Origin of the sequence: Paenibacillus sp. MAEPY2, from assembly GCF_000499205.1 — a bacterium.
GTDB classification, from domain to species: Bacteria; Bacillota; Bacilli; order Paenibacillales; family Paenibacillaceae; genus Paenibacillus; species Paenibacillus vandeheii.
Genome location: NZ_AWUK01000038.1, coordinates 115343 through 230685, shown reverse-complemented (window position 1 = coordinate 230685; position 115343 = coordinate 115343). Strand labels below are relative to the sequence as shown.

102 protein-coding genes and 1 pseudogene (2 of these 103 running past the window's edge) are annotated in these 115343 nt (G+C 46.5%); 23 read left to right on the top strand and 80 right to left on the bottom strand.

Going from position 1 to position 115343, the window contains the following annotated elements:
- The 4 genes from P364_RS0128190 to P364_RS0128175 form a co-directional block, all read right to left on the bottom strand.
- On the bottom strand, positions 1 to 697 hold the 5' portion of the coding sequence (locus P364_RS0128190) for an ABC transporter substrate-binding protein (RefSeq protein WP_024633376.1). The gene continues 614 nt to the left of window position 1, outside the view; the window shows 697 of its 1311 coding nt (coding positions 1–697); its start codon is at positions 695 to 697; its stop codon lies off the left edge, out of view.
- Positions 698 to 791: 94 nt separating this feature from the next.
- A complete protein-coding gene (locus tag P364_RS0128185) occupies positions 792 to 1559 on the bottom strand; it encodes a response regulator transcription factor (protein WP_024633375.1) in 768 nt (255 codons plus the stop codon).
- Entirely contained in the window at positions 1537 to 3246 is a 1710-nt protein-coding gene (locus tag P364_RS0128180; RefSeq protein ID WP_236642110.1) for a cache domain-containing sensor histidine kinase, read from the bottom strand. Before P364_RS0128180 ends, P364_RS0128185 begins: the two co-directional genes overlap by 23 nt.
- A gap of 297 nt (positions 3247 to 3543) precedes the next feature.
- A complete protein-coding gene (locus P364_RS0128175) occupies positions 3544 to 4500 on the bottom strand; it encodes a sugar-binding transcriptional regulator (RefSeq protein WP_024633373.1) in 957 nt (318 codons plus the stop codon).
- A gap of 216 nt (positions 4501 to 4716) precedes the next feature.
- Between P364_RS0128175 and P364_RS0128170 the strand changes: the two genes are divergently transcribed.
- From P364_RS0128170 to P364_RS0128145, 6 genes are all read left to right on the top strand, one after another.
- Complete coding sequence (locus tag P364_RS0128170; protein ID WP_024633372.1) at positions 4717 to 5451, top strand: MBL fold metallo-hydrolase; 735 nt, start codon at positions 4717 to 4719, stop codon at positions 5449 to 5451.
- A gap of 25 nt (positions 5452 to 5476) precedes the next feature.
- Entirely contained in the window at positions 5477 to 6334 is an 858-nt protein-coding gene (locus tag P364_RS36365; RefSeq protein ID WP_024633371.1) for an HAD family hydrolase, read from the top strand.
- Positions 6335 to 6448: 114 nt separating this feature from the next.
- A complete protein-coding gene (locus P364_RS0128160; protein ID WP_052016815.1) occupies positions 6449 to 7444 on the top strand; it encodes an ABC transporter substrate-binding protein in 996 nt (331 codons plus the stop codon).
- Between the two features lie 17 nt (positions 7445 to 7461).
- Positions 7462 to 9216, top strand: coding sequence for an ABC transporter permease (locus P364_RS0128155; RefSeq protein ID WP_024633369.1), 1755 nt, complete (start codon positions 7462 to 7464; stop codon positions 9214 to 9216).
- Positions 9213 to 10262, top strand: a complete 1050-nt coding sequence (locus P364_RS0128150) for an ABC transporter ATP-binding protein (protein ID WP_024633368.1) — start codon at positions 9213 to 9215, stop codon at positions 10260 to 10262. Before P364_RS0128155 ends, P364_RS0128150 begins: the two co-directional genes overlap by 4 nt.
- Before the next feature lie 7 nt (positions 10263 to 10269).
- Positions 10270 to 11046 carry a Cof-type HAD-IIB family hydrolase gene (locus tag P364_RS0128145; RefSeq protein WP_029881366.1) on the top strand — a complete coding sequence of 259 codons (777 nt, stop codon included), beginning with the start codon at positions 10270 to 10272 and terminating at the stop codon, positions 11044 to 11046.
- A gap of 137 nt (positions 11047 to 11183) precedes the next feature.
- Here the strand turns inward: P364_RS0128145 and P364_RS0128140 are convergent, their stop codons facing one another.
- The 6 genes from P364_RS0128140 to P364_RS0128115 all read right to left on the bottom strand — a co-directional run bounded on the left by P364_RS0128140 (position 11184) and on the right by P364_RS0128115 (position 20362).
- Entirely contained in the window at positions 11184 to 12533 is a 1350-nt protein-coding gene (locus P364_RS0128140) for a glycoside hydrolase family 30 beta sandwich domain-containing protein (RefSeq protein WP_024633366.1), read from the bottom strand.
- Positions 12534 to 12879: 346 nt separating this feature from the next.
- On the bottom strand, positions 12880 to 15381 hold the full coding sequence (locus tag P364_RS0128135; protein ID WP_024633365.1) for an FAD-dependent oxidoreductase: 2502 nt from the start codon (positions 15379 to 15381) through the stop codon (positions 12880 to 12882).
- Positions 15378 to 15698 (bottom strand): ArsR/SmtB family transcription factor, encoded by a 321-nt coding sequence (locus P364_RS0128130; protein WP_029881364.1) that lies wholly within the window; start codon positions 15696 to 15698, stop codon positions 15378 to 15380. The genes P364_RS0128135 and P364_RS0128130 overlap by 4 nt, the downstream gene beginning before the upstream one ends.
- Before the next feature lie 184 nt (positions 15699 to 15882).
- Positions 15883 to 16650 carry an alpha/beta hydrolase gene (locus tag P364_RS0128125; RefSeq protein ID WP_236642111.1) on the bottom strand — a complete coding sequence of 256 codons (768 nt, stop codon included), beginning with the start codon at positions 16648 to 16650 and terminating at the stop codon, positions 15883 to 15885.
- Positions 16651 to 16707: 57 nt separating this feature from the next.
- On the bottom strand, positions 16708 to 17922 hold the full coding sequence (locus tag P364_RS35675; protein ID WP_024633362.1) for an SGNH/GDSL hydrolase family protein: 1215 nt from the start codon (positions 17920 to 17922) through the stop codon (positions 16708 to 16710).
- A gap of 193 nt (positions 17923 to 18115) precedes the next feature.
- Positions 18116 to 20362, bottom strand: coding sequence for a glycoside hydrolase family 95 protein (locus P364_RS0128115; RefSeq protein ID WP_024633361.1), 2247 nt, complete (start codon positions 20360 to 20362; stop codon positions 18116 to 18118).
- 290 nt (positions 20363 to 20652) lie between these two features.
- Between P364_RS0128115 and P364_RS0128110 the strand changes: the two genes are divergently transcribed.
- Both P364_RS0128110 and P364_RS35670 read left to right on the top strand, forming a co-directional pair.
- Positions 20653 to 21747 (top strand): glycosyl hydrolase family 8, encoded by a 1095-nt coding sequence (locus P364_RS0128110; protein ID WP_052016809.1) that lies wholly within the window; start codon positions 20653 to 20655, stop codon positions 21745 to 21747.
- A 139-nt stretch (positions 21748 to 21886) separates the two neighbouring features.
- Positions 21887 to 22316, top strand: a pseudogene (locus P364_RS35670) (phenolic acid decarboxylase).
- A 140-nt stretch (positions 22317 to 22456) separates the two neighbouring features.
- Here P364_RS35670 and P364_RS0128100 read toward each other — a convergent pair.
- The 15 genes from P364_RS0128100 to P364_RS0128025 all read right to left on the bottom strand — a co-directional run bounded on the left by P364_RS0128100 (position 22457) and on the right by P364_RS0128025 (position 45121).
- Positions 22457 to 24283: a beta-L-arabinofuranosidase domain-containing protein gene (locus P364_RS0128100; protein WP_024633359.1), complete on the bottom strand. Its 1827-nt coding sequence runs from the start codon at positions 24281 to 24283 to the stop codon at positions 22457 to 22459.
- Between the two features lie 25 nt (positions 24284 to 24308).
- Positions 24309 to 25955, bottom strand: a complete 1647-nt coding sequence (locus P364_RS0128095) for an ABC transporter substrate-binding protein (RefSeq protein WP_024633358.1) — start codon at positions 25953 to 25955, stop codon at positions 24309 to 24311.
- A 35-nt stretch (positions 25956 to 25990) separates the two neighbouring features.
- Positions 25991 to 26920 (bottom strand): carbohydrate ABC transporter permease, encoded by a 930-nt coding sequence (locus tag P364_RS0128090; RefSeq protein WP_024633357.1) that lies wholly within the window; start codon positions 26918 to 26920, stop codon positions 25991 to 25993.
- 34 nt (positions 26921 to 26954) lie between these two features.
- Positions 26955 to 27926, bottom strand: a complete 972-nt coding sequence (locus P364_RS0128085; RefSeq protein WP_173405253.1) for an ABC transporter permease — start codon at positions 27924 to 27926, stop codon at positions 26955 to 26957.
- A gap of 152 nt (positions 27927 to 28078) precedes the next feature.
- Complete coding sequence (locus tag P364_RS0128075) at positions 28079 to 30400, bottom strand: helix-turn-helix domain-containing protein (protein ID WP_024633355.1); 2322 nt, start codon at positions 30398 to 30400, stop codon at positions 28079 to 28081.
- 213 nt (positions 30401 to 30613) lie between these two features.
- Positions 30614 to 32308 (bottom strand): RICIN domain-containing protein, encoded by a 1695-nt coding sequence (locus P364_RS0128070; RefSeq protein ID WP_024633354.1) that lies wholly within the window; start codon positions 32306 to 32308, stop codon positions 30614 to 30616.
- A gap of 104 nt (positions 32309 to 32412) precedes the next feature.
- Positions 32413 to 33357: a carbohydrate ABC transporter permease gene (locus tag P364_RS0128065; protein WP_024633353.1), complete on the bottom strand. Its 945-nt coding sequence runs from the start codon at positions 33355 to 33357 to the stop codon at positions 32413 to 32415.
- Positions 33358 to 33374: 17 nt separating this feature from the next.
- Positions 33375 to 34277, bottom strand: a complete 903-nt coding sequence (locus P364_RS0128060) for a carbohydrate ABC transporter permease (protein WP_024633352.1) — start codon at positions 34275 to 34277, stop codon at positions 33375 to 33377.
- On the bottom strand, positions 34274 to 36844 hold the full coding sequence (locus P364_RS0128055; RefSeq protein ID WP_024633351.1) for a DUF5696 domain-containing protein: 2571 nt from the start codon (positions 36842 to 36844) through the stop codon (positions 34274 to 34276). Before P364_RS0128055 ends, P364_RS0128060 begins: the two co-directional genes overlap by 4 nt.
- A gap of 15 nt (positions 36845 to 36859) precedes the next feature.
- Positions 36860 to 37495: a Yip1 family protein gene (locus P364_RS0128050; RefSeq protein WP_024633350.1), complete on the bottom strand. Its 636-nt coding sequence runs from the start codon at positions 37493 to 37495 to the stop codon at positions 36860 to 36862.
- Positions 37479 to 38930, bottom strand: a complete 1452-nt coding sequence (locus tag P364_RS0128045; RefSeq protein WP_029881361.1) for a hypothetical protein — start codon at positions 38928 to 38930, stop codon at positions 37479 to 37481. Before P364_RS0128045 ends, P364_RS0128050 begins: the two co-directional genes overlap by 17 nt.
- Before the next feature lie 25 nt (positions 38931 to 38955).
- On the bottom strand, positions 38956 to 39831 hold the full coding sequence (locus P364_RS0128040) for a carbohydrate ABC transporter permease (RefSeq protein WP_024633348.1): 876 nt from the start codon (positions 39829 to 39831) through the stop codon (positions 38956 to 38958).
- A gap of 2 nt (positions 39832 to 39833) precedes the next feature.
- A complete protein-coding gene (locus tag P364_RS0128035; RefSeq protein ID WP_373456170.1) occupies positions 39834 to 40751 on the bottom strand; it encodes a carbohydrate ABC transporter permease in 918 nt (305 codons plus the stop codon).
- A gap of 57 nt (positions 40752 to 40808) precedes the next feature.
- Positions 40809 to 43706, bottom strand: coding sequence for an extracellular solute-binding protein (locus P364_RS0128030; RefSeq protein WP_024633346.1), 2898 nt, complete (start codon positions 43704 to 43706; stop codon positions 40809 to 40811).
- A gap of 59 nt (positions 43707 to 43765) precedes the next feature.
- Entirely contained in the window at positions 43766 to 45121 is a 1356-nt protein-coding gene (locus P364_RS0128025; RefSeq protein ID WP_024633345.1) for an ABC transporter substrate-binding protein, read from the bottom strand.
- Between the two features lie 304 nt (positions 45122 to 45425).
- On the opposite strand from P364_RS0128025, the gene P364_RS0128020 reads away from it, so the two are divergent.
- Positions 45426 to 46193 (top strand): response regulator, encoded by a 768-nt coding sequence (locus P364_RS0128020; RefSeq protein WP_024633344.1) that lies wholly within the window; start codon positions 45426 to 45428, stop codon positions 46191 to 46193.
- Between the two features lie 88 nt (positions 46194 to 46281).
- On the opposite strand, the gene P364_RS0128015 is transcribed toward P364_RS0128020, so the two are convergent.
- The 4 genes from P364_RS0128015 to P364_RS0128000 all read right to left on the bottom strand — a co-directional run bounded on the left by P364_RS0128015 (position 46282) and on the right by P364_RS0128000 (position 53053).
- Entirely contained in the window at positions 46282 to 47910 is a 1629-nt protein-coding gene (locus tag P364_RS0128015) for a helix-turn-helix domain-containing protein (RefSeq protein WP_024633343.1), read from the bottom strand.
- Positions 47895 to 49652, bottom strand: a complete 1758-nt coding sequence (locus P364_RS0128010; protein WP_024633342.1) for a sensor histidine kinase — start codon at positions 49650 to 49652, stop codon at positions 47895 to 47897. Before P364_RS0128010 ends, P364_RS0128015 begins: the two co-directional genes overlap by 16 nt.
- 58 nt (positions 49653 to 49710) lie before the next feature.
- Positions 49711 to 51390, bottom strand: a complete 1680-nt coding sequence (locus P364_RS0128005; protein ID WP_024633341.1) for an extracellular solute-binding protein — start codon at positions 51388 to 51390, stop codon at positions 49711 to 49713.
- Positions 51391 to 51490: 100 nt separating this feature from the next.
- Positions 51491 to 53053 carry a glycoside hydrolase family 43 protein gene (locus P364_RS0128000; protein ID WP_236642112.1) on the bottom strand — a complete coding sequence of 521 codons (1563 nt, stop codon included), beginning with the start codon at positions 53051 to 53053 and terminating at the stop codon, positions 51491 to 51493.
- 181 nt (positions 53054 to 53234) lie between these two features.
- On the opposite strand from P364_RS0128000, the gene P364_RS0127995 reads away from it, so the two are divergent.
- Positions 53235 to 54008: a helix-turn-helix transcriptional regulator gene (locus P364_RS0127995; RefSeq protein ID WP_024633339.1), complete on the top strand. Its 774-nt coding sequence runs from the start codon at positions 53235 to 53237 to the stop codon at positions 54006 to 54008.
- A 73-nt stretch (positions 54009 to 54081) separates the two neighbouring features.
- Here P364_RS0127995 and P364_RS0127990 read toward each other — a convergent pair whose 3' ends face one another.
- Positions 54082 to 55608 (bottom strand): glycoside hydrolase family 43 protein, encoded by a 1527-nt coding sequence (locus tag P364_RS0127990; protein WP_024633338.1) that lies wholly within the window; start codon positions 55606 to 55608, stop codon positions 54082 to 54084.
- A 204-nt stretch (positions 55609 to 55812) separates the two neighbouring features.
- Between P364_RS0127990 and P364_RS0127985 the strand changes: the two genes are divergently transcribed.
- Positions 55813 to 56688 (top strand): AraC family transcriptional regulator, encoded by an 876-nt coding sequence (locus tag P364_RS0127985; protein WP_024633337.1) that lies wholly within the window; start codon positions 55813 to 55815, stop codon positions 56686 to 56688.
- A gap of 265 nt (positions 56689 to 56953) precedes the next feature.
- Here P364_RS0127985 and P364_RS0127980 read toward each other — a convergent pair whose 3' ends face one another.
- From P364_RS0127980 to P364_RS0127965, 4 genes are all read right to left on the bottom strand, one after another.
- Entirely contained in the window at positions 56954 to 57952 is a 999-nt protein-coding gene (locus P364_RS0127980) for an NADP-dependent oxidoreductase (protein WP_024633336.1), read from the bottom strand.
- A 17-nt stretch (positions 57953 to 57969) separates the two neighbouring features.
- Positions 57970 to 58323: an ArsR/SmtB family transcription factor gene (locus P364_RS0127975; RefSeq protein WP_442952270.1), complete on the bottom strand. Its 354-nt coding sequence runs from the start codon at positions 58321 to 58323 to the stop codon at positions 57970 to 57972.
- Positions 58324 to 58474: 151 nt separating this feature from the next.
- A complete protein-coding gene (locus P364_RS0127970; protein ID WP_024633334.1) occupies positions 58475 to 59806 on the bottom strand; it encodes a sensor histidine kinase in 1332 nt (443 codons plus the stop codon).
- Between the two features lies 1 nt (position 59807).
- Complete coding sequence (locus P364_RS0127965) at positions 59808 to 60494, bottom strand: response regulator transcription factor (protein ID WP_024633333.1); 687 nt, start codon at positions 60492 to 60494, stop codon at positions 59808 to 59810.
- Positions 60495 to 60662: 168 nt separating this feature from the next.
- On the opposite strand from P364_RS0127965, the gene P364_RS0127960 reads away from it, so the two are divergent.
- Together P364_RS0127960 and P364_RS0127955 are read left to right on the top strand one after the other, a co-directional pair.
- The gene (locus P364_RS0127960; RefSeq protein ID WP_024633332.1) at positions 60663 to 61697 is read left to right on the top strand and encodes a DJ-1/PfpI family protein; all 1035 of its coding nucleotides are present in this window, start codon (positions 60663 to 60665) and stop codon (positions 61695 to 61697) included.
- Positions 61698 to 61747: 50 nt separating this feature from the next.
- The gene (locus P364_RS0127955; protein WP_029881359.1) at positions 61748 to 62371 is read left to right on the top strand and encodes a DUF2306 domain-containing protein; all 624 of its coding nucleotides are present in this window, start codon (positions 61748 to 61750) and stop codon (positions 62369 to 62371) included.
- Between the two features lie 83 nt (positions 62372 to 62454).
- Here the strand turns inward: P364_RS0127955 and P364_RS0127950 are convergent, their stop codons facing one another.
- From P364_RS0127950 to P364_RS0127930, 5 genes are read right to left on the bottom strand one after another with little or no spacing between them, the layout of a single operon-like run.
- Positions 62455 to 63225 carry an ABC transporter ATP-binding protein gene (locus P364_RS0127950; protein ID WP_024633331.1) on the bottom strand — a complete coding sequence of 257 codons (771 nt, stop codon included), beginning with the start codon at positions 63223 to 63225 and terminating at the stop codon, positions 62455 to 62457.
- Positions 63218 to 64021: an ABC transporter ATP-binding protein gene (locus P364_RS0127945; RefSeq protein ID WP_024633330.1), complete on the bottom strand. Its 804-nt coding sequence runs from the start codon at positions 64019 to 64021 to the stop codon at positions 63218 to 63220. The genes P364_RS0127950 and P364_RS0127945 overlap by 8 nt, the downstream gene beginning before the upstream one ends.
- Complete coding sequence (locus tag P364_RS0127940; RefSeq protein ID WP_024633329.1) at positions 64022 to 64825, bottom strand: ABC transporter permease; 804 nt, start codon at positions 64823 to 64825, stop codon at positions 64022 to 64024.
- Positions 64822 to 65799 carry an ABC transporter permease gene (locus P364_RS0127935; RefSeq protein WP_152532758.1) on the bottom strand — a complete coding sequence of 326 codons (978 nt, stop codon included), beginning with the start codon at positions 65797 to 65799 and terminating at the stop codon, positions 64822 to 64824. The genes P364_RS0127940 and P364_RS0127935 overlap by 4 nt, the downstream gene beginning before the upstream one ends.
- Complete coding sequence (locus P364_RS0127930; RefSeq protein ID WP_024633327.1) at positions 65769 to 67364, bottom strand: ABC transporter substrate-binding protein; 1596 nt, start codon at positions 67362 to 67364, stop codon at positions 65769 to 65771. Before P364_RS0127930 ends, P364_RS0127935 begins: the two co-directional genes overlap by 31 nt.
- A 150-nt stretch (positions 67365 to 67514) precedes the next feature.
- On the opposite strand from P364_RS0127930, the gene P364_RS0127925 reads away from it, so the two are divergent.
- Complete coding sequence (locus P364_RS0127925; RefSeq protein ID WP_024633326.1) at positions 67515 to 68270, top strand: class I SAM-dependent methyltransferase; 756 nt, start codon at positions 67515 to 67517, stop codon at positions 68268 to 68270.
- Positions 68271 to 68458: 188 nt separating this feature from the next.
- Here P364_RS0127925 and P364_RS0127920 read toward each other — a convergent pair whose 3' ends face one another.
- The 9 genes from P364_RS0127920 to P364_RS0127880 form a co-directional block, all read right to left on the bottom strand.
- Positions 68459 to 69115 (bottom strand): peroxiredoxin-like family protein, encoded by a 657-nt coding sequence (locus P364_RS0127920; RefSeq protein WP_024633325.1) that lies wholly within the window; start codon positions 69113 to 69115, stop codon positions 68459 to 68461.
- A gap of 61 nt (positions 69116 to 69176) precedes the next feature.
- Complete coding sequence (gene msrB, locus P364_RS0127915) at positions 69177 to 70376, bottom strand: peptide-methionine (R)-S-oxide reductase MsrB (RefSeq protein WP_236642113.1); 1200 nt, start codon at positions 70374 to 70376, stop codon at positions 69177 to 69179.
- Positions 70377 to 70430: 54 nt separating this feature from the next.
- Positions 70431 to 71006, bottom strand: a complete 576-nt coding sequence (locus tag P364_RS0127910; protein ID WP_024633323.1) for a TlpA family protein disulfide reductase — start codon at positions 71004 to 71006, stop codon at positions 70431 to 70433.
- A gap of 37 nt (positions 71007 to 71043) precedes the next feature.
- A complete protein-coding gene (locus tag P364_RS0127905; protein WP_236642455.1) occupies positions 71044 to 71727 on the bottom strand; it encodes a cytochrome c biogenesis CcdA family protein in 684 nt (227 codons plus the stop codon).
- Between the two features lie 51 nt (positions 71728 to 71778).
- Positions 71779 to 72813, bottom strand: a complete 1035-nt coding sequence (locus P364_RS0127900) for a sensor histidine kinase (protein WP_024633321.1) — start codon at positions 72811 to 72813, stop codon at positions 71779 to 71781.
- Between the two features lie 13 nt (positions 72814 to 72826).
- Positions 72827 to 73513 (bottom strand): response regulator transcription factor, encoded by a 687-nt coding sequence (locus P364_RS0127895; protein WP_328285980.1) that lies wholly within the window; start codon positions 73511 to 73513, stop codon positions 72827 to 72829.
- A gap of 5 nt (positions 73514 to 73518) precedes the next feature.
- Positions 73519 to 73992 carry a DoxX family membrane protein gene (locus P364_RS0127890; RefSeq protein ID WP_161634217.1) on the bottom strand — a complete coding sequence of 158 codons (474 nt, stop codon included), beginning with the start codon at positions 73990 to 73992 and terminating at the stop codon, positions 73519 to 73521.
- A 100-nt stretch (positions 73993 to 74092) separates the two neighbouring features.
- Entirely contained in the window at positions 74093 to 74533 is a 441-nt protein-coding gene (locus P364_RS0127885) for a DM13 domain-containing protein (RefSeq protein WP_024633318.1), read from the bottom strand.
- A gap of 399 nt (positions 74534 to 74932) precedes the next feature.
- Positions 74933 to 75823, bottom strand: a complete 891-nt coding sequence (locus P364_RS0127880; RefSeq protein WP_024633317.1) for a LysR family transcriptional regulator — start codon at positions 75821 to 75823, stop codon at positions 74933 to 74935.
- Positions 75824 to 75966: 143 nt separating this feature from the next.
- Between P364_RS0127880 and P364_RS0127875 the strand changes: the two genes are divergently transcribed.
- Positions 75967 to 76986 (top strand): alpha/beta fold hydrolase, encoded by a 1020-nt coding sequence (locus P364_RS0127875; RefSeq protein WP_024633316.1) that lies wholly within the window; start codon positions 75967 to 75969, stop codon positions 76984 to 76986.
- A gap of 404 nt (positions 76987 to 77390) precedes the next feature.
- Here the strand turns inward: P364_RS0127875 and P364_RS0127870 are convergent, their stop codons facing one another.
- The 5 genes from P364_RS0127870 to P364_RS0127850 all read right to left on the bottom strand — a co-directional run bounded on the left by P364_RS0127870 (position 77391) and on the right by P364_RS0127850 (position 82550).
- Positions 77391 to 78221 carry a phosphoenolpyruvate hydrolase family protein gene (locus P364_RS0127870; protein WP_024633315.1) on the bottom strand — a complete coding sequence of 277 codons (831 nt, stop codon included), beginning with the start codon at positions 78219 to 78221 and terminating at the stop codon, positions 77391 to 77393.
- The gene (locus tag P364_RS0127865; protein ID WP_024633314.1) at positions 78214 to 79461 is read right to left on the bottom strand and encodes a Tm-1-like ATP-binding domain-containing protein; all 1248 of its coding nucleotides are present in this window, start codon (positions 79459 to 79461) and stop codon (positions 78214 to 78216) included. Before P364_RS0127865 ends, P364_RS0127870 begins: the two co-directional genes overlap by 8 nt.
- Before the next feature lie 142 nt (positions 79462 to 79603).
- Positions 79604 to 80803, bottom strand: coding sequence for a phosphoenolpyruvate hydrolase family protein (locus tag P364_RS0127860; protein ID WP_024633313.1), 1200 nt, complete (start codon positions 80801 to 80803; stop codon positions 79604 to 79606).
- 162 nt (positions 80804 to 80965) lie between these two features.
- Positions 80966 to 81706 (bottom strand): type I methionyl aminopeptidase, encoded by a 741-nt coding sequence (gene map / locus P364_RS0127855; RefSeq protein WP_024633312.1) that lies wholly within the window; start codon positions 81704 to 81706, stop codon positions 80966 to 80968.
- Positions 81707 to 81956: 250 nt separating this feature from the next.
- Positions 81957 to 82550 carry a TetR family transcriptional regulator gene (locus P364_RS0127850; protein ID WP_024633311.1) on the bottom strand — a complete coding sequence of 198 codons (594 nt, stop codon included), beginning with the start codon at positions 82548 to 82550 and terminating at the stop codon, positions 81957 to 81959.
- 220 nt (positions 82551 to 82770) lie between these two features.
- Between P364_RS0127850 and P364_RS0127845 the strand changes: the two genes are divergently transcribed.
- Positions 82771 to 83628 carry an SDR family oxidoreductase gene (locus P364_RS0127845; RefSeq protein ID WP_024633310.1) on the top strand — a complete coding sequence of 286 codons (858 nt, stop codon included), beginning with the start codon at positions 82771 to 82773 and terminating at the stop codon, positions 83626 to 83628.
- An 84-nt stretch (positions 83629 to 83712) separates the two neighbouring features.
- Here P364_RS0127845 and P364_RS0127840 read toward each other — a convergent pair whose 3' ends face one another.
- From P364_RS0127840 to P364_RS0127740, 21 genes are all read right to left on the bottom strand, one after another.
- Positions 83713 to 85023: an ABC transporter substrate-binding protein gene (locus P364_RS0127840; protein ID WP_024633309.1), complete on the bottom strand. Its 1311-nt coding sequence runs from the start codon at positions 85021 to 85023 to the stop codon at positions 83713 to 83715.
- Positions 85024 to 85047: 24 nt separating this feature from the next.
- Positions 85048 to 85872, bottom strand: coding sequence for a carbohydrate ABC transporter permease (locus tag P364_RS0127835; RefSeq protein ID WP_024633308.1), 825 nt, complete (start codon positions 85870 to 85872; stop codon positions 85048 to 85050).
- Between the two features lie 19 nt (positions 85873 to 85891).
- Positions 85892 to 86764, bottom strand: coding sequence for a carbohydrate ABC transporter permease (locus P364_RS0127830; RefSeq protein ID WP_024633307.1), 873 nt, complete (start codon positions 86762 to 86764; stop codon positions 85892 to 85894).
- Positions 86761 to 87849: an ABC transporter ATP-binding protein gene (locus P364_RS0127825; RefSeq protein ID WP_024633306.1), complete on the bottom strand. Its 1089-nt coding sequence runs from the start codon at positions 87847 to 87849 to the stop codon at positions 86761 to 86763. Before P364_RS0127825 ends, P364_RS0127830 begins: the two co-directional genes overlap by 4 nt.
- 23 nt (positions 87850 to 87872) lie before the next feature.
- Positions 87873 to 88709, bottom strand: coding sequence for a metallophosphoesterase family protein (locus tag P364_RS0127820; RefSeq protein WP_024633305.1), 837 nt, complete (start codon positions 88707 to 88709; stop codon positions 87873 to 87875).
- Positions 88710 to 88746: 37 nt separating this feature from the next.
- The gene (locus tag P364_RS0127815; protein ID WP_024633304.1) at positions 88747 to 89580 is read right to left on the bottom strand and encodes an HAD-IIA family hydrolase; all 834 of its coding nucleotides are present in this window, start codon (positions 89578 to 89580) and stop codon (positions 88747 to 88749) included.
- 18 nt (positions 89581 to 89598) lie between these two features.
- Complete coding sequence (locus P364_RS0127810) at positions 89599 to 90312, bottom strand: glycerophosphodiester phosphodiesterase (RefSeq protein ID WP_024633303.1); 714 nt, start codon at positions 90310 to 90312, stop codon at positions 89599 to 89601.
- Positions 90313 to 90452: 140 nt separating this feature from the next.
- Complete coding sequence (locus P364_RS0127805) at positions 90453 to 90992, bottom strand: glycerol-3-phosphate responsive antiterminator (protein WP_024633302.1); 540 nt, start codon at positions 90990 to 90992, stop codon at positions 90453 to 90455.
- Positions 90993 to 91241: 249 nt separating this feature from the next.
- Positions 91242 to 92081 carry an ABC transporter permease gene (locus P364_RS0127800; RefSeq protein WP_024633301.1) on the bottom strand — a complete coding sequence of 280 codons (840 nt, stop codon included), beginning with the start codon at positions 92079 to 92081 and terminating at the stop codon, positions 91242 to 91244.
- Entirely contained in the window at positions 92078 to 93241 is a 1164-nt protein-coding gene (locus tag P364_RS0127795) for an extracellular solute-binding protein (RefSeq protein WP_024633300.1), read from the bottom strand. The genes P364_RS0127800 and P364_RS0127795 overlap by 4 nt, the downstream gene beginning before the upstream one ends.
- Before the next feature lie 14 nt (positions 93242 to 93255).
- Complete coding sequence (locus P364_RS0127790) at positions 93256 to 94296, bottom strand: ABC transporter ATP-binding protein (RefSeq protein ID WP_024633299.1); 1041 nt, start codon at positions 94294 to 94296, stop codon at positions 93256 to 93258.
- Positions 94297 to 94338: 42 nt separating this feature from the next.
- Complete coding sequence (locus tag P364_RS0127785) at positions 94339 to 95163, bottom strand: ABC transporter permease (RefSeq protein WP_024633298.1); 825 nt, start codon at positions 95161 to 95163, stop codon at positions 94339 to 94341.
- Positions 95139 to 96203 carry a LacI family DNA-binding transcriptional regulator gene (locus P364_RS0127780; RefSeq protein ID WP_024633297.1) on the bottom strand — a complete coding sequence of 355 codons (1065 nt, stop codon included), beginning with the start codon at positions 96201 to 96203 and terminating at the stop codon, positions 95139 to 95141. The genes P364_RS0127785 and P364_RS0127780 overlap by 25 nt, the downstream gene beginning before the upstream one ends.
- Entirely contained in the window at positions 96188 to 96940 is a 753-nt protein-coding gene (locus tag P364_RS0127775; protein ID WP_024633296.1) for a glycerophosphodiester phosphodiesterase, read from the bottom strand. Before P364_RS0127775 ends, P364_RS0127780 begins: the two co-directional genes overlap by 16 nt.
- Positions 96937 to 98013 carry a CehA/McbA family metallohydrolase gene (locus P364_RS0127770; RefSeq protein ID WP_024633295.1) on the bottom strand — a complete coding sequence of 359 codons (1077 nt, stop codon included), beginning with the start codon at positions 98011 to 98013 and terminating at the stop codon, positions 96937 to 96939. Before P364_RS0127770 ends, P364_RS0127775 begins: the two co-directional genes overlap by 4 nt.
- Positions 98010 to 98516: a hypothetical protein gene (locus P364_RS0127765; RefSeq protein WP_236642114.1), complete on the bottom strand. Its 507-nt coding sequence runs from the start codon at positions 98514 to 98516 to the stop codon at positions 98010 to 98012. The genes P364_RS0127770 and P364_RS0127765 overlap by 4 nt, the downstream gene beginning before the upstream one ends.
- A 204-nt stretch (positions 98517 to 98720) precedes the next feature.
- Positions 98721 to 99719 carry a VanZ family protein gene (locus tag P364_RS36665; RefSeq protein WP_024633293.1) on the bottom strand — a complete coding sequence of 333 codons (999 nt, stop codon included), beginning with the start codon at positions 99717 to 99719 and terminating at the stop codon, positions 98721 to 98723.
- A 410-nt stretch (positions 99720 to 100129) separates the two neighbouring features.
- A complete protein-coding gene (locus P364_RS0127755) occupies positions 100130 to 100645 on the bottom strand; it encodes a hypothetical protein (RefSeq protein WP_024633292.1) in 516 nt (171 codons plus the stop codon).
- Between the two features lie 98 nt (positions 100646 to 100743).
- Positions 100744 to 101529, bottom strand: coding sequence for an ABC transporter permease (locus P364_RS0127750; RefSeq protein WP_024633291.1), 786 nt, complete (start codon positions 101527 to 101529; stop codon positions 100744 to 100746).
- Complete coding sequence (locus P364_RS0127745; protein WP_024633290.1) at positions 101522 to 102424, bottom strand: ABC transporter ATP-binding protein; 903 nt, start codon at positions 102422 to 102424, stop codon at positions 101522 to 101524. The genes P364_RS0127750 and P364_RS0127745 overlap by 8 nt, the downstream gene beginning before the upstream one ends.
- Complete coding sequence (locus P364_RS0127740; RefSeq protein ID WP_024633289.1) at positions 102405 to 103355, bottom strand: ABC transporter ATP-binding protein; 951 nt, start codon at positions 103353 to 103355, stop codon at positions 102405 to 102407. Before P364_RS0127740 ends, P364_RS0127745 begins: the two co-directional genes overlap by 20 nt.
- Before the next feature lie 178 nt (positions 103356 to 103533).
- On the opposite strand from P364_RS0127740, the gene P364_RS0127735 reads away from it, so the two are divergent.
- Positions 103534 to 104151, top strand: coding sequence for a TetR/AcrR family transcriptional regulator (locus P364_RS0127735; RefSeq protein ID WP_024633288.1), 618 nt, complete (start codon positions 103534 to 103536; stop codon positions 104149 to 104151).
- 27 nt (positions 104152 to 104178) lie between these two features.
- On the opposite strand, the gene P364_RS0127730 is transcribed toward P364_RS0127735, so the two are convergent.
- On the bottom strand, positions 104179 to 104799 hold the full coding sequence (locus tag P364_RS0127730; protein ID WP_024633287.1) for a TetR/AcrR family transcriptional regulator: 621 nt from the start codon (positions 104797 to 104799) through the stop codon (positions 104179 to 104181).
- Positions 104800 to 104971: 172 nt separating this feature from the next.
- On the opposite strand from P364_RS0127730, the gene P364_RS0127725 reads away from it, so the two are divergent.
- Positions 104972 to 106153: a YhgE/Pip domain-containing protein gene (locus P364_RS0127725; protein WP_029881345.1), complete on the top strand. Its 1182-nt coding sequence runs from the start codon at positions 104972 to 104974 to the stop codon at positions 106151 to 106153.
- A gap of 163 nt (positions 106154 to 106316) precedes the next feature.
- On the opposite strand, the gene P364_RS0127720 is transcribed toward P364_RS0127725, so the two are convergent.
- Entirely contained in the window at positions 106317 to 107027 is a 711-nt protein-coding gene (locus tag P364_RS0127720; protein ID WP_024633285.1) for an SDR family NAD(P)-dependent oxidoreductase, read from the bottom strand.
- Between the two features lie 104 nt (positions 107028 to 107131).
- On the opposite strand from P364_RS0127720, the gene P364_RS0127715 reads away from it, so the two are divergent.
- The 4 genes from P364_RS0127715 (at position 107132) to P364_RS38315 (ending at position 110180) form a co-directional block, all read left to right on the top strand.
- Positions 107132 to 107491 (top strand): MerR family transcriptional regulator, encoded by a 360-nt coding sequence (locus P364_RS0127715; RefSeq protein ID WP_024633284.1) that lies wholly within the window; start codon positions 107132 to 107134, stop codon positions 107489 to 107491.
- Positions 107492 to 107668: 177 nt separating this feature from the next.
- A complete protein-coding gene (locus P364_RS0127710; RefSeq protein WP_024633283.1) occupies positions 107669 to 108496 on the top strand; it encodes a helix-turn-helix transcriptional regulator in 828 nt (275 codons plus the stop codon).
- A gap of 108 nt (positions 108497 to 108604) precedes the next feature.
- A complete protein-coding gene (locus tag P364_RS0127705; RefSeq protein ID WP_024633282.1) occupies positions 108605 to 108940 on the top strand; it encodes a cupin domain-containing protein in 336 nt (111 codons plus the stop codon).
- A 376-nt stretch (positions 108941 to 109316) separates the two neighbouring features.
- On the top strand, positions 109317 to 110180 hold the full coding sequence (locus tag P364_RS38315) for a cupredoxin domain-containing protein (RefSeq protein WP_024633281.1): 864 nt from the start codon (positions 109317 to 109319) through the stop codon (positions 110178 to 110180).
- Between the two features lie 134 nt (positions 110181 to 110314).
- Here P364_RS38315 and P364_RS0127695 read toward each other — a convergent pair whose 3' ends face one another.
- The 4 genes from P364_RS0127695 to P364_RS0127680 are packed head-to-tail and all read right to left on the bottom strand — an operon-like array spanning position 110315 to position 114937.
- On the bottom strand, positions 110315 to 110977 hold the full coding sequence (locus P364_RS0127695) for a metallophosphoesterase (protein ID WP_024633280.1): 663 nt from the start codon (positions 110975 to 110977) through the stop codon (positions 110315 to 110317).
- Positions 110970 to 112055, bottom strand: a complete 1086-nt coding sequence (locus P364_RS0127690) for an ABC transporter ATP-binding protein (protein WP_024633279.1) — start codon at positions 112053 to 112055, stop codon at positions 110970 to 110972. The genes P364_RS0127695 and P364_RS0127690 overlap by 8 nt, the downstream gene beginning before the upstream one ends.
- 17 nt (positions 112056 to 112072) lie before the next feature.
- Positions 112073 to 113821: an ABC transporter permease gene (locus P364_RS0127685; protein WP_024633278.1), complete on the bottom strand. Its 1749-nt coding sequence runs from the start codon at positions 113819 to 113821 to the stop codon at positions 112073 to 112075.
- A 12-nt stretch (positions 113822 to 113833) separates the two neighbouring features.
- Positions 113834 to 114937, bottom strand: coding sequence for an ABC transporter substrate-binding protein (locus tag P364_RS0127680; RefSeq protein ID WP_024633277.1), 1104 nt, complete (start codon positions 114935 to 114937; stop codon positions 113834 to 113836).
- 163 nt (positions 114938 to 115100) lie between these two features.
- Between P364_RS0127680 and P364_RS0127675 the strand changes: the two genes are divergently transcribed.
- Positions 115101 to 115343, top strand: the 5' end (the start) of a protein-coding gene (locus tag P364_RS0127675) for a LysR family transcriptional regulator (RefSeq protein ID WP_024633276.1). 657 nt of this gene lie beyond the right edge of the window; 243 of the gene's 900 nt are visible here — the first part of the coding sequence; its start codon is at positions 115101 to 115103; its stop codon lies beyond the right edge, outside the window.

The following is a 115343-nucleotide window of genomic DNA, read 5'->3' as shown; positions in this document are numbered from 1 at the left end:
AAAGGTCATTATTAAAGTTAGATGTTCCTTCCGGTGTGGTTACACCAAGACCCGCGATGGTACCATCGATTGCAGCGGTAAAGGCAGCATCATGCTGCATTAGACCGTACACATTCGATTTTGTTAGCGCTTTCGCATATTCTCTCAAGTCGTCCCAGGTCCAATCGACGGGAGGAATCGGTAAACCGGCTTCATCCAGCATGCTTTTGTTTAGCCAGATGAACAACATATTTTTCTTTGTCGGGATGCCATAGTATTTATCTCCTATTTTCCATTGAGCGGCATCCACTCCCATTTGCTCGTCGATGTTGTAATCTGTTCTGCTGCTCAGATCCAAAGCGACTCCTGCATCAACACGCTTCTGTAAGCGGTTAATGGTGTAGTTGATAAACAAATCCGCATCCTGACCCGTCATGAGCGCTGTATCCAGCTTCAGGTTGCCGGGGTCATCATTTACATAACGGAAGTACTCGACCTGAATATCTGGATTTTCCTTATTCCAGCTGTCAATCACTTCTTGAGGTCCAGCCTCAGCAGGAACAGCTCCCCAAAGCGTGAGGTTGATAGTCTCACCGGAATTTTCTTTTGCCGATCCTGCATTTGCTCCCTCGTTGCTGTTAGCGTTTCCGCACGCGCTGAGCATCGAAGCTGCCAAGGTCGTAATCAAAGCTGCCTTTAACCAATTTCTACGTTTCATGTACAGTCCCCCCTTATCGAGTTGATAAGCTGCTTGCTACGTCTTTAACTTTATCACCAGCCTGCCATTGGGGGTATGAACGGTGTTTGGATATTCATAGAACGATTTTTTGTTCTTTCCGGTATTCGTTCGGAGTTAATCCGCACCACCGTTTGAATATTTTAATAAAATAATTGTCGTTCTCGAAGCCTACCAACCGGCCAATTTCACTAACCGTTTTCTCTGTCACTGTCAGCAGCATTTTTGCTGCTTGAACACGGCGGTTCTGAATAAAATGCGTCATCGTGATACCCGTCTTTTTCTTGAATAAGTCACTAACATAACTGGCATCCATGCGAACATATTCAGCCAATCTCTTTAATGTCACATCCTCGGCGAAATGCTCCTCAATGTAGGTAATCATTCGATTCAGCTCCGGATGATCCGTTGGTTCTTGGGCAGTCTTATCTGGGAACCACTTATCTGCCAGGCGAAGCTTATCCATTCTTGTCAGTTCTCCGGCTACTTTGTCCATGGTTTGCGTAAGTTCCTTCAAATCCAGAGAAAGTTTCATCAAATAACCCGAGGCACCGTATTCCAACGCTTGTCTGGCATATTCGAATTCACTTACTACCGTCAACATAACGAACCGACATTCGTAGCCTTCCTTTCTCGTCAGCTGGAGTAACCGGACACCATCCATTAACGGCATGAAAATATCCGAAATGACCACATCAGGCTGCTGTTCACGGATCAACTGCAACCCCTCCTCGCCGTTTACCGCCTCGCCTATAATTTCAAACGGGACATTCGCCTTCGCAAACAATTTGCGTAAGCTTGCTCTCGCGTACTGTTCATCTTCAACGATCAATGTGCGCCACAATGGTGTTCCCCTCCTTCAAATATGGTTTGGATAACAATAATGGGAAATGCATGATAACCTTCGTTCCTTCGTCCGTCGACTCCAATCGAAGTCCTGTTGGCTGGTTCTTAAACATAAGCTCCAAGCTTTCTCGAAGGTTTTGTACGCCAATGCTTTTTCGTTTCCGGTAGGACTGATTCGCCTGCGATTTCTTAATCCCCATGCCATTATCCACAACTTCCAAGATAAGCAGCGAATGGTCGCATGATGCACGAATGTCGATCCGCCCCTCAAGCTGTGTTTGACCAAACCCGTGAATCAACGAATTTTCTACCAGCGGCTGCAGGCAAAATTTCGGAATCAGCGCATACTCCAGATCCCTGGACACTTCATAGTGGAGCTCAATACCATGTCCAAATCGTTTCCGTTGGATATCCATATAGGATTCAATTAGTACAATTTCCTCCTTCAGCAGAATAAGGTCAACCTCCAAATTCAGCGTTGTTTCTAATATTTTTCCTAGTGATACACAAATCTCGTAAATCTCATCTTCGTCCTTATCGAGTGCAATGCTCTTAATTGTATTCAGCGTATTGAGCAAAAAATGTGGATTCATCTGACCCAGCAACACCTGAAATCGGACAAACTGCTTTTGCCGCTCCTCAAGCTTTAACTGCTCCAACAAATTATTGATGTCTGCGATCATGAAATTGAAGCTTCGGGTTAGCGCCAGCAATTCACCTCTGCCCTGTTCCGGCAGCTTTGTCTTCAAGTTCAATTTCACTGTGGTCTCCATCTTGCGTTGAAGTTGCTTTAATGAACCGGTAACGGTTGAAGAAATGAGGTAAGTTAACAGCACAAACAGCAGCAGGATGGCACCATATACGGTATAAAACCTTAGCTTCTGTTTGTTCACCTCTTCAAATAACAAGGAAAGAGGAATCTTTTTCACAAGATAACCATCAAGCTCTTGAATTTTGGTATAGGTATACAGCATGTGATTGTTCACAATGGATTGGGAGGAGGAATCCTGTCCCTGTTCCTGCCCTTGGCTCTGACTTGCTGTCGCTATGGCAGATGACACGGTAGAGGGCACGTCCTCCCCTAACTTTGATTGAAGCATCGTATTTCCATGTCCGTCCAGCAGAAAATAGGCTTCTTCCCTATCGCTGCCGAATGGATTTTTTTTCGTTTTCTCCTGAAACCATTCTTCATAATCGATACTAAAACGTCCGTAGGCGAATGGTTGTAATCCGTCGTCCCGCAGCACTTCATAAAGGCTCAGCATCCGATTACCTTTTCTCTCACGAACGCCGGTCGTCAGATCATTGGATTTCCATACGTACCGCTGTCCCTCAGTCCTCTTTAGCTCCTGTACCCAGGGCTCGGTGCTGATGTGGGCATAGTTCAGAGAATTCTCCGGTGTATACGATGTGTAAGCGTTTCCTTTTAAATCGATCAATGTGTAGAATACCGTAGCACCTGTAAGGAAAAAGCTGTTTTCAATACTGGCGAATTTATTTTCCACAATCCGCTTTCGATGGATGGCATCGTATAATTCCGGCTTCTGCATCACTTCGCGAAGGACAGAATCCTGATCCAACAACATCCCAGTCTTCATCACAAGACTCATCAAATCGATAAGATCGGCTTTGATGCCTTCGAGCTGCTTGACGTTACTGTCCGAAGCGTCCCGCTGAAGCATCATTTCTGATTCTCGGAAGTTGTAGAGGAATAATATGGCTATGGGCGCGAGGAGAAATAACAGGAAGGAAAATAATATTCGGTGTTTAAAGGTGCCAGGGGTTATTCGTTGCAGCCATCGGGTCCACATGATTATTGCTCAGCCCTTCCATCGGTGTATACCTCCCAATTTACTGAAGGTTACGCCTGATCGCAATAGTAAATTATAAGCGCTAGATGAGGAGTTGGCGGTGTTCTCCTCTTTCTTTTGAGTAAAAAAACGACAGCCAAATCATTGACTGTCGTTAGGTTCTTTCTGCACTCATTTTTTTGCATTGGTGAGCTTAATAATATGACTTGCTGTAGATTCATCCGTAATCAGCATATTGATGTACTCTCCACGTACAGCTGCCAGGATGCAATCAATTTTGTGAAGACCAAATGCCATACCCACCACTGTTTTTGTCTTCTTTAACTGCTCAAGTCCAAGACCAATCACTTTGTGATTGATGGGGTGTTCCGTAACCGTGCCTTCACGGGTGATAAAAACAGAATTAATGTCCGCAACCGTATTCAATTCTTCTAACTCATCTAATACTTGCTCGTTGAGATAACCGGAGCGTTCCATTGTTGACATCGAATACGGATTCCCGATCCCTACCAGTGCGAGGTCGATATTTTCTCCCTCTTGAAGCACGGCCGAGATATTGGGCATGCCGATAATTTGCTCTCGCAGCTCTTCTGTTTCAACGACCGCAGGAGCATACAATGTATCACAGGTCACGCCCAACTTTTTGGATAACTCATAAGCTATTTGGTTTGAATGCATTTCATTTCGATAATTTCCTGTTCCGCCAACGAGTGGAATGATTTTAACATTCTCTTTTTTCTCCAGAGGAAATTCCCGAACCATATGATACAGCGTATTGCCCCAAGAAACACCTACACGATCTCCGTTTTTGATTAATTTCAGAACAAATTGTGCTGATGCCTTACCCACGGCACTCGATAACAATTCTTTGTTGAGATCCTTGGTTGGAACAACTAACGCCTGCTTCAGATTAAACAGAGCTTCGAGCTCGTTCTCCAATTTGGAGACTTCATGGTCATCATCGTGAATGACAATTTCAATAATTCCTTCTTCACGGGCACGCTGGAGCATCTTGGATATGACTGGCCTGGATACACCCAACTTCTCGGCAATCTTCTCCTGTGTCCAGGATTCGTAATAATACATTTTACAGACTCTTACCATATTTTTGCGTTCGTCTATGTTCACATACAAGTCCGCCTTTTAATTTTATAGTTCCATCCGTACATATGTCCCACTATAGAATGGCACTCACAGTCGAGTCAAGCAAGGAAGATATGCCCCAATAGCATTTTACACAAGATTGACATTCGTTTGACACGTAAGTAATAAAGCCTTCTTACAATTGTAACTGTACGGAACATTTGTAAAGGGTGTAGAACAAGACAGACTGAGGTGCAAAAGATGAATGTGAAAATTTTGGGTTACTGGGGGGGATATCCCGCCGCAGGGGGAGCCACTGCGGGTTACCTTGTAACCACAGATGAAGGACAAATTTTGCTGGACTGTGGCAGTGGCGTCATGAGTAAGCTTCCCTCCGAGACAGGTGTAGAGGCATTATCTGGTGTTATTCTGTCTCACTTACACCATGATCATATCGCAGATCTTGGTGTGCTCCAATATGCTGCTGCCGGCGCCATTCGCAATGGACGTATGTTGCATAAACTGAAGCTGTATGCTCCGGATAATCCAGTTGAGCTCCTGAGTGGTCTGCGTGGTGAGCATACCGAGGTCATTACCATTGACCCTTCAACCACGATTCGACTAGCAGGTGCAGAGATTGAATTTGTACAGGTGCAGCATACCATTACGTGTTATGCCGTCAAGATCACATATAAAGGCAAGGTGCTGGTGTATTCCGGCGATACCTCCTATTGTGATTCTCTTATCGAACTTGCACGGGATGCTGACATTTTTTTATGCGAGGCTACCATCTGTGAAGGCAGTGTACATACCACCGGCCAGGGACATATGGATGCACTTGAGGCAGGCATGATTGCTGGACAAGCCAATGTAAAACAGCTCGTCCTGGTTCATCTTCCCGGGGATGGCAATCTCGAGTTGATGCGCCATGAAGCAAGTCGTTCCTATGGGGGGCTTGTGGATATACCCGTGCCACTGCGAATGTATACCGTGTAAGCTATTTAATCGGGGGGATCTTCTCATGTACAAATTGTTGGCCCTTGATCTGGACGGCACGATGCTGAATCCGGACAAAGTAATAACCCCCATGACACGAAGCTCCATCAAGCAACTCATGTCAGGGAATGTGAATGTCACCATTGCATCCGGCCGATTTCCCGCTTCCGTATGGCTTCATGCCAGGGAAGTCTCCATGACTTTCCCACTGGTTGCACTTAACGGAGCGGTGACCGTAGATCCGGTGACAGGTGAAATGCTTGAAGGTGTTCCACTGAAAACGGAAGATATTCTGCTTATGTTGGATGTCATCCAGCAAGAAGGAGCCTACATTCATTTCTATGGATACAATGTGCTCTATGTTCAGGAAATCAATGATATCAACAGGTATTGGGCCTTGAACAATGTCGTCATCCGACCCGAATTAGAAGGATCGGAAGAACGGTACAAGGATCAGGCTGATCTTATTCAATTGGTCGAGGTCGGACAGGATTTCAGAGCCTTTGTACGCAATATGCCGAACATGCTCTACAAAGCAGCTGTCATCTGTAAGGACCATGCCTCACGCGAGAAACTATTTCATACCCTTGGCGGGTTAGGATTGTTTGAATGCACGCGAACTGGAAGGTTGCGATTCGATGTCAACTCCGCTGGTATTAGTAAACGTGAAGCCCTGGAGAGATTGTGCCGCGCACACGATATCAAACCTCAGCAGGTTGCGGCTGCCGGGGATTATGATAATGATCTGGATATGTTGCAATGGGCAGGAATTGGTATAGCCATGGGCAATGCCGAATCTCATGTGAAGGAAATCGCGGATATAGTTACGGGCAGCAACATTGAAGACGGTGTGGCACAGGCCATCCACAATTACTTGCTCTAATCGATTCTCATTTCTGAGATAGTATGACTTAATAACCGATAAGATAGACACCCAAAGGAGAGATTATCTGTGATTCCATTTAAAAAGACGTTACTACTGCCCCTGCTGGCAGGCATGATTGTGTTCAGTGGTTGTTCCGCTCAGGGACAAGCCACTCCAGATCAAGGCAATTCAGGTGCCGCTTCAAATTCGGTATCAGGCAAGCTATCCTTCTATACCTCTCAGCCTGAAGAGGATGCAGGCAAACTGATCAATGCTTTTAACCAAAAATATCCCGATGTTCAGGTTAGCATCTTCCGTTCTGGAACGGAGGAAGTCACAGCCAAAATTCAGGCAGAGCGCCAGGCAGGCAAAACTCAGGCGGATGTACTCCTGCTGGCGGATGCAGTTACCTTTGAAAATCTGAAAAGCGATGATCTTCTGCTCGCTTACAAGTCACCAGAATTAAGTCAGATTCCGACAGATCTTGTTGATCCCGATGGCATGTACGCTGGTACGAAGGTGATGGCAACGGTACTGGCTACCAATACCCAAAAAGTCACAGCCCAACCAACTTCCTGGCAAGTGCTGACCATGCCTGAGAGCAAAAATGCAAGTATCATGCCGAGTCCTCTATACTCTGGCGCGGCCGCTTACAACATTGGTGTCTTCAGCCGTACAGATGGATTCGGATGGGATTTTCTGCAGGAGTCCAAGATGAATGGTATGTCCGTCATTAAAGGTAACGGTGCCGTAATAAAAGCTGTAGCCAGCGGTGAAAAATCGTATGGGGTCGTTGTTGATTACCTCGTGGCCCGAGAAAAAGCGAAAGGTTCTCCGGTTGAACTGATCTATCCGGAAGAAGGTGTTCCGATCATCACTGAACCGATTGGGATCATGAAAGAAGCTGCCAATGTTCCTGCTGCCCAGGCTTTTGTGGATTTCGTTCTCTCTGAAGATGGCCAGAAGCTGTCAGCCGAGATCGGATACTCCCCTATCCGTGAAGGCGTTGCTCCACCTGAAGGACTTAAAGGTGTATCGGAAATGAAGATTTTGCCTGGCGATGCAGCCAAACTTGCAGTTGATCGCGAAACAGACAAACAGCAATTCATTAATGTGTTTGGCGAGTAAGGATTGGAGCTGTTCTTATGGAGAAAGTGAAAACAAATAGAATGGTTCTGCGGGGACAAGCAAAAGGGCGCAAGCCCTTTTCCTCCCTCTCCGGTCTGTTACGTTGGAATCGACTGGCAGCCCTGTTGGGTGCAGCAGCCGTACTGATATTTTTTGTATACCCCATCCTGAAGCTGGTTCTTCTCAGTTTTCAGGGCGAGCAAGGTTTAACGCTATCTCACTATAGCGAATTACTGCAACAGGACCGTTTTTGGTCCACATTGCGCAATACCGTATTTATCGTTACCGGTTCTACTGTGCTCTCTCTGGTGCTCGGAACAGCACTGGCCTGGATCGTTGCCTACACGGATATCCGGAATAAGTCCGCCCTGCATATGGGGATTTTACTTTGTTTTATTCTACCCTCCTATGTTCTTACGTTGTCCTGGTCTTCTTTTACCGGATCACAGGGATGGCTTGCGGGTGTACTGCAATGGATTCATCCCGGACTCGCCCCAAGGAGTATGTACAGTTTAGGTGGAATTGTATTTGTTATGGGTATTCATCATTTTCCGCTGGTGTACATGTTCACACTGGATGTACTGCGCAAAATCCCGCGTGATCTGGAATGGGCTGCAAGAGCTGGAGGTGCCGGAAGGATGGAAGTTTTCCTTCGCATTACATTGCCACTTGCCCTGCCGGGCCTGACGGCTGGAGGATTGCTTGTATTTCTGGCTTCGCTGGACAATTTCGGCATACCAGCCTTTCTCGGCACACCTGTGAACATTTCAGTTCTCAGCACGCTTATATATGAAGAAATTATCGGGTTTGGACCTTCAGCATTCGCCCGTGGTGCATCCTTATCTGTGCTGCTCGGTGCAGCTGCGATAGTCGGAAGTCTATTGCAATGGATGCTTTTGCGCAAAAATCATGCCTCCGACACGATGCAGCCCGATCTGGCCCCCAGATATGCTTTGGGTCGCATGCGGAAGCCATTAACATTGGCTATATGGTCTGGTCTCTTGCTGATTACTATTGTTCCATTGTCTTCCATGTTCTCGATGTCTTTCAAAAGAGCCTATGGGCTCGGTCTTACACGTGCCAATATGACATTAGACAATTACAGATATATTCTCTTTGAGAATGAGCGTGTGTGGCAGGCGATCCAGAACAGTCTTGTCCTCGCCCTCGTCACGATGCTCGCTTGTCTGATTATAGGCTCAGGATTTGCATATATACGGGTACGTAAGCCTAATCGATTCAATAAAATGGCCGAGCTGGCCACTGCTGTTCCTTACACCTTACCTGGTATCGTGTTCGCCCTGTCCATGATTCTGGTATGGATGGAGCCGATCCCTGGCTGGAACCCTGGCATCTATGGGACGATGACCATTTTGTTTATCGCATATATCTGTCGATTTCTTATTCTTCAGATTCGTTCAAGTGTCACTTCATTCATGCAGCTGGATTCATCGATGGAGGAGGCTGCACGGATCTCCGGGGCAGGTTTCTGGCGCAAGTGGACGGCAGTTTTGCTGCCATTATTGCTGCCGGGTATTCTGACAGGAGGCATGTTGGTCTTCCTGACTGCCCTGACCGAGCTTACCGTATCGGCACTGTTATATTCTTCGGGTTCACAGACTATTGGTGTCACCATATTTAGTTTTGAGCAGGCAGGGGATACCCTCTATTCAACCGCATTGTCCAGTCTGATTGTCGCACTTATTGCGGCAGGAGGAGTAATATTGCTCATCGCTCAGCGATGGGCTGCACGTAAGGGAGTGAAGTCATGAGTATCCAGATCAAACAGGTTAGCAAATCCTTCGGCAGTTTCCAGGCACTTCATTCCATTGACTTAACGATTAAGGATGGAGAATTCGTAGCGATCCTTGGACCGTCAGGTTGTGGGAAAACTACATTACTGCGCATTCTTGCCGGATTCGAGCAGGCGAGTAGCGGCGAGGTTCTCATGGATGACCTGGTGGTTGCAGGCTCAGGGACATTGCTTCCCCCGGAAAAACGAAGAATCGGCATGGTATTCCAGTCCTTTGCACTGTGGCCGCATATGAATGTGGCTGAGCACATCCGCTTCCCCATACGGACACACAAATCAACACCTTCTCATATTAAAAATAACGAACAGAACCGGATCCATGAAGTTCTGAATATGTCGGGACTTTCACATCTGGCAGACCGCATGCCTCATGAGCTGTCCGGGGGACAAAAACAACGCGTCGCTATCGCACGGGCCATCGCTCCCCAACCATCACTGCTGCTGATGGATGAACCTCTCAGCAGTCTGGATGCCATGCTTCGCATGGATATGCGACGTGAGATTCAACAGGTACACCGAAATACCGAATCGGCTGTAGTCTACGTTACGCATGATCAAGGCGAAGCCCTTGCTATGGCTGACCGCATCATCGTTATGAAAGATGGACGGATTGAGCAGGCTGGAACGCCGCAGGAAATTTATTTGCGGCCGGAGACCGAATTCGTAGCGAGATTCGTTTCAAAATCCAACTTGGTCACAGGTAACTGGGATGCAGATGTCTTCATGCCTAAGGGCGGTACGAATATTTCCTGGCCTGGCAAGCAGGTTGCGAACTATTTCAAATCACACGGCTTATATCCCGTCAGGCCGGATCAGTTCCAACTGCAGCCTTCAGGCAAAGCCGGGATATCGGGTGAGATTGTCAATGTCCAGTTTCAAGGGAAAGAATTTCATTATGACATCCGCAGCGATGATACACGTTGGGAAGTCATCTCTCCCCTTCCATTCTCCCTGAACGACCAAGTGAGTCTGAGTCTTTCTTCCGTCAGCGGCGAAGGAGTGTGACGTTTTGATTCAAACCAAGAAACTGATTTTCTTTGACATCGATGGTACTCTTCTGGATCGTCATAATCGGATTCCCGCTTCCGCGAAGCAAGCCGTTCAGACGTTAAAAGAAGCCGGTCATACGGTAGCATTGGCCTCAGGACGATCTCCTTTCATGTTGGAACAGGTTCGCCTTGAACTTGGACTGTCGTCTTATGTTAGCTTCAATGGACAATATGTGATTCATCAAGGGGAACTCATTCACAGCAATCCCATCCGGTCGGATGCTTTGAATCAACTGTCTGCATTCGCTGGCTTATCCGGACATCCACTCGTCTATCTTGATCATTCGCAAATGAGCTGCAGTCAGGATTATCACCCCCATGTAGACCTTTGCCTAACTTCGCTTGGCGTGACCCACCCTGGGGTTAATCAGCAATTCTGCAAAAACAGACTTATCTATCAGACGATGCTGTTCTGTTCACCAGAAGAGGAATCGTCCTACCGCGACAGGTTTCGTGATCTCCACTTTGTCCGCTGGCATCCGTTCTCCATGGATGTTCTGCCTGCGGGGGGCTCCAAAGCGGAAGGTGTTTCCAAACTTGCTGCCCGAATCGGATTTCCCCCTGAAAATGTGTATGCCTTCGGTGACAACTTCAATGATATGGAGATGTTTCGCTATGCAGGCTGTAGCATTGCCATGGGCAACGCCCCGTATCCTCTGCAACAAATAGCTTCCCATGTGACGACCCATGCAGAGCAAGACGGGATTTGGCATGGTCTGAAATGGGCTGGATTATTATAGAAGGAACAGTCACCTCCCCGTTATAAGTTACACCAGTCATACGAAAAAAAGACGCTCCCGGTAATCCAGGAACGTCTTTTTTTCTTGAATGAATTGGCCTTAAATGCAGCAGGCTGTTCCTTTAACATTGAATGATTTCAATTGCCTGCTGCCTGATTAGGAACCGTCTCGACCTCATAGGTACTATCCGTATTGGAAACACTCGAAACACCTGTCAGACTGGCAACGAAGGTTGTAACACTTTGTGGTGGCAGCGTGGCTGTAAAAGCACCACTGGATACACTAATGGGTGATCCTGCCTGCAGGTTTCTGCTGACGTCCGTGACCCAGGAGGAAACTGTAGAAGCATTGCCGTTTTGCAAAACAAATCTTTGACTTGCTGCCGAGGTACCTCTGTTGATTGCAACGATAACGACCTTGTTATCTCCTTTGTAAGCTGAGGTATATGTGTTCGTATCCGGATTTTTGGTTGCGTCAACCCTGACATAACCTGGACGAATGAATTTGGAGAAATGAGCCATATTGTAACCGCGTTTGCTGATTGTGCCGTCCTCTTTCATGGGACCGTACTGCCTGCGGATATACCACCAGACATACGCCTGAAAATCTGCTTCTACCATAGCATGGTGCATATGATAGGAGACGTCGAGCGCTTCTGGCCAGAGGTCAGCCGAATTATTGTTGCTGTTTGGATAATAAACTTCAGTCATCCAAAGTTCTTTCCCTGCGCCTTTCTGTTTGAACAACGGATAAGGGAAATTGCTGAACTGTGTTCCGTACGTATGGGCACCGAGAATATCCATATTGGCAAGAGCCTGCGGGTCATTCAATATGGGATCAGACATGTTTTTTAAATATTGGAACGACTCGGGTGCCATCACCTTGGTGTTGTTAATTGATCCGGCATTTTCTTTCATAAACCGAAGCATCTCCTGAGGCGTCCACCAAGTCCAATCATGTGCATAATCCGGCTCGTTTTGTACGGAAATCGCATACAGATTTACACCATTATTTTTCATATAGGTAACAAAATCATTCAGGTGCTGCGTATATGCGGCATATTTGTCGTATTTGAGTCGTTTGGCATTTGTATCCCCGTTGCGATTAAAGGTTTCAATCATGTCACTGGGCGGATTCCATGGTGAAGCAAATACGAGAGCTCCCTGTTCAATGGCACGTTTGGCTGTGGGGACTTCGCGATACCAGTTATTCCGATCCGGGTCGACATAAATTCGCAATATAGAGAAGCCGAGTTGATTCTGACCGTTACCAAAAGCGGTTTCCCGTTGCGCCGCTGTAAGGTCTCCGATCCAGGCAGGATGATTAATTCCTCCAAAGCCCCGTATAATCTGTTTTTCTGCCGACAGGTTAATCGTTACATCACTGGCTGCAGACACCTTCACTGGCATTTGTGCCGTGATCATAACGGGCAGAGCAGTCAAGCAGGCAAGTATTACGCTAATCGTTTTTTTGAAACGTACACTCATTAACCTCATCCTCCTCTTCAAATAAAGAATCCTGTACATTGTACTAACCCATGAGAAACTAATTGGAGAGCGCTTACTATATGAACTGAATCATGGCAGGTTTATTACATAATAAGGTAATTAAGGAACATTTTCATTGCATATTCCGTTCCGTTTATTGCGTGAAAGGACAAGAAGGTTCATTTATAAACAACAAGAGCGAAGTTTGGTTCGTAAAGAAAAAGTATATAAAGAAAAAGCCACTACATTAGTGGCTTTCATCGGAAAACGTACAGACTCAAATAGATGATTTTTTTATAAGATTAGGATGTTCAGGTTGTAACAGAGATCCAATTAATATCGAATTTTATATAAACAGGTTATGATTTGCCTGAGCCGCTTGTCCCAAATAATAACCCACGCCACCAATGGTAACCTGATCCATTATTTCTTCACGTTGAATGCCCATTAGATCCATGGACATCTGGCAAGCCACCATCTCAACGCCTTGCTCAGCTGCGGTCTGTATCAGTTCCTCCAGAGAAGCAACATTGTTATTTTTCATCAGACCGCGGATCATTTTTGGCCCGATTCCCAGCATGTTCATTTTGGACATACCCAGCTTGCGGCTGCTGCTTGGCAGCATCATGTTAAACATTCGGCCTATCCCTGTTTTGGATACAGGTTGTGGCTGCTGCTTGCGGATGATATTCAATCCCCAGAAGGTAAAGAACATCGTTACTTTTCGTCCACTTGCCGCTGCCCCATTCGCAATAATAAATGACGCAATGGCCTTATCCAGATCGCCGCTGAAAACAACCAACGTACTTGCAGGCTCAGCTTCAGGAGTTTGCTTAGCTGAGGATACGGGTTGGGCTGTGTTCTTGGCAAGTACCGCCTCAATAATGCTCCCCTTCCCACGTTCCAACTGTAGAAGTGTGGAGCCTGACATGGTTGCCCATGCCTTGACGTCTTCATAAAATCCCGGATCGGAAGCTTTTACGCGCAGGGTCTGTCCGTCTGTCAGTTGATCCATTTTTTTCTTGACCTGGATTAGCGGACCGGGACAACTTAAACCGCATACGTTCAGTTCATTATCAATATGCAAAGGTTGCATTAACGACGGCTGGGTCGGCTCCAATGCAGCTTCTTTGGTAGCAGGCAGTTGTTCGACAGAACTCTGACCGTTTGTATTATCATGACTTTCTGTAAAAAATGGTGTGGGCATAAATTGCGCTTGACGGTATGTTTTATAGCCTCCACTCAGGTTTTTCACTTTAAAGCCATGCTGTCGTAAAATTTGCGAAGCTGTATATCCGCGCAAGCCGACCTGGCAGTAGACCCAGATTTCTTTAGAGGAATCCAATTCATGAATACGCTGACGAAGCTCATCCACTGAAACATTTAATGAACCCGGAATGTTCCCATTACGATACTCCAGTTCGCTGCGCACATCGAGCAATATAGACTGTTCGGGTTCGCGTGCAGACAACTGATCATAGGTGAACGTGTCTACCCGCCCAGTCATGATATTTTCTGCTGCATATCCAGCCATGTTAACCGGATCTTTCGCAGAGGAATATGGCGGTGCATAACTCAGCTCAAGCTCAGCCAGATCGCTGATGTGACCGCCAAAATGTATGGCTACCGCAATGTCATCTATTCGTTTATCCACTCCGTCATAACCGACGGCCTGAGCGCCAAGAATTTTACCATCCGGTGCAAACAGCAGCTTGAGAGTGATCGCGCTGGAACCTGGATAATACGAGGCGTGAGAGCCAGGGTGTACGATAACCGTGCGATAATCAATTCCGAGACGTTTTAGTGTTTTTTCATTACTGCCGGTTGAAGCACCGGTCATTCCAAATACTTTAATAATGGACGTCCCTTGTGTTCCTTTGTACGTTGAATGTAATCCCGCAATCCGATCGGCAACAATGCGTCCTTGCTTATTGGCAGGTCCAGCCAGCGGAATCGCAGTCTTCGTTCCATGAATATAATCATTTACTTCAATGGCATCACCGACTGCATAGATATGCGGTACACTGCTCTCCAGCGCTTCGTTGACCATAATATGTCCACGTGCACCCAGGGAAACACCGCTATGTTGCAGAAAAGAAGTATCCGGAGCTACGCCTATCGCCAGAATGACCAGATCTGCGGACAGAATCTGACCATCGGCAAGCTCCACACCAATCCCTTGTTCACGTGATTGGAAACCCTGAACACGCTGTGAAAATAGCAGCTTAACGCCATGCTGCTCCATTTCCTGTGCCAGTGCCGCTGCCAGCTCGGGATCAAATGGGGTGAGCAGCTGTCCGTTACCCTCGACCAGTGTGACGTCCAGTCCTGCTTCTTTTAAATTTTCTGCCATTTCAACACCGATAAATCCACCACCAATAACGATTGAAGAAGCGTTGTTATCTGAATTCACTTGCTCTTTGATGCGGTCAATATCCGGTATGCTGCGAACGGTGAAAATAAGCGGGTTGTCCTTCCCCGGCAGATCAGGAATAATAGGCCGTGCACCTGGTGACAAAATTAGCTCGTCGTAGCTTTCTTCATATTGTCCGCGCTCATGGCTCTGTACCTGAACCGTTCGATTGTCCGGATTAATCGCGATGACTTCACTCTTCGTACGTACATCGATTCGAAAACGATCCGCCATTCCTTTGGGTGTTTGTACCAACAGACGATCGCGGTCAGCGATCGTGCCTCCAATATAATAAGGTAACCCACAATTGGCAAATGAAATATAGGGTCCTTTCTCAAATATAATGATTTCGGCGTGTTCATCCAGGCGGCGCAGGCGAGCAGCAGCAGATGCGCCCCCTGCTACGCCACCAACAATCAATACTTTTTTGCTCATGATTCACAATCGTCCTCTCCAAAAAGAATAGGTATAATCTGTTCAATCCGTTGATCCGCAAGCACGTAATTCACTTCAAGGCCATTGCGCTCAGTGGCGACAATACCTGCACTGCGCAGCTTCTGCAAATGCTGAGATACGGTTGATTGCGGCAGATCAAGACACTCCTGCATATATGAAACGTTACATTTCTTTTTGCGCATCAGCCCACGTACAATGCACAAACGAATGGGATGAGATAAAGCTTTCAGCAGATTAGCAGGTTCGTCGAACTGCTTAAGATCACTACTATCAAAGGCAGGTGTATTCAAACTCATTCCTCCTAAAACGTTATATTGTAATATTACGATATAGTGATGTAGATGTCAAATGGCAAAACCTAATCAGGATTCGGATCACCTGATCCCCCGAATGATCAGACAACAAAAAAACGGTTTGACAGGATAGAGTCTAACCGTTTAAATCAGGTTTCACTAAGTTAAGTGATCCAAGAGATCTAAATCAAATTTTAAAAAGCAATTGGGAGAATTGATACAGTCCATTCTTCCATACTGGCCAATCATGCCCACCTTGTTCCTCATTCCAAATATGAGAAATGCCGTGCTGAGCCAAATAAGCATGCATTTGATCACTGATATGTTTGAGGTTATCCTGATCTCCACAGGAAAGCCAAAGGTTTCTCACAAGCCCGGTAATCTCACTCGGATTAGGGATGAGCACTTCCGGAGCACGCGTGTTTGGGGCAGCGGAAAAGGCTCCAATCCATGCAAATCGATCGAGATTACTCCATCCGATATTTAAGGATTGACCACCGCCCATCGATAAACCGGCAATCGCGCGGTTTTCCCGATTGATCCACACCGGGTAATTCTCTTCAATATAAGGAATTAAATCGTCAAGCAGGTCGGATTCAAATCTCTCGAACGCTTGAATTTTATCCGGATCAAACAGATCCCCCTCTGCTCGATCATTCGGCATCGCGCGGCCATTGGGGAAAACGACAATCATCGGCTCAAGCTTGCCATCGTCGTACAGATTATCGAGAATGACCTGAGGAGTGCCATGATTGTACCACTCAGTTTCATCCCCGCCTATGCCATGTAAAAGATACAGGACATTATACGTATTATCCGAAGAAAATCCGGGAGGCGTATACACCATTGCTTTGCGCGAATTCCCCACCGTGGTCGAGGGATATTCCACCGTCTCAATGATCCCGCGCGGTATGCCCTCCCTATACTGGTCATATCCTTTTGGTGCTGCGATCATCCTCATTCTCCTCTCCTACACTTGCATCTCAAGCTTCTATTGAGCCAGATGCCATTGTTAATCGACATAACCAAACCCCAATATCGTAAACGATTTGTCTTCATGACCTTCGGCCATTCCAATCTCAATGATGTGCTCGCTGGACTGCTTCTCATCGAACAGGAGCAGCACATGACAATGCGTCCAATTGATTTGATGCGGGTCAGCTTTATGGACCAGCTCCCCGTCCAAACATATATTTGCGGTACCAAACTCATCACTTGCAGAATCCTTGAAAATCAGAATGAGCCGCTTGCTCCGCAGAATCATCTTGAAGCTGCCAGCTTGACTCCCGCTCTCTCTAGAATACATCCAGTTATTAGGAAAATGAGCCGTGCCGTATGGATCATCATCCATCTCAGCCATTTGCAGATCCGTATCCGTTTCTCCAAAACCTCCCACATCGATGCGGGCGACGCTCTCGCCATTCAGTCGGTCCAGCAGCTTCACATCGACAAATGCATTTCCGATTAGTGGTGGTTTATTAATCATATCCTTTCCATGATCCAGGTCAGAACGATCCGTTACCTCAAACAGCCAGCCCAGACAGTCGGCCATGATGAGATGCCCGGCATTGGTCGGATGATAGATGTCATGGAAGTATTGCTCTTTGGAGATGAGTCTTCCTTCCTCAGAGGGAAGTTGAAACTGTTCTACAACCGCATCTTTCACACTTACCATCGGGAGGTTGTAGTGCCAACCTACAGGTGCCAGCTGATCCTGCAGATTCCAGTCGTTCTTAAATACGCTGAATAGCAGAATGACAGCAGGATCATTGTCAGCTCTTAGCGCTTGCAGCACAAGGCTTTCATAACATGTTCCTTCGGTTTCATCATCGGCATCGTTCACGGCGAACTCCACAATGACTATATCTGGCTTGACCTCCCCTTCTCTAAGTACATCCCGATGATAGCGGATTACACCAAGCTCGGAAGGTGTTCCGCCTAACCCGGCCTTAATAAAACGTAGTGAGCTGTTACTTGTTGGAGCGAACATTTTCTTGAAAAGGTGAAAGGATTGATATGCATAACAATTCATATGAATCGGTTCAGCCCCGGCACCTTGAGTAATCGAGCCACCGATGTATGCAATCGTTACATGCTCACCGCGTTTTGTTTTCTCGATAGCCTTCTTCAGTCTGACATTATGACCTTTATGCAGCAGCGATTTTGCAATTAGATTACGATAAGCTTGCGACTCGAAGTTCAAGGATGTCTCACTCATGTCCTGCATGAAAAATCATCCCTTCCCGGATAAATGAGAGTAACATCGTATGCTAACAGATGTCTTTTATACTTTATTAACTTAAAGTCTAACGCTCGCACGTAAAGCAGACAACCTGTTAAATGCTATGTCTTTACCTGACAAAGTATAGTTTGTATTCCAATACCCAGCCTTCTGGCAGCCAATTTTGAATGTCAATCCGTCAGGTGAAAGTATAGGACTGTCCAGCCTCTGCATTAAAGGAAATGGGCTTGAGACCAGGGCCTTGCAACTGACAAACACCAGTGTTTGTACTTTTTACGGTTACTGTAGTCACCTCCCCCATCTTCCAGGAGAAATCGAGTGTATATCCGCCTCGGGCTCTGAGGCCTCTAACACTCCCTTCATGCCACTGGACAGGTACAGCAGGCAGAAGCCGAATCACGTCAGTGTGACTCTGAAGTAACATCTCGGCAATTCCCGATGCTCCACCAAAGTTGCCGTCAATCTGAAACGGTGGGTGATTGTCAAAAAGATTAGGCAACGTTGAGTGCTCCAACAGAGCTCTGACATTTTCGTAAGCCATCTCTCCATCCTCAAGGCGTGCCCAGAAGTGAATGATCCAGGCACGGCTCCAGCCCGTGTGTCCACCGCCATTTTCCAACCTGCGCTCAAGCGTGATTCGTGCAGCCTTCGCCAATTCCGGCGTATGTGCTGGAGTGAAACATTCTCCAGGATACAGCCCGAATAGATGCGAGATGTGTCGATGGCCTGGTTCCACTTCTTCATAATCCTCCATCCACTCCTGAATTTGGCCGTTCTTGCCGATCTGCGGCTTCGGGATTCGCTTCAGGGCATCAGCGAGTTCTTTCCTGAATGAATGGTCTCTTCCAATCATCTCGGCACTGCGAATACAAGCGTTGAACAGTGCTTCGATGATCTGAAAATCCATTGAAGCCCCAGCGCAAAGCACCCCAATCTCGCCACTAGGCAGCTTATAGCTGTTCTCAGGAGAGACGGATGGACAAGTAATCAGACGGCCTTCTGCATCCTCGATCAGATAGTCCAGGAGAAATTCGGCCGATTCCTTCATGGTTTCATAGGCCTGTTCCAAAAAAATGCGATTCTGACTATAGCGATAATGCTCCCACAAATGCAAGCATAACCAAGCAGCTCCCATCGGCCAGAACGAAGCTGGAAGATAGGTATCCTGAGGCGCTGTGTCTGCCCAAATATCCGTATTGTGATGTGCCGTAAACCCTCGGCAATCATACATAACCCGTGCCGTGATTCGGCCCGGCTCCCGCATTCTCTCAATCAGATCGAACAATGGCTCGTGACACTCTGCAAGATTGCAGTTTTCGGCCAGCCAGTAATTCATTTGTGCATTAATGTTGATCGTAAATTTACTATCCCACGGAGGTGTAAAACTGTCATTCCATATCCCTTGAAGATTTGCAGGCAAAGAGCCTGGTCGGCTGGAGGAAATGAGCAGATAACGGCCATACTGAAAATAGGTCTCTATCAATCCCGGGTCCTCTGATCCCTTTTGGAATTCTTCTAATCTTTTGTCAGTTGGAAGTTCATTACGATCAGAGCTCTTTGTCAGATCCAATGCTACTCTGTTGTAGAGTTCACCATAATCCGTTGTGTGCCTTTCAAGCAGCGTATCATAAGGAATCCTGCCAAGCTCTTCCAGGAGAAGTTTACAGTGTGACTCCGGATCTTCCTGACGGAAAGTCGTTCCCGCAGCAAGCATCAGTGTGACCGAGGTCGCGCCCTCCACCAGCAGGTACTCGCCCAGAAGGCGGCAGGAACCCTCTTTTGGTACCGCTTTCATAACAGCAGCAAAAGAACTACCCTCTTTACCACCGCATTCACCAAGCATGATCAGGCCGCTCTGGTCCCACTTCTTTGTTTTTTCCATGTACCTCCAATTCTGTCGGTTGAATCGGGCTTTTATCGATACTGCATTCTTTGTATCTGCGGAGATTCGAAGTATGATGGCCTGATCCGGGTGGCTGGCAAACAGCTCACGTGAATAACGGATGCTGTTGACCTGATAGCTTACCCTTGAAACGCCCCGTTCCAAATCAAGCTCACGTACATAATCCTCGACAGGACCATCATGATGGCTTAACGATAACTGCAGTTCCCCAAGTGGCACATAATGTCGCTGCGCCTCTGGAAGTCCCGCCATCGTCATGGAAGCAATCTCTTCAGCCTCCCGAAGTTTCCCTTCCATAATGAACTTGCGGATACGAGGCAGATTAGGGAGTGCATCTTCATTGTTACGATCACGAGCTCCACCGTACCACATGGAATCCTCATTCAACTGCAAGCGTTCCTCGGCTACGCCTCCAAATATCATTGCACCAAGGCGACCATTTCCAATTGGCAGAGCCTCGTTCCACACCTTGGCAGGTTTGCTGTACCACATGCGTTGATGATTCTGATTTGCTTCTGTCATTGTGTTCCTCCCATATTCATATTCGATACAACTTTTAGGGCTATAATTCATTTTAACATTCAAATATGGAAAGAAAATGACGTAATCCAGCCAATCAGTACTCTTTCATGATATGTATATTTTTCTTCATGCCAATAGCTCGGGCCAAAATACTGTAATTTTATAAGTGAATGCTTTAATTTGATAAGTAGCCCGCATGATATACTTTAGCAAGTATGATTGACTAAAAGGAGGCAACGAATTTGACTCACACTATTGAAGGCGCTTACACTACCTCTGAATACAGAAATATGTTTTTGGAACTCGGTTATACGGATGAGGAAATCAAGGCAAGAATCAAGGACACTTGGACCGAACTGTTCTACGGTGACCCGGATACACGCATCTATCACCCCATGGGTGAGGACAAAGGATACATCCTTGACACTGGCAATCTTGATGTGCGTTCCGAAGGCATGTCTTACGGCATGATGATGGCTGTGCAAATGAACAAAAAAGAAGAGTTCGATCGACTCTGGAATTTCTCGAAAACATTCATGCAGCATGCGGAAGGTCGATACAAGGATTATTTTGCATGGCATTGCAAACCTGATGGCACGCGAATATCGCAAGGCCCAGCACCGGACGGAGAAGAATTTTTTGCAATGGCCCTTTTCTTTGCCTCCAACCGCTGGGGAGATGGACCCCCGCCATATGATTATGCAGAGCAAGCGAGAACAGTATTACATGCATGCCTGCATCAAGGAGAACATGGCGAAGGCGATCCGATGTGGGACCCGGAAACGAAATTAATCAAGTTCATACCGGAATCACCGTTTAGCGACCCCTCCTATCATCTGCCCCATTTTTATGAACTGTTCGCAAAATACGCAGATGAGTGCGATCAAGCTTTTTGGAAAAAGGCTGCGGCAACCAGCCGGGCGTATCTGCACAAAGCCTGTCACCCGGTGACCGGACTCTCACCCGAGTACGCCAATTTTGACGGCACACCCGCACCGCCACAACGTCATGGAGATTTCAGACACTTTTACAGTGATGCTTACCGGGTTGCGGCCAATATAGCCCTCGACTGGGAATGGTTCCGTAAGGATCACTGGCAAGTGGAGCAGTCCAATCGCATACAGACTTTTTTCAGTGAAATTGAAGTATCTGATTATCGTCGCTATACCATTGAAGGTGAGCCTTTCGACGAGCCATCGCTGCATCCGGTTGGGCTCCTCGCTACCAATGCCATGGCTTCTCTGGCAGCAGACGGTCCACATGCAAGCCAGTTCGTGCACCAGTTTTGGAACACGCCGCTGCGCAAAGGTGTGCGCCGATACTATGACAACTGTCTTTATTTCTTTAGTCTGCTGGCTTTGAGCGGCAACTATCGTATCTATTAATATAGATTTCAGGGCCATATTTCCGCCTATTTCAAGCCGTAAACGTAAACTGTCTACAGGATTGAGATAGGTGGGTCACTCCCCTCAACGCCATTGAAATTCTGACGGGACAAAAGCCGAAAACGGCTGGGAATACGAAATCTACATCAAAAACGATCATACCATTGATTATCGCATTCACAGCGGGATGGTTGCAGGACGTTGGGTGCGGGATCAGGAAGTCAACATTGTGAAATTAACCGAGGGTGTCTACAAAGTATCATGGACCGAGCCGACTGGGAACAGATGTTTCCCTTAATTTTATGCCGCGCGAGAAGCGGATGCACGGGATTATTTTTTTCCCGAAATGGGTTCATGAGCATCCGGAAATTACCGTCTGCTACCAGAACGACTATATCGATCTCATGATCGAGTCACGCGAAAAGTATGAAACATATCCTAAATACGTCGTTCCCAAATTTGCCGATATCACATTTATGGAAAATGCCGGGATCGACAATCAGAAGCTTATTTCCATCGCGCCTTATCCCGGTATGACCGACGATATTCGTGCCGGAAAACTGAAATAGACGCTTCATTGCAACATAAAATTTCAATATATCTAACCCAAAACGTTCCCGCTCGCATCGTATTCCTGCGAATCGGGAACGTTTTGGGGTATGCAAATCCAGGCAACCAATGTCACTTTTCTGCCCTCACCCTATTCTCTTCAAGGACAAGTTGTCCCTTCTTGCTCATAAGCCGCGCTGCCCACCTCGGCCATTGAGAATCGTTGGACACCAGGAGAATCATTTTTCAAATCCAGATAGACCGAGTACTGTTCTTCCTCCACGCGAAACAGCGGGATGAATTTCACTTGATTCCCCTGCTCACTCTCTGCGGCGAATGCCAGTTGTTCCTGGGGAAGTCTGACGATTTTCTCATGCAGATTGCCCTCGGTAATTCCCTTCAATATTGTGTATTCCCCCAGTTGTGCAAGCAGAATACTGCCATACATTACCGCTGCCATGCTGTCCGAGCCTTGCAGTGGGACCAGATGCAGCTCGGCAGCGATTGCGATCTCGATTATATCCCGATCATGAAATTCGTGCTGAATGACGATGTACCCGTTGTTATGTTCCAGTTCCACCGGCACCGAGTTGATCTTCACCGCTTTGACAGACTTTGCTTTCAGGAGCAATGCTAGTGTCACGGGTATGAGCGTCTCAATCACCAGGGTGGACGTAAACCCATCAGGAAAACGGGTATGCTGCACAATGCTGGTGTGCTCGCTCCATTCCACCGTTGACGATATGAATGCATTCAACAGCAGCATGTTTTCGCTTTTGAACCAGATATTTTTCTGCAGCTCGCTCATCGCCTCGATTCCGGAAGCCGTACAGCACCAGAAGGAATCATTCGCGCTGCTGAAGGCTTTGGTTGCACCGCTCCCCATTGGCTGATGATATTGCGATAGCCCCGTTTGGCTGCTCGCGCTGTTCAGAATCGCGTTATATTTCAATGATTCCATATGATCCAGATATTCAACTGCTCCTGACCATGACAGCAATCTCTCCAGTATTCGCTCTGTGTTGTGCGCGCAGCAGCTCTCGCTCTCTCCACCTGTCAACGCATCCTCCAGTCTTCCGAATCCTCCCCAGTGTTCCGACTTTTCGGAAACTCCACCTTCAACAGGAGCTGCAGCCTTTGAGCTGCTATTGCCGTTTGCAAATGTTCTCCCCTTCAAGCATTCGTAAAAATGTAAGGCTGCCGCTCTGTATTGCTCCTCGCCAATAATATCATGACGGTGCATGGCCGCTATGATCATGGGGAGATGAGTGTTGGCGTGCAAATCTGCAAGTACATCCTGACCCTTGGCAAGGCGACCTACAAAATAGTCTCTGTCGAACAGCTGGGCAAGCTCCAGTATTTCGGCACTTCCTGTGAGATTATAGAGTGAGTACAGCGCATCTCCCATGCCTCCGAACTCATTAGCCGGGTTCAGCCGTGTGCAGCGGAGAATACCATCGATTTTCCAAAAGGAGAGCTTTGTGAACCGCCCATGAATATAGAGGGCCAGGTTCACAGCAATCTTCAGTGCCTTCGAGTTGCTCAGGTAAACATGGCAATCGATAAGTCCCTGCATAATTTTGTGCAGAGTATAATACGGGGCCCATACTTTCCGATTCTCCTCGCTTTCCAGCAGATCGAGCTGATCCTCACCAAATGCACTCACATATCCGTTGGGCTGAGCACAGGATTCCATGATGTCCACAATCTCGCTGGCTTTGCTGTGAAGCACCTGATCCTGATCGGCAAAGGCGTATTTGGCACAAGCCGAAAGGAAATGTCCAGCGAAATGTCCCCTAAGGCCGCAATCCTCAGCTTCCCAACCCCCAAGCGGCTCGGTATGAGAAGCTATTCCCGCATTATGTTTGAATGTATGCATAAGCCGGTTAACATCAAATGAAGCAAGGTACGATTTGATGTATTGCCGGCGGGTAGCAAATTCATTTCTATTTAACCTCACTTCATTCAATCCAAAATTGGCAAACAATATCGGTCACCTCCATTCCCGCTCTTTATTTAGAAATGGATGAAGAATCATACGAAGACTGCATGATTTCCAGATAACGCTTGATGTTCAGGCCCTCCAGCCCTTTCACGTAATCATCCCAATCCTTATCCAGACTCTTCGCTCCTGTAATGAATTGCAGCGCATTCTGGTCAATATAATCCTTGAGATTTGTCTGCATCATGCTTGTTTCATCGGCGCTTGCCGGATCCACCCATAGCGCCCAATGCGGAAACACTTCATCGGGTTCTTTGCCTTCCATCAACAGCGTTGCCTCATAAAGTCGTCGCTCATATCCGTCACCTGCGTAGATGTCCTTGCCCTGAACTTCGGCATCACGGTATGCCCTGTGGTGATTGTACTGACTCAGCGCACCCCAGCTGTCATTGCGTGGCTCTGCTCCTGTTGGGAGTGGAATTGCTTTGTAGAGTGGCTGCACTTGATCATTCAGGGCCACTTCCCCTTCTTGCGGCTTGCGCCAGCTTGTGCCCTCCTCACCAAGATATGCACTCATGGCTCCTTCTTCTGTGTAGAGATAATCCAGCATTTGAATGGCTGCAATCTGCGTTTCTTCGCTTGCCTTGTTCGTCAGCACAAACGACGCCCCAGGATCAATCGGATAGTTGTAGGTTGCATAGCTGGCATGCGGTCCTTGCAGTGGAGGAATCGCGTTATAGTCCTTGCCATAAGGCGAGCCCTCATCGGTATTCACAAAAAGGGCCGGGTGCATGGCTGCACCTGCGCCTAACAGTTGTGCATCAGCATTATCACCGATTTTCTTGAATGCGCCCGAATTCTGTGTAAAGGCACCTGGATCAATCAGACCTGCTTCGTAGAGGGATTGGATATAGGCAAGTCCCTCCTTCCATTCCGATTTATTGGCAGCAGTGTCTACCTTGCCATCCTTAACGAGAAGATACGTTCTGTCGTCGTCATAAATGAAGGCATTCATCAGATACGGAATAATGTGCACGCCAAAATTTTCAATGGAGCCGCTAAGCGGTACTTCGTCCGCCTTGCCATTCCCGTTGGGGTCCTTTGTTTTGAACGCCTCAAGCACCCCTTTGAAGTCCTCCAAGGTTTTGGGCTCAGCTAATCCAAGCTGCTTCAGCCATTTTGTATTGAGCCACATCTTGTTAGGATAGGAGCAGTGGAAGCATTCATTCAAGCCCGTCAGACCATAGATATTGCCATCAGGAGCCGTGTTAATCGCTTTATAATATTCGTTGCTGTCCAGCACCTTTTTAATATTCGGAGCATATTTGTCGATCAGATCGTTGAGTGGCACGATGACACCTTGCTGGCCGAATTTCAACAAGTCCGTTTGCGAAAATCGATCTACCCATGGAATGAGCAGGTACAGATCGGGATAGTCTCCCGAAGCCAACGAGATTTGTCTCTTCTCCGATGCTCCGTCAAACGGAACTGTCGTCCAATTAAAATGGATGTTGAACTTGTCTTCCATCTTTTTGGTGAATTTATTGGTTTGAAGATTCGTATCCGAACCTTGATGTGCAAATACATTAATAGAAACTTTATTGCCGGAGGTACCCTCCCCCTTCAATCCGTTGCCTCGTTCGGTGGATGAACATCCCGTGAGCGCCACGCCAAGAAGAAGCAGGCAGGCAAATATGATGGACCCTGGTTTTCTCAAAAAAAATCCTCTCCTTTACTGATGATTGTAAAACGTCAGCCTTTGACCGAGCCAATCAGCATGCCCTGCACAAAATAGCGCTGAACGAAGGGATAGATAACCAGCACCGGCAAGCTGGCCATGACGATTAACGAGAATTTCATTAACTCCGCCATTTGCTGCTGCTTCAACATTTCCCCCGCGTCCATGTTTCCGGTACCATTGTTCAAAATGAGGATGCTCCGCAAAATTAGCTGCAACGGATAAAGCGATTGCGATTTTAAGTAAATCAATGCATCGAAGTACGCATTCCACTGCCCGACTGCATACATCAGCGATAACACCGCAACGATTGGCTTCGCCAGAGGCAGAATGACGCTGAAAATAAAACGGATATCACTGCATCCGTCAATGTCGGCTGCTTCGGACAGTTCCTCTGGAATGGAATTTTGAAAGAACGTGCGCGCTATGATGACCTGCCACACCCAGATGGCATTGGGGATCAGCAGCGCCCAGCGGGTATCGATCAATCCCAGTGTTTTGACTACGAGATAAGTTGGGATCAATCCGCCGGAGAAGAGCATGGTGAACGTGATGAACATCATCAGTGGGCTGCGTCCGACAAAGGTTTTTTTGGAAAGCGGGTAAGCGATCATGATCGTCAGCGCTACGCTGATCAGCGTGCCGCTTACGGTGTAAAACAAGGAATTGGCATATCCGGTAATGACCTGATCGTTCTGCAATACCGCCTTGTATCCATCCAGCGTCAAGTCAACCGGCCACAGCCAGACTTTCCCGGAAGAGACAGCGGCTGGACTGCTTAGGGAAGAGCTAACGATATAGATTAGCGGGTAAAGCACGGCAATTAAAATGACAATCAGAGCGATGTAGATGATGGTCATGAATATTCGGTCCCCAAAGGACTCCCTGATCGTGGGTTTCCCTTTATTCGTCGAACGGCGTAAGTATGTCTGTAACTCGCTCATCAGATGAACTTCCTCCCTTCTGAGGCCTAGTGCACTACCACAGGCTTGTATTGGACAATCGCTTCGCGGCTGCGTTCACGGTCAGCAGCAGGATCAGGTTAATCAGGGAATTAAACAGGCCAACCGCCGTTGCAAAGCTGTAATTGGCGTTCAGCAGCCCCATTTTGTACACGTAGGTAGAAATTATTTCAGAAGCCGACAAATTCAACGGATTTTGGAGCAAATAAATTTTCTCAAATCCGACCGCCATGATGTTGCCAACGCTCAGGATCAGAATGATCACTGCCGCAGGCAGTATGCCAGGCAGATCAACGTTCAATATTTTTTGGAAACGGCTTGCGCCGTCGACTTTAGCCGCTTCATACAGCGAAGGGTCGATGCCAGCCAACGCTGCCAAATAAATCACTGCGGAGTATCCCATGCTTTGCCACACGTCGGAGAACACATATAAAGACCGGAACAATCCCGGCTCTCCCAGGAAATTCACCGCTTCCAACCCCAGAGCGCCCAGAATCGTATTAACGATGCCAAGCCGGGGAGAAAGAAATAACATGATTATGGATACCATAACCACGGTCGAAATAAAGTAGGGAGCGTAGGTAACCATCTGAACGGTTTTCTTGAACGTTGCGCTCTTGACTTCGTTCAGTGCCAGCGCCAGCAAAATGGGCACCGGAAAGCCGACAATTAACTGATAGAAGGAAATATACAGCGTGTTTTTGATCAGGGTGGCGAAGGCGGGATTTTGGAAAAGCAATTCAAAATACTTGGTGCCTACCCACGGGCTGCCCCATACCCCCTTGATAACGTTGTAATCCTTGAATGCCAGGACCGCATTAGCCATCGGAACATACTTGAAAATGATGAAGTAAGCGACCGGTGGAAGGATTAGCAGATAGAGCTGCCAATGCCTCCGCAGACTTCTGGATACGGCTCGCTTGACAGCCGAGCGTCTGCTCTGCCTTGTTGCCGAAGCCACATTAGATATTGTCGTTCTCAGATTCATCCCCCCATGCGGTGGCCAGTAAGACTTTTTGGCAGACCGCTTTTTTTGGATAACGCATTTTTGATAGCGCTTTCTTGTTGGTAATCATAAGAGCGCTTCCCCGATTGCGTAAAGGTACACTTTATCGAATGAGGTACGAATCACGTACGACTTCATTTCATTTGATCTTCCATCTGCCGAAATGCACTTGGCAAGATGCCCCTAACGCGTTTGAAGGCTCTTCGGAACGAATGTGCGCTATTATATCCGGTTGTCTGTGCAATCTCATCAATCGTCTGCTGGCTCTCAAGCAGCAACTCAGCTGCTTTGCTGATTCGCACCACCTCTACATAGTCGGAAAGGTTCTCTCCGGTATGCTCCTTGAATAATTGGGAGATATATTTTTCCGGTTTGCCCATTTGTTCCGCAATCCGGTACACCGTCAGGTTCGCATCGGTATAATGCTTCTGGATGTAAGCCATTGTTTCATTGACAATTTCCGCATGCATGTTGGATTTTTTACGTTGCACGTTCTGGCAGACCTCTTCCGCCAGCTGATGGAACTTGTCCCGCAATACGGCAACACTGTCCGTGACCTGAATCCCAGTGATCCGATTCTTGAACTCCTCGACAAGCGCTTCATCCAGCATGATCTTAGGCTCCAGCTTTAGAAATGTTCCCCTTAATTCCATTATAAATTGCTGTGTCATATCGTACGACAGCTCTTGCTCTGCGAAGTTTCGGCTAAACAGTTGATCCAAGTTACGCTTGGATTCTTCCATCTCTCCCGCCTTAAGCGTATTTATCAGCCGCTGCTCGGACTCCATCGGATAGTAGTACAATTCGGTTTCCTTTACAGCGTTTTCGAATTTTACTAATTGGTCCGCCCCGATGTGAATGGCATATTCGAGCGCTTGTCTGGCCTCGTTGAACGAACGGCCAACGTCATTCCATACATCATATGAAGAACCGATACCGATGGTCGTCGATACCCGGTAGTCCTGATACACAGAATCCATCAGTTTCATCAATTGGGCTTCACATGTGAGCAAGGTTTGATCCAAAGCTTCATCCCTGAGCGGTAGCACAAAAGCAATCTGATCCGTTCCCCACTCCGTTATCAAAACATCCGCATTCCATGTCGTCAGCGCTTCACGCACGATTAGCCTCGCAACACTTAATTCTTGAATAATTTCTTCGCTATCCGGGCTGCCATAGCCATCCACTCTCATAATCCCCACAACCCCACGACTGGTATGAAGCGAAATGTCTGTCTGGGAAGAGATCGCCTCCAACTCACGGGTTGTATAAAACTCACCGTTCAACAAACGCTTGATGAACCCGTCTCGCAGCATCGGGAGCTGCTCATTCAAGGCATTTTTGAGAAGATGGTTGTTCGTAATAAGACTCGTAATATTGCTGGCCAAGAAATCGTACTCATTACTTATTTTTCCCGGTAGTCCGATATTCTGATCCCGAAACACGAACAAAAGCTTATGAATCGGCGCACTGTTGCGGTAAGCCAGTAAAAGTCCAATGATTAGTCCGAAACCAAGTGTGGCTAACGTGAAGGTAAAGGTAACCTGCTTGATCTGGTCTGCTTTTATCATTAACGCCCGTTCGGGAATGCCAGCCATGTAATTCCAGCCATTTTGATCAGAGCGAATGGAAATCAGCAGACGACCGTCTCCCATAGGCTGCACTTCACGATCCTTGGCAGCAGGAATATCCTTCAGTTGCTTTGCCTCACTTGTACTCATGCCACGCGAAAAAATGATGTTCCCATTGGCGTCTGTTACCAGTGTCCACCCTCCATATTGCTCCACAATATGTTGAGTCAGGCTCGCCATCTGATTCTCATCAATCATGACACCGATGGTAGCCTGAGGTTTGTTGAAGCTGTTTAAAGGAAGCGATTGAAGAAACGTAATGGCCGGAGCGTCCACAAGCAGATTACTGCGAATCTCCTGCTTGTAGTTCCGAAGGGGAATAATCTCGTTTAAATGTGGCTTTTTCAAAATGTTTTCTTTCCATTCTTCGAACGTCATGCCTTCCAGCGCATTGGTGGCGTAATAATGCTCAGGTCGGTAGTAAACGGTGGTAGGCGTGATGATGACATTATAATTCGGAATATATATGAAGAAATGAGACAAATAATCATTGGTGCTGCTGTACATAGACAGGCTGCGCTGCATACGGCCCAAACCATAAACATTATTAGCATCGAGCGGCTTGGGATCAGCAATTAAACGGTACAACTCCTGGTTAATCGCTAACTGCCTTGTGAAATCCTCGACCTGCATGAGATTTCGTTCAATAATTTCCTTGCCCAGGTTGAGCGATTTCAGACTGTTTTCAATGGAGCTTGTCCTCGCTGCTTCAATGGATGCCCTATAGGAGGCATATCCGGCAATTTGAGGAATCATCAGAATAATGAGATAAGAAACCATAAATCTGCGGAATAACGGCGTGAATTTGAACCATAGACGCTGCATTTGTACCTCCTTTTTGGTAAACGTTTACAAAATTGATTTGTTTCATAATACACCTTTCATTTGTGTGTGGTGAAGGTACACCTTAATCTTTTTGGTACAAATACTTGAAATTTTTGTACTAAACCACTAGCGGTTAATAGAGGACTACTTCTGAACACCAAAAAGAAACCTTCCCAGCCGCAATAGCTGGAAGGCTCCTTTTGTACATTTTGTTTAATTGACGGCTACAAACTTCCATTGCTGGTTGGTTCCGCCTGTGTAATCGTTTTGCTGCAATTTTGCACCGTCTGTCGTCGCAGAACCGGTTACCTCAATGGCTTTATTGCTATTCACGTTAATAATACTCCAGTACCCATTGCCCAGATCATTGATTTTGAAATGCTGCGCAGTGGTGTTTAAATTACTCATAAGCTGTACTGCCTCTCCGTTGGTACTGGTGCCATTTCGGATGTCGATCACCTTATCAGGCGAATTCACACTCGTCAAACTGTAAATTCCGCTAGCTATTTGATTCAGGACCCACTTTTGAGGATTGCCCCCCAGATCAGACCATTGCTGAAGCTGCAAGTTGTTCTCGTTTACCCCACCCGGTACATCAATAACCTTGTTCGAATGTCTGGACACAATCTTGTAGGTCGCACCCGAGACTAGACCGCTTGATGGAGTGCCACCGTTTGGATAGGTCTGAGCACGTTCATAGAACCATTCGAAGAGAAATCGTCCCATTGCGCTTCTTGAAGCATCACCGTCCCATTTCAATCCTGCCGTAGGATCAGCAAAGGAGCTTCGCTGTCCAGCATCCAGAATAAAACCGTTCATGTGAGCTGCAATACTTACATTGCCTGCCGCGTTGAAAATGGTCTTCGTATTGTTACCAAAGCCTTCATTGCTGCCATTGAACAGATTCCAGTATTCGGAATCGCCGGCTTTCTTTTTGAACCAAGTGACTTCGGTGATGTTAATCGGATAATTATCAGCAGCTGCCTTTACATTGGTATTCCATTGATCTTGCAGAATGGACATGTTGTCATATGCTCCGTAACCCGGATACCAGTGAACGGCATAACCGTAATTGTTCAGCGGGTCTGTCAACGGATGGCTTGCTGTCAGACTGTAGAATTGGTTATATCCCAAACCAGCGGCCCAGATGACATTATCCGCGCCTTGGCTCCGAATGGTCGAGATGATGGAATTCTGGAAATTGCGCAAGTCGTTCCAGTGGTCCACAAAGTCGTTCTCGCCGTTATAACCACCCCAATGTCCGTTCGCATAGGATTTTACCGGCTCGTTGATCAGCTCGAAATGTACATTATCGGCACTTTTTATCTCTGGACGAGCAGCGAGATAACCCCAGATCTGATTGAACTTTTGCAGATTGGCCGAAGTGGTGGCCTGATCATCCTTCAGTGTGAAATCGAGTCCAAGCGTAACATAGACGCCTTTGGTTTTGGCATATTGTATATAAGGAATAATGACGTTCTGTGTCACGGCTTGTACACCTGCAAAATTGTAGGTGCCTGCCGCCACATCGCCCATGTCCTCACGGTCAATGAACAGCCGAATCTGATTCATATTCCAGCCGTGGCTGCTTCCGTATTTCGGGCTTGTACTTGTGAATGTATCCGTAATATCCTTCAGGTAAGCCAATGTGGCAGCATGACGGTTGTTGCCATGAAGATTCAGATAATAATTGCTGTTCTGATATGTCCAGTAGGCGCCTGAAGGCTGATGCCAGCCACTTAGCACGACGGGCTGGTTACTACTGTTCACCAAGTTTTTGCCGCTGACATGAAGCTTGCCCATCGGCATGCCGACCCACGCTTCCGCACGTTCGGTTCCGAACGGCATAATAGACAATAGCAAACCGAGAATGATCATAAATTTACAAGATACCAACCATCTCTTCAATATAATCCCTCCTGAGCTTAAAGTGTAAAACGTTAAAACGGAAGGCAACACCTCCTTTACTATAAAGGGGCTAGACCTTCCAGCCCCCATTCAAGAGAGAATCATTATCCAACGATGCCAGTACGTTCAACACTTTCAACGAAATAACGCTGCACAAACAGATAAATGATGATTAAAGGCAGGATCGCCAGCAGAATGCCTGTATCCTGAATCATGCTCAGATAGAATGGATCGGCTTTGGATGCGCCATCACTAACCTGCTGTGCCAGATTATATGGAAGAGAAGACAGCTGCGTTGACATCACCTTGCTGGACGTCAGATAGGTTGTCGTGTAGAAGCTGTCATTCCATTGCCAGACGAAAGAAAACAGCAGTACAGTAACGATTGATGGAATTGCATTTGGGAGCATAATACGTGTAAAGGTTCGGCTGATCCCTGCACCATCAACGTAAGCGGCTTCCTCCACCTCTTTGGGAATGCCCCTGAAAAATTGGCGAAAGATAAAAATGTACAAACCTGCTTTGAGCGAATTGGCTGTTATGGCAGTCAAAATAAACGGCCAGTACGTATTCAGCAGATTGACGGGTTTGCCTGCAATCAGCGTCATCAGTCCCATGAGATCGAAGCTCTTCAGATTCAGATACACCGGGATCAGGATCGTGGTGGGCGGCACCAGTATGGTCAGAATGACTCCGGCGAACAACAGATTACTTCCCTTAAACTTCAAGCGGGCAAACCCGTATCCGGCAAGTGCACAGGAAAGCGTGGTCAAAATAGTCGTTGTTGCAGACAACGCAAACGTATTGAACAGCGTTGCCCAGTAATCCATGACACGAATAGCCTCTCGAAAATTGTCGATAGAGAAATTCTGTGGAATCCAGACGACAACCGCGGAATACAAATCACTTTTATCCTTGATGGACGTTGATATCTTCTGAAAGATAGGAAACAAAATAACGAAGGATAGCCCTGCAATGAGTGTGAATCTCACAACAGACCACAGCCAGCTTTTCCACTGCTCCAGCGACAACAGTCTTGATATCATCAACGCACACACCCCCTTTTCTAATCTTGATAGAAGACACGTTTGGAGAAAATAAGTGAAACGATCACCAGAATGACGGCAATAGCCAGGAAATACACCCATGCCATGGCTGAGCTTAACCCAAAATCAAATTTAACGAAGCCTGTATCGCGAATAAGCTTGGTCATGGCGTTGTTTGCAAAAGAATCGACGATGGTGTAAATGACGTTCACAAAAATGAGTGGGCTGACCATCGGAAACGTGATTTTCCAGAACGCTTCATATCCAGTGGCCCCTTCCATTTTGGATGCTTCATATAGCTGGGGCGATATCGTTTGGATACCTGCCAAAAATATGAGAATCTGTACACCGGATTGACTGACAATCTGATATATCCGGTCTACCGCACCGCTCAGATATGTCACGACCCATTCGCTCAACCCCGCATCCAGCATCAGCTTTTCAATCTCAAAGGTTCCCAAGGCGCTGCCACCTGTATTGCTCTGGTTCACAGCCTCGATCAGACTGGTGCTTTCCAGCGTCATGATGACGCCGGATGCCAGAATCACCGGCAGAAAAAATATGGATCTCGCTACTGCTCGCCCCGGAAACCTCTGATTCAGAATAACTGCAAGGAACAGGCTGAATATTACGATCAGAGGCACATTAACGAGCACATCTGTGATGGATTCGATCAGTGCCCGGTTGAAGCTGGTATTTACCGTCATTGCCTGGATATAGTTGGCGAGACCTGTGAACTGGATGGATATCCCCTGTGCATTCGCCTGAATTGAACTCAGGCTGTAGCGCAAGGAAGCCAGCAGCGGAACCAGGAAGAACAGGACAAAACCGACGAGCCAGGGAAGCACATAGATGACTCCCCAGACCGCTTTCTGCTGAGCGTAGGTTCGGCGTCCCCACTTCCCCTTTAGTAGCGCTTTCAGAGTTGCTCACCACCTGTCACGTAACTTTTGGGTTCCACGTTATGACCGCCTGCCTGCACCGGGAAGTCGTTATAATTCACCAGAGCGAAGCTTCCGTTTTCATATGTCGTTTGATACACCCCTTCAGCCAGCTTCTCGTGTGCCACCATGTGAAGCCCTGCGAAAGGACGATTGGCCTGATTGACCTCTTCATACATCTCCGCAGCGAGATCAATCCATTGTCCATAGTGCGCAGCATACAGATTGTCGTAATCCGTTTCCTTCACAACATGATTCGGTGCGTTAAACCAAGTAAAATACGGGCTTGCCCCATACTCCACGAGCTTTAGTACATACTGTCTCGCATCCGTATAGGTTGACAGGTTGTAAGAAGCTCCCGTATAGCTGATGCCACCATGTACAACCAGTTGGAAGAACGGAATCTCCTCATCCTCCAGCTTGAAGCGGCTGCTGGACATTGGGGCATCCGTGAGATCTGTCACATAGGGCAGTGCATACGCATTCCCGCCTTCGGCAACAACAGATAGCCCTTGCTGCGCAATCTGCTTCAAGCTCTCGGTGACGGCTGTTTGTGCTCCTGTGCGATCCAGCAGTTTCTTCGGATTCATGTCACTGTTCACTTGATCAGCAAGATCACGCACCGACAATCCCCCTTGCTCATAGGGCTGGAGTGCTTTCAGCAGGTCTTGAGTCACATCTCCCAGCAAATGCGGAGACAGGATATAGGACGGAAGTCGATCCCGGTCACGCCGCTGTCTTGCCGGGTCCATCGGATATAGAAGTGCAGGCTCCTGCGTCAGTGTGCGTGAAGCTTCCTTGGAAGGACTGAATCCTGTCTTGGAATGTACATTTAGTACAGCGACATCGGGGTAAAATCCAATTCCCTCCTTACGAGCATAGTCGCTGAATTCTTGCATGCCTTTTCGTCCTCCAATCGCTCCATCCACTTTGATGGAATCCGGTATCTGATGTTGAAGCCCTTCATTAAACCATCCCGCATACCGAACCTGAATGTTGGATACTTGTTTTTTCTTAAGGATCGACAGAATCTGCCGGGCTTCATCAAAGGTGGTCAACGCTTCGGTAGAATCGTAGGGTATGCCCAACATATGTTTTCTGGTCGTCATTCCGCCGATAAGCTTCAGGTAAAACGGAATATCCATTTCTCCCCCAGCTGTTTGGTTCGCAGGAAGGCCATTCGTCTGGATTAAGTAGTCACGATATAAGGAAGCCAGACCGGAGTAAGAGGCTTTCTCTGCCCCGGCAAAGGCATAACGGACGACAAAATCCGATGCGGTCGGCTTCTTCTGAAACTTGGGAAGTGTCCGTACCATGTCGCTGGCTTGGAGTGTTACATCACTTTTGTTTACAAGGTAGAAGCTCGGATACACATTGTTGTAGCTATTCAGCTTTCCGCTGATATCTGCATTTACAACCGCCACCGCTGCGCCTTCCTCAATGATGCCAAGAAATGCGCCGCCCTCACGAATGAGACCGAATACCGGCAGCCTTGCTCTTTCCTCGGAGGAGTCCGCTTCACGAAGCTTCATCGTCAGATCCGGTCCGTATACATCCTGCTGATAGGCAGGGTATTGTACCTTTCCATTATTAAAATGAATGAGTGCTCCCGACCCATCAGGTACAAACAGGGAACCTTCCTGATCCGCTGCGCCAGCCCCGAAATAATCCAGCACGGATATGCTGTTGATCGGGTATTGCTCTGGAAAATGGATGCCAGAGGCAGGTACACGTACAACCAATGATTCCTGATCCAGCTCATATTCAATGGATAGCATAAACAATCGGGGGCCGCTTTTTTCCTGCTCGATGCCATGCTCGGCATTGTCCAGCTCAAGGTCCTCGGACGTGTAGCCGGCTGTCTCAAAAGCCTTCAGAGCACGCGTCAACTGAAGACCCTGCAGCGCTTTGTCGTTCCGAACGTATACACCCGCGTCCTTCTCCTCTGCATACCCAATCTTCAAGGCACGTTGTCCTGCCTTGTCGAGCAAGGCAAGCAGCTTCTGTTCGAAGCGCTCTTTGCTGATTTTTACAGGCAGATCTTCCACAGAACTCTCATTGGTTCCGAACTGGTAGTTCACCCGAACCCCATTCGGCAATGCTTCGTAGCTTATCTGCTGGTGAGCTACGCTGTCCGTATAGGAATTGACCGAGCTGCTCTGACCCAGACTGTTATAGAAGCTCAGCTTGGACTGTGCAGACAGCAGATCCTTATTGATTCCCGACGCAAGCGAATCGATCTTCCGATCTTCCGGATTGCTGCGCCAGATCTGCCCGCTTTGCTTGTGAATCACCGCAATCTCAGCTGTATCCTCCTGGATGAGTAGCTGCAGCTCATCATTCTGGGCAAGCCCGAGCATGTCTGGCAGACGGGCATCGCTGAAGGATGAGGCCAGCTTCTGACCAGGCTGCAGTACAGGCACTTCTGCTTGTTCATCCGCATTTGCCGACAACGTAGTTACAGGCGTAGAGTCGGGCTGACAGCCGCCAAGAAACAGGATGAAAACGAGCAGGATCACGGGCATTTTTTTGGCCACGTACAAAATCATCTCCATTCTCCTTCCTTAGCCCCGGAGTACAAGTTCCTGATAGATGGTGGCTGCAAAGGACACAATCTGCTGCACCAGACTGAAGAACAGCAGGCAGAGAAATGCCATGAAGGCCATGGCAACCAGCGTCAAAAGCATGGTAAGCACCGTTTTGCCCGGCGAATACTGATGCACAGTCATATTGCCTACAAATAACAGATATACCGTCCAAGCTGTTGCAGCCAGGTTGAAAAAATAATAAAAGGCCGTTTCCTGCCCGGAAATCATTAGGCTGAGCCAAATCCACGGAAACTGAATCAGAATCAGCGGAACCAATGCGAAACAGGTGGACATGAAGATTTCCGAGAATTTGCCTTCACCGTCCATGAGTGTGGTTAACGACCAATTCGCTGTACACCAGAACAATACCGGAACAATGACATAGACCATTTCCAGCAGACTGTTCAACCGTTTCGGATTGTTATAATTGACCAGGAACCCGCTATATTGTGCCTGAAGGATCGTCGTGATCGCCAGCAATCCCAGAATGACCAACGCAATCATCAGCGTTGTTTTCTGATTTCGCTCGTATTTCAGCTCCCAATAGCCGTCAAACGGGTGAAAAATAAGATGCAGCGGATATCGGACCCATTGTCTACTTGATGCCTGCATTCGTTGTCCCCTTTCTCTGTCTGCGAACGATGGTTATGGCTACCAGCCCGGCAGCAACCAGAATCAGCCCGGACATTATCCATGAAAAATGCTCGCGGAGCAGGTCTTTTCGATACAGAAGAAACGCTTTGGAATACCCTTCTCGTTCCATGCTTCGTTTAAAGTATTGCGTAGATTCGGCATAATCCTTCTGCCGCAACAGCGCTTTTCCAATACCTGCGTAGGCATATTCGAGATTGGCATTCATGTCTGCAGCTTTGGCAAATTGCTTCGCAGAGCCTTCCTCGTCCCCATTGAAATAACTGCGTACTGCCTCATGAAGCGTACGCCCGTATTCAGTAGTTTGAAAAACGGTGATTTCTCCAAGTGCTTTGTCCAGCACCAGCATCCGATCCCCGGCACGCTCCAGAGAAACAGGCGTATTAAATTGTCCGAGCCGATTGCCGATACCTCCAAACATGTGAAGCAAATATCCGTCCCCGTTATAGGTGAAAATCCGACCCATATTGGCATCAAGCACGGAATACATATCGCTGTCCCCGACATCGACATCAATCAGCCGCGAAGGCCCTTTCTCATTGCTGTACAACAAGTCACCCTGGGGCGGATAGTATCCTTCCCTTCTTAGAATATCCGCGCCCTGTGCATTCAGTTTCTTGATGGGGAGTCCGGTCTGGTCACCGCTGGTTGCATAAATGAAGCCCTCCTCGTCAATGTCCATATTCGTAAACTCGGTTGGTGTGAACATGACCATCTGACTGCGCTGCTGACGAGTGGCGAATCTTTTCCATAGATATTCCACCGGATCGACCGAAACTCTGTTAGCGCCGATAAACGAGGCGAATGAACCGTCGGAATTAAACTCCATGAAACCGTCGAAGACACCTTCCGCCATGACATAGATCCGCTCTCCTTTATCCATAACAACGCGTATGGGTCTGAATTGGAAATCTTCCTTCAGGAGGTCGGATTGAGGCAGGTCCACCATTTTAATCAATTGCCCCTGCTCATTCAGATGAACAATCCGTTGATTATCCGAATCGGCGATGAGCAGTTGGCCGTCGTCCGAAACGTATAATCCTTGCGGATGTTTGAAGTGATCCTTCTGTCCATCATGATCAAATGAATCGATAATCCGTGTCAGATTAAAATCCCGATCCAACTCAACGATTCGGCTGTTGCCTGAATCCAGCACGTAAATTCGCTCATCAGCCGTAACGTGCATGTCAGTCGGTTCTTTGAATGCGTCAATCTTCAGCCCCGTGCCTGTAATGATTGTTGTCGCCTCATATGCGGCAGGAGAACGAACCGCCTCTCCCCAGTACGAATAATTGTACGCATTCGTCTGTCCGTCGGCGTAAGCTATTGACGCCGCATTCCCCAAGTAAAGGAGGCAGGCAAGAGCCATGGTGATCCATCCGCATCTTTTCCACATGCTTTTCAATGTTGCTGCCCCCCTTCTACTCTTTCATACCGGAAGTTGCCATCGTCTGCATGACACTGCTCTGGGAGATGATAAACAGCGTGATTGGCACGATCATAAGCAGCAGTGCCACTGCAGCACCGACCCCTGCTCGGGCAATCCCCCCCTGGATAATCTGACTAAGCGCATAATGCAGTGTTTTCAGATTTTCGCTGTAAATGAAGCTTCCGCCGTCTGTTCCCCATAGGGCCGGAAATTGTAAAATCATAAGCGTCAGCCAGGCTGGCTTCACGTTAGGCATCACGATGCTCCAAAATATACGATATTCATTTGCCCCGTCGATTTTGGCGGCCTCCAGCAGCGCATCGGGGATCTGTTCCATAAACTGCTTCATCAGGAAGAGCCCGAGGGAAAATGCGAGAGAAGGCACAATGATGGATGCATGTGTGTTGATCCATCCAAGCCAGGACATCACCATGTAGTTCGGAATCGCCGTGACGTGTGGCGAGAACATCAGCGACAGGATGACGATGGTAAACAGCACATTCGAGCCGGGAAACCGATATTTAGCCAGCGGGTATGCCGCCGCGGAGGCCAACAGGATATGGCCCGCCGTCCCGAGCAGCGTAATCAACAGTGTATTGGCAATATACCGGGATAAAGGAACCCAGGAGTTACCCATCAGATTGATCAGATCCGAGAAATTTTCCATCGTCGGATTGTTTACCCAAAAGCGTGGCGGAAATATAAACAGCTCATCAAGCGGTTTGAAGGCATTGTTAACCGTGTAGATCAGCGGCAATACCATGAATGACCCGAACAGCGCCAGCAGCGCAAACAGCATCAGGCTGACGGAAAATGACCGGTTGAGTCTTCTCGGCATGCCAAAAACGGCACGTACCTTGCTGGTCATTGTCATTCACCTATCTTTCTCAGCATTTTTTGTGTCAGTATGTTCGTTCCCAGCATCAGGGCGAACAAAACAGTTGCGATCGCGGACGCATAGCCCATCTCGAACCGAATGGTGCCGAAGTCCATCAAGTGGGTTACAACGGTATGCGCTGCATAGTTAACGCTCGGAAAACCGGCCAGTGCGATGGAGATTTCGGCCACAGCGAACGAGGCTGTAATCTGCATGACCGCCCCAAACATGAGCTGTGGTCTCATCGAAGGCAGTGTAATATACCAAAGCTCCTGCCAACGGTTTTTGATACCGTCCACCGTACCCGCTTCGACCAGAGAACGGTCAATCGTTTGCAGACCCGCAATGAAGGCCAGGAAGCTCGTGCCGAGACTGAGCCACAACTGTACGAGGATGACAATTGCCAGCACGTACTTCTCATTCGAAAGCCACTGGATCGGTTCCAGAATAACGCCAAGGCGCATGAGAAAGCCGTTCATATACCCATAGCTGTCTCCGGAGAACACGATTAACCAGATGAAAAAAACGTTTCCTGAAATGGAAGGTGCATAGAATACGAGTGTCATGACTGCACGGATTTTCGGGGACAGCTCATTGATAATCCATGCAAATAAAAAGCAGGCAATATAGCTGACAGGCCCCGTAATAACGGCAAACAGCAGCGTATTTTTAAGCGCAATCAAAAAAACATCGTCATTCAGAAACAGGCGCGAGTAATTTTGCCAGCCAATAAATCGAGGGAGCTCCAGCATGTTGAAGTGGAAAAAACTGAGTCCCAGCGAGATACCTACCGGAATGACAGTAAACATGAAAAAGATCAGCATAAACGGTGCCATTAGAACGTAATAGTGTCTGCTTCGATACAAATCCCGTTTCATAAGGGACCACCGACTGTCCTGTCTTGCGTGAATGGCAGGAGCAGTCGATGCCTTGGTGGTTTCTGCGTGCAACCGTTCCCCTCCCTTCCTCTACTTCAGATTGAATTCCTTTCGCTTGAGTTCGATCTCATCGTTGATATACAGAACGTAGTCTGACAAGGCCTCGCGCGGGTTCTCATTCGCATTGACCACTTTGCGGAACGCGTTGTCCAGGTGTCGGCCTGTAAAATATCCACCGGGAACTTGAGGAATGCCTTGCACCCACTCCCATTGCTTCTCCAGGTTTTGGTAATCCTTAACAGGCCAAGGCAGCTGCTCCAGTGCTTCGATATTGGCGGTCGGGTAACGAGCCGCAGCGCCCATCAGGCCTTCCATTTCCCTGCCGTATTCAATCTGGGTCTGCTTGTCAGTCCACCATTTCATGAACATCCAGGCAGCATCCTTGTTTTTGGCATTTTCCAGCATCATGACTGCACTTGTGGCACTTGCCACCTCATGCCTTACGGACCCATCTTCCAGCTCCGTGCCAGGTACGATTGTGAAATCCCACAGATTGCGAATTTCCGGCGCCATGACGGTTAGCATGTTGTAGGTTGTGTAGTCCGCAATTCCAATTGGCATCTCTCCGGTGCGGAAGCGGTTGGGGAAATCGGCTTTAAGCGGGAATTTGTAATTGGTGTAGAATTGGGTCCACCGCTTGAACGCATCCATGGAAATCTCTGAATTCAACTCACTTGCTTTCTGATCTTCCGCATAAAATTCGCCATTGTTCTGATAAAGCAACATGGCAAACGTTGCGTTCGGTATCATGTTGGCATTGTTCGTCGCATCCTCGATAGGCAGGTAAAACTCCATATTATGTTTTTGCAATACCGAGATGGCATTATAAACGTCCTGCCATGTTTGGGGTGGCTCCAGGCCAAGTTCATTCAAGATATCTTTCCGATAAAACAGCATTGGAAAATGCTGCTGCTCCGGCAGGGCATACACCCCGTTGTTGAATCGGTACGGCGTCAGTCCGCTTTCTCGGAACCTCTCCGCAACCTTAACAAAGTCCGGGAAGCCGCTCAGATCAGCCGCTGCATTCCGCATGGCGTAATTGACGGGAATATCTTCGCCCATCTGCATGGCTACATCCGGCCCTTCTCCAGCAAGCGTAGCAGGCAGCAAAATATTGGGCGGAACGAGACGCAGCTGGACTGAAATATCAGTTTCAGGAGTAAAGGAATCATCAATCAGGCTTTTCAAAACCTGTGCCTGGTCGCGTCCGGTAGTAATCCACACGGTAATGGAATTCGTATTCTGCTTCATATTGCCAATACTGTCGTAATCCTCTGTATAGGAAGCGACGTAGGCACCCACTTCGTGCTTCATCCGCTGTAAAAGGTTAGCCTCAGCATTGGGCAGCTCATGATTAGGCGAGGACACCAGGAGATAATCCAGCGCTATAGGCTGTTCACGGACAGACAAAATCCATGTTCCCAGCCCGCCCACATTGATCTTGAAGGTATCCAGACGTTTCGGAACCGTCTCCGGCCTTGCCGCCATATCCTCCAGTTGAACAACCATGGCGTGTAATACGGCTACCTTGTCACTCTGTTCACCAGTTGCCTTCTCCAAATAATCCGCAACAGAACGGAGAATGCCGGCCTGCCGCTTGAATACTTCCGTCATCTCAGGAATGCGCTGCTCCAACTGATAATCCCTGAGCGGATCAGGCTTGTTGGATGTAATCATCAAAATTTTGCGATACATTTCATTTAGCTCCAGCACGCTGGATTCCACCGTTCGCAGTAGTGGGGCAATATCCCCCAGCGTAACGGTCATTCGCAAACGGTGCGTTCCTTTTTTCAAATGAAACAGATAAGGTTCACTTTCACTCGTGCCCAGCACCCGCGTCTGCCAATCAGGGCTGTAGTTGAAGCGAATACGCTCCATTTCCTTGAATGGAACTTTACCGTCGATCATCAGACTCCGCGTGGCATACACGCCGCGAAGCTGATCCTGCTTCACTTTGAGCGCAATTTGATACAGGCCGTCAGCTGGTACATCGACATCCCATTCGATCCATTCCCCAGGAAGCTTCCAGTTGAGGCCTCCAATGGCGTTGATACGGATCTTGGAGACGTCATATGGTTCAAGAGATGGGCTTGAGCGATCCGAGATGGGAGCAAGGGTTGGTGAGGATTTGCTCACTGCCTGTTCTCCCTGCAGCTTGAGCATGACGGGCTCAGCCGGCTTCAAGCCCGCCGATTCATAACCAGCCTGAAGCTCTTCGTAAGCCGGGATACTCTCTTCCTGATATAGCTCGATATAATCGATCGCCATACTTTCGCGCAGCGAGGTTAGCGACAGCTGCTGGTTGCCCTTTTCAAAATAAAACTGATAGGGCTCTTCGAAATAACCTGCGCTGTCCTTGAAGGAGGCAAGCTGCCAAGCTGGTGTTTCGACCTGCCGGGGTCTGAGATCATTGCCACGATCGTCTCTTCGTATCGTGTCTTCGCGATTCCCCCATACTCGGTCAAAAAGCAGCACATCCGCTCCTCTGAAAGGAACCTCTCCATTCAGCTCCAGCTTCCGTTCAATCGCGGAGCTTTTGCCTGCTACTGGATAATAATGAATGCGTAGTTGGTATAAACCACTGGACTGCACAGGAACATTCCAACTGATGGTGCCAGACTCAGGTGTGACTACAGCCTTTCCGTCCAGCCCTGCGTAGCCATCAATAACCTCAAACTCCCCGTCCGCAGCCTGCAGGAAAGCTTCCCCCTCAATTCGTATAATCTGATCAGGTGTATCTATGTTTGAGAGAGTGGAGATGTAGTGCTCATAGCTGCGGGAATCAGCTGTACCCGACACCGCTTCAAAGTCCTCGTACGCCTGTGCAATGCCCGGACCGCGATCTCGCGTAGGGTACAGACTCAATAAGGAGAAGATCATGGCAAAGGCGAGCAGCACAATTAGTCCCTTTTTCTTTCGTGACCGCATGTTCCCATATGTCCCCCTTTTATTTCAGCATTTTGCATCAATTGGATTTAGCAAATGACTCATTTGTATACCTCACTGATGGCTGCCTGGAAGGGTGCTTTATATTTTTCAATAACGGTGGAAACGGAAACACCATCGACCAGCTCACCGTTAAAATCCCAGAACGGCAGAGATGGGAACGTATTATGGTCCAGCACCAGCATGCCCTCGGCAACCGTTTTTGCATTTTCAATATCGGCTTCGTCCGTCAGGTGAGTCTCCAGGGTAGACTGACTAGGGTAATCGTAGATGGAGTCAATCTCGTTGATTTTTTCCCAGATGTACATCAGTTGTTCCGGATTTTCAACCGCTTTCGGAATGGTAAGTGCCTGATATTGCGATTCACCGGAGTGGTAGGTGGTCGCACTTGGTCCTTTCGGGAACGGAAGGAAGCCGATATCATAATCCTGCATATCTGTCTTAATTCCTTCAATCTCGTACATGGCGCCGGAATACATCAGCGTATTGCCTTGCCGAAAGAAGGTAGCCGGTTCCGTCCAGTCGCCGCCTTCCGAAGCTCTTCCCACTTTTTCCGTAGCCATTCTGGACACGAATTTCAGCGCTTCTTTTGTTTTTGGATCATCCAGGTTTTGCTTGTCACCCTTGGTCAGCGAGGCCTCATTGGAGTACAGCACAGGTTCAAGCAGCCCTGTTTGTGCCAAACCCCAGGTATCGAGCTTGCCATCGTTATTGCGATCCTTGTTCGCCTTTTTGGCAACTTCAATGAACGTATCCCAGCTCCATTGATCTTCGTCCACGTATTCCTGTAACGGCTTCATACCCAGTTCCTGCATGAGTGTGCGATTATAGAAAATACCGCTTATGAATGAAGATTGGTCCTCTGTGAAGCCATATCCCCGACCTTCATACTGCATGTATTGGTTCGTTGTTTTCTGGTTAAACACTTTATCGTTTTTGGTATACTCATCCACTGGCCATAACAAGTCTTGCTTGGTGAGTGCGGGAATAGCGTAGCTTTTGCCCAGCCGTACAATATCACCAAGGGGTTCTCCTGCCATCAGGGAGGCTACGACCTTTTCCTGGTACTCACCAAAATCAATTGAAATATATTCGATGTCAAAGTTATGCTTTTTCTTCAGTGCCTCCAGGTTCTCGATTCGCTGAATGTTGTCCGGATTGCTATCGGTCATTTCCATATCCCACCAGGCAACGACCTTGATCGTTCTTCCCCCCATGTCAAAATCCATTTCTGGTGTAGAGTTCTCATTCTTTGGTTCTGTTTCATTCGCAGCCTGCTCCTCCTGCGGTGCCTTCGTTTCCGGCTCTGTCTGAGCGCTGGAGCCAGAGCTGCAAGCACTCAGCAACAGCATGACTGCAAGGACCAGACTCATCAGCATGAACATGTTTTTTCTCATTGTTGTCCCCCCTGAATGTGGTTTTTCGGTTTGCCATCAAAGTGTAGCCTTCGAATGAAAGCGCAAACAACCTGTGGAAATAAAGGTATTTACCCGGTCAAACTATAGGTTTGGGCCATTCGAATCCAAATTGAAGCATTTTCCTAGGTAATTGGTAAATAAATGCTCCCTCAGCAAACAAATGCACATTGTATACGCTTTCTTTGTTTCTCATAATGGAATTAATGGAATGTAGACATCTGTCATTCAGCTATCGATGTGCGGTGGGATTCGGTTTATAACAATTGAAAGCGAGGGATTGCTCATGCATAACATTCTGCTTGTGGATTTCAGTCGTTACATGTGCGGAGAATTGCACCAGCTGCTGCGTCGCAGCAACTCCGATTATGCCATAGGAGAACGAGTTATTTGCACCCGTACCGCGTTATCGGCATTGTCCGAGCAGCAATTTGCTGTGGTGCTCGTAAGTACCGGAGGATATTCGTCTGCAGGTTTATGGGTATGTCACCATATTCGAAAGATAAGCCAGATTCCCATTCTTATTATGGGAGGCAATGATCAGTTCCAGCTTGTCCGCAAAGCTTTAGCCTATCAAGTAAGTGATTATCTGCCTGGAAGACTCAACGCATCTGCGCTCCTCCATAGTCTTGACAGGCTCCAGACCAAGCTGGAACCTGAACAACCAAAGCGGAATCTGTACTCCTTAAGGTCGATCATTCAGCTTGAGGGTAAACAGGTGCATTCCGCCCAGGTCATCCAGATGATCAAAGCTTATGTCCTCGATCATCTCAGTAGTGACATCACGTTGAAGAAAATTTCCGATATGGTTCATTTTAACTACGCATACCTTGGACAGAAATTTAAATTGGAAGAGAACATCTCCTTCAATGATTACCTGCTTCAGCAGCGAATGGAAAAAGCCAAACTACTGCTGACGACCACCGATTTGCGGATCTATGAAATTTCAGCGGAGGTAGGATATATGGATACAGACTGGTTTTATAAAAAATTCAGGGCATACGCAGGCGTAAGTCCCAATGCCTATCGAAAACAAAAAGCATTCACTGCTTAGTTTAGAAGCACTTCCGTACCCGTTAAGGCAAAAAAAGCAAGGCCATGGGGCATTCGCTCCTGCAGCCTTGCTTCTCTTCATTTTCTCTTTAACGAACCAATAGAGATTCTCTGAATTCCTGAGGTGTCATACCTGTCGCCTTTTTGAAAAAACGAGTGAAGGAATGAGCTGACTCATAGCCGACCTGCAGCGCAACCTCCCGAACCATCAGATCGGCATTTCGAAGCAGCTCTTTTGCCCGCCTGATTCTCAGCTCGTCAATGAATTCGGAGAGGTTGATTCCCATTTCCTGCTTGAAGAAACGGGACAGATACGATGGATTGAAATGATAAAGCTCGGCCAGTCTTACAAGCGAAAGATCTTCTTCCAGATGCTCCGTGACGTAAGTACACAGGGAATGAATTACGGCATTTGCCCGCTCCTGTTCATTCGAGCTCTTGAAGCGCACCAATTGGTCGGCTGCCTGATACAGAAACTGCACCGCATCCTTCATACAAGTATACTCGTGGAGATGTAAAAGCCTGCGCTGATCGGGTATATCCTGATGCAGACCCCAACGATTGATGGTCGAATACAGATGCAGCGCCAGATTATAGTAGGTTTCCATGGCCCTCTCCATGGTCACATCCTCATGAATCAGTTCATTGGCCAACGCCTCAAACACTTCGTAAAATTGCTGGATTTTCCCTGTCTCCAAATACCCTGACATCACTTCGATTCGGTTGCTGATACGTGTGAACTCCCTCTGTCCCTGATTCGGAAGAACCTCATCGTAATCCCGAAGCACCATGGATATGCCATCGCCAATTTTCATCCAGTGTAGTTGCCTCAACCTCTCGTATTGCCGGGGAATTTCGGACCAGTGACAGCTATTGCCGGCCAATGCAAAGACCACGGATATGCCAAGAGAAGTCATACATGCCTCCTGTACCCATTCCAATGTACCCTCCAGATACCGAACAAGGGAACTGCCTGGTTCCAATTCCGTTTGCTTGGGCTGAATAAGCCACACCATATCCCCATAATGGTCCAGCACGCTAATATGAATAGTCTGCTCCTCCATCACAGCAGAACCGATCATTCGGGCAGATGTATGAAGCTGAGCTCGTTCCGCATGTGAGAGCTTCTCCCTGTAAGTCATTCGGCCAAGCACAACATAAACGGGAGAAGAAGCACGCAGTCCAATACCCCATTGATCCAACTGATTCTGGATGTCGATCTCAGAACCTGCATATGCAGTCCCGTTCTGCAATAGATTTCGCAGATACTCCTCCTGCTGTAACACTGCCAGCTGACAGGTAACCTCGTATGTTTTCTCCAGCAGCTTGTGCATGTGCTGACTCTGTCGAATCTCTTCCACTACTTCTCCCACCACAGCCAAAATCTTGTCGTACCCTTCCGTTTTGAGCAAATAACGGACATTCTGCATCTGAAAAGCCTGGTAAGCATAGTTAAAGTCGCTGTAACCCGTTAGGAAAATAACACGACAATGCGACCAATAAGCCTGAACCTGCTCTGTTAGCTCAAGACCGTTCATGCCAGGCATGCGAATGTCAGTTAACACGATATCAATTCTTGAGCGTTCCATCCAGGTTAATGCCTCACTCGCTGAGTAAGCTCTGCATACGTCAAGACGATCAGGCATATATCTTGCAAAGGTTTCATAAAGAGCGTCCGTAATAATCTCCTCATCATCCACAATCAAAAGTCGATACATCGGTCTTCCCTTCCTTCCAAATGAATTCGGATTGTGACCTTTAACCCCGACAGTTCACTTCTCGTCAAAAACAGGCCGCTTTTTCCCCCATATGTCAGTACCAGGCGTCGATGAATATTCATCATACCCGTCATTTCATGCGAGTCACTTTTTTCAATCAAACCGTGTTGAAGTGCTTCAATATGATGATCCTCCAATTCATGGCCATTGTCTTCCACACTAATCTCCGCGACATTATCCTTGATGTCAAACCGCACTCGAAGCATACCCTGATCGGTCATTTTTTCCAGACTGTGCTCATATGCATTCTCGATAATGGGCTGTATGATCAATCGGGGAACACAAATGCGCTCCATCGCCGCGGGCATATCACCGAAGTCTGCCTGTATGCGTCTGGAAAACCGCAGCTTCTGAATTTCGGTATAAATACGTGAATGAGCTGCCTCCTCTTCCATCCTGACCTGATCAGTTTCGTTTCGGGTAATAAATCTGAAATATTCGCCCAGCATGTGGGTGAATTGTTCAATGCGCTCCGTATCCCCTGTTCTTGCAAGTGAATTGAGAATAAAAAAGCTGTTATATAAAAAATGGGGATTAATCTGGGACTGGAGCTGCTTCAATTCGGCACGCTGCATCATCATTGTTTTTTTGAAATCCCGATCAATTAGCAGCTGAAGCCTTTCAAGCATCTGATTAAATCGACTATACAGGAAGCCAAACTCATCCTTTCGCTTATGCACAATGGGGATGTCCAGTACCCCGGTCTCCATTTTCTTAAATCTCTTCACAAGCAGAAGCAGGGGAATGTGGATGAGCCTATAGCCTGAATAGAGAAAGGCCGTTATTGCCACAAACGATGTCATTGCAAACAGCCATGCCCAGTGGTAGAACTTGCTTAGTGGTCTTTTCACACTCTTTTCCGGCAAATACGTCGCTACAGACAAACCCAGTGATTCCAACCGGCTCTGACTGACATAATAGCGTGTGCCATCCACCCTTACCTGAAATGCATCATGGTCGCCTTTAATGATGTGATCACGATAAGCCTGAAGAATAAAATCACGCTGCGAAAGGTCTGTGATGATATGGCCCGTTTGCTCCTCCATCAGAAACGAACCGCTGTCAGGATACAGGTTAAGCTGGGTCAGTGCATTTTGAAATTGTTCCGTATCTAGCTCGACCTGCACTACAAATAGCGGAGCCTCTCCTTTTTTACCGCTCAACCTTACGGCACTCAGGTTCATTTCATCCTTTTTCACCACAAAACGAGTTCCTTTTCCCTGCACACCTGAACTGAAATAGTTATAGGAATCGCTGTTGTAATCATCAATCCCATGAGTGGCGGAAATGCTTTTACCAATCGTGCGAATATGCACATGAACATTTTTGATGTAAACACTGCTATTCTTGAACGTGGCAAGCCGTTCGGACAGATAATGGAGTGTATCTCGGCGATCCACCTGATCCATCATCTCCCATAGAATGGCAAGCCTGTTGAGCTTCCTGTCTTCCACAATGTCAAACTGCTGCAGCTCCATCCATTCCATTTCCCGATTCAACTCATCGAGATAACCGACAAGCCGCCTTTCTGTTGACGACGATATCTCCTGTCTGGCATTGTCATAACTCCAGTTGTACAAATATATTCCCAGCAAAATTAATGGAAGAACAAAAATCAGATAAGTCACGATCAGCCGGGCGAAGATGCTGCTGCGCCAGGATTGGGCCGGTAATTTAATCAATTCATCCCCTCCAGCATGTGAGGTGCTTTCGGGGTTACATGCGCCATAGAGAAACGATTCATTGCTCCAGTGCCGTTTTTGAAATAAACCACGCATTAACCTCCGTTGTGATCTGATCTCCGCCTAATTTTCGCCAATCCTCCACAAACTGATCGAACTCTTCAATGGGTCTGCCAAGAATAATATTCAGGTAGGCTTCAAGCTGAAGATCATTCAGTATCATCTGCCGGTCGACCATCGTATCGGTAATGCCACCCGTGAATTGATCGTACAGAAGCTGTCCATTTCTTTCATAGCCATCCGCTATGCTGAACGCTCCAGACGGTCCATAGGTCTGATTCCAACCCCAACCGCTTTCCACGCCCTCCTTGATGTAAGCTTCAATTCTCTTCTGAATTGCCGATGCTTCCTCCTGAAGTACAGACAGATCTCCGGAACGGCTTGCTTCCTGAATTTGGCGATAGGCATCCAGATTTTTGGTTCCCGGAAAAGGAGTGACTGGCGAGAGCATCCACACTGCCTTGGAATCGTCATTGTAGTATGTTTCGTACTGAGCCTGCTCGCCCCAGTTCGTCTCCAAATGCAGATTCATGAGCTTCATAATGACCTCAGGATGAGGATAGTCTTTTCTAACGGCGAAGTACTGCCAGGTATTGGTGCGAAGGGGTACCTTGGCCAATCTGCCGGATGATGCTGTGATGGGAAAAGCCTGCCATTCGGCTTTTGGATCGTTCTCCCGACTTGACTGGATCATAAAAGGAGTCCATTGTTCGCCATAAAGCAGGCCGATTTTTCCGTTCTGGATCAGGCGTGCTTCATTTGTTCCTTTTTTATAGCTGAAATCGGGGTCAATCTGGCCCTCCAGATACATCGTTTGCAAGACTTGCAGCGCTTTTCGAACTTCGGGCTGTATGCCGCCGTATACCAGCTTGCCATCCGCATCCTTAATCCAAATATTCGGATATGCGTCATACCCGGCCATCAGGCCGGCAGCTCCCATGACCGGGTCCCACAAATGATTCGTTAGGGCAAGTCCGTACGTATCTCGTTGACCGTTACCGTCAGGATCTCTCTCTGTAAACGCTTCCGAAATTTCAAGCACGTCTTCCATTGTTACCGGCGGATGAAGTTGCAGGCGTTCAAGCCAATCCGTTCTGATCCACAAGTACTGGGCTGTTTCGATGGAGGATGCCGTTTCAGGTATCGCCATCAGTTTGCCATCAATGGTTGCCACGTCAAACGGACCATTTCCTTCTGCCTCCAATATGCTCTTCGTTAACGGAGAGGCATAGGTTTGGTATACATCGGACAGATCCTGAATCAGTCCTGCGTTGCTCAGCTGTCTTAGCTGGTACGGATTTACTCTTACGATGTCAGGAATACGACCGGCAGCAAGGGAGACACCCAGCTTCTGCCCGAATACATCTCCTTTGGCGATCCAATCATAGTGCAGCTGAATCCCAAGCTTCCGTTCGTACAGCCGGGTCCAGCGATTGTCCAACAACGTCTCCCCGGGAAGCTCGCTGATCATTTGATCCAGATCGTCACCTGCTTCTCTGACAAAAGAGACTTGCACCGGAGAGCTGTATTCCCCAAAGTTCGGATGGTTGTCTGCTGCCTGCACCTTCATCTCCACCATATCTTGTTCCGAATATCCGCGAGTATGCCCTGTTGGTATACATGCGCTGAGCAGTAGAATCACGATTAATTTTGTTTTGGTTAACACAGTGATGCGCATAAGATTCACCTCCATTCGATTGAAAATATTATGAAAGAAGCCGCCGATTGGGCGACTCCTTTCGATACACTACGCTACGAATCCATTCCGTTCAATCCGTTTAATCCATTCCATCCTGTTCATCCGTGAGCATCACCTGATATTCAAAATTCGAAAAATCAGCTATCCCCCCGATCATTTTCGTCGAATATAAGAACAATCCGATCCGGCAGCCCATAAAGTGATCCAATTTATAAAACATTTTGTGGGTGATCCCAAGCGGCTTCCACCTCGCTCCCTCCAGATAAAAGAATGAACATTCGTCCTGATTGTCCACGAAATTCCCGGTGGCCTTAAGCGTAACCTCTGATTCTTCTATCGGTATTCTCGCATATTCGGTAGCTGGCTCTGCATCAACCAGATTACCAAAAATGGATGAATCTTCACTCGTTCTTGCCAGCATGACCAGGTAAAACTGTCCTTCATTTTTCGTGAGCGCGATCATACCATAGGTGCCAATCAGAAAACACAAGCCTGCGTAATCGCCGTCCTTCAGTCTGCTTCCATCCAGTGTAACGATCACTTCACAGGCAGGACCCATTGCACGCTGCGTCAGTGTATTAACGGCAAACGTCAGGTTTGGACGAATATCCCCGGATTGCATGCGATAAACTCCCGGTTTGTCGGTAACAGACCAGAGGTCATCATTAGGGGTATGGTTCCATTGCCAAAAATCGTTCAGGCGTACCCTTCCGTCTTCGTCCGGTTCATAATAAAATGAGTCGCTCCCAACCAGGGGTTTATATGTATAATCCGGTCTTGTGCTCGGGATCAGAATTTGATTCGGGGCTTGCTTGGCAAACACCGGAATATCATTTTCGAAATGCAGCGGAACGAGAACAGGAATGCGTCCGATAGCACCATGATCCTGGAAAAGCATGGCATACCAGTCACCATCCGGTGTATCCACGATACCTCCCTGGGCTACCCCAGCATTAAAATAACCCATATCATCATTAAATACTTCACCGCCAATAAACTCACTCTCCAGCGAATCGGCCATATAGCACGCCTGCGTTCTTCTCCCCAAAGCTTTGGAGATATGGATTAAAAACACATAATATTTCCCGTTGATTTTGTAGAAATGGGCACCTTCATAGCCGAGGAAATAAGGCTGTCTGTCTTTTACGATCATGCGCTGTACTCCGCCGGGTTCGGGCCCGGACAGATCAGAGCTTAGCTCTGTTAAATAAATCTCGGCATTGCCATGTACCAGGTAGATTCGACTATCGTCATCGAAAAACAAAGAGCAATCATGATAAAAGCCTTCCACATTATGCTTCTTCCAGGGACCGGATATGGATTTGGCAGTGTACAGGTAAGTCTTATAGGTATCATTGGCTACAAAAATGACGTAGAACGTGTCCTTGTGATGTCGAAGCGAGGCAGCCCACATGCCTTTGCCGTAAATCTGTTTGCCTTCCTCCAGACACTGGGCGGGTGTATCATCCAGTCTGTCGTACACATAAGCAGAAGTTTCCCAATGGACCAAGTCATAGGATCGCAGAATGACACAGCCCGGCATCATGTGCATTGTTGTACTGACCATATAATAGGTGCCATCAACACGAATCACATCCAGATCCGGATAATCAGCCCAAATAATCGGGTTAGCATACATCATGTTCTTTCTCCCCTTTTATTGATCATTTCAAAGACTTAACCAACGATTTCGATCCTTAGCAATTCGTTTGTTAATTAATGATTTCCCAACGGTTTTCCCTTAAAATTATAAAATAGAAGTGCATCACAAAGAATGATATATGCTACCGCAAAATTGATCTATTCTAAGATTGGAGAATGATATGAATACGATTTTCTATGTCGGTTACGATGCCGCTCACCCGGGAGACTTCATTTATGACATACCGGATGGGCATGATTTCTGGCTCCTCATTCTCACACAGACGCCGGCGGAATTTTGGGTGAATGGCGAGATAAAAGCGTATCCTGCCAATTGTGCCGTCCTTTATCCTCCTCATCAGAAAATCATGTATCGTGCGTGCTCGGATCAATACATAAATGATTGGGTACGATTTCTCTCGGATGAATCATATGTACTGGAGACAGCTCTTCCGCTGGGCACACCCATTCCTCTTCCGGACCCCGGCTATTGTCATCAATTATTTCAATTGCTCGCTACCGAAAATTTTCTTTCGTGTGATTACCGTGAGCTCTCTATTGATTATTTGTTTCGAATTATGTTTAACAAGCTTCTCGAAGCCTCTCATACCGCCGTTAACACGCCGCATTATCAGGGTCTTCTGGATCTGCGCAAGAGTATTAACCATAATCCGGGCCAAGAATGGAGCGTTACTGTCATGGCTGATTGTGTTCATCTTAGTCCAGGCTATCTGCAATCGTTATACAAAACTACATTTGGCATCTCATGTATGGAAGATGTAATCCAATCCAGAATTCGTCTTGCCAAAGAAAGACTTATCCATGGTCAATCCAGAATCTCAGACATCAGTGAGCTTTGTGGTTATCGGAATGTGGAGCATTTCTCCAGGCAATTCAGGCAAATGGTCGGTTGTACACCGCGTGCTTATCGTAAATCCGTTATTTCCCCATCATAATACACTTGTAAATGTCACCATTTGACAACAAAATTACTGCGCAGGGGCTCTTCTCCGGCGCAGTAGGGACAGGCTAAGCTTTACCTGTTTCAAATTTCCATTGTCTGATGCTGATGTCCGGCTTTCCGCTCCCAATTCCATGAACTACAAAATATAAATCATGAACGCCCTGGGCATCTGAAACGGAGGTTGAATAATACAGCCACGGATGGTTTACATCGGATGCCTCGACGAGAAGCTGTCCGATGAATTGTCCATCGGTTTGATCCAGACGAAGTTCGATCACCCCATCACCCCCGCTATTGGATATCGTTGCTGAGAAGCTTGCTGCCCCTTCATGACCAAAATCAACCTTCGATAAAGCGATCCAGCTGCCACTTCCCAAATTTGCTGTAATTACAACTTCCGATTCAGTGGAAGATACAGAGTCATGCAAGTTTAATTTCTCGGTCTTCACTCCTGCACTCCATCCCATGGTCGCCTCAGTTAGTCCCTCATAAGGGTCGAAGAATTTCACCTGATCAACCCCCTGAACATCTGCGCATACCTCATGAATGTGCCCATCGGCTGTGTCGAAGTTAATTCGATTTAGATGTGTGGAACGATAGCCTTCGGGAGTATCCATCGCTTGGGATAACGTCTGTGCATGATAGGCAATGTACCAGTAATCCGCAAATTGAAATATGGCATGATGATTGTTACCGCCAACACCAAAGAAGTGCCCCGGATTTTTGAGGATGCATCCTCTGTACGTCCATGGTCCCATCGGCTGGCTGCTTGTCATATAAGCAATCTCTCCTGGCGGAGGACTGCCCTCTGGTCGGTCACCCTCATAAAAGTTTGAGCAGTACGTAAAGTAGTAGGTATTGTTAAATTTATGTATGCCTGCATCCTCGAACATGTATGGTGCAGGAATAACCTTGGCACGGCCTATTACACTGGTCATATCCTCTCCCAATCGCATCACTCTTGCCGTGTCGGGCCTCTCTGCTTTTCCTTCCGGAATTCCACCCCCGAAATAGATATAAGCCCTGTGATCTTCATCTACCAGTACTGCCGGATCAAACAACCATGTCACCTCTTCAACCCCTGGAGTCTCCCTCGTGATAAGGGCTTCTCCGATTGGATCTGTCCAGGGTCCGACCGGAGTGGGGGCAGTTAATACCCCAATGCCGCTGGCATTGTTAGCGAAATATAGGAAAAACCGATCCTTTCCCTCAATTATCTGATGTGCAGCTGCAGGCGCCCAGGATTGGGTGGCCCATGGAGCTGCACCTTGTGGTCCGGCAACCAGAACCTCACCATGATCCGTCCAGTTGAGCAAATCGTCTGAAGAGATGATAGTTATGCGGTTGATTGATTTGTAGCTGTTTTTCTGGATAAGACCCCCCATATCATACTCCAGCGTATCACTTGTCATATACATATAGACACGATTACGGAATACCAGAGCGTAGGGATCGGCTCCAAATTTGTGGGCAATCAGCGGATTTCCGTTTTGAGGTGCTTTTCCAATCGCTGATTGGATACTTGACGTTGAGGCAACTTGTGGTCGCAATTCCGTTTGTTCACTGGCATTTGAAGAAGAATTGAATTTCATGGGCAGGTTCCCTCCATTTCAAATATTTTGGATATTCCATGATCACGCTAAGCTGTCCCCAATTCTGAATATGGTATACTAAAAAAAAGAAAACGTTTGCAAGAATAAGCCAACCATGATAGGATGATTACATTTTAAGGTAAACCAACCAATTTTTCATTGCGTGTAACGGTCTATTTATTGCGTGAAAGGATGAGGTGCCTTGTGAATGGTTCCTATTTGTATGATCCCATCCTACCTGAACTCTTATATCTGCACCGGGTGACAACCTATCCATTGGAAAGTTCTTATCATCGACATGATGCCTATGAGGTGTACCTTTTCCTTCGTGGTAACGTCAATTTTTATATCGAAAATCACTGCTACCATTTGGAACCCGGTGATTTGCTTGTCATTTCTCCAGAGGAAATGCACCGCTCTTATATTATGGATGATTCCGAATACGAACGAATTACGATCAATCTCCAAAAAACGTATCTCCGGAGAATGTCTACTCCGTCAACCAGTCTATCCGCTTGTTTTGATTATCGTCCTAAGGGCAAAGGTAATATCGTTCATCTGGAACAGGAGCAGTTGAAACAGATTCTTCGATTGGCTGCCGAATTGGAGAATTTGCTGGCTTCAGATGCGTATGGAACGGATGTTAAAATCAATGCAGTCGTTGCACAGCTCATGGTTGCAATAAACGATTCGTATCATGAAACAACATCCATTCCAACCGATATCATGCCCGAACTGGTATGTAAAACAATGGACTATATCGAAGAACATCTAGCCCAGGAGATCACGCTTAGCAAACTTGCAGAGATGTTTTATATCAACAGCACACATATTAGTCGCCAATTCAAAAAACATACGGGACTGACCCTACGCTCATACATTTTGGGGCGTCGTATTGAACTGGCCAAATACTGCTTGTCTGACGGTTTGAGCATAACGGAAGCTTGCTTTCAGTCCGGTTTCAGGGATTATGCGAATTTCATTCGCAGTTTTACCCGAATTGTTGGCATGTCTCCCGGCAAGTTTGTGAAACAGGAGCGAAACAATACAGACTACAGTTACCATAAGATTCCCCAGTGAAAAACCGACCCAGTAATGGTCATTATCGCAAAATACAAAATTATAGTTAATCGAGATTTCCGAGTTAACTCCGCATTGGAACCTGCCTCATTTTCCAATGCCTGGGTTAAGGAATCTGTTACGATTGAATCACAAAACAAAGAAACCACGATACCGAGTTCGGCACCGTGGTTTCTTTGTATACTATTGGATTTGTTTCATATAATCTTTGAATTCCTGGGCGATTTCTTTGTATTTCGTATCCGTCTTAATGCAATGTATTGTTTCACTTCATTTTTACGATTACTTTCCCTTTGGCTCTTCCCTTTTCAGCGTATTCTATCGCCTTTTGGGTGTCTGCAAACGAAAAGATTTTATCAATAACAGGTTTGATTTTCCCTGATTCAATCAGTTCAGAAATAATCTCTAATTGTTTGCCGCTAGGCTTCATGAACAAGAAATTATATTTCACATTATGCTTTTCCTCTAATTTTGTAAGCTTACGAGAGATCAATCGAAAAATAGTGGTTTTGATAAAACCAGCTCCGTACGCTTTTCCAAAGCGAGCATTGGGCCAGCCTGTAACCGAGACAATTTGTCCCCCCGGCTTGACGATCTTAAAGGCTTTTTCTAAAGTCTCTCCCCCAATAGTATCGTATACACCATCATAATCGTGCAGCACCTGATCAAATTCCTCTTTTCTGTAATTGATGATCTGATCGGCTCCAAGCGACTGGACCAAGGCAATTCCCGCTTCACTTGTCGTTGTTGCAACGTATATCCCCATGGCTTTGGCGAGTTGGATCGCAAAGGTCCCCACGCCGCCCGAACCAGCTTGGATCAATACCTTCTGTCCAGCCGAAAGTTGTAATACATCATGCAATGCCTGATATGAGGTAAGTCCAACTAATGGTATTGACGCTGCTTCTTCAAAGGAGAGATTTTTAGGCTTTAGGGCTATATCGTCCTCATGTATGGATATAAACTCAGCAAAGGTTCCGATTCGGCTCTTTCTTGGGCGGCCGTAAATCTCATCTCCCTGCTTAAATTGGTTAACCTTCTTTCCAACTTGGACAACCACTCCTGAAAAGTCATTTCCTAAAATAAGCGGCATATCATATTTCAGCAACATTCGAGCTTTACCATCTCTGACTTTGATATCGATCGGATTAATACTTGACGCATGGATTTCCGCTAACACATCATAATCACCTACTGTAGGCATTGGTTTGTCAGTCAACTGAAGGGATGTTTGTCCATACTTTTCAATAACCATTGCTTTCATTATGATGACTCCGTTTCTTAATAATGTAGTTGTAATAACTCATCGATACGGCCAAACATATTTTTCATATCCCCTAATTTTGTTCTAAGATCTATAAAATAATAATTTTTGGATCCTTCCTGCCTCATCAAAATGATCTCAGCTTCTCTTAAAATTCTAAGATGATGGGACACTGCGGGGCGTGATAAATGAGTTTTTTCTGCAATCTCGCCTACACGCATTCCTTTTATACACGTTGTCTCCATAAGTACAGTGATAATCGATTGTCGGTTTTCATCACCAAGGGCTAAAAAAACTTTTTGGTACAATTTGAAATCTTTTTTGATCGCTTCCACTCTATCTAACTTATTCAACTTCAAAATACACCTCATTTGTTTTGTTATACATTCAAACAGGTGAAGCATTTTATTGTGAGTATGTCATGAGTTATCGTGCTTGACAACGATGAGAAAGAAAATGGAGATCACAAGGAATAATTTAACATTTACATTCGGGGTCAGAGGACCGATTGAATCTTTCTTTTTAATTCGAGTCTGCTAGAGGTATCCATCCTGTTAGCACCGCCCCACCCCCAGGGTGATTGCTTACAGCAAGTTCTCCCCCATGCTGCTTCATCATACGTTGTGAGATTGTTAATCCTAATCCACTTCCCCCAGTTGCACGACTCCGTGAGGCTTCGCCACGATAGAGGGGTTCAAAAACACGTTCCAGTTCTTCCGAAGAGAAACCAGATCCGGAATCGTGTATCGTAAACTTAATTTTCTTTCCGTCGTTGCAGCATTGAACGGTTATTTTGCCACCTGAGGGCGTGTATCTAACGGCATTTTCCAACACATTGTTCATTGCGCGCTCTAATACATGAGAATCTCCGTTAATGAAACAACCTTCTGCTAAATGGGCTAAGATAGAAATATGTTTTTGCTCAGCCTGAGGACTCAAACTCTCAATTGACTTTCGGAGGATTTGCGATAAATCCAAAGTTTTGGTGTTAAGTTCACTTTCCAAGTACTCCATTTTTGTAAAAGTGAAAAGGTCCTCCACCAATCGATCCAATTGGGCGGATTTCTCTTTGCATACGGCTATATATCGGGTTATTTTCTCTGGTGACTGCGCTACTCCTTGCTCCAATCCATCCAAATATCCCCGCAAGGCAAATAACGGTGTACGTAAATCATGCGCGACGGCAGCGATGACAAATCTCCGTTCTTCCTCCAGCTCGACTTGTTTCCTGTAGGATTCCTCAAGCCCTTTCACCATAACCTCGAATCCATCGCGAACTTCGGCGATTTCCGTGATTCTGGAATCAGGCAAATGCACTTCCCACTGCCCTGACGCCATTTGCCTAGCTGCACTGCTCATTTTCTCCAGGGGCTTAAGAAGGAACCTCCTCATTTCAACTCCAACCACAAAGAAAGCAAGCAGCAGTCCGAAAAAGGCCGCAATCAGCGGAACTCCATTGGATTTAGGCAGATATAGCACAATCCTCCCCAGGAGTTGTCCGTCTTCAATGACAGAGAACTGTTCAGTCGACGCTAATGAACCGTGGCGCTTTGAACTGGAACGATAAATTTCCGAATGGGTCGCAGATTCAATGACCACGTCCATCTTTGCTCTACTCAACTCGGTGTACAACTGATGTTGCCAGCTTGGTTCGGTCCAATGATCTGTACCAACTTCTATCGTGTGAATCACCTTACTGAGATGTCTTTGCAATGTTTCATTTTGCTGTTGGCTTTTAGAGATATGAAATGTTTGTGTGTACATAAAGTGAGCCGTGACAAAAAAGAGCCACGGCAACGTCAGCAAGACGAATAAACAAAGCAATGTGAATGTACGAATGCGAAGATTTCTCATGTTATGCTCCCTCAAATCGGTATCCGACTCCCCATACGTTGACCAGGAATTGTGGATCGTTTGGATCGGTTTCAATTTTTTCGCGAAGCCGGCTCAGATGGACTCGTATAGTATGCCTGTCACCCACACCATCCCAAAACTTTGCAAGCAATTGCTCATAGGTAAAAACATGTCGCGGGTGTTCCGCAAATAATCGCAACAACTCATATTCCTTAGGCGTAAGCTCGACTTTTATCCCTTCGATCAGGACTTCTCTTGCAGACAGATTCAACCGGATGCGTCCGAAATCCAAGACTTTCCCCTGCACGGGCTGTCTGGAAGCGGTGCGCCGCAAAACAGCTTTCACTCGGGCCACAATTTCACCAGGCGAAGCCGTTTTGACGATATAATCATCGCCGCCGAGCGTCAGCCCCCGAATCTTATCCACATCATCACTGCGTGCACTCAAAAAAAGGATTGGAACATCACTTTCCCCTCGAATCCGGCGACATAATTCAAATCCGCCTTGTCCAGGCATCATGATGTCGAGAACAATGCAATCAATGGAGTTTTGTTGAAGTATGGTCCATGCTTGTTCCGCATCACAAGCCGTTTTAACGTGAAATTGGTCATTCTCCAGAAAATCTCTTAACAGCTCGACGATACTCAAATCATCATCTACAACAAGTATCGTATGATATTTACTCATGCTTATCCCACCTCTGTCATCTAGTTTATCATTTATTCCTCTATTACCAAGACGAGGTTATACTTTGTGATCATTTGTTTATCGTTTTGTGACCTTTATAAAACCTCCTTTGAGATATTCGTTTGTTATGATTCTTCCCGAGGAACTTAAAGTGAGGGGGATTTATTCATGTTAACTGTTCAAATCGTGTTATTCGATGGCTTCGACCTAATGGATGCCATTGCACCTTATGAAGTATTTCACGCCGCTGCCATGCATGCTGATCATGAGTTAGAAGTAGAACTCGTCACGGCTGAAGGGCCAAGATCTGTGACCAGCGGTACCAATGGATTAAAAATGGAAGCGAGCGGCAGGCTTGATCCGAAACATGAGGGCATTATCGTGGTGCCTGGCGCGTCCGGTGATGTTGAAGGAGATGGTCCAGATTCAGTCCCGGCTATTCTCGGCAGGGCCATGAATACGGAATTAACCCCTATGATCAGGGAAGCTCTCGACCATAAGGACATCGTTGTTGCCACGGTCTGCGGCGGTTCTTTGTTATTAGCCATGGGAGGTCTCATGGAAGGCAGACATGCGGTAACACATCGCTTGGGGATGGATTTACTTGGTGCAACCGGAGCGCTTCCAGTTCCGGCTCGCGTAGTGGATGATGGTAACCTGGTTACCGGGGGCGGTGTGACTTCGGGACTTGATGTAGCGCTGTATTTGGTCGAACGTGAACTGGGACCGCGTATCGCACACAAGATAGAGCAGTTGTTCGAATATGAACGAAGAGGAACCGTTTGGAAAGAGACAGGCATTGCACCCAGCACTCACAAGTCGTTAACGAATAACGAACAGAGTAATGTAATGAATCAAACGGCCGTAACCTCTGTCATATTACAGAACGAGAATACAGAGACATCCATCTTCGACGGGAATTGGGATACCACAATCGTTACACCTGTCGGTAAGCTGGAAGTTAAGCTCTACATAACGACAAGTTTCGATGTGATCCAGGGGACAGCAATACAAGGTGATGAAACGATCCGATTTTTAAATCCCGTATGCCACGACAACAAGTTAACCTGGTCCCTGCCGATTACCAAACCCATGCGTCTGAATCTGAAATTCGAAGTTACTGTGGACGGAGATCAGATGAACGGGATCGCTAAAGCAGGTCTTCTCCCTGCTTCCAAATTATCAGGAAGACGAATAAACTAGCCTGGTTATCTATATGAACAAAAAGGAGTTTCGGGGGGATTGCAGCAGATATGAAGAAACGAGGAACATTATACGGCTGGCTGGTCTGTGTCAGTAGTTTAGTTATTGTATATGCGTTGGTGAAAAACTATTGGATAGACCCAGAAGCCTCAAGCTTTTTAAGCCACAAGACGGGTTTGAAGCGTGAGCTTCATCTTCCAATTTGGTTGAATGTCATGTACGTTCATGTTGCATTTGCATGTTTAGCCATGGCGTCCGGACTGGTGAATTTCTCTAATCGGATCTTTGAAAAGAGCCGCAGGTTCCACCGTATAAACGGTTATGTATATATTGTGTCCGTAGTGCTTGTTGTACTGACTTCCGGTTATATGGCTCCTTACGCCACTGGCGGGAAAATAAGCAGTATGGGCTTCAATGTCCTTAATATCATCTGGCTGTTCATTACTATTACGGCTCTCATTCAGATTAAACAAAAACGTATGATTCAGCACCGGAACTGGATGGTCCGAAGTTATGCCTTCTGCTTCACGAACATGTTGATTCATCTCATCACTTCCCTCCTTCATCAGGGATTCGGAATGATTTTTGCTACCAGCTACACGATAGGCATATATGGATCTATTGCATTACTGCTATTTATTCCTGAATGGTTTATCAGAATGAAAAGTATATAATCTGTAAAAGACCTTAGCTCACCGTTGTTTATGCGGATGCAAGGTCTTTACATGTTGTTATTCCTTATGCATTTCGTTACAACCTACAAAAATGGTTTCCATGCTGTTTCAAACATCTTACTGGAGTGCAGTAATGTAATGGTATAGGGGTCCCTCTCTGCTTCGTCATAGAGGGCAGAAGTACTGAAAAGCTCAACCTGTTTTCCCTCTTTCAAAACCATAATTTTTGAACATAGACCCGGTAACAGCGTGAGGTCATGCGTAATAAACAGAAGAGACAAGCCCTGTTCCTTCTGAATGGATATGAGAAGTTCAATCATCTGCTGTTGTAATACGACGTCGAGGTTGGAGACCATTTCGTCACAGATTAACAGTTTGGGACGCGTTAACAAAGCTTTGGCGAGACAAGCTCTTTGATACTGCCCACCGCTCAGTTTTCCGGGGCGATTTCGAAGAAGGTTCTCATTCAGGCCCACTTTCCCCCAATATTCAAGGACTCTGTGTTTGCGCTCGGCTCTGTTGTAACGGGTAAAATTAATTAAAGGTTCTTCCAGACACTGAAACAAGCTTATGGCGGGATTTAATGTAGAGCCTGTGTTCTGAAAAACAATCTGGATATCGCGATACCAATCCTTAAACGATGATATTCCTTTACTGGGCAAGGGCCGCCCGTCAAAGAAAATATGGCCGGAGGTTGGTTGTTTTAAAGCCATGATAAGCTGGGCAAGCGTAGATTTACCACTGCCACTCTCCCCTACAATGGCCAGTGCTTCTCCATCTTCTATTCCAAAATGAATATCTTCCAGAATAGGTCTTCCGTTTATTTCCTTATACAGCCGCTGAATTTCAAGCATAAGCTATCTCTCCTTTTCCAAGAAATCTTTGAGAGCAATGCCTGCACAATTGTTGGGTATATTCATGTTCCGGTGCGCTTAAAATATTGTCCTTATTGCCCTGCTCTATTATTCTCCCCTCACGCATCACACCAATCGTGTCCGCAAGATAGCTGGATATAAGTAAGTCATGGGTAATAAACAACATGCTCATGTCCGTGTCCAGAATGAGCTCTTTCAGAAGGAATATGATCTCAGCCTGTGTACTGACATCCAGTGCACTCGTTGGCTCGTCGGCTATCAGAATTTTCGGCTTTAACAGAAGCGCCATCGCAATCATGACACGTTGATTCATCCCACCGCTTAACTCATGAGCATAACTGCTCATCACACGGGACGTGTCCTTTAAGAGAACTTGGGACAACATTTTTTTGGCCTGCTTCTCAGCCTCATATCTTGAAACAGGCAAGTGACTGCGCATCAGATCAACGAATTGCCGGCCAATCGGAATCGACGGATGCAAGGCCTGTTCCGGATGCTGGAAGATGGCCCCGATCTGGCTCCCTCTGATGCTGCGCCAGCGCTTCCTGGATAATTGCTGCAGATGTTCACCCTGTAACACGATGTCACCTGACATGTGCAGATGAGCAGGCAGCATATCCAAGATCGCCTTACTTGTCAACGTTTTACCGCTGCCGCTTTCTCCAATCAAGCCATATGTTTTCCCTGTCTCCAGAGAAAAGCTGCTATTATGCACAAGCGATTGACCTTCCGTATTTCTGATATTTAGATTTTTGACTTCGAGCAAGGTCGTCATTTAGCGTTCCCTCCTCAGTCGCTCGCCTATAATTTGGAACGAAGCGGCAGTCAGAAATATCATAAAGCCTGGAAAGAAGCCCATCCATGGGGCGACCTGCAAATAATTTTTTCCGTCCAATAGCATGACGCCCCATTCGGGAGAAGGAGGCTGTGCACCAATGCCCAAAAAGGATAAACCGGATAAAGTAAGGATCACCTTACTTACGTCCAGAATGAGCATCGTTCCAATCTGAGGTGTAATATTCGGAATCATATGTTTGGTTATTATTCTAAGTCCAAATGCCCCGCTAACCCTGCTGGCGGTAATATAAGGTTCCTTTTTCACATCATGAATTAGTCCTCTTATGATTCGTACATACTTGGCCCACCAGGAGAGAATCACCGCAAAATATACATTTTCCATGCCAAAGCCAAGGAAGCCAACGACCACAATGGTAAGCAGCATACTCGGTAATGCTGTGAAAATGTCGGTTAGGCTCATCATAAGCATGTCCAGCTTGTTCCCCAAAAAGGCACTCCAAGTCCCCACTAGAAGACCAATCAACATCACGACACTAAGTACAATAAACACAGGAAATACCGATTCACTAATCCCGTGTATGACCCGGCTTAACAGGTCTCTTCCCAAATAATCCGTTCCAAATGGATGAGCAATGCTGGGAGGAAGGAGTTTCTGTTGATGGTTGGTATGGAATGGATCATAGGGTGAAATCCACGGGGCCGCAAGCCCTGTAATAATAAGTAGGATGATATATAACAACGCTGCCGTTGGCAGTTTATTCGCTCGGATGATACTGATCAAACTTCCCACCTCTGTTTGTCAAGATGAACACGCGGGTCCGCAAGGAAGTACAACAGGTCGGTCATAAAATTAAAAACAAAAATAAATGCTGCCACGAAGAGTGCGCTCCCTTGAATGACTGGAAAATCACGGCGAAAAATAGCTTCAAGCATGTATTTGCTGAATCCCGGAAAACTGAAAATCGTCTCGGTGATAATCGAAGCTCCAAAAAAGCCGGGTAGACTCGTTGTGATCAATGTCAGAATCGGGATGAACATGGAACGCAGTAAGTAAGATGGATAAAAGATGCTCGGCCGCAATCCCCTGGCTTTTGCAGCCTCAATATACGAGAACTTGCTGTACTGGATCGTATAGGATCGAATCATTCGAATAAAGTAAACACTTTGCACCAGCGTCATGGCAGTTACCGGCAAAATATAATGCCGTGTGGTCGAACTGCCTACAACAGGCAGGACGGGCCATATCACGCCAAAGGCATACATTAGAAGAATAGCAAGCCAATATAAAGGGATCGACAACCCCAAAATGGTCATTGAATAAACCACTCGATCTGCCATTGTGCCTTCATTTAATCCCATCCAGATGCCAATCGGTATGGAAATGAAGAGGGTTAATAAGAAAGAGCTTGCAATGAGTTTCGACGTTGAGCCTAAACGCTCCATCATTTCACTTAATACGGGTTCTCCGGATGAAAAGGAATGTCCGAGCTCTCCTTGGAATACATGATGGGCCCATGTTAAATATTGCTGAATGAACGATTGATCCAGTCCCCATTGCTTCTGTAAATCAGCTACGATGGATTGTTCCGGTACGGCTCCGATTTCCAGCAGCAGCATCGACGCCGGATCACCCGGCGCCAAACGCATTAATGTAAAAACAAACAAGGAAAATAAAACAAACGTGACTATCAACATGAACAGACGACGAATCATGGAGCGGAGCATTACTTCGCTTCTTTCTTCAGGTAATGCCACTTCAACGGATCGTCCTCAATAGCATTGAACCTAAAATCAACCACTTGGCTTGAATGAACAAAGGTTTGCTTCGCGTAGTATATCGGAACAGACATGGCTTCCTCATACATGCGGAGGAACACCTGATTGAACAGCTTTTGCTGCTGCTCAGTGGAAACTGTAGCCGCGATTTGATCCAGCAAATCGGATAAAGGCTTGTCCTGATACGCAACTCCCGGTGAGGATGGCGAATCATAGAATAAGGAGGACAGGAATCGATAAGGTAATTGAGCATCTGTGTATGTCCGATACATAAGCAGATCATATTCCTTCGTGCTCCACAGGGTATCGTAGTAAGCTGCCCGCTCCTGATTCACAATATGGATTTGAATGCCGATCTGCTTCATGTTGTCTTGAAAAATTTCAGCCATCTCTTTCCATTCCGGATATTCTTCCGTTTGGATGACCAGACGAAGCTGCAGAACTTGTCCATCTTTTTCATAGAGCTGCTTGTCGTTATTCCATTGGTATCCCGACGCTTCAATCAGCTGTTTGGCTTTTTCGGGATTATACGGATAAGAAGGCTGATTACTGTCGGATATAAATGCAACCTTCTCCTGGAACAATCCTCTGACAGGGTCCCCGCTACCACCTGCATACTTGCTCGTATCATTGCCATAATTGATAGCTTGGCGGATATTCTTATCAGCTAGAGAAGTATTGTGTTGGTTGATGACCATAAAGTAGGACATTGTACTGCTTCCGGTTTCGATTACGTAGCTGTCGTTGTTCTGAAATACAGGGAGACTTTCCATGGGGATATTCCCAAGTTCCCCGCCCGCAAGATCCACCTCTCCAGATTGCAATGCCAATACCCTTGCCTGAGGATCTGTAATGACTTTGAAGACAAGTGAATGGTCTGATGGTTGTTCTAACCAATAATGGTCATTCGGGATTAGAACAGTCTGAATCCCCTGTTGATACTCTCCTATTTTCCAGGCACCCGTTCCGATCGCTTTTTGAAAAGTACCATTCACATCTCCCTTAGGGGTTACCGAGTTCGGACTCATAATTCGAAATGGTCTTGCCTGACTAAGCTCGTACAACACTTGCGTTGCTGTCTCCTTAAAGGAAAGTACGACCGTTTGATCATCAGGTGCTTCGACTTTTTGCAGTAAACGGGATATTTCAAGCGAAGCATTCTCTTCCCTGCTTACCGCTCTTTCCAAAGAAAACTTCACGGCTGCTGAATTCAGTGGACTGCCATCCGAGAACAGGACCTGATTTTGCAGATGTAAAATGTAAGTCATGCCATCATCGGATATCTCCCAGGATTCCGCCAGGCTGGGCGCAAATTCCCCTTTTCCTTTATAGTCTACAAGGGCATCATATATAGCCGCATGCGTATGTCTGGAACCATTGTAAGTCGAGGCGTCAAGCTTGTCTGCTTCAGTATCCTGCGTGACTGCGACCACAATGTTCTTGTCCTCCTCTGCTGCAGAGGGTGAGCTCACATGTTGTGAACACCCCATAATGAAAAACAATAAGACAACAGCAATTACTCCAAATCCAGATCTTCCAAACATCCCTACTCCTCCTATTCCTCTTCTAAGCTGTTTATGATTGCATAGCTGTTATTCTCATGAATACTTGCTAGTTGAACAATCTTTGTATATTATTAATCGTAATCATTACGTTTAGCAAGGGATTTTTTATATAACAAGGAGACGATGTTAGTGAGTGAGCATAAACTTGTACAACAATATCGGGATTATTGGGACAAAGGAGCAGCTGTCTATGATGAAATTGTGGATACCGAATTTACGTCCAACCGATATGATCAATGGAAGGAAATTCTGAGTCATTTTTTGTCCGGGAAAAGTAATTTAAAAGTGCTCGATGTAGGTACGGGCCCTGGTTTCTTCGCAGTTTTGCTCAGCCAGATGGGGCATCAGGTTACTGCTATTGATTCTTCCCCGGAAATGGTGGCTAGAGCTAATCAAAACGCCCATAAATATAATTGCAGTATCGAGGTTATTGAGACAGATATTATGGAATATAAGACAGAAGAAAAATATGATATCATCATTTCACGAAATGTGACCTGGTTCCTGTACAATCCTGTAGCTGCATATCAAAATTGGCATGAAATGCTTAATGACGGAGGCCAGGTTATTATTTTTGATGCGAATTGGAATTTATTTTTAACGGATCCAAAGGAGGCAGAGCTTTTTCAAAAAGACAAGGAGGAGGCTGCCGCAAAAGGGTACGTGCCGTACCGCCCAGAGAAGGATGTCAAAGAAGGGGACCAACTGGCACTTACGTTGCCATTGAGCTATGTAAGAAGACCTGAATGGGACAGTGAAATGCTCCGTTCAATCGGCTTTGCCCAAATCCAAATTCATCAAGGATTCGATGCGGAATTGTATCATACAGGTGAACAAATTCTGAATCGACACAGACCGATGTTTGCGATCGTTGCTGAAAAATAGCATTTCTAAAAGATCTGACCAGCATGGTTAAGGATATGTCCACTATATAACCCCACGTCGTAATAAAGCTCCTATTGCTGGATTCTCTCTGTTTTAAAAAAACAAGCTATCGCTTATGCGATAGCTTTGTTTAACCATAAGTATATAATTGCAGTACGCCATCTGCTCAGGATTTCCTGTTCAAGAAATCAGAGTTTGGCCAATTCGGCGAGAATTTCGTTGGGCTCCATCCGCTTCATGAAGTCCGAATTCACATAGGCTGATCGAATGGTTGCATGCTCGTCAATCATGAAGGTGGCAGGCACCGGTAATTTCCAATTGGTATCAGCGTTGTACTCTGCAAGGTTTATGCCAAAGTTTTGATACAACTTCTGAATATAGTCTGGAACGTCAAAAAGAAGATCGTAGCTAGCTGCTGCTAAACCGGCGTTATCACTGAGCACTCGAAAGGTAAGCTGCTCTTTCTCTACTTGGCTCAGTGAGTTATCAGGAGTTTGCGGGCTAACAGCAATCAACTGACCACCCAACGCTTTAATTTCAGGAAGAATCATTTCATAGCTTCTCAGCTGCAGATTACAGTATGGGCACCATCCACCCCTATAAAAAGTAAGAACGACAGGTCCTTTAGCCAGTTCTTCATATAATGAAATCTGTTCCCCCAAGGAATCCGGCAATAAGAAGTCTTTGGCTTTGGCACCTGCCGGCAAGCCCGTTGCGATTCCTTCCTGCTGAATTTCACGAATCATTCGAAACATTTCCATATGCACTTCCGCGGGACTGTTCGCGACAAATTCCTGCTTCATACGATCAAGCTGCTGATTCAGTCCTAAAATCTCTTTACTCATTAGAAACGCTCCCTTTTTCGAGAATTTTAAATTGATATGTTTCCTATTCTTCTAGTCAGTGTTACTTGGCCACCGAAATTAGATTCCCGTAGCCTTTTGCTTGCATCTCCGCCAAAGGAATGAAGTGAATCGAAGCGCTGTTAATGCAGTAACGCTTGCCTCCTTGATCTGCGGGCCCATCATCAAAAACATGACCAAGGTGAATATCCCCTGAGCGACTCCGGACTTCTGTCCGGATCATATGATAGGAAGTATCTTCTCGATAGGTCACAACATCTGCTAAGATTGGACGGGTAAAGCTTGGCCAGCCACAACCGGAATCATATTTATCCTCACTGGCAAAAAGAGGCTCTCCGGTGCTCACATCCACATAGATTCCCGGATCATACGTATCCCAGTATTCATTCGAATACGCCCGCTCTGTGTCCTCCTCTACGGCAACTTTGTACTGGGCATCCGTCAAAATCTGCTTCAGCTCAGCTTGACTGTGTTTTGGATAATCCGCAGGATCAATACTGAATTCCCCAATAGCATTTGTGTTGTCGGCAGAGTCACTTGTCGAACCAGACTGTTCCTGAAGCACCCCCATGTCAATGTGACAGTACCCTTGAGGATTTTTCTCCAGATAATCCTGATGATACTCCTCAGCTTCATAGAAATTTTGCAGTGGCAGTACTTCGGTGACGATTGGCGAATTGTAGCGATCCTGTTCCTTACCCTGTACACGCTGGATGATCCCCTTTTCTGCCTCCTCTACGTAGTACATTCCTGTGCGGTATTGGACACCCTGATCATTCCCTTGACGGTTCAGTGATGTCGGATCAATTACCTTTAAAAAAGATTGCAGCAGTTCCTCCAAAGAGACGCGATTCTTGTCATAAGTGACTTCGACTGTTTCAGCGAAACCGCGATCCCCTCTCAGGACATCCTCGTAGGAAGGCTGCTCTCCACTACCATTTGCGTAGCCGGATACCACATCTTTCACGCCATAGATACGGCTCATATATGCTTCAACACCCCAGAAACACCCCCCTGCCAGATAAATCTTATGCAGGTCTGCCCCTGTAAAATCCAGGCTTTCATTCGGGTTGGGTACATCCACTGCTCGGGTATGACCGGAGCTTGCAGTGACCAATCCCGACCCTATTGGAGAACAACCTGCCAAAGCAGGAAGCAAAAGCAGCAGGCTGGTGATGAGCCAGAATCCTGATCTGCGGGAGAGTGATGACTTGATAACAGTGCGGAAGCGAACGGACATCATGATTTTCCTCCTTTGAAGATTGTCTTTGTTATGCAGAACGAAGCTGAATAAGCATTATTGAATCTGGGCAACCGTTTCCCGAATCAAATCATTACTATTATGACCCAAAACCGTTTTGGCAAGCTTACCCTTCGTATCAATATAGAGAGACGTCGGATATGCTCTCACACCAAACTGCTGCGCATAAGTACCATCAGGATCAAGCAAGACAGTGAGATTCTTCTCATCCATGCTCTTATACCATTTGGAAAAATCTTCAGCAGATTTCTCGCCCTTGAAGTCCGGAGATACAATACTAATCACTTTAAAATCCGGGTCTTCACCTGCCAGCTGATTCAATTCTTCCAGTCCGGCCAAGCAGATGGAGCACCAGGATGCCCAATATTTAATGTAGACCTTTTCCCCCTTGAAATCATGAAGTTGAACCGCCTCGCCTTCCAGGTTCTTTAAGTTAAAATCCGGAGCGGCAGATGCAGCATCGCTCTCCTTCGCCGATAAAGAACGATCATCACCAGCATTACGTGCAGCTGACGAAGAAGGAGTGCAAGCAGATAGCAACAGAACTGCCCCCAGGAAGGACACCAGCAATCCTGTTATTTTGACTTTGGCTGTAGTTGGTTTGGGATGCACAAAAATCCTCTCCTTATATTCGCTTGAGAATCTACAACTAAAAATTAAAAGCAGCTGTAATGATGGCAAGATTATTGGTCATCAGCAAAACCCCCATCACGATGAGGATAACGCCAGATACGACTTTGATTACTGGCGTATACCGATACAATTTTCGCAAATGACGCAGTAATATATCTGAGAACACTGCCAGAACCAGAAATGGAATGGCCATTCCTACTGTGTAAATGAACATCATCCAGACACCATAGGCTGCTGATCCACCGCTGGCAGACAGACCCAGGATAGCAGCTAGTACGGGACCAATACATGGAGTCCAGCCAAAACTGAATGTTAAGCCCAGCAGAAATGCTCCCCAAGCACCCCTTTGTTTTCCCGATCCTAGCTGCAAACGTTTCTCCTTTTCCATAAATGCCAATTGAATAAATCCGGTCTGTTGAATGCCAAACCCGATAACAATTGCACCGCAGGCAATCATAAACCAGGAACTGTTAATCACACTGCCAAGTGCTCCTGCTCCAAAACCAAGAAGCAAGAAAACGACCGATAAACCTAAAATAAATAGCAGGGTATGTCGAATCAACCTGAGATTTGGACGGAAACTTGCAGAATCCGATGGCTCTGACAAACGTCCCGCCTCCGAGCTCCCAAGAAAGGAAAAATAAACGGGAAGCATCGGGAGAATACAGGGAGAGAAGAAGGAGAGAATCCCCGCAGTCAATACACTCCAAAGGTATACATTTTCTGTAAACAAATTACGCCTACCCCCAGTCTATATTTTCTTAGGGAAAATGAGTGTAAACTGACTCCCTACTCCATATTGAGATGTGACTTGAATCTGCCCTCCGAGCATTTCCGTGAGCTCCATCGCTATGGAAAGTCCGATCCCAGAGCCTCCATAATTGGGATTGCGAGATTCTTCCACACGGTAGAATCTCTCAAATATTCGCTGTAACTTATCTTCTGAGATCCCGATTCCCTCGTCTTGAATTTCAAAACGAATACGATCCCCTTGAGAGATTACATTAATTTGTATCCTTGTTCCTGGCTGCGAGAATTTCAACGCATTGCTCAGTAAATTGCACAAAATACGTTCCATGCACGTTTTATCTGAATATAGCCAAAGATTCTCCGCATTCAAGTTAATATCAATCATCCGGTTCTCCAAAGTAATCTGAGGCTCAAAAGACTGCAACACATCTACCAGAAGATGATCTATCCACAGCTGCTCTACTTTAAAAGCAATAGCTCTTTGGTCAATGGCGGTTATCGCAAATAATTCATTGGCAAATGAGACAACACGCTCTGTCTGCTCCCCAATCCCCAATAAATATGTTTTCATTTTGTCAGGATCCTGAACAATTCCATCGATTAAAGCTTCTGAATAAGACCGAATGGAAGCAAGCGGTGTTTTGATGTCATGAGATAGATTGGCAATCAGTTCACTCCGGCGATTTTCCTCAAGCTGCAAAGCTTCAATTTTACTTTTTATATCCTGGGACATATGGTGAAGTGATTCGCTCAATTCCTGCAATTCTTTTGTTTTGCTGGATGAAACCGGAAAGTCATAGTTGCCTTGAGCAATCGCATGACTTTGTTCACTCAGACGTGAAATTCCCTTGGCCATCGGAAAAATAAAAAAAGCATTAATAACCAAAGAAAGGATACTGGATGCGACGGTGATCAGCATAGCCATCTGTAAACGTTCGTAATCCAAAAACATATGCTTGTAAGCAACAAACAGCACAACGGTCACCAGCAGCAAGCTAACCAGATATGAAAGAATCAGACTTGTGCGCAATTTCATTCCGTTCTCACCTTCATCCTTCGCTACTTTTGAACTGATATCCAATTCCCCATACCGTTTTGATGACTACCGTTTTGTCCCGATCAAGCGTAGCCAGCTTTTCACGCAAATGATGAACATGCACATTCACAGTACTGGAGTCCTCATAATAATCATAACCCCATACTTTTTTTAACAGCTCAGACTTGGAGAGTACCCGATGCTTTTCTTCCACAAGGGTCCAGAGCAAATCGAACTCTTTGTTGGTGAGGTCAAGCATCTGTTCATTCATATATGCAGCACGTTCGTCCTTATTCAGGCGCAAGCCTTGTTCTTGAAGTACTGCTGGTTCATGAAGCTTGAATTTATTCGCCCGTTTCAAAATATTGCGAATGCGAAACAATAGCTCTCTTGGACTAAACGGCTTGGTCATATAATCGTCCGCGCCCAGAGCAAGTCCATACAAGGTGTCCTTCTCCTGATTGAGAGCCGTCAAGTAGAGAAACGGAATATCATACCCCTCTGCCTGCAACTGCTCCACGTACTCATATCCATTTTTTTTAGGCATCATAATATCTACAACCATGAAATCAATCGAATTACTCTTCACAATTTTTTCAGCTTCTTCTCCATTCGTAGCCGTGAAAACGGTGTAGCCTTCATTTAGCAGGTATAACTGACAGATCTCAACGATCGGCAGTTCATCATCTACAATCAGCACTGATGTCAATGAATAGTCACATCCCTTTGCTCAGGTTTAGCAGATGCTTGTTTCCATCCCAACTTGCGCCTCCATTGCGGGTATAACAAACGTTCAAGACTACAATTTGTAGTCCACCCCAGTCTGGAGAGCAGGATAGCCGATATCATAATCTCTACGGGATAAGTAAAGACCATATCCGCTAAGATATAATTAACATGGACAAATACGGAAAACAGCAGAGCTGGCAAGGTTAACAATCCAATGATAAGCCCTGCCCCTATCATAATCTCTCCAACTGGAATGAGTATGTCAAAGACGGGGGACAATGGATGAACGATATTCTGAAAAAAAACTTTATACCACTCTGGAGAGTCCGTATTTGCTGCAACAACCGGTACCAGACTTTCAACTCCGAATCCCCCGCTTAATTTGTAATATCCGGAGCTGATCCATAACCAGCCCATAAAGACGCGAGTCGCACTAAAAATCCAACCCATGATTCTGTGAAATCCTCGCATCAAGCACCTTCTTTCTGACGATAATGAGGCAGTCTCTTTCGACCCGAATTCGGATAAAAGAGAGATTGCCCTGTACAGGTCAACTTAGCGAAGCACTTCCAAAGATTACATGAGCCTTGTCACAATAAATCAAAACTGTATCATACTCTGCCGGATCTACTCCTGTAAGATCAAAACTTTGCTCTGTTTGCTTCAGGTCGATTTTGCCCAAGCTTTTGCCCATTGTTACATCTTTCCCTTTTGTCAGGTAAATGTGCAGATCCGGCCCCTTTGACGTTTTAAAGTCACTAAGCATTATCTTTCCATCTTTGATCTCCACCTTGCCTTCGGAGATTTCTTTTCCGTCTCCGCTTAACATTCCCGTTTTCATTACGGGCATTTCTGTTGTTTTGGATTGCGGCATTTCTGTTGCAGTCGAAGCTTGTTTGTTTGACTCTGCTGGTTTATCTTGCATCCCGCACCCTGCCATGACTGCTGTAGCCACCATCAATGAAATTCCTGTGGATAAAAACTTTTTCATATAATCACTCCATCCATTTATGTGCTATTGCTTTGCTTATGTATAAAGTATAGATTGCCCTTAACCGAATTGAAATTAAGCATCTATAAGGACTTTATTAAGTAAGCATTAAATTTATGGTGGAGTACATCCGTTGGGCTCCTCGAAATTTGGACAAAACTTGCCCCCCTTAAAGCAAAAAAGTCGCTATATTAGCGACTTATAGTCGGACACTGTTCTCCCTCAATACTATACCGGACCAGTCTACAATCCATTACAGTCTATGGCTTGAACCATGAACTTAGGAGATATGTGTGATACTTAGGAGATATGTGTGATACTTAGGAGATATGTGTGATACTTAGGAGATATGTGTGATACTTAGGAGATATGTGTGATACTTAGGAGATATGTGCCCCTTCAGTTATCGGCAATAACCTCTCTAGCAGCCTCTATAAACGACGAGATGATGGGTGACATCCATTTGTCTTTGTGCCACAGCATCTGAGTATACACATGCAAGTCCGGGATCTCCCAAGGAAGTACCACAAGTTCGCCCCGTTCGACTTCGGCTTTGACTGTCATTTCAGGAAGAAAGGCTATGCCGATTCCCGTAATGGCACATTGTTTTATAGCCTCGGCATTTTGAAACTCCAAATACGTAATGCTATCAATGCCCTCTTTTTCAAATCCCCGGTCAAACATCGTTCGGTAGGTACAGCCCTTTTCATTCGTCAGGAATACCTCGTCATGAAAATCTTTCAACTGTAATGAACTGCGTTTCGTAAGTGGATGGTCTGGAGCAACATAAAAACGAAACGTCTCTTCTAACAACGGTTCAACGGTCAATCCACTTGACCGAATGGATTCATCCAACATAAAAACGACATCCGCAGTGCCCTCAAAGAGTGTTTGTTTAAGTTGCTGATTGGGAACGGAGCGAAAAATGAGTCGTACTCCCGGAAATCGAGAACGAAACAAATGAAAGACAACCGGAAGCCGATAGGCGCAGAGAACCTCGTTGGCACTGATTGTCAGGGTCCCGCTTAGATTTTCTTCGTCATGAACCATGCTGCGGGCTTCGTCCAACCGGTTAAGTACAGCTTGGGCATGAGTTAAAAATCGTTTACCCGCGGTTGTAAGCACGAGTTGTTTACCAAGACGATCAAAGAGACGAACACCCAGTTCTTCTTCCAATCCTTTGATTTGCATCGTAACGTTCGAAGGAACATAATTCAGCACTTCCGCGGCCCGTGTAAAATTCAACGTGGTTGCAACTGTGCAAAATGTGTTGAGTTGGCGCAATTCCATTTTGCGATCTCCCTTTTACTTTCAATTTTATTGAAGACTGCATTGAATTCTATTCACTTTTACTGAGGATACCACGAGTTTATACTGACAACAAGAAATTACATTTCGTATATGTGGTTTCATTTTGAAGGGAGAGAGACAGGATGGATTATGAAATTTTTAATTTGGGTGATGTAGTCTTACAATCTGGGGTAACACTACCCAATGCATTCCTCGCTTATAAAACGTATGGAGAATTGAATGAGAAGAAAGATAATGTCATCCTCTATCCAACAGCTTTTGGGGACCAGCATGTTCAGAATGAATGGCTAATTGGCAACGGCATGGCACTAGATCCGCAAAAATACTTTATTATCGTTCCGAATCTACTGGGCAACGGATTATCTTCATCTCCCAGCAACACGCCACCTCCATTCGACCGAGCTCAATTTCCTCGGGTCAGCATCTATGACAACGTTCAATTTCAACATCGGCTGGTCATCGAAAAATTTGGCATTCAGAAGATTGCCCTTGTCGTTGGATGGTCCATGGGAGGTATTCAGGCATTCCAATGGGGGGCAAGTTATCCAGACATGGTAGAACGAATTGCACCCATTGCCGGCGTTGCCAAGACTTGGCCGCAGACGTTTGTCGTCCTGAATGGGGTAAGCGCTCCGCTTCTGGCTACCGCCCACTTCGATGCAAGCAAACTGAATGATTTGACTTCTGCTGATTTGCGCGCCGTTGGGCGTGCCTATGCGGGATGGGGATTTTCGCAGGCCTTTTATAGAGAAGAGCTCTATCGGGAGTTTGGATTTGACTCCGTAGCAGATTTCGTGACTGGTTTCTGGGAAAATGCCTTCATGCAGATGGATCCGCACAACGTCTTGGCGATGTTTAGTACAGGCCAGTCTGCAGATATTAGCGCTAACCCCACGTATAACGGAGATTTTGAAGGAGCTCTAAGGAGTATTAAAGCTTTGGCTTGCATCATGCCAGGGAGCACTGACCTCTTCTGCACACCCGATGATAACCAATACGAAGCAGAGCGAATGCCTAATGCGATATTTAGTCCAATTCATTCGATCTGGGGACACTTTGCTGGTCGCGGAATCAACAGCGTCGATAATCAATTCATTGACGACAACCTGAGACGATTGTTGGAATGTCATGCAAGCGACTAGATTATCAAGAGTCTCATAATAGCGACTTCAATGGGTCATGTTCAGTCCCTTAACGTTTACCTGCGATTCTATCTATAGAATTACGATATATTTGTTGGATAGATTCACACTCTTCAAACTCTAGTAATGTAATTAGTCTTAAGATCAATATTTCTTTAATCCAACGCTTCAAAATAATCAGCTTCTTCCTTTATAAAATTGTATTTTCCCCTTGGGGAAACGCACCTTATGGATTAAGAATATCAATAAAACAAATATGGTTCTTTGCTGTTAAGCTCACTGTATTTGTTTATTTAGCTCAAATACTTGGGTACGTAAAAAAAGGCAACCGCAACATTTCTGTTCGGTTGCCTTTTTATTATTTTAAACAAACTTTAATTATTCAGGTTGCAACCAGAGAGAAGCTATTTCCGAATCGACTTGAAGGACTCTGTCTGCTGTGTAATGCCCTTCTCCGCCGCAAAGCGCTCGATGCTGGATGCGCCAAAGAATCCATCGATACCCTTCGTTCTCTCAATGACATAAGCCGCATCCTCCGGCTCTGCAATGGGTCCACCGTGGCAAATAATCATGATTTCCGGGTTCACAGCCCGACCGGCTTCAATAATTGCCTCGATTCGTTCTACACAGTCGTCCAGTGTCAGCGCTGTTTTTGCACCAATGGAGCCCTTGGTCGTCAAGCCCATATGCGCAACCAAAATGTCAGCCCCTGCCTCCGCCATGGCCTTTGCCTGAGCAGGATCAAAAACATACGGAGTGGTCAACAGATCCAATTCATGGGCGATGCGGATCATTTCTACCTCCAGATCGTACCCCATACCGGTTTCCTCCAGGTTTTGTCTGAACACCCCATCAATTAAACCAACGGTTGGGAAGTTCTGAACACCGCTGAAGCCTTGCTCCTTCAGCTGCTTCAGGTATACCTCCATTATTCGAAAAGGGTCGGTGCCACATACCCCTGCCAGAACAGGCGTATGCTTGACGACGGGCAGTACCTCGGCTCCCATCTCAACAACTATTTGATTGGCATCACCATAGGAGAGCAAGCCAGCCAGTGAGCCGCGGCCCGCCATTCTGTACCGACCGGAATTGTATACGATTAACATATCTGCTCCGCCCGCTTCACTGCTCTTGGCTGTTATGCCTGTACCTGCCCCGACACCCAGTAGAATTTTACCCTGCTTTACCTCTTTCCTGAATTTGTCCATAATTTCTGATCTGTTCAGCTTATTCATTTCGTATATCCTCCTTATTGGATTCATTAGGAATTTCATGCATGAGAGTGATCAGCTTTTGTGCTGCGGCCTCTGCAAAGGCCGGATCGTTGATGGTGCAATCCATTTCAATCACTTCAACAATCGAGCGGTCGACGTGCTGGCGCAGGGTATCAAACAACATTCGGTCTTCCTCCGGTCCGTAGAAAGGCTGCCCCTCCACATCGATTGCGGAAATACCTTTAAGCGGCAGCATGAGCACGGTGCTTTCTTTCGCCATATTCAGCTTCTCCGCAAGCTTCCTGCCAATCTGTTCATTCTCTTCCACCGTGGTTCTCATCAGGGTTACCGTCGGATTATGCTGATAAAACTTATGATCCTTGAATTTCTCCGGCACAGTATCTGTCGGCCCAAAATTGCACATGTCCAAGGCGCCCACCGAGATCACCTGCGGAATGCGATTGCGTCCTGCAGCCTCCAAGCGATTCGGCCCCGCATTCAAGACACCGCCGATGATTTCATCCGCCCACTCCGTCGTCGTCAAGTCCAATACCCCTTCAATGAATCCCGCTTCAATCAACGCCTCCATCGACTGCCCTCCGATGCCCGTGGCGTGGAACACGAGCACCTCGTAGCCCCGCTCCTCCAAATATTTTCTTGCCGCTGTGACACATGGTGTTGTCACTCCGAACATCGTGGCTGCAACCAGCGGTTTCTTATCCGGTTTGTGCGTATGCTCAAACTTGAGCATACCCGCCATCGCAAATAATGCATTTGTGAATATCTTCGTGGAAATTGAATTCAATCCTGCTACATCCACCACGGATGGAATCATGACAATATCACTCGTGCCTACGTATGGAGCTGTGTTGCCAGATGCAACGGTCGATACCATCACCTTCGGAACACCAATTGGCAGAGCTCTCATGGCTGGTGTGACCAGTGAGGTTCCGCCAGTGCCACCAAAGGAAATGATTCCGTCAAATTTACCCTGCTTGTATAACTGTGGTACCAGCTTTTTTAAGCCTATGGACAAAACCTCTGTAGCCAAAGCCCGATCCTTCTTTGCCGCAAGTTCCTCTATGACCATGCCTGCGGCGTGTGCGACTTCCCGATTGGACACATCCGGAACAAAGGACGGCTCGAATACGCCTGTATGGATCATCAAGGTTCCCAACCCAAGTTCCTCTGCAATGCTCTTAATGTAAAGATATTCATCACCCTTCGTATCAAACGTACCAATGATTGCGACGGTCTTCATTCCATGGCCTCCTCGTATGACTCATATAGAACAAAAGCTCGATCGCAGGCAGCAGGCTGATTTTTCTCTAACAGAAAAACCAGTACGATCGCTATAGCTTTATCATACTGGTCCTGTTTAGTTATGAAAACGCTTTTATGTTCTATGTTTTTGTGTTTAGGTTAGATCTGTACTGCTTGGGGGAATAGCCCTTAAGCTTTTTAAACATTTTGCTGAATTGAGCATAATTAGGATACCCTACCATGCCGGCCACATCGGATAATTGAAGCTGCGGTGCATGAAGAAGCGTAACGGCTTTATTTATGCGGAAGCTCACCAGATAAGTCTGAAAGCTGCAGCCAACTTCCTTTTTAAACAAGCTGCTCAAATAGCTGCGGGAAACATGAGCCACCTTGGCCAGATCCGAAAAAACAATTTCACTGTTGTAGTTTTGTGCTACATATTCTTTGACAAACTCAACGTAATCATAATGCTTGGTGATGCCTTTCAGCATTTTAACCATAAAATCGTCCTCATCCAGATTACCCAGGCGTTTAAAATCGCGAGTAATTGACATGATGGACTTCTCCGAAGGAATTCGTTCAAAAGCAGACCCGCCAATATAACCCATAATGTCTGTATTGTTGCTATACATGTACTGGACATCGACTGGCGTCTTGACCGGACCCCCGTAAATCATCTTGATCACATCCGGCTTAAGCTGGTTGCAGGTATCAAAAATACGCAACGCCTTTGATTTGGCCGCCTCTAAGGATACAACCTTCCGTGCGCCCAACAATCCGCCTTCAGTCAGACCGAGATGAGCACAGATTACATCTGCCCCCGCCTCAATCATTTGGGCTGCCTGAAGTTCATCAAATACAAACGCCACCGTAAACAACTCCTGTCGATGAGCCAGGCGTATGGCCTCAACTTCTATATCATAGCTGATCCCGTCTTCCTCCAGAGCCTCTCGGAACAACCCGTCCATCAAGCCGACTGTAGGGTAGTTGTTGACCCCCGAAAAGCCTCTTTCCTTGATTTCCTTCATGTATTCAGCCACTTCTATAGTTGGATCATTCGCATTCAGTCCAAAGAGTACGGGAGAATGCCTCACCAGCGGCACAATTTCTCTTGACGCAAAATCCATTACCATCTCATTACTGTTGCAAAACGGTAAAAATCCCGCCAGAGAGCTTCTTCCCATCTGGCGAAACCTGCCGGAGTTCAGCATTAATATAAAATCCGCTCCGCTCTGAGCTGCATACTTGGCTGTAATGCCTATGCCTGTCGAGACACCGATGATGTGATTACCCTCGCGCAGCTCTGATTGAAGACGCTCAAGTATGACTGTTCTGTTCAAGCCCCATCCGCTCCTCATCACAATTTAACAACTGTAGTTTTTGTCCCTCAATATTATTATTGTACCTTAAAGTTATGAAGCAATTGGTTAAGCGGAATCAAAAAAGCCGATCTCCCAGTTGGGAAATCGACCTGAAAAGAAGCTCTCATTCAATTGATTTCATTAAAGTGTGACGATAATCGGACCATTTTTAGTCAGGATAATCGTATGCTCCACTTGAGCTACATAGCTTTTTTCTGTAGCAAAGGTCCAATTGTCTTCTTTTTGGAATACTTCTTCTTCTAGGGTAGAGATAAATGGCTCGAAGGCAATAACCATGCCTTCCTTTAATAATTCATCATCCGAAGTATCGTTATAATTATAAATATGGTTAGGTGCTTCGTGTATATTACGTCCAACACCATGTCCTGTAAGGTTTTTAATAACCGTTAATTCATGCTGTCTAGCTGTTTGGAATACGGCTTTCCCAATTCCACTTTTTTTGGAACCGGGTTTTGCTTTTTTAAGGCCGGCTTCAAATGCTTCTTTAACGACATCACATATTTTCGTTAACACTTCTTCTCCTTCGCCTACTACAAACGAAATTCCTGTATCTGCGAAATAGCTGTTCTTGGAGCCAGAAACATCTATATTTACCAGATCTCCTTCATGAATAACCCGTTGCCCTGGAATACCATGTGCCACTTCTTCATTAACACTAATACAAGTAAAGCCAGGAAAATTATATTCACTTTTGGGAGCTGAAACTGCGCCTTCTTTCTCAAAAAGCTCCCCAGCTATATCATCAAGCTCCTTCGTCGTTATGCCAGGAATGGTTCTTTGCACCAACTCATCTCGAATTAAGGCAACAATTCTGCCAATTTCCTTCAAACCATTAAAGTCTTCTTCTGTTTTTGCAATCATTTTTCCTACCTCACTATCTTTAATCGTCAATTAACTGTATAAGCTGAAACACACATTAGATAATCATATCTAAAGGGGCAAAGCTTCGCAACTTTTTTTAAATCGTCGGTGCGTTAATGAAATGCCCTGTATATCCCCCTTTACTTTTTAGTTATGAAAAGACGTTTTTCGTGTTGTTCCTATAAGTATGCTTTTTGAAACATTAGGTGACTACATCGACGGGATCAAAGCATTCAAAAAATGCTTGTCTTTAACGGGTTGTGCTCTCCCAATAAGGGGCCAAATTGAACGATAAAACCTCAATGACTTCTTCAAACATTGTTTCGAATGAGCGATCCTGAGGGTTCCGGCTCCACTGCAATGCCGATCCGAATATGCCCCAACTGATAACGAGTGCCATGGCTTCCCATTTTTCTTGCGAAAAGTCCTTTGTCTGCACTTCATTTATTCGTTTAAGCAGGAGTCGATGAAGATCCTGATGCATCGCATTTTCAAACATGGCTTCAAACTGCTTGTCTCCTGGCGTACTACATTGTTTAAACTGCAAAAGAAAATCGAATATGGTTTGCATAAGGATTCGCAAATTGCCCTCATTACATCTTGCTTCTTCCGGCAGTTTCTCCCTTATCGTCATTTGGAATTTTTCCGTCATCCAATATTCTAGAAAGTCATATTTATCCTGAAAGTGCGCATAAAATGTTGTCCGATTTACGATTGCTTGATTCGTGATATCGTGCACAGAAATGGAATATACGTTTCTCTTTTTCCCAATCAGATCGTTAAAAGCCTGGACGAACAATTGACGGGTTCTTTTAACACGCGGATCCTGAGGATTAACCGACATTTCACGCCCCCTTTCTCTTGAACTCCACTAACAGACAAAAGGACAACAATGTTGGGAACACAACAAAAACAGCTTTTTGCAGGTTGTTCGCACAACTCAATCCTTTTATCTTTTGATTATGCGACTTATTCAACACGCACTTATACGATTATGATTGCACAAACAAAATCGTATAACAACTAACTTTTTTTGATTGGAAAACGAAAGGATGAGTGTAGAAATGATTGTTGTTACAGGAGCGAACGGAAAATTAGGTCGGAAAATCGTAGAGCAACTTCTCAAGCGTATTCCTGCCAGGGATATTGGTGTAAGTGTCCGTGATGTGAACGCTGCTCAGGATTTAAAAGAACGCGGAGTTCGTGTTCGGCAAGGACATTTCGATAATTCTGAAAGTCTCCTTCACACCTTTGAGGAAGCATCTCAAGTTCTCCTCATCTCCTCCCACTCCTTGGGAGAAGTGGCTGTTCGTCAGCATCAAGCCGCAATTGACTCGGCAAAGAAAGCCGGGGTTCGTCGACTGCTGTATACTAGTCAAATGTTTTCATCAGCAACGTCGCATTTTTCTCCCATGAACGTTCATGCTGCTACAGAAGAGTTACTAAAATCTTCCGGAATGGCTTACACGTCGCTGCGAAACGGCTTCTATGCCGCATCAGCGATAATGTGGATGGGTGACGCCTTGAAAACAGGGGAATTGATTGCTCCGGAAGATGGTCCTGTTGCCTGGACAACCCATTCCGACTTGGCTGAAGCCACAGCAGCAATCCTGACAGAACAGAGATATGAAGGTATCACTCCTAACCTTACGGCTTCCGAAGCGATTGATATGGATAGAATCGCTTCGATTGCTTCCAAGGTTTTGGATCGACCGATTCGGCGAATTGTCGTGTCCGATGATGAATATCGGAACCATTTGATATCCCGTGGACTTCCGGAACCAATGGTCGGCATGCTTACGGGAATGTTTCAGGCAAGTCGACAGGGAGATTTCTCGCATACCCATCCCGCTTTGGAAAACCTGATTGGCAGATCCCCAGTGAATTTTACGGATTTCTTTAAAAGTTCAATTTCTCAATAATACGTTTTCTCGTTTTATAACCAAAACCAAAGAGCCAAGCGGCACATATGCCGCCTAGCTCCTTGGTCATTTTAAAACATAACTCTACTTACTCAGCAAGGCATTGGCCTTCTTCGCCGCTTCAGCTACAGCTGCCTCTGCCGAAACGGAAGAATCAACAACCGCACGAAGAATCTCATTTTTGATCATCTCACCAATCTCTGGATACACCTTCTGCATTGGACGTGGACCGGCATATTCCAGTTGGTCAACCGCCACCTTGAACAGCGGCTTTTCCTCATAAAGCTTCTTCATTTCATCGCTCTCCACTGCACTGATGCGGCTAGGCAAATATCCGGTAAAGGAGCTTGCATAAATCGTTTGCTCTTTCGCAGTCATCCACTTGATGAACTTCCATGCTGCCTCCTGCTTTTCTGGAGACAGGCCAGAAGTCATAACCAGATTGGCACCGCCTGTCGGCACCCCATACGTATCATGCGCTGGCATATATGTCGTTCCCAACTCAAAGCCTTGATCTTCTGCAACCTTCATATTGTTTGTCAGGTCTGCAGTAGAGGAGAACATCATCGCTGAACGCTGATTGTGGAAATCCGTCTTCGCTTGCGTACCAGCATCATCCGTTGTACCAATGTTCATAATGCCTTCATGCTTCATTTTCAGCCACAGCTTCACAGGCTCAATTCCGGTTTCATTGTTGAACGCTGCGCTTTTTCCATCTTCACTGATCATCGTTCCTCCACTCTGTCTCACAAAAGCCTCATAGAACCAAATATCAACAGGCATTGAGATGCCGTAGCGCTGATCCTTGATCGTTAACTTGCGGGCATAATCTTCAAATTCCGCCCAATTCTTGGGTCCAGCTGGATCAAGTCCTGCCTCCTTCAGCATCGTACGATTAAAGTACAGGATCGGTGTGCTGCGTAAATAAGGGAGAGCATACAGTTTATCATTCACATAAGAATTTCCCATGAGCCCTTGAATGAAATCATCCATATCCAGCTGATCCTTTTCAACAAAAGAAGTCAACTCCTGCGTCATGCCCGATTCGGCAAACACACCAACTGAAGCAATTTCATTTTGCCATACTTCGGGGGCATTGCCCGCTGCGAATGCAGCCTGCGCTTTAGAATGCTGATCTGCGTACGTCCCCTGATATTCAGCCTTCACAACCACTTCATCTTGGGATTCGTTAAACATTTTGACCAAGTTCTCATTGTTCTCGGCAATTTTGTCTCCCCATGAGTACCAATATGTAATCTCTATGGGTTTGTTGGCCGTGCCATTCGAACTACCGGAAGCAGCATTATCGGTTGAACCAGCGGAGTTGGAATCACCGCAAGCAGTTACAGTAAGCGCAAGCGTTGCCGCTAACAAAATAGATGCAAATTTTTTCATGGATAAATCCTCCTATTAAATTAATTATTTTACACCCGAATAGACAAATGCTTTAATAATTTGACGTTGTCCAAATAAGAAAACAATCAGAATCGGAACGACCAAAATCATGTTTCCAGCCATTAGAATGTGCCAGGCAGCTCCTCCGTCCACCTCGCGCAGCTTAGAGATCCCAATCGGAAGCGTTCTTGCTGCATCGGAGGTTGTCATCACGAGCGGCCAGAAGTAATCATTCCAGTGTGCAATGAAGCTGAACAATGCAAAGGTGACCAGTGTTGGACGGGCCATCGGCACCATAATTCTGAGAATGATTTTCCATTCCGGCGTTTGGTCAAGCCGTGCCGCTTCAATAAGCTCTTCCTGTACTTGCATGAATGACTGCCTTAGCATGAATATGCCAAAGGCGCTGGAAGAGAAGGGAAGTATGAGTGCCAGCAAATTATTAATGAGTCCCCACTTGCTCATCAACAAATACACAGGCAGGAAAATGAGCTGACCCGGGATCATCAAGGTCACCATCGTTATCCCGAATAACAGCTTGTCTCCTTTGAAGGAGTACCTTGCAAAAGCATAGGCTGCCAATATAATGGTCGTGAATTGAAGAATGAGTATACTGACTGATACAACAACGCTATTCAGTAGATATTTCAAAAAAGGCCCTGATTCCCACGCCGCTTGGAAATTGCTCCACATCACCTTGGAGGGAATCCACTTGGGTGGAAAGATCACCGTCTCCGGGTAAGACTTCAATGATGTTGAAATCATCCATAGAAAAGGGATTGCAAAAATCGCAACCAAAACGATCGTGGCCGTAATATTCAGGATACGCAGCAACGACTTCCTTGCCATGACATTTCCCTTCCCCTCTCTATTGGTAGTGAACCTTGCGGCTCAGCAACTTGAAGTAGACTAGCGTAAGTAAACCAACGACAACGAGCAGGATCGCTCCCGCTGCCGAAGCGTAACCAATCTTGAAGTAACGGAATCCGTACTCGTAGATGTAAAAGACAAGTGTGTTCGTTGAATTGATCGGACCCCCATTGGTCATAATGGCAATGGTCTCAAACACCTGGAATGAACTGATCAAATTAATGATAATTAAGAAAAACAGGGTCGGCGAAAGCATGGGAAGCGTAATCTTGTAGAACTTCCGCCACCAATTGGCCTCGTCCAGAGCTGAAGCCTCATACACATCCTTAGGAATGCTTTGCAGACCAGCGATGAAGATGAGAGCATTGTAGCCCACGCCCTTCCAGACCGAAACAAGCACAAGCGACAGTAATGAACTGTCCGGGCTGCTCAGCCATGTCTGCTTGGGCAAGCCAACTATGTCCAGCAAAGCGTTAAGCAATCCGAATTTGGGGTCCATTAGCCACATCCACACCAGGGATACAGATACAAGTGAAACAATATGTGGACTAAAGAGTGCTCCCTGAACAAATCCGTACCATGCCCCTTCCCGATTCAGCCATATCGCTAGCAGAAGCGAAATTACAATGGATAAGGATACGGAAAGAAGCGTATAGTTCAAGGAGTTGCTCAGCACCTGAAGAAACTCATTATCCTTAAACAGCTCGACAAAGTTGTTAAAGCCGACAAACTCCTTGACCGGATTAATGAAATCCCAGTTGTAAAAGCTCAAGAAGATCATATAAAAGATCGGATAGATGAAAAAAATGGAGAACACTACGATGGAGGGAGCCACCATGGCATAGGGACGAAGCCTGGACCAAACCGTCATGAATAGTTCCCTCCCAGAACAATAAGCTCTTCAATTTCGGCCCGCTCATGCTGGCGGGCGCGCATACCGCCCCGGTCAAAATAGTACAGATCCTGCATAGACACGGAGATGTATACCTCGGAGGCTGACTCCAACGGCTTCAAAAAGCTCTTCACGGAGACAAGACCAAGCGCGGATTCCAGTTGATAGATGATTTCTGCACCCAGTGTCTCGCGTGTCAGGATACGAGCCGGGAACTGCAATTGTCCGGGCTGCGGCCTGTTCTCAGTCGTCATCGTTGCCTTCTCCGGACGGAAGCCAAGCTGCCCAATTTCGTCATGCAGCTGCCCATGTAGCAAAGGTAGGATTCGTTCACGATCAATTACATTCATCGGTGGTGTGCCGATAAACTGGGCTGTGAAAACATTATCCGGATCATCGTAGATTTTCATTGGACTATCCGCTTGTTGAATACGTCCTTTGTTCATGATGACGATACGATCTCCCATCGACATGGCCTCAACCTGGTCATGAGTAACAAAGACAAAGGTTGCACCTAGCCGTTTGTGAAGCTGAATTAACTCCGTTCGCATCTGATGGCGAAGCTTGGCATCCAAATTGGACAATGGCTCGTCCATCAGGAAGACCCCTGGATTCTTAACCATGGCCCGGGCTAAGGCAACCCGCTGCCGCTGACCTCCGGACAGAGCCTGCGGCTTCTTATGCAAATATTCGGCTAGACCGACGACCTCGGTGATCTCCTTAACAAGACGCTCCCGCTCCGTTCGAGGCACCTTACGGTTCACTAAGCCGAATTCGATATTTTCCTTGACCGTCATCATTGGATAAAGTGCATAGTTTTGAAATACCATGGCAATATTTCGCTTGCCTGGCTCCACTCCATTGACACAATGGTCTCCGATCCAAATTTCGCCGGCCGACTCCTTATCAAGCCCTGCGATCATGCGGAGTGTCGTCGATTTTCCACAGCCGGACGGGCCAACCAATACCGTAAATGACCCATCCTCAATGGTCAGATTGAGACCTTCGATGACTTTATCCTGCTTGAAGCTTTTTTCAATCTGCTTCAGTACAATTTGTGCCAAGCCAATCCCTCCTTCTTCTTCCATTATTGTGCGGCCGACGTTAATTGAACGGTTAACAGAAGGTCGCTCTCTTCTCCCAGCGCATCAGCTACAGGACCAAAGCCAGGCGTATCACGACAAAAGCTCTGAATATCATGATTAAGATCAGCATCCTGTATAAGCCGATGAGTTATGGTTACCTCGCCCTCATGAACGTCAATAACGCGGTATGCTGGCACATCAAGACAAGCTGCGGTCTGTACATAATGCCAATTTCCTTGCTTCACGATTGAGTTCATGTGATTATGCCCGCAAAAATAGATGCCACCTTCAGGCCGACTATTGATCATGTCTTTTAGTTCATCCTGAGGACGAATGTACAGCTTATCGAGCGTCGAGCGCGCAGTTGTATCAAATACCGGATGATGCCCAAAAAGCAGAACCTGCTTCTGATGAGAATCGGTAAGCTGAGCTTTAAGCCATGTCAGCTGCTCTTCGTTCAACTCTCCTCCCCAATCCGAACGGTTCATCTCCTTGGTCGTATCCAAAAAAATCAGTTTGGCGTGAGGCGTATCTATGGCTCGATAGCATGGCTGACCTGTAAATGTGGAAATTTCATGCTTTGGCAATGAATACGTATCATGATTGCCGAGAACATGAATGAAGTTCTTTTCACTTTTCGCAAGAATAGAGTAAATCGACCGGAGTTCCTGAGCTGTTCCTTCATGCGTTAAATCCCCAATAGAGATATGAAAGTCCGCCTCCTCCTTCAGAAAAGCCTTGAGCATATGCTCGTATGCCCGGACTCTTGCAGCTTTCACTTCTTCTGTCCCGTGACTCATGCTTGAATAGTGAAGATCGCCAAGTAACGCCAGACGCATAAACGCCACCTCCATCTTTTTTTGGTCACCTTGCCGCTTAAGCCTTCTCCACCTGCAACACATTTGAAGTCTTTGAATGGACCTGCTGCTCCATGATGCATTCGTTGAGGGAAGGCCATATATAGTCCGGAACGATATCTGTCTTTGCGATATCCTCTCTTGATGAGATGCCCGTAAGCACGAGCGCAGTCTTCATCCCATTCTGTTGTCCAAATAAAATGTCTGTTTCCAGCCGATCGCCTATCATGAGACATCTGCTGCTGTCCACATCCAAAAGCTGGAGTGCCTTCTCTGCATAATAGCGAGAGGGCTTGCCAATCACGACCGATGCTTTCTGCTGGCTAGCCGCCTCGATTGAGCTTAGAATGGCTCCGGTGTCCGGGATGATATCCCCTGGAACGGGGCAGCAATTGTCCGGATTCGTTGCGAGCAGAGCTGCTCCATGGCGCACTGCTTTTGCCGCCCGATGGAGCTTATCGTAATGAAATTTCCGATCCATTCCGACTAACACATGCGTGGATTGATTCGGATCCTCGGTAATTGCTATCCCGATTGCTCGAAGTTCTCTCCGCAAAGCCTCCTCCCCTACAACCAGCACCTTGGCGTCCGGCGCATGCTCTGCAAAATACATTCCCGACACATAGCCGGCGGTCAGAATTTCATCAGGCTGGCACGAAATGCCCAAACTCAGCAGCCGCTTGTAGCAATCCTCCTTGGTAAGAACAGGAGTATTGGTAAGGAACAACAGACGTTTGCCTCGTGACCGCAGGCTGCTTATAAAGCGATTTACACCAGGCAGTCTCATCTGGCCAATATAGATTGTTCCGTCCAAATCAAAGCAATAAGCATCATAAGCATATAAATCCTCCATAACCGTACGTTTGCCCGCTCACAATGAGCTGGACAACTCCAATACATCTATGAAGCATTCCAGTTCGTCTGTACAGACCCATACGGACGGATACTCCTGAAATTTCTTCATGACGGAAGTCTCATTAATTGTCCAAGCCATCAGTTGAATTCCTAATTCTTTACATTGATGAATGTAATGATCGGTCACAAAGGCATGGTGTATGGATAAGAATGTCGCCCCCATTTCTTGAGACCAGTCAAGAATAGCCTTCGAACAGCCAAAGGTGATGAGACCGATGCGTACATCGCCTGAACGTTGCCTGATTTTCTCCAGGGCATCAAAATCAAATGACGTAATGACCACCTGATTCAGCATGCCGAATTCCTCAATCACTTCAAGAACCCTTTCCTCCAGCTGAGGATAATAGTTTCCCATCTGCTTCAGCTCAATGTTAAGTTGAATCTTACCCTTTAAAGTTCGCAGTACCTCTTCCAGGGTTGGAATATGCTCCGCTTGCTCCATTTCTAAAGATTGCAGCTCCGAAGCTGTGTAATCGACCACCCTGCCCGTTCCATTGGTCATACGGTCAAGTGTATGGTCATGAATGACAACTGGAATTCCATCCTTGCTGAGATGAACATCGAGTTCCAGATGTGTGAACCCAAGCTCTACCGCCTTTAAAAAGGAGGAAATCGTATTTTCAGGATACTTTTTTGGATAACCGCGATGAGCAACTCCTTGAATCATCATGTTTTGTTACCTCCTGTTTGTATTTTTTGGACAACACAAAAAACCCAGCAGCAAATCACCCTCCTTCAACATCAAGGTTGTATTGATTTACTTACCACCGGGTTTTCTCGTCGTCTCCACCCAAGGATAAATGTATGAAATTAATTCCAGAATTTCTCGTGTCCTACGGAAACAAAATCTGCTCCGCTCTTTAATGCTTGTTGTATTTCTTCCTCGTGCCGGATAAGGCCTCCCACAATCAAAGGCTGTGTAATGCGTTCTTTCAGTTCTTGAATGACTCGAGGCATAAGCCCTGGCATCAATTCAACCTCATCCGGCTTGTAGCTCATAATCATACGAACCGCAGTCGTTATTGCTGCCGTATCAATGGCGAATATGCGCTGGATGCTTAAGATGCCTGCTTGCTTCGCGGCAGAAACCGCGTTGCTCTTCGTCGTTACGATTCCGTCTACTTTGAACACATCAGCAAGATATTGAATGGCAGAGGCATCTCGTCCAATACCGGATACCATCTCCGTATGCACATATACCTGTTTACCGCTTTGATGCAGACTGTCTATGATCGAACCAAGATTGGTTATGTTCCCTGTCATCAAAATCACTCGTTTCACATCGCTTGCTATCGCTTGTGAAATCTGTTCATCTACCGTGATGGAGGCTATGATCGGATAATTCTTCATGAGTCTGTCCTCATTCCCTCGTTTGTCATCTTAAATGTTATAGCGTAAATATTCGTGATGTATCATCTTTATGTAAACGGGTTGTTAATTTCAGGTTATCTATTGGAACGATCATCGTTTCAAAAAATAAGCCGCTAAATGCTTTGCACTTAGCGGCTCTCTACTAACAGAACACTTGCTCATCTACAGTTTTCTAGTTATTAATGATTCTGCAAAGTGGTACGGTAATCATGCTCTTCTGCACCCCGTCTATATCTTTGCCTTCTCCTCCTCTGCCATCGACCGGATGTAGAAAGCACCCAGCACCGAGCAGAGCAGGAATGAGAAGAACGCGATCGCTGCGGCTTGTTCACGCTCCTGAAAGACGCTGAACACCTGCTGCATGGAGACACCCAGCATCTGCGGAGAATTGGCTCCGATGAGGTAGGGCGCGGTGAACGAGCCAATCACTCCCATGAAGACAAAGGTCAGGGCGACAAGAAATGTCTTGTACGACAGCGGGAAAATGAACCGTGTAAACAGCGTCAGTTTGCCTACGCCCACATCCTTAGCACTCTCAATAACCGACGAAGGAATGCCCGAGAGCGCGGAACTGAGCAGCATCGTCGTAAATGGAATGTTAAACCATAAGTTTGCGATGATGATTCCTTTTTCGTCAAAAATGATGCGCGGCAGCGTAATCCCGACCACCTCAAGCATACGGGCAAGCCAGCCGTGGTTACCAAGCAGGTTGATCAGGCCGTAGGTGGCGATGACACCAGGGATAAACAGCGGGATCATGTACGTTTTACGAATCAGATTGACAATTGGCCCCTGGTTGAAGCGCATGTAAATCGCCAGCGTGTAGCTTACCAATATCACGGCAACACACGTTATGGCGGTCACCCGAAGCGTAAATACGATATTGCTCCGCATCCCCTTATCCGTGAACAGATACGTATAGCGGCTCAGATCGTATCCGCCCGAACCGTTACTCAGGCTCATGATAAAGGATTGCACGATCGGGATAATAACGACGATCAGCAGGATGGCGAAGGAGGGGAGCACCATCGCTAGGCCTGTAATCGACTGTCTGGCTTCCTTACTCATTTTGCGGCAACGTCGCTCTGCCAGCGTTTGTTAATCTCCGTGCCCAGATCCCCGATGTTGAACGTGCGGAAGCCTTCGGCCACACCGTCGAACTTATCTTGCATTTCCTGCGACATGTTGGAGAGCTCAATACCCGGGAAGCCGTTCATTTTGTCCACGATGACCTCCTGTGCTTCGGGGGACAGGACGAAATTCAGGAACTCGTTGATTGCTTCCTTCTTGTCTGACTCCTGGTTGACCATCAGGTAAGTCGGCCCACCGTTGAATCCCGGAGTTATCTGCTGCATCTTGATCGTATCTGGCAACAAGCCTTCGTTCAGCTGCTGCAGCACCATGTCTGACCAAGCTGGAATTAAGGATACTTCACCATTCATCAACAGATCCAGTGTGCCCTGGTTTTTCTTCGGATAGATACCCTTTCCGTAAACATACGGTCCGATCTCTTTGAGGGTATCAAAGCCGCCGTTCCACTTCTCCATCATTGCCGGATCAGAGTTGTGAATGTCTTCTTCTGGCAGATCCTTATAGACGATCGTCTGGACGAAAGAGCTGCCTGAACCGCCCGTTGACGGGTCGTTATACGCGAACTGCTCGGGATTGGCTTTGATCCACTCCAGCAGCTCGTCCAGTGTAGTTGGCGGATTAGAGATTTTACTGCTGTCATAGGCCAGAACAACGGCTGAAGAACGATACGGCACTGCGAAGTTGTTCACATCCTTCATCGTGTCCGCGTTGACTTTGCTCAGGTTCGGAATGTCTTTCTCGTTCAGCTGTGTCCAAATCCCGTCCTTTGTGCCCTGCGCGACGTAGTTGATACCGTCCTCGTACAGGTCGATATCTCCTGAGCCCTTGCCCGCCTTCTTAGCAGCCACGATCCGGTCGTAGGTCGGCTCAGCGCCGGTACCAGACGGGATGTAGACCAGATTCACGTCGATATCCGGATGCTCTTTCTCGAACATCGGCTCCAGTGAATCCCACAGGTCCTTGACGTTTTGTGAGCCAGTAAAATAGAAGTTAAAAGATACCGGATTACCCGACGCCGCAGCATTTCCATCGGTGGAACTGCTTGTATTCTCGCTTCCGCTTCCACACCCGGCCAGCAGTGACATGGACAATCCCACAACAGTCAACAATGATACAAATGGCTTCTTCAAACGCATATCATTCATCCTCCTCAGTTCGATTCAGCGACCGGGAATCCGGTCATTTTCGATATCGAGATCCCAACGTCTTTTCCTACCTGCAGCTGCTCAACGAATTCCTTGTTTAGAAAAGCACGTATGATGCCGAACTCCATCAGTTCCACGGTAACTTCCGCGTAATGTCCCAGAATCATCACCTGCTTGACCTTGCCTGCCAAAATACCTTCACCCATTGTGGTACTGCTCACCTGAACGTCTTCTGGCCGGACCGCCGCCGTCACCTGTCCGCTTAGCCCCTTCTCGTTCGGTAGGCTAAGACTTCCAATGTGTATGCTCTCCCCTTCCGCCACCCCCTTCAAGAAATTCATTTTGCCGATAAAACCGGCGACATACAAGGAAGCCGGCTCATCGTAAATCTTCTGCGGCTGAGCAATCTGCTCGATGTGCCCATGATTCATGACGATAATGCGGTCAGATAACGACAGTGCTTCTTCCTGATCATGCGTGACAAAGACCATCGTGAGACCCGTTTTCATTTGGATCTCGCGCAGTTCTTCGCGCATTTCGTGCCGCAGCTTGGCGTCCAGTGCCGAGAAGGGCTCGTCCAACAGCAGTACCGCCGGGTTGAGCAGCAAGGACCGAGCCAGCGCAACCCGCTGCTGCTGTCCGCCTGAAAGCTCGGCCGGATACTTCTTCCCGAAGCCCGACAGCCGGACCAGCTTGAGCGCATCCTCGACCGCCGTGCGGATCTCTGCCTTCGGCATTTTGCGGATCTTCAGGCCGAACGCCAGATTGTCGTATACCGACATATGCGACCACAGATTATAGCTCTGGAACACCATCGAGGTTGGCCGTTTCTCCGGTGGAAGCTGAATGACACTCTTCCCCTCGATCAAGATGTCACCGGAGTCCGGTTCCAGAAAACCCCCGATGCTCCGTAGCACGGTGGTTTTGCCGCACCCCGATGGACCCAGAAGGGTGACCAGCTCGCCTTTTTCGATATCAATGTTGATGCCGCTGACCCCGTCACCGGTTTTGTAGCGTTTGGCTAACTCTCGTACAGACAACTGCATGCTTCTGCCTCCCTTTGCCCCGGTATAGTGACCGAAACATTTTTATTTCATTTGAAAACCGCTCGCCAGAACGTCCGCGCTCACCAGCCGCTGGGCTGCTACCAGCAAGATAATGGTTGGCAGCGTCAGGATGATCGAGAATACGGCCCCGGCACTGCTCGGAAAATCGGAAATGATGGAGTACATGACGATTGGCATCGTTTTGTAATCGGGAATGCCAACCAGGAAGGTCCCCTGCGCTTCGTCGAGCGAATTCAGGAACGTGAAGATCGAAGCGACCACGATGCCCGGCATTGCCATTGGCAGTGTGATGCTGCGAAAAACTTTGAACGGGCTCGCCCCAACGTCTCGTGCCGATTCCTCCTGTGCACGGTGCACGTTGCGAAAAGCGGAAGTTGGAATCCAGGTCATGAACATCAACACGTTGATCATATGGATCAGCACAACACCGAGCAGCGTATTCATCAGTCCGATCCGGTAGAACAGGACTGCGATGGAGACGTACAACCCCATTTTCGGAAAGGCATGCGTCAGCAGGAACGAAAACAGAAACATCCGCTTCAGCGGAAACTGAAGTCTTGCGAAGGCGTACGCTGCCGGGATGCAAACGACGATAGACAGCAGAGTCACCAGGGTGGCAATGAGGAACGACAGTGAGATCGACGAGACGATATCGTCCTTCGCCAGCACGAACTCCCACCATTTGAAACCCCATACCTGGGGCAGAATGTCCGGATAATTCCACTTTTCGCTAAAAGCAAGCACCAGCAGGTTGACCAGCGGACCCGCGAAAAAAACGGCGAACACAGTCAGTAGCACAAACTCGATAATTCTTCTCGGGCCTACGTGTTTCCAGTACCACAACATGTCCCATCCTCCTTTCCATTTGTCGATTGACGAACGATCACTTCGCTTTCGTATTCAATCAGGCGCGGCACGCTCCCCTCGCCACTGATCAGGCGGTCCAGAATGGACACCGCGTCTCGGCCTATACCGGACGCATCCACACTGACAGTCGTCAGCGACGGGTGATACATCCCCGCCACTTCGGTATTGTCGTAACCCATTACGGACACTTCCTCTGGAATGCGGACGCCACGCTCCATCAGCAGTTTCATGGCGCCTAGTGCCAGCATGTCATTGGTGCTAAACAGAGCGCTATATCCTCCCTCCAGGAATGCCGCATAGTGCTCCTCCATCAGCTTCCGGCCTGAATCGAAACTGGATTCCGAAGACTCGACGACGGTAAACCCGTCCTGGCCGGAACAAACGCCGAGGGATTCGAGCCGCTTACGGAAGCCCGCCAGTCGCAATGAGTGGCTCCGATGCTCACCCGGTCCGGCGATGATGAAGAATTTGCGGTGTCCACACGCATACAGATGTTCTGCCGCCCGTTCTCCGCCGGCTTCGTCGTTGCTCACAAGATGTACCACATCCGGATCCTCGGTCGATCCGTTCACCATCAGGTAAGGGATATTGAAGTTCTTGACGTAATCGATGACGTTTTTCTGCAGCCTGCTGACCAGAATGAGTCCATCGACCCGCTGCTCCAGCATATAATCGGTGGAGCGCAGCGACATCTCCCGGTCAGTCTTCAGGAAGATCGAGTAGCCCAGTGCTTCAGCAGCCATCAGAATCTCGTCGATGATTCTGCCGTATAGTGTGTGGGATACGATCGGCAGCCTGTCGCGAAAAACGATGACTCCGATGTTGTGCGTCCGCTTCGCGACCATCGCTCGTGCGACGGCGCTCGGCTTGTAACGAAGCTGCTCGACCGCCTGAAGCACGCGTTCCCGGACTTCGGGACTCGCGTATCCATTTCCGGAGATGACCCGAGATGCGGTAGATTTCGATACACCGGCCAACTGTGCCAGCTCCCGCAGACTATGATTCAGTTTATTGTCCAATCCCTATTCTCCTCTGCACATTCCATTTCTCCCCGGACGGCGATCAGCTTCGCCGGATCGCGGGTTGTTATCGAATTGACGCCCAACTGCGCAAGTCGCCGCATGTCGTCCGCCTCCGTAACTGTCCAGACGTAGAGATCCAGACCATTCCGCTGTACGGCTTCCATTAGTTCTGGCCGCACTGCCTGATACGGTACGTTAAGCCCGAAGCAGCCGGCTTCGCGGCCTTCTGCACAGGCCTGGAGCATTGCCTCGTCGTAAGGCAGACTCCCGAAGCTTTGCATGTTCACATTAAGCAGCCTGCGGATGTGCGGAGCGTAGCGACCGGCTTTGACCGCCGTCCCATAATTGCAGCCGCTGAGAAACACCATTTCGGTCATACCCATCCGTTCGACCAGGGCGGACACGGGTTCCAGAGCACTGTCAGTTTTAATATCGAGATTCATGATTTTACCGGCTTCCCGGATCTGCTCAAGCACATCCTGAAGGGTTGGAATCGGCGCCGACAAGCTGGCGTTCAACTCTTTTAGCGTCATCTCTGCTAGGCTGCCGCGGCTTCCGTCCGCCAAAGGGATATCGTCGTCATGTGCGAGCACCGGTACGCCGTCCCGAGTCGACCGGATATCATCTTCGTAAATATCTGCGGCAAGTGTTAGAGCCGCATGAAGCGACTCATAAGAATGATCGGGATGACCCATGCAGCCAGTGTGGGCCGTGATCAGCGGAAATTTGTTCATCGCGGGTATCCTCCTGCTTCGAAATAGATCGCGTTGGTAAAGGCGATTCGTACATAAGCACCTTGCACGGTTCCCCACAACTCGGAGCGAATCCAACTGCGCGGAATATCAGGGGTGGACTCTGGCAATTGGGCTTCGAACTGCATCATCTGTCCGTCCGATGAAAAGGGGACTTCCAGGCTTAGTTCCTCGCCCAGATTGGAGCAAAGTTTCAATCTGCAGACCTGCTTCGGCAGCGACCACAGTCCGGCGCGGACTGAGAAGTCCAGCGTCAAGTTCACCTGGATCGGCTGCGCTGTGGCTTCCAGTCTCTCGACTACCGATGGAACCGTGGAGCCGATTGGATAGTAAGCACCTCCAGCATTTAGCTTCAAGGTCAGCAGAGGACCTATGGTTACGCAAGCGCGCCCTTCCCGCAGCGCCTGAATCAGGGTTTCTTCATGTAAGGGTAGGGATGCCGAATCACCACTCTCCTCAACTGCGTTGTCCTCGATGCCGAGGTATGTGACCGATATCGGCTCTTCCGTTTCAACCTGCGCATGCCAGTCCCGGCCCGAAGTGGCGGCGATCCGATACCCTTCATTCAGCTTTTGTGTCCACAGATCAAATGCCCGCCGATTGTTCGTTTGGATGGAAGGGAACGTTCCAGACCAGACTTCGATATAATCCACGACGGACCAATTTCCGATCTCGTATTCCCAGAAGCACCCGGTACAGGCCGGACTGCCGATGCGAAACGGATGGGCAAGCCCGGCAATTCCACCGAGCCGATGTACGGCTTCAATCCCCTCATCGATCCTGTCCCGATCTACTTGACGCCAGTCGGCAAAAGCGCTTAATCCTATCGTCACCATATGACCGTAAAAGGTCGTCCACTCCATGCCGGGAATAATTCGCAGTCCGTATTTCCGCTCCAGTTCTTCTTTGCCAATCAGGCCGGACATCGTGTTATGGTCGGTTAGCGCGATGGCGTCGAAGCCCAGATTGGCCGCCCCTGACGCCAGCTCCTCCAGCGTCTGGCTGCCGTCGCTATGCAGCGTATGTGTATGCAGTTCGCAGGCGAGCCATTTCATATCGTGTCCTCCTCCGTCGTCCAGATTTGCAGCCGGTAATCGCAAGTATCTGTCACGATACAGTGCAAGCTGAGTGTGACGCTCCATGAGCCGGGAACCAGCTCACCCGGCATGAGGCCGGGTGAAGCATCTCGCTCCGATACGAACAGCTCCTGCACCTCATCCTGGCGGTGGCACGCTCCGCGATATCCCCGCGCGTCGTCCAGCGAGAGAGTGATCAAATTTTTCAGGGGGAGGTGCCTGTTGGCATTCTCCATTGCGAATTCCCGATTTTCCGGCAAAATGTATAAGTCATAACTATTCTTAAGTAGCTGCAGCGCCTTCTCCCGATTCTCGAGCGTCTTCGGCGCATATTGTAATCGCAGGTTCAGCTTCCCACAGCCCTCGTCTAACTCAAAAGGAATGCGGATATGTGTCTTTGAATCCTCAGGAGACGCATATCCTTGTAGATCCAGCAGCTCCATTACGCCGCACCGCCTTTCATCTTTTCGTTGTCTTCGCACGGCTTTCGTGATGCAAAGTTGGATGAGTGTGGGACCGTTCCCACATCTATCACTTATGTTACGGGAAAAAAATCAGACCCGTATCTGCATCATGTTAATGTTCTGTAAATGCAAAAAAGACCGATCTTCTATTAAAAGAAGATTGGTCATCTTATCTTTTGATCGCTAAATTGTTTTCGCACTGCATACAAAGGGCTTTCAATTTCACTTGAATACTTCTTTAATCGGATCAGTAATCCTGTTTATCATTCTTTGGCCTGTGTTCACCTCGGTTAGAGTAACATCCCACATCACGATATTGGTGTTCGGATTTGTACCGTTGTCGAGAACTTTAATGATAAGTTCTTGGGTGCCCTTCAAATTAAACTGAAAAGAGTCCGGCTCACGCTCTCCTCCCAAACTGATGGAATAAATTTCTGCTCCGTCTGCGATAAAGATAATTTCGTTTCTATCGCTGCTTGCAGTGTCGTCAGCATTTCCTGATATGGCGACATGGCCCTCCATCTTTGCATAATTGCCGTTTAATAGATATGAAAACGCATTGTTTTTTTTGTTTTCCAGGCTGTACAGATTGAGTTGAGGTTCAACCCGGGTCGTACCTGCAGCAAAGGTGGTCAGATTTGCATCCCATTGCACAGTCCCTTTGTTGACCGCAAGCTCATTCAGAGCCACGACTTCTCCCTCAACGTTATCTAAATAATGATTGATGCCTCCTACAACAAGAACCATTCCGGTAGAAATGACTACCGCTGTCAGGGCGATTTTAAGCATTCCCTTAAATGTATCTCTATGCTGTATTATGATTCGCTGCGACCAATACCCTACTGCTGCTCCTAAAGTATTTATGATGATATCGTTGAGATCGAACGCCCCCAAGCGGGAGAACATTTGAATCAACTCTATAACCGTGATGCCCATCATAAAAAAGCAGATAAATCGGGTAAAACTGCAACGATACAGCAGCGGGATGACCATTCCAAATGGGATAAATGCAAGAAAATTGCCTAAGTCAAAGAACCAAATTTGGAAGTCTCTTTCCATAGGAAAATGCAAAGGAATACCTTCAAATGTTAAATGGTATCTTAAACCTTGGTCGTGATTAAAAGAGGACCTATTAAAACCTACAAATAAAAAGAATAAAGTTAATATCGTGTACAACCCCAACAGTATAACGACGATTCTCCGTGACTTCCCTTGATACATACAGCAAATCCTTTCTGGTCTGTGTTATCGCTACTTTTTGCAAAAAAAACACACGACAGCCAGCAAGGCTATCGTGTAGCGTTAATCGTGGTTTTTTGAGAAAAGCCATAACCCATAGAGGCTTGTGGATATTCTGTTTCGTTGCTATCAGTATAAGAGAATACTTTAAGCGTTGTCAATTACGCTGACTTACCTGTAGTTCCAGCTCTGAATGGGAATGAAGCTTGGATTTATCTTTTGTTCACAATCTGATTACACCAGACGTGTCCGGTGTCATTGAGAAAGTTGGCGAAACGGTTACTGGCCTGAATATAGGCGATTCGGTATATGTTTTTTTGGATATAAAAAAGCAGTTCATCTTTGATGATGGACTGCTTTTTATATTGTACCGTTGTCTTTGCAATATCGGATTAATTCTCTTGCTCTTCGGCCTGACTAGGCGGAGCCATTAAACCTTTGACGGCACCCATAAACGGATGGATGGATTTAATCATGCCGTAGCCCATTTTCACAACCGGCATGAATTGTTGGATCATGCCGAACATCCGCAAACCGCCGCCAAGCATGCCTCCAGCCGAAGCCCCTCCAAGCCCGCCAAACAGCGAACCCATCATAGGCAGAAAGGATGAAACCTGCGCGCGCGACACTGTGCGTGAACGAGTAGACGGCTTGCGTGTGCCATTCACCCGTTTCCGGTCCTGGGAACGACCACTCTTGTTTCGTGAAACGACCTTTCGTTTGGAAGCACGGGAACTGCCCTCTTTGGTTACCTTGGGCGATATTGTTCCTCCCCCGGTAAGCACCAGGCCTCCGTTATTCACGTCAGAGATGTAACCGATGTACGTTTCACCACTATGAAGAGTCACGTAGACGGGACGGGTCTTATACCGTTTTGCCTTTTGACGTATCTCGTTGGTTTTAGCCATGGAATTTCACCTCACTCCACTGATTTACTTCAGTTTACGCGATAAGTGGACTTCTTGCCTGTGCGAATAGGACATCTGTGTTTGTCAGTGAGTAATAATTATAATGGTAAATCCTTGTTTTTGAAGATGCGAATGCCTAGGAAATAAAGTACTATGCCAACCACGACCAGAGAGACAAACTGAATCGTATAATTGCCTCCGTTTAAAATGGCATGTGTGTCGAATAGCGAGTTCATCGATAGATACTTTAATTTCTCCAAACTGCTATCCACATCTCCCATCAATTTAAGAAGGAAAAATGCCATTGGAATGCCCGCTCCCCACGCCAAGGAATTTTTCGTGAGATTGAATACGCAGGAAAAAAAGAATGAAATACTGCTGGTTGCAAACATTAAAAGGAACAAACCGAGGTTCAGCATGAAATAATTTGTCATATTGATATCCACATCACCCTGGAATACATGGATTGACGTATATCCCGCCAAAGTGATAATCAGGATCATCACGATGAGTGACGTGATCAAGTAAACGGCCTGAGTTAGAACCACCGTACTCCGCTTGGTCGGAGTCGAGAGCAGATAGGCCATAGACCCTCTATCAACCTGTGATGCGATGAGACTGTTAGCGGTCATGATAATAAATACGATGGGCAAAAGTACACCCTGAATCCCATAGAAGGTTTTGGACATCATGCCCAGAAATGTAGCCTCTCCTAACAGGCTGGCTAATGGGGTGTCTTTGACCATGCCCGACATATCAGAGATGGTGCTTGCATCAAACACCGCTATGAGAATGACATGTAATGCCGTCATAATGATTGTAAAAATGAGCCATAATTTGATATTGGCCTTTATCGTTTGTTTGAAAATCGGTTTGCTAAGCATTGATGTTTTCCTCCTCGTAAATCCCTTTGAAGTAATCTTCAAGCGTATACTTTATCTCTTTCATAAATTTGATCGGGTATCTCTTCAAGGTTCCAAATAACACGTTGATCTCCGCATCGTTGATTTGAATCACCACTTGATTATGTTCATCGCGCTTCTTAACGAAATGAAACGGCTCCGATAAAAAGTGCTGGTAATCTTCACGGGCTAAAAATTCGATTTTATACTCTTTGTTTTCATTATGCTTTACCTCGGAGGTGCGCTTGACCGCAATCAGCTTTCCTCCTTTGATTAGAGCTACTTTGTCACATGTATCCTCGACTTCCTCAAACATGTGGCTGGACATAAATATCGTTTTGCCCTTTTTCTTTTCCTCTTTCAAAATATCTACGAATTCAGCCCTCATCAGAGGATCTAACCCTGTCGTTGGCTCATCTAGTATCAAAATTTCAGGATCGGCCATCAAAGCAGCAACAATCGCCGTTTTCTGTTTCATCCCCTTAGACATTCTTTTCAGATTGGCTGTGGGATCGAGCTGCAATTTTTTGATGATACGTTCAGCGTAAGACATGTCCGTTAATCCTAAGACTTCGGCTTGCCTTCTTAGAAACTCGGTGCCCGTCGGTGCATCCGGGAAAGCAATCTCTCCAGGAATATAACCGATTAATTTCTTAATCTCAGCAGATTCCGTCCAGCTATTCATTCCATTGATAGTTACAGTCCCGTTATGAGGCTTCAAAAAGCCCATGATGTGCCGAATAGTCGTTGTTTTACCAGCTCCATTTGTACCAACGAAGCCAAATACCTCGCCTTTATCGATCGTCAGGTTGAGGTCAAATACGCCCTGTCCGTTTCCATAATTTTTCGTCAAATGTTTAATTTCGATGTAAGACATTAGGTGTGGCCTCCCCTGTAACCGTCGAGTTGCGGTCATAAAACTTCATGAAATAATCCTCTAAGGTGAATTTGATTTCGGAGAAAAACTTCACTTCATAATCGGAAATGAAGGAAATAAAAGTGTTGATATTCTGATCATGGATACGCAATATTACTTGTAGTTTGTGAGGCGTTAAGGAAACAACCTCTATGTTTTGTTGTGCTTTTACCTCATCCTCAAAGCGATTGAATGCTTCTGCAATCAGCAATTCCATCTTGAATGTTTTGATTTCGCTACGACGCAAATCATCCGCTACAAAGGACGAGATTAAACGTCCCTCCTTAATGATGGAAATTTTGTCACAAGTCGCATCTATTTCGGAAAAAATATGGCTTGAGATCAAAATGGTTTTACCTTTTTCCTTCTGATCCTTAATGAACTCAATAAACAAATTTTGCATAATCGGATCTAATCCGCTCGTAGGTTCATCCAGTACCAGTACGTCTGGGTCATGCATGAATGCGGTGACGATGGCCAGCTTTCTTTTCATGCCAAGAGACATCCGCTTTAAGCTCCCTGCAGGATTCAGATCGAACTTCTCCATCAAAGCCTGCGTATGTGACATATCCGTAATTCCTCGCAAGCCTGCCATCATGTGAATGAACTGTGTCCCCGTAAGAGCTTCGGGCAAAGCGATTTCTCCCGGTAAATACCCCAGTTGCTTTTGAATGTCAGCCGCACGTTCCCAACTGTTCAGGCCGTTCACGAGAGTTTTTCCCTGCTGCGGACGGGAAAAGCCCATAATATGTCGAATCGTCGTCGTTTTACCGGCTCCGTTTGGTCCTAAAAATCCATACACTTCCCCTTTTTCAATGCTAAAGGAAACGTCGAAAATCCCGCGCTGATGGCCGTAATCCTTTGTTAAATGCTCAATCTCAATGACGGGCATGTTCAGATCCACCCTTTCTCTAATTCACGTTCAAAAGGACAACGTGTTGTTTATCTTGATGTTTTTAATTATAATGGCTATGTAACTGATCAACAATAATCAGAATCATGCGATGTGCCGGATATCCAACACTTTTTGCGATTGTGTATATTTTATTCATAAAGGAGCTGAATTATTGATGCGTGAGCCAAGCAACGACTTACGAATTATTCGAACCAGGGAGCTCATTCGGGAAGCATTAATTGATTTAATTGAGGAAAAAGGATTCGAAGCCATCACGGTGAAGGACATTACGACAAAGGCCAGAATTAATCGCGGAACCTTTTATTCGCATTATCAGGACAAATTTGATCTGATGGCACGAAGTCAAGAAGAGTTTATGAGCAATATGAGGGAAATTGTTAAACAAAACGTTACGGATACAAATGGGGATTTTAAGTCAAACGTTCCCGCTACGGTTCCCTTTAATGTCATGGTTTCCATGTTTGAGTATCTGGACCAAAACAGAAGGTTCATGAGAGCGGTATCCGGTCCCAATGGCGGTCAGTCTTTCCAAACCAAGATGAAGGACTTTTTGTGGAATACACTGTTTGTAAGAAAAGAATTTCCTCTGATTAAGCAAGAAAATTTGCTTGTCCCGAGTGAGTATTTAATTGCTTATTTGGCCTCTGCCCATATCGGCGTCATTGAGCAATGGTTGAATAGTGACGGAACAGAATCTCCGGCTGAGATGGCCCGTATCCTTGCTACAATTACCGTGAAAGGCCCTTTTACTGCAGCTGGACTGAACAATTGATTGCAAAAATTCCAGCGAAAAACTGTCTCACTTTGTACTTCCTATTCCTCTCATCAGCGTTTCCAAAGGTCCCTGGCTTGTAATTTGAGTCATAATCAAGGCAACCTCCCGGGTCGATAGATCATTGCCTTGGGCCATCCAATGCGTTAATAGTCCGATATTGGCCGAGGCGGTAAAAGCTAAGAAGTAATCCCATGGAATAACCGATTCTCTTGGGAGGTGGGATTCGAATTTCTGAATCATGCGCTTCGCCATCAGTTCTTTAAGCTGAATGGGGAGCTGCAAATCACCCTTGGGATCTAGCATGACGCGCAGGTAATCTGCGTGCGACAAAAGATATTCCAATATTTTAAGAATAGAAGGATAGGGTTCTCCACGCTCCGCATATGGCCGTACTTCCATCGGATTAAGTTCAATCGCCAGCATCTGGATTCCTTCAAAAATCTCCTGCTTCAATTGGTCTACCAGGTCAGCTACGTCACGATAATGCAGATAAAATGTGCCTCTGTTAATCTCTGCGCGTTCAGCCAGGTCCATCACACTGATCTTGTTAAGCCCCTTTTCCATCGTCAATTCCAACAAGGCCTGACGAATCAATTTCTTCGTTCGGATCTTGCGTCGATCCATCTTATCTTCCTGATGATTCACTTCGCTCCACTCCTTATTGAACACCTTTTCGAATGGTGTTGATTAATGCCCATTTTATAAAAATGTGATTATTGTATTTCTTGGTGCAATTATTATAATCAACAATGTGAATGTTAATCAACATAATGATCATTATAAGGAGTGAAGTTTGTTGAATCTTTTCAAAAATAAGATGGTGCTGATATCGCCCATTCTTGCTTTGGTCATCATCTTTGTCTTTTCGTTGACGTTGTTTCCGTCGGTTCAGCCCCAGCCCAAGAACTTGCCCATTGCAATCGTAAACGAAGATGAGGGAGCTGAGATCCCTAATCAACCAAAAATGAATATGGGACAGAATATCGTGGAAATGATACAAAAAACAGCAGACTCAGGGAAGGATGAAGAACCGGCAGTAAAATGGGTTAACGTAAACAGCCTGGCGGAAGTTCAAAAAGGGCTGGACCAAAAGGAGTATTATGCAGCATTCGTTATTCCGGCGGATTTTAGCTCTAAGCAGGCATCCCTCATGACAACAGCCCCTTCTTCGCCTGAGGTGCAAATTTTGATCAACCAAGGCATGAACACGGCGGCCTCCACTTTGGCAGGACAGATACTAAACGGAATCGTCGATAATATGAATAACACGGTTCGTTCCCAATTGATGGAGGGATTCAAAGCTCAAGGAGCGACATTAACCGTAGAACAGGCATCTCTTCTGGTAAATCCTATCACCAAGAAAGTCACCAATGTGAACGAAATTGGTACACACAGCGCTAATGGTAACGCGCCAATTTCTTTGTTCCAGCCTCTGTGGATGTCCAGCCTGGCGAGTGCAGCCATTATTTTTATGGCGATAAAAAAAATGCCGTCCCGTTCAAGAAGAGATGGTCTTTCTTTAAAAATAGGACAGATTGTAACAGGAGCGGTCATCGCCGTTGTGGTGGGATTCGGCTTTGCCTGGATTGCTGATGGAATGGTCGGGCTGCAAATTCCACAATTTACAGATACGGCCTGGTTCCTGTCCATCTCTTTCTTCAGCTTTTTCCTCTTGATTTCGGCTGTGGTTTCCCTAGTTGGATTTGGCGGAATTTCCATTTTTGCACTACTGCTATTCTTTGGCGGGCCGCTGCTGGCTCTAGCTCCAGAGATGTTGTCCCCCTTTTACCGGGATTGGGTATATTCTTGGCTTCCAATGCGTTATATGGTAGACGGTTTACGGGAGTTATTCTTCTTCGGTCATGGATTGACCTGGAATACATCGTTATCCGTTCTGATTTGGATCGGACTTGCGGGTATGGCCGTCATTTTAGCCACTGCTTTCATGCCCCATCTCAAAAAGGAGAGCACGAAGGAGCTCCAGCATAATCTAAATTAGAGCAAATCGTTCTATTAAATGAACAATCACGAGTACCAGTACCACTAGATAAAATCATATTATTTACTATTCATCTTTCTAAAAAATACAGACGTACTAAGCGGATTCTCCGGCTTAGTACGTCTGTTTCTCAATGATTATAGCGCGCTTATGCAGCTATGAATTACCAGGCGTATACACCCTTCTCATCCAAAAATTCACCGTTATGATGTTTGCCATCTGTCGCATACCCCACGATTATCGCAGCGGCTGCTTCTTTTGTTTTGCCGCCTTCAGCATTGCCATTAAGATCAGTTGATGTGAATCCAGGCGTTACCGCAAATACTTGAGCCCTGCTGCTTTTGAGTTCATAAGCCATCGAAACTGTCATGGCATTGTTGGCCGTTTTGGATGAATTATAATCGAATGCGTTTAAAGCAAATTCAGCATTTTGCATATGATCCAGAGAAGCCATGTCGGTTGATACATTGATAATTGTGCCTTCATTATCTTTAATTAACGGAAACAATCGCTGATTCAGACGGAAGGTTCCGAAAAAGTTGACTTCGAAGGCGTTCCGCAGATTCTCCTCTTTGGTATCCGTAAAAGAACGGGAGAAAGCACCTGGCATACCTGCATTATTAATCAGAAGCGTTAAGTCCTGATAATTCTTGGTGATCCTATCGGCTGCCCGTTCAATGCTTTTCAAATCAGTCATGTCGATTTGTACAAATTCGATATCTAATCCCTCGGAGATTAACTCGGAAACAGCGGCTTCTCCCCGTTCGGCACTGCGTGCACCAAGGATAACTTTCCAGCCTGCTTGACCTAGCTGTTTAACGACTTCGAATCCTATTCCTTTATTTGCTCCTGTTACAAAAGCGGTCTTTTTCATGAGAATCCCTCTTTCTCTGATTTGATTTCATCTTTAACAATGTATAAGTTACTATGCTACACTTAGTGTAGGTCAACAATAAATTATTGAAAAAGAGGGCTAGCATGTTAACGATTGGAGAAGTGGCGAAGAAAGTCGAGATTGGAATCGGAGCGATCCGCTTTTATGAAAGAAAGGGACTGTTGAAACCAGCTGCGCGAAGCGAGCAGAATAATCGTCTGTACTCGGATGATGATTTGAACTGGCTCGTTTTTATCAAATGTCTTCGCGAAACCGGGATGAGTGTGGAGGACATCAAAACCTATTATGATATGGTAAATGAAGGAACCTCAACCCTGCCGGAAAGAATCCAGCTGATTCAAGATCAAAAGCAAAAGCTGCTGAAAGACATTGAGGAGAAAGAAGCTCAGCTTGTTCATTTGGATAACAAACTGGAGCGTTATTATCGCGGAGAAAATTATTAATATAAGCATTAGCATAAGCCAGACGTTGAACAAACAAAAGGTAGTCGATCACGATGATCGGCTGCCTTTTGTTTTTATATGTTGACAGTGATAATCGTTATCAATAATGTGGACATAGGTGTACAACGATTAATTTCAGGTTTATCGGCTTACTACTATCGAAATGAGGTACGCAACGTGAAAATAGATGTGAATCAATTAGCAGGGCATTTTGCACACATTCCTTTTCAAGTAGAAGGAATATATCGATATGCTACCAATCCAGGGGTGCCTCACGCAGACTATACAAGCTCTTTTCCCGGGTTTGTTTTTCCACTTACAGGGAAGATCCAATTTCACTTTAATGGAATGCCTTATGTTCTTTCGCCAGGAAAAGTTGTGCACGGGGGAGCGAAAATGAAACTGGATAAAAAAATGTTTGATAACACCACCTGGGAGTATATCCTTGTTCAATATCGGATCTGTAACTCAGAACTAGAAGCGTCGAGTTTTTCTCATCAGCATTTTGAATTATTAACCGGACAATCTCCTCGTCTTCTCGAATTAATTATGCGACTTTGGCATGTGTATAATCAGCGTGGAGGCATTTCGATGTTTCAGACCGAGATGCTGTTTCGCGATGTACTGAACGAAGCCTTAATATGTGTTGTGAATAGGCAAATTAGCAGTGAATCACATGGTCTATTCGAACGGGTATCTAATTATATTCATGAATACTATTATCAAGGCCTTACAATAGCATCGCTCGCAGAACAATATAACGTTAATCGAAATCGGCTTTCTTACGTATTTAGAAAGTATTCAGGCATGGGGCCAGCAGAATATTTATTAAAATACCGCATCAACATGGCGCAAAAAATGCTATTTACAAGTGATGTGCCCGTACAGCAAATTGCACAAACTGTTGGCATTACTGACCCCTTTTATTTTAGTAAAGTGTTCAAGAAACAATTTGGTTTTTCTCCTACTGAATATCGACAGAAGTTCATCAATAATCCATGCTAACTTCAACAGGCATCCATTTTAAACAAATCATTAAATGAGTATACTTACGGCAGGCCAAATAAAACATCATGCTAGATGTTGTAGTCAAACAAACAAGGAGGGATTACTATCCATTATCAAACTATTAAACTAAGTGAAGAACTATCTAAATTAAACGATCATTGGTCACCGAAATTAATTGGTGAAATGAATGACTACCAATTTAAAATCGTTAAGATTACTGGGGAATATGAATGGCATGTTCATCACGAAACCGATAAGTTATTTTTTGTTATCGAAGGCGAGATGATCATTGATTTTCGTGATGGTCAAGTGAGAATCTCCAAGGATGAGATGTTTATTGTCCCAAAAGGACTCGAAATCAAGCCTTCCTCCGAAAAGGAATGTCATATCATGTTGATGGAGCCTAGAGAAGTAGACACTGGCGGAACTGAGTCCAAATAAAGAGCAGTCAATTGTTACCTGGATCTAGTGTTTACTTTAATAGCACGAACTCAATGTATGAGAAAATGGTTCGCGTAACCGTATTTCGTCGAACGTTATGGTTGTATTCTAAGAAATTGATCAAATATATTCAAGAAAGGAGCTGAACCAGAAGCTCCTTTCTTATTTTTTTTTAAACACTTTGATTATTACCTGTATTTTCACATATTGAGTCAAATCGAGGATAGTAAGGCTTAACAACTGAATGTCAACTTATCGCCATACAATTACGAAAATCCATTGACTTGTCTATGATATTTTTAATGTTGTTATGATAATTCTGATATATTAGTACTTGGAAATGAATGATTTTGAAGTAATTTAGGAGGAATAAGATGTGTTAGTAGCGGTATTAAGTATGCTTATGGTTGTTCTGTTCTCAGCATACATTGTTCTAAAGACGTATAAGCGAAAAGGAAAACTTACAGGTATGCCTGGCATGATGGTAGCCATGACCGTAGGGATGATGTCAAGCCTTGCACTTGGTGTACAACTTGGCATTTTGTTCCCGCGTGACTTAACCGTCCCATCAATTACCGCCATCTTGTTCGGCCTGGGAGCTGGATATTTCACAGGCAAACCCATTAGTCTATTGGCAGCGTTGGATGGGATGTTGGCAGGAATTATGGGAGGCATGATGGGCGCCATGCTTGGGGTAATGCTGGGTCCTTCCTATATCATGGTGTTATTTGTTGATATCCTATTTATTTTTATTTTGAGTGTTGCTCTTCAATTGACCGATCAAGCAACGGATAACAGCCCCGAAACAAATAAAAGTGGAATCAGTATTCCGTTTATTGGAGGTATACTAACGGTTGCTTTTGGAGTTGTGGCTGTGGGTACAACGTTGTTTTACCAATATCAACCGAATCAAACATCTGTAATTCAATCGCAGGAACCACAGGTTAAGAAAGACAATTCCCTTCAAGATAATTCAGGATATCAGGTTGTTTCAGTTGATGTAAAATCAGATGGTTTTAGTCAAGAAAACATTGAAGTAAAAGCTGGTGTTCCGACGAAAATCAATTTCATAAAGCATACAGGCTATACATGTATACGAAGCGTTCAGTCTAGAGATTTAGGATTAGATGTTTATCTTGAAAAGGGCGATAACTTCATAACCTTAAATGATCTGAAGCCTGGAACATATGAATTCAATTGTGGTATGTACATGTATTATGGAACGATCACTGTAGTATAAGTGAGAACTCTCCACTCCCCTCCCAGCCCCACATCTCTTCTCAGATTTGAATTCAAATGAAAAATTCCATGGATCAAGTTGCAAGATCCATGGAATACGTTTCGGACGGCTTTAAGTTGAAAGCTATGAAAAAGCTATGAATATAAACTCTTGTCTTCCAGGTCGGAAGAGCCGGGGATGACAGTACATCTGATTATGGAGGGGGAATGGACAGAAACGTACCATTGTAACCGTTGTGTAAGATCAATCAGACTGACATAATATCCGTGACCCGCACCTGTATCAATTCCCATCTTTCCTGCTCCAACCCATATTTGCCATGGAGGAACAAGAAAACGGTACGTCGAGGTATGACCGAATACAATCGTATACTCAGGGTTAACCGGGCTTTCAAAAAATGGTTGTCTAATCTCGGTCAGATCTTCAGCAGTTTGAAGGTCCAGTGGGATTCCAGGACGAATGCCAGCGTGTACAAACAAATAAGAATCACATGTATGCCATAGCGGCATTTGATCCAGAAATTGGCGAACATATGTGATCTCATCGTTTCTTGCCGGGATTGAATCCGGCATGGAACGCAGCCACTTGCGTTCATTATTCCCCTGTAAGGCAACAGCCCCTTTTCTAGTCAGCTCATGCACCAACTGGAGTGTTCCCCATGAATCCGGCCCCTTATTTACGTAATCTCCCAAAAGAACGAGACGGTCCCTTTCAGAATTATAACCTGAAGCAACCAACAGCTGCTCCAGAAGATGTCCATGTCCGTGTATATCAGACACGGCCAGTAGTCTACTCATCTTCCGTGTGTGCTCCTCCCCGGTAGATCATGGTTTGCTCGGGGGAAAATTGAACCCAGCATGCCGAGCCCGGTTCCAGAGGTTCAACATGAAAAGCATGGATACGTTGATTATCCTCTGTAACGATAATTACTCTCCAATGTATGCCTTCAAAAATAGTTTGTGTAACCGTTCCTCTGATCTCATTATGATTTCCTTCCTCTTCTGTTGCACGAAGCGCTAATTGATCCGGATGAAGCATAATTACCGCTTGCTGTCCGCCCACACCTTGATCCATCATTTTCCCGCCTATACACTGGCCTGCAATCATTACGGATGATGCTCCTATCGTATAGATCCCGTTAAGCCGGTTATGGTAACCCATTAATCGGGCAACCCAGGGTGTTGCCGGACGGGTAAATAATTGCTGAGGTTCGGCATATTGATCGATTTTCCCTTCACGCAGCACCAAAATCCGGTCAGCCAAAGTAAAAGCCTCCAGCATGTCATGGGTAACATACAGCACGGTGGTCTCCAGGTCCGACAAAAGATGGCCCAGTTCACTTCTCATTTCGGTCCTAAGCTTCACATCAAGATTGGATAACGGCTCGTCCATCAGTAGTATGGATGGTTCCGTTGCCAGTGCTCGCGCCATTCCGGCGCGCTGCTGCTGCCCACCCGAGCATTGGGAGGGTAGACGGTCAAGCAGCCCGTCCAGCTGCAGCATCGCTTGCAGGCGATCCAGTCGCTGAGTACGAGTAATAGAGTCGATTTTCCCCCGCTTCATGCCATACTCGATATTCTGACGAATCGTCATATGAGGCCACAGGGCATAATCCTGGAACACCATGTTTACGGGACGCTTTTCAGGAGGGATATACTGCTGGCTGCTGTCCACTCGTTTTCCGTCCATTTCAATGCTTCCTCCATCCACCCTCAGCAGTCCAGCAATCAATTGCAGCAAGGTGGATTTCCCACATCCCGAAGGGCCGAGAATGCAGATTCTCTCCCCGTGATTCATGGTAAAAGACAGCGGCCTGAGCACGACCTGTTTATCGAAGGATTTGTGCACCCCGTCCAGTTTAAGAATTGAATTCATATGGTTAAGCCTCCTTGTTATCCCGTATGGGTATGCCTTTCCTGTAAGTTGCTTCTTTTACCCTCTCGGCGATCACTCCATCTAAATACGGCCTCTCCTGCCAATTGAGTGAGTACAATGATTAAGAGAACCATACCTCCGCTGAGAAGAGTTGCTGCGGTTGCATAACCGTAACGGCCAAACTCAAAGGCTTGGTCAATCACAAGCGGCATCAGCACATAATTGGCTGGCTGCAGCATTGAAGTCAGAGCAAGATCAAATACACTTGTGCCAAAAGCTGTCAGGACGGCAAGCAGCAATGATCTGCGTACCAAAGGAAGAACAATGTGCAGCATTCGGGCCATTGTTCCTGCTCCCTGTACTGCTGCAGCATTGAGGATCGAGGACGAGATTGTGCCGAAAGATCCCAACTGAACACGTACGGCATATGGAATGGCGCCTGCAATAACTGCGATCACTAGCAGCGAGGGAGTCCCATAGAGATGAAGATTGACTGCCTCCAGCCACTTTTGATTCCAAATGAAAATGTAGCCAATACCCATTACAATCCCCGGTACAGCCAGGGATATGATTGAAAATAACTGCAGCCAGATCTTCATTTTAAATTCCGTAAATGTAAGAACATAAGCTACGATGAATCCAATGATGATACTAATGCCTGCCGCGATTGCAGCAATCGTTAATGAATGAAGCATCCCTTCCAAAAAACTGAGCTGTTTGTGATCTATGGACGACCCTGAAAACAGAGAAAAATAATGCTCGAAGGTTAAATTTTGCAGAACCAATCCATTACCCGCTTTTTTCATCAGGGAAACGCACAGACTGCTGCCCACCGGAATACCGATACTCATCATTAAAAATATAATGGTTACTGCATTTAAAAGGATTGTTCTCTTCGGTCTGACTTTAAGCATTCTGACCGCTCTGGCATTCAAAAAATCAAACCTGGACCTGCGCAGGGACAACAGGAGTACCGCCATGGCGATTGCCAGTAGTACGACCAAATAAAAAGCAAGTACCCCAGCCATGTCAAATCGAACAGGAGATTGATAGATAGCAGAATAGATTGAATACGTCAGTGTAGGAAAACGGTAGACGGTGGACAATGCTGCTGGCAATCCAAAATCACCGACAGTATCTATAAATACCAGCGTGGCTCCCGCTACAATGGAAGGAGCTGCAAGTGGCAGCTCCACAGTGCGCCATACGGTCCATGGGTGTGCGCCATTCAAACGGGCAGCATGTCCATACTGGCTGACATTCCATTCCGTTGCGGCAAGAACTGTCAGATAAGCCAGAGGAAATTTGCTCAGGGCCATGATGACCATAAGCCCGTATGGTTGAAACAGAGCAGCTGTCACCCAGTTTATACCCAGTAATCGGCTGGCAAGTCCGTCGGCACCAGCAAATAGCACCCACCCTTGCGCCAGCATGAATGAGGGCGCGATGAGCAGCAGCCAGACTCCGGCATCCAATAGACGTCCAGATGCAAAGTTCCAGCGTGCTCTTACCATAGCTAACGAAGCTCCAATCAACGTGCCCAGCAGTGCTGTTCCTATGCCAAGCCACAAGGAGTTAAACAACGACTGGCGCCACAAAGGACGGTGTAAAATCTCCCCAAGCAATCCGAAGCCCTGAAATTGTATGTTGCCAAAAAACAATCCTGGCAAAACCGCGTTCAACAGAACCGCAAGCAGCGGCAGAAAAATCATGATGAATAACAGAAGAGCTGAGCCGACTCCCCAACGAGTTCCGGAATTTTTCATAGGTTATTCCTCTTATTTTACATTCTGGTCAGCAAACCAGGTTTTGATCTGTACCTCATGCTCGGCGGCCCATTCAGCTGGCGGAAGAATGAATTCCGCATTGGTTTCCCGTTCCTTCCTCGCTTCTACTCCCTCAACCAATGGTGTAAAGAAGCTGTCAGATGAATCGAGGGACGCTAACATCTGCTGTGTTTCCGGTTTGAGCATGAACTCTACAAAAGCCTTTGCAGCAGCAGGATTTTTGGTGTATTTACTGATGGCAGCAACACGCAGACTTCCCGGCGCACCATCTTCCGGCCAGATTAGATCGACGGGCTCCCCCGACAACTTCAGGTCATATGCATTGCTCTCCTGCAATGCTGCAATATCGATTTCTCCTGAAACAAGGGCACTGCCCAGAGGACCATTTTTGGGATAAACTCTAAGACCATTCCCCATCATTTGTGCATACTTTTGCTCGCCCTGATCGATGCCCCACTTGTAAAACAGTGCGGAAACGAGCGGATATGCAGGTGCCGCAACAGCCGGATCAGCCTGACCCGCTGTGCCCTTGTATTCAAAAAACTCATCCCAGGTCTTAGGCGCCTGTTCCTTGGTAAGACGATTGGTGTTGTATGCGATAACTGCTGATGCATGGATACTGATTGGAGTATAAGCGTGGTCCTCGGGAACCAGGGAGGAGCCGTATTCGGTCAGATTGCCAATATTTTCAGGCGTCCAATCTGTCATTAGAAATCCCCTGTCAGCCAGATTGCGAATTGATCCGTGACCATCCATCATGACAACATCCCACTGCGGATTGCCTTGCTCGGCTTCAATTTTGGCCAAGGCCTCTCCGCCGCCGTAATGTACAGCCTCGATTTTGTATCCGGTCTGTTTGGCAAATTCGGGTGCAACAATATCAACAAAGTCATTTCCATACAGATAGATGCTCTCTCCTGTGTCCTCTTCTCGTTCAACTGTGCTGCTGTTTACAGCTGTAGACGAGACAGGTGCAGCAGTTTCGCCATTAGACGATCCACTTCCCGTTGTTACCGTTCCTCCTCCGCACCCTGCCGTGATTAATACAAGCAGCAAACTCATTGAACCTAAACTTTTTCCCCAAATGTTCTTCATAATTCTCCCCCTCAATATGTTGCTTGTTCAACCTCTCTTTATCCTAAAGCTATTATTGGGGATTCATATTAGGGGAAAGTAAACACTAATTTAAATGATATTAATGTATTGTATGATAAAATAGATGATATCAATGTTTAAGACGTAAAGGAGTCGTTAGAGGATGAATTTGCAGCAATTGAAGGTGTTTGTCTACGTGGTTGAATTGCAAAAGCTGTACTTAGTCGCTCATAAGCTGAATATCACACAACCGACAGTGACATTCCATCTGAACAAGCTGCAGGAGGATGCAGGGGTTGCTCTATTCCATACCAAAACCTATCATGTCATCAAATTGACGGAAGCGGGCAAGGCTCTGTACCACTATGCCACCCAGATTGTAGCCCTGAATGAGGAAATGCTCCGT

What these genes read in the sequence shown, in the direction of transcription:
- P364_RS0128180 (WP_236642110.1), bottom strand. Translation starts at nt 3,246, where the DNA reads ATGATGCTTCAGCGGGACGCTTCGGACAGTAACGTCAAGCAGCTCGAA.
- P364_RS0128135 (WP_024633365.1), bottom strand. Translation starts at nt 15,381, where the DNA reads ATGAGCAAAAAAGTATTGATTGTTGGTGGCGTAGCAGGGGGCGCATCT.
- P364_RS0127870 (WP_024633315.1), bottom strand. Translation starts at nt 78,221, where the DNA reads ATGAATAAGCTGAACAGATCAGAAATTATGGACAAATTCAGGAAAGAG.
- P364_RS0128045 (WP_029881361.1), bottom strand. Translation starts at nt 38,930, where the DNA reads ATGTGGAAAAGATGCGGATGGATCACCATGGCTCTTGCCTGCCTCCTT.
- P364_RS0127875 (WP_024633316.1), top strand. Translation starts at nt 75,967, where the DNA reads ATGGATTATGAAATTTTTAATTTGGGTGATGTAGTCTTACAATCTGGG.
- P364_RS0127720 (WP_024633285.1), bottom strand. Translation starts at nt 107,027, where the DNA reads ATGAAAAAGACCGCTTTTGTAACAGGAGCAAATAAAGGAATAGGATTC.
- P364_RS0127715 (WP_024633284.1), top strand. Translation starts at nt 107,132, where the DNA reads ATGTTAACGATTGGAGAAGTGGCGAAGAAAGTCGAGATTGGAATCGGA.
- P364_RS36365 (WP_024633371.1), top strand. Translation starts at nt 5,477, where the DNA reads ATGTACAAATTGTTGGCCCTTGATCTGGACGGCACGATGCTGAATCCG.
- P364_RS0127930 (WP_024633327.1), bottom strand. Translation starts at nt 67,364, where the DNA reads ATGTTTGGAAGATCTGGATTTGGAGTAATTGCTGTTGTCTTATTGTTT.
- P364_RS0128055 (WP_024633351.1), bottom strand. Translation starts at nt 36,844, where the DNA reads ATGATTTTGTACGTGGCCAAAAAAATGCCCGTGATCCTGCTCGTTTTC.
- P364_RS0128015 (WP_024633343.1), bottom strand. Translation starts at nt 47,910, where the DNA reads ATGTATCGACTTTTGATTGTGGATGATGAGGAGATTATTACGGACGCT.
- P364_RS0128110 (WP_052016809.1), top strand. Translation starts at nt 20,653, where the DNA reads ATGTTTTTGGAACTCGGTTATACGGATGAGGAAATCAAGGCAAGAATC.
- map (WP_024633312.1), bottom strand. Translation starts at nt 81,706, where the DNA reads ATGATTGCAAAAACAGAAGAAGACTTTAATGGTTTGAAGGAAATTGGC.
- P364_RS0127995 (WP_024633339.1), top strand. Translation starts at nt 53,235, where the DNA reads ATGAATACGATTTTCTATGTCGGTTACGATGCCGCTCACCCGGGAGAC.
- P364_RS0128115 (WP_024633361.1), bottom strand. Translation starts at nt 20,362, where the DNA reads ATGACAGAAGCAAATCAGAATCATCAACGCATGTGGTACAGCAAACCT.
- P364_RS0127980 (WP_024633336.1), bottom strand. Translation starts at nt 57,952, where the DNA reads ATGAAAGCAATGGTTATTGAAAAGTATGGACAAACATCCCTTCAGTTG.
- P364_RS0127805 (WP_024633302.1), bottom strand. Translation starts at nt 90,992, where the DNA reads ATGAAGAATTATCCGATCATAGCCTCCATCACGGTAGATGAACAGATT.
- P364_RS0127735 (WP_024633288.1), top strand. Translation starts at nt 103,534, where the DNA reads ATGCGTGAGCCAAGCAACGACTTACGAATTATTCGAACCAGGGAGCTC.
- P364_RS0128160 (WP_052016815.1), top strand. Translation starts at nt 6,449, where the DNA reads ATGATTGTGTTCAGTGGTTGTTCCGCTCAGGGACAAGCCACTCCAGAT.
- P364_RS0127990 (WP_024633338.1), bottom strand. Translation starts at nt 55,608, where the DNA reads ATGAAATTCAATTCTTCTTCAAATGCCAGTGAACAAACGGAATTGCGA.
- P364_RS0127900 (WP_024633321.1), bottom strand. Translation starts at nt 72,813, where the DNA reads ATGAAATTGCGCACAAGTCTGATTCTTTCATATCTGGTTAGCTTGCTG.
- P364_RS0127815 (WP_024633304.1), bottom strand. Translation starts at nt 89,580, where the DNA reads ATGGAGGATTTATATGCTTATGATGCTTATTGCTTTGATTTGGACGGA.
- P364_RS0127790 (WP_024633299.1), bottom strand. Translation starts at nt 94,296, where the DNA reads ATGCAGTTGTCTGTACGAGAGTTAGCCAAACGCTACAAAACCGGTGAC.
- P364_RS0127695 (WP_024633280.1), bottom strand. Translation starts at nt 110,977, where the DNA reads ATGAGTAGACTACTGGCCGTGTCTGATATACACGGACATGGACATCTT.
- P364_RS0127865 (WP_024633314.1), bottom strand. Translation starts at nt 79,461, where the DNA reads ATGAAGACCGTCGCAATCATTGGTACGTTTGATACGAAGGGTGATGAA.
- P364_RS0127880 (WP_024633317.1), bottom strand. Translation starts at nt 75,823, where the DNA reads ATGGAATTGCGCCAACTCAACACATTTTGCACAGTTGCAACCACGTTG.
- P364_RS0128000 (WP_236642112.1), bottom strand. Translation starts at nt 53,053, where the DNA reads ATGATGTATGCTAACCCGATTATTTGGGCTGATTATCCGGATCTGGAT.
- P364_RS0128050 (WP_024633350.1), bottom strand. Translation starts at nt 37,495, where the DNA reads ATGCAGGCATCAAGTAGACAATGGGTCCGATATCCGCTGCATCTTATT.
- P364_RS0127740 (WP_024633289.1), bottom strand. Translation starts at nt 103,355, where the DNA reads ATGCCCGTCATTGAGATTGAGCATTTAACAAAGGATTACGGCCATCAG.
- P364_RS0127960 (WP_024633332.1), top strand. Translation starts at nt 60,663, where the DNA reads ATGTTAACTGTTCAAATCGTGTTATTCGATGGCTTCGACCTAATGGAT.
- P364_RS0127800 (WP_024633301.1), bottom strand. Translation starts at nt 92,081, where the DNA reads ATGAGTAAGGAAGCCAGACAGTCGATTACAGGCCTAGCGATGGTGCTC.
- P364_RS0127690 (WP_024633279.1), bottom strand. Translation starts at nt 112,055, where the DNA reads ATGAATTCAATTCTTAAACTGGACGGGGTGCACAAATCCTTCGATAAA.
- P364_RS0127775 (WP_024633296.1), bottom strand. Translation starts at nt 96,940, where the DNA reads ATGAACAAATTTCCGCTGATCACGGCCCACACTGGCTGCATGGGTCAT.
- P364_RS0128170 (WP_024633372.1), top strand. Translation starts at nt 4,717, where the DNA reads ATGAATGTGAAAATTTTGGGTTACTGGGGGGGATATCCCGCCGCAGGG.
- P364_RS0128030 (WP_024633346.1), bottom strand. Translation starts at nt 43,706, where the DNA reads ATGCGGTCACGAAAGAAAAAGGGACTAATTGTGCTGCTCGCCTTTGCC.
- P364_RS0127820 (WP_024633305.1), bottom strand. Translation starts at nt 88,709, where the DNA reads ATGCGTCTGGCGTTACTTGGCGATCTTCACTATTCAAGCATGAGTCAC.
- P364_RS0128085 (WP_173405253.1), bottom strand. Translation starts at nt 27,926, where the DNA reads ATGAATCTGAGAACGACAATATCTAATGTGGCTTCGGCAACAAGGCAG.
- P364_RS0128125 (WP_236642111.1), bottom strand. Translation starts at nt 16,650, where the DNA reads ATGATCGCAGCACCAAAAGGATATGACCAGTATAGGGAGGGCATACCG.
- P364_RS0127965 (WP_024633333.1), bottom strand. Translation starts at nt 60,494, where the DNA reads ATGAGTAAATATCATACGATACTTGTTGTAGATGATGATTTGAGTATC.
- P364_RS0127890 (WP_161634217.1), bottom strand. Translation starts at nt 73,992, where the DNA reads ATGGGTTGGATTTTTAGTGCGACTCGCGTCTTTATGGGCTGGTTATGG.
- P364_RS0128025 (WP_024633345.1), bottom strand. Translation starts at nt 45,121, where the DNA reads ATGAGAAAAAACATGTTCATGCTGATGAGTCTGGTCCTTGCAGTCATG.
- P364_RS0127975 (WP_442952270.1), bottom strand. Translation starts at nt 58,323, where the DNA reads ATGAGGTGTATTTTGAAGTTGAATAAGTTAGATAGAGTGGAAGCGATC.
- P364_RS0127795 (WP_024633300.1), bottom strand. Translation starts at nt 93,241, where the DNA reads ATGCGTTTGAAGAAGCCATTTGTATCATTGTTGACTGTTGTGGGATTG.
- P364_RS0127920 (WP_024633325.1), bottom strand. Translation starts at nt 69,115, where the DNA reads ATGAGTAAAGAGATTTTAGGACTGAATCAGCAGCTTGATCGTATGAAG.
- P364_RS0127845 (WP_024633310.1), top strand. Translation starts at nt 82,771, where the DNA reads ATGATTGTTGTTACAGGAGCGAACGGAAAATTAGGTCGGAAAATCGTA.
- P364_RS0127785 (WP_024633298.1), bottom strand. Translation starts at nt 95,163, where the DNA reads ATGTTGTGGTACTGGAAACACGTAGGCCCGAGAAGAATTATCGAGTTT.
- P364_RS0128155 (WP_024633369.1), top strand. Translation starts at nt 7,462, where the DNA reads ATGGAGAAAGTGAAAACAAATAGAATGGTTCTGCGGGGACAAGCAAAA.
- P364_RS0127685 (WP_024633278.1), bottom strand. Translation starts at nt 113,821, where the DNA reads ATGAAAAATTCCGGAACTCGTTGGGGAGTCGGCTCAGCTCTTCTGTTA.
- P364_RS0128075 (WP_024633355.1), bottom strand. Translation starts at nt 30,400, where the DNA reads ATGCAGCGTCTATGGTTCAAATTCACGCCGTTATTCCGCAGATTTATG.
- P364_RS0128005 (WP_024633341.1), bottom strand. Translation starts at nt 51,390, where the DNA reads ATGCGCATCACTGTGTTAACCAAAACAAAATTAATCGTGATTCTACTG.
- P364_RS0127725 (WP_029881345.1), top strand. Translation starts at nt 104,972, where the DNA reads ATGGTGCTGATATCGCCCATTCTTGCTTTGGTCATCATCTTTGTCTTT.
- P364_RS0128150 (WP_024633368.1), top strand. Translation starts at nt 9,213, where the DNA reads ATGAGTATCCAGATCAAACAGGTTAGCAAATCCTTCGGCAGTTTCCAG.
- P364_RS36665 (WP_024633293.1), bottom strand. Translation starts at nt 99,719, where the DNA reads ATGTATCAAGGGAAGTCACGGAGAATCGTCGTTATACTGTTGGGGTTG.
- P364_RS0128140 (WP_024633366.1), bottom strand. Translation starts at nt 12,533, where the DNA reads ATGAGTGTACGTTTCAAAAAAACGATTAGCGTAATACTTGCCTGCTTG.
- P364_RS0127945 (WP_024633330.1), bottom strand. Translation starts at nt 64,021, where the DNA reads ATGACGACCTTGCTCGAAGTCAAAAATCTAAATATCAGAAATACGGAA.
- P364_RS0127680 (WP_024633277.1), bottom strand. Translation starts at nt 114,937, where the DNA reads ATGAAGAACATTTGGGGAAAAAGTTTAGGTTCAATGAGTTTGCTGCTT.
- P364_RS0127745 (WP_024633290.1), bottom strand. Translation starts at nt 102,424, where the DNA reads ATGTCTTACATCGAAATTAAACATTTGACGAAAAATTATGGAAACGGA.
- P364_RS0127970 (WP_024633334.1), bottom strand. Translation starts at nt 59,806, where the DNA reads ATGAGAAATCTTCGCATTCGTACATTCACATTGCTTTGTTTATTCGTC.
- P364_RS0128040 (WP_024633348.1), bottom strand. Translation starts at nt 39,831, where the DNA reads ATGACCAGCAAGGTACGTGCCGTTTTTGGCATGCCGAGAAGACTCAAC.
- P364_RS0127830 (WP_024633307.1), bottom strand. Translation starts at nt 86,764, where the DNA reads ATGACGGTTTGGTCCAGGCTTCGTCCCTATGCCATGGTGGCTCCCTCC.
- P364_RS0127770 (WP_024633295.1), bottom strand. Translation starts at nt 98,013, where the DNA reads ATGAAATGGCTCGCCTGCGAACTGCATACACATACGCTGCATAGCGAC.
- P364_RS0127840 (WP_024633309.1), bottom strand. Translation starts at nt 85,023, where the DNA reads ATGAAAAAATTTGCATCTATTTTGTTAGCGGCAACGCTTGCGCTTACT.
- P364_RS35675 (WP_024633362.1), bottom strand. Translation starts at nt 17,922, where the DNA reads ATGCAGGACATGAGTGAGACATCCTTGAACTTCGAGTCGCAAGCTTAT.
- msrB (WP_236642113.1), bottom strand. Translation starts at nt 70,376, where the DNA reads ATGATGTCCGTTCGCTTCCGCACTGTTATCAAGTCATCACTCTCCCGC.
- P364_RS0127835 (WP_024633308.1), bottom strand. Translation starts at nt 85,872, where the DNA reads ATGGCAAGGAAGTCGTTGCTGCGTATCCTGAATATTACGGCCACGATC.
- P364_RS0127755 (WP_024633292.1), bottom strand. Translation starts at nt 100,645, where the DNA reads ATGGCTAAAACCAACGAGATACGTCAAAAGGCAAAACGGTATAAGACC.
- P364_RS0127950 (WP_024633331.1), bottom strand. Translation starts at nt 63,225, where the DNA reads ATGCTTGAAATTCAGCGGCTGTATAAGGAAATAAACGGAAGACCTATT.
- P364_RS0127955 (WP_029881359.1), top strand. Translation starts at nt 61,748, where the DNA reads ATGAAGAAACGAGGAACATTATACGGCTGGCTGGTCTGTGTCAGTAGT.
- P364_RS0127885 (WP_024633318.1), bottom strand. Translation starts at nt 74,533, where the DNA reads ATGAAAAAGTTTTTATCCACAGGAATTTCATTGATGGTGGCTACAGCA.
- P364_RS0128020 (WP_024633344.1), top strand. Translation starts at nt 45,426, where the DNA reads ATGCATAACATTCTGCTTGTGGATTTCAGTCGTTACATGTGCGGAGAA.
- P364_RS0128090 (WP_024633357.1), bottom strand. Translation starts at nt 26,920, where the DNA reads ATGAGCGAGTTACAGACATACTTACGCCGTTCGACGAATAAAGGGAAA.
- P364_RS0127750 (WP_024633291.1), bottom strand. Translation starts at nt 101,529, where the DNA reads ATGCTTAGCAAACCGATTTTCAAACAAACGATAAAGGCCAATATCAAA.
- P364_RS0127810 (WP_024633303.1), bottom strand. Translation starts at nt 90,312, where the DNA reads ATGATGATTCAAGGAGTTGCTCATCGCGGTTATCCAAAAAAGTATCCT.
- P364_RS0128130 (WP_029881364.1), bottom strand. Translation starts at nt 15,698, where the DNA reads ATGAGTTTGAATACACCTGCCTTTGATAGTAGTGATCTTAAGCAGTTC.
- P364_RS0127850 (WP_024633311.1), bottom strand. Translation starts at nt 82,550, where the DNA reads ATGTCGGTTAATCCTCAGGATCCGCGTGTTAAAAGAACCCGTCAATTG.